At 52.4% G+C, this 112,436-nt stretch carries 114 protein-coding genes and 3 tRNA genes (2 of these 117 cut by a window edge); 58 read left to right on the top strand and 59 right to left on the bottom strand.

Annotated features, from left to right (window positions below; genetic code table 11):
* On the top strand, window positions 1–2,444 hold the 3' portion of the coding sequence (locus J4E70_RS05010) for a penicillin acylase family protein (RefSeq protein WP_213887990.1). 19 nt of this gene lie to the left of the window's left edge; only the last 2,444 of its 2,463 coding nucleotides appear in the window; its start codon lies off the left edge, out of view; the stop codon is at window positions 2,442–2,444.
* Between the two features lie 6 nt (window positions 2,445–2,450).
* Here J4E70_RS05010 and hflX read toward each other — a convergent pair whose 3' ends face one another.
* The 9 genes from hflX to dusB form a co-directional block, all read right to left on the bottom strand.
* Entirely contained in the window at window positions 2,451–3,725 is a 1,275-nt protein-coding gene (gene hflX, locus J4E70_RS05005; protein ID WP_213887989.1) for a GTPase HflX, read from the bottom strand.
* A gap of 3 nt (window positions 3,726–3,728) precedes the next feature.
* Window positions 3,729–3,962, bottom strand: a complete 234-nt coding sequence (hfq, locus tag J4E70_RS05000) for an RNA chaperone Hfq (RefSeq protein ID WP_213887988.1) — start codon at window positions 3,960–3,962, stop codon at window positions 3,729–3,731.
* 135 nt (window positions 3,963–4,097) lie between these two features.
* Window positions 4,098–5,618, bottom strand: a complete 1,521-nt coding sequence (locus J4E70_RS04995; RefSeq protein WP_213887987.1) for a TrkH family potassium uptake protein — start codon at window positions 5,616–5,618, stop codon at window positions 4,098–4,100.
* Window positions 5,619–5,621: 3 nt separating this feature from the next.
* Window positions 5,622–6,998, bottom strand: a complete 1,377-nt coding sequence (trkA, locus tag J4E70_RS04990; protein WP_213887986.1) for a Trk system potassium transporter TrkA — start codon at window positions 6,996–6,998, stop codon at window positions 5,622–5,624.
* Window positions 6,999–7,058: 60 nt separating this feature from the next.
* Window positions 7,059–8,471, bottom strand: coding sequence for a nitrogen assimilation response regulator NtrX (gene ntrX, locus J4E70_RS04985; protein ID WP_213887985.1), 1,413 nt, complete (start codon window positions 8,469–8,471; stop codon window positions 7,059–7,061).
* Between the two features lie 10 nt (window positions 8,472–8,481).
* Window positions 8,482–10,668 carry a sensor histidine kinase NtrY-like gene (locus J4E70_RS04980; RefSeq protein ID WP_213887984.1) on the bottom strand — a complete coding sequence of 729 codons (2,187 nt, stop codon included), beginning with the start codon at window positions 10,666–10,668 and terminating at the stop codon, window positions 8,482–8,484.
* Window positions 10,669–10,840: 172 nt separating this feature from the next.
* On the bottom strand, window positions 10,841–12,208 hold the full coding sequence (locus J4E70_RS04975) for a response regulator (protein WP_213887983.1): 1,368 nt from the start codon (window positions 12,206–12,208) through the stop codon (window positions 10,841–10,843).
* Window positions 12,208–13,284: a two-component system sensor histidine kinase NtrB gene (locus J4E70_RS04970; protein WP_213887982.1), complete on the bottom strand. Its 1,077-nt coding sequence runs from the start codon at window positions 13,282–13,284 to the stop codon at window positions 12,208–12,210. Before J4E70_RS04970 ends, J4E70_RS04975 begins: the two co-directional genes overlap by 1 nt.
* Window positions 13,281–14,255, bottom strand: coding sequence for a tRNA dihydrouridine synthase DusB (gene dusB / locus J4E70_RS04965; RefSeq protein WP_213888152.1), 975 nt, complete (start codon window positions 14,253–14,255; stop codon window positions 13,281–13,283). Before dusB ends, J4E70_RS04970 begins: the two co-directional genes overlap by 4 nt.
* A 193-nt stretch (window positions 14,256–14,448) precedes the next feature.
* Here dusB and J4E70_RS04960 point away from each other — a divergent pair, with 193 nt between their 5' ends.
* From J4E70_RS04960 to J4E70_RS04940, 5 genes are all read left to right on the top strand, one after another.
* On the top strand, window positions 14,449–15,594 hold the full coding sequence (locus J4E70_RS04960) for a bifunctional 2-C-methyl-D-erythritol 4-phosphate cytidylyltransferase/2-C-methyl-D-erythritol 2,4-cyclodiphosphate synthase (protein WP_213887981.1): 1,146 nt from the start codon (window positions 14,449–14,451) through the stop codon (window positions 15,592–15,594).
* On the top strand, window positions 15,591–16,082 hold the full coding sequence (locus J4E70_RS04955; protein WP_213887980.1) for a phosphatidylglycerophosphatase A family protein: 492 nt from the start codon (window positions 15,591–15,593) through the stop codon (window positions 16,080–16,082). The genes J4E70_RS04960 and J4E70_RS04955 overlap by 4 nt, the downstream gene beginning before the upstream one ends.
* Entirely contained in the window at window positions 16,079–16,549 is a 471-nt protein-coding gene (locus J4E70_RS04950; RefSeq protein ID WP_213887979.1) for a CinA family protein, read from the top strand. Before J4E70_RS04955 ends, J4E70_RS04950 begins: the two co-directional genes overlap by 4 nt.
* Before the next feature lie 161 nt (window positions 16,550–16,710).
* Entirely contained in the window at window positions 16,711–17,892 is a 1,182-nt protein-coding gene (locus J4E70_RS04945) for an ammonium transporter (protein WP_213887978.1), read from the top strand.
* 190 nt (window positions 17,893–18,082) lie between these two features.
* Window positions 18,083–18,499 (top strand): hypothetical protein, encoded by a 417-nt coding sequence (locus tag J4E70_RS04940; RefSeq protein WP_213887977.1) that lies wholly within the window; start codon window positions 18,083–18,085, stop codon window positions 18,497–18,499.
* 208 nt (window positions 18,500–18,707) lie between these two features.
* On the opposite strand, the gene J4E70_RS04935 is transcribed toward J4E70_RS04940, so the two are convergent.
* Complete coding sequence (locus J4E70_RS04935) at window positions 18,708–19,154, bottom strand: type II toxin-antitoxin system RatA family toxin (protein ID WP_213887976.1); 447 nt, start codon at window positions 19,152–19,154, stop codon at window positions 18,708–18,710.
* A 71-nt stretch (window positions 19,155–19,225) separates the two neighbouring features.
* Here J4E70_RS04935 and hpt point away from each other — a divergent pair, with 71 nt between their 5' ends.
* Complete coding sequence (gene hpt, locus J4E70_RS04930) at window positions 19,226–19,777, top strand: hypoxanthine phosphoribosyltransferase (protein ID WP_213887975.1); 552 nt, start codon at window positions 19,226–19,228, stop codon at window positions 19,775–19,777.
* A 288-nt stretch (window positions 19,778–20,065) separates the two neighbouring features.
* On the opposite strand, the gene lipA is transcribed toward hpt, so the two are convergent.
* Window positions 20,066–21,016 (bottom strand): lipoyl synthase, encoded by a 951-nt coding sequence (gene lipA, locus J4E70_RS04925; RefSeq protein WP_213887974.1) that lies wholly within the window; start codon window positions 21,014–21,016, stop codon window positions 20,066–20,068.
* 181 nt (window positions 21,017–21,197) lie between these two features.
* A complete protein-coding gene (locus J4E70_RS04920) occupies window positions 21,198–22,334 on the bottom strand; it encodes a DUF6456 domain-containing protein (protein WP_213888151.1) in 1,137 nt (378 codons plus the stop codon).
* Window positions 22,335–22,541: 207 nt separating this feature from the next.
* Here J4E70_RS04920 and J4E70_RS04915 point away from each other — a divergent pair, with 207 nt between their 5' ends.
* Window positions 22,542–22,835, top strand: a complete 294-nt coding sequence (locus tag J4E70_RS04915; RefSeq protein WP_213887973.1) for a DUF6477 family protein — start codon at window positions 22,542–22,544, stop codon at window positions 22,833–22,835.
* Here J4E70_RS04915 and J4E70_RS04910 read toward each other — a convergent pair.
* On the bottom strand, window positions 22,832–24,373 hold the full coding sequence (locus J4E70_RS04910) for a trimethylamine methyltransferase family protein (RefSeq protein ID WP_213887972.1): 1,542 nt from the start codon (window positions 24,371–24,373) through the stop codon (window positions 22,832–22,834). The two genes, J4E70_RS04915 and J4E70_RS04910, sit on opposite strands and share 4 nt — an antisense overlap.
* A gap of 215 nt (window positions 24,374–24,588) precedes the next feature.
* Between J4E70_RS04910 and guaA the strand changes: the two genes are divergently transcribed.
* The 8 genes from guaA to J4E70_RS04870 all read left to right on the top strand — a co-directional run bounded on the left by guaA (window position 24,589) and on the right by J4E70_RS04870 (window position 31,886).
* Window positions 24,589–26,151, top strand: coding sequence for a glutamine-hydrolyzing GMP synthase (gene guaA, locus J4E70_RS04905; RefSeq protein ID WP_213887971.1), 1,563 nt, complete (start codon window positions 24,589–24,591; stop codon window positions 26,149–26,151).
* Window positions 26,142–26,294 (top strand): hypothetical protein, encoded by a 153-nt coding sequence (locus J4E70_RS04900; protein ID WP_213887970.1) that lies wholly within the window; start codon window positions 26,142–26,144, stop codon window positions 26,292–26,294. Before guaA ends, J4E70_RS04900 begins: the two co-directional genes overlap by 10 nt.
* A 2-nt stretch (window positions 26,295–26,296) precedes the next feature.
* Window positions 26,297–27,154, top strand: a complete 858-nt coding sequence (locus J4E70_RS04895; protein ID WP_213888150.1) for a DMT family transporter — start codon at window positions 26,297–26,299, stop codon at window positions 27,152–27,154.
* Between the two features lie 157 nt (window positions 27,155–27,311).
* Window positions 27,312–28,394, top strand: a complete 1,083-nt coding sequence (locus J4E70_RS04890; RefSeq protein ID WP_213887969.1) for a hypothetical protein — start codon at window positions 27,312–27,314, stop codon at window positions 28,392–28,394.
* A gap of 123 nt (window positions 28,395–28,517) precedes the next feature.
* Entirely contained in the window at window positions 28,518–29,378 is an 861-nt protein-coding gene (locus J4E70_RS04885) for an ATPase (protein WP_213887968.1), read from the top strand.
* Between the two features lie 38 nt (window positions 29,379–29,416).
* On the top strand, window positions 29,417–30,337 hold the full coding sequence (gene metA / locus J4E70_RS04880) for a homoserine O-acetyltransferase MetA (RefSeq protein ID WP_213887967.1): 921 nt from the start codon (window positions 29,417–29,419) through the stop codon (window positions 30,335–30,337).
* 69 nt (window positions 30,338–30,406) lie between these two features.
* Window positions 30,407–31,276 carry a polyphosphate kinase 2 gene (ppk2, locus tag J4E70_RS04875; RefSeq protein WP_213887966.1) on the top strand — a complete coding sequence of 290 codons (870 nt, stop codon included), beginning with the start codon at window positions 30,407–30,409 and terminating at the stop codon, window positions 31,274–31,276.
* Complete coding sequence (locus J4E70_RS04870; protein ID WP_213887965.1) at window positions 31,269–31,886, top strand: TetR/AcrR family transcriptional regulator; 618 nt, start codon at window positions 31,269–31,271, stop codon at window positions 31,884–31,886. Before ppk2 ends, J4E70_RS04870 begins: the two co-directional genes overlap by 8 nt.
* 53 nt (window positions 31,887–31,939) lie before the next feature.
* Here J4E70_RS04870 and rpsI read toward each other — a convergent pair whose 3' ends face one another.
* The 3 genes from rpsI to J4E70_RS04855 form a co-directional block, all read right to left on the bottom strand.
* A complete protein-coding gene (gene rpsI, locus J4E70_RS04865; RefSeq protein WP_213887964.1) occupies window positions 31,940–32,428 on the bottom strand; it encodes a 30S ribosomal protein S9 in 489 nt (162 codons plus the stop codon).
* A 2-nt stretch (window positions 32,429–32,430) separates the two neighbouring features.
* Window positions 32,431–32,892 (bottom strand): 50S ribosomal protein L13, encoded by a 462-nt coding sequence (gene rplM / locus J4E70_RS04860; protein ID WP_213887963.1) that lies wholly within the window; start codon window positions 32,890–32,892, stop codon window positions 32,431–32,433.
* A 158-nt stretch (window positions 32,893–33,050) separates the two neighbouring features.
* Window positions 33,051–34,445, bottom strand: coding sequence for an aminotransferase-like domain-containing protein (locus tag J4E70_RS04855; RefSeq protein ID WP_213887962.1), 1,395 nt, complete (start codon window positions 34,443–34,445; stop codon window positions 33,051–33,053).
* A gap of 94 nt (window positions 34,446–34,539) precedes the next feature.
* Here J4E70_RS04855 and J4E70_RS04850 point away from each other — a divergent pair, with 94 nt between their 5' ends.
* A complete protein-coding gene (locus J4E70_RS04850) occupies window positions 34,540–34,773 on the top strand; it encodes a DUF1127 domain-containing protein (RefSeq protein WP_213887961.1) in 234 nt (77 codons plus the stop codon).
* 87 nt (window positions 34,774–34,860) lie between these two features.
* On the opposite strand, the gene J4E70_RS04845 is transcribed toward J4E70_RS04850, so the two are convergent.
* Window positions 34,861–35,283 carry a PaaI family thioesterase gene (locus J4E70_RS04845; RefSeq protein WP_213887960.1) on the bottom strand — a complete coding sequence of 141 codons (423 nt, stop codon included), beginning with the start codon at window positions 35,281–35,283 and terminating at the stop codon, window positions 34,861–34,863.
* A 57-nt stretch (window positions 35,284–35,340) separates the two neighbouring features.
* Between J4E70_RS04845 and J4E70_RS04840 the strand changes: the two genes are divergently transcribed.
* Entirely contained in the window at window positions 35,341–36,129 is a 789-nt protein-coding gene (locus tag J4E70_RS04840) for an enoyl-CoA hydratase (RefSeq protein ID WP_213887959.1), read from the top strand.
* A gap of 19 nt (window positions 36,130–36,148) precedes the next feature.
* On the opposite strand, the gene J4E70_RS04835 is transcribed toward J4E70_RS04840, so the two are convergent.
* From J4E70_RS04835 to J4E70_RS04825, 3 genes are all read right to left on the bottom strand, one after another.
* On the bottom strand, window positions 36,149–37,627 hold the full coding sequence (locus J4E70_RS04835) for a carboxypeptidase M32 (RefSeq protein WP_213887958.1): 1,479 nt from the start codon (window positions 37,625–37,627) through the stop codon (window positions 36,149–36,151).
* 1 nt (window position 37,628) lies between these two features.
* A complete protein-coding gene (ctaA, locus tag J4E70_RS04830) occupies window positions 37,629–38,777 on the bottom strand; it encodes a heme A synthase (RefSeq protein WP_213887957.1) in 1,149 nt (382 codons plus the stop codon).
* 92 nt (window positions 38,778–38,869) lie between these two features.
* Window positions 38,870–39,628: an RNA methyltransferase gene (locus J4E70_RS04825; RefSeq protein ID WP_213887956.1), complete on the bottom strand. Its 759-nt coding sequence runs from the start codon at window positions 39,626–39,628 to the stop codon at window positions 38,870–38,872.
* Between the two features lie 218 nt (window positions 39,629–39,846).
* On the opposite strand from J4E70_RS04825, the gene J4E70_RS04820 reads away from it, so the two are divergent.
* The 3 genes from J4E70_RS04820 (at window position 39,847) to J4E70_RS04810 (ending at window position 41,642) form a co-directional block, all read left to right on the top strand.
* Window positions 39,847–40,467, top strand: coding sequence for a thiamine phosphate synthase (locus J4E70_RS04820; protein ID WP_213887955.1), 621 nt, complete (start codon window positions 39,847–39,849; stop codon window positions 40,465–40,467).
* Window positions 40,468–40,636: 169 nt separating this feature from the next.
* Window positions 40,637–41,236, top strand: coding sequence for an imm11 family protein (locus tag J4E70_RS04815; protein ID WP_343229442.1), 600 nt, complete (start codon window positions 40,637–40,639; stop codon window positions 41,234–41,236).
* Window positions 41,237–41,252: 16 nt separating this feature from the next.
* Complete coding sequence (locus J4E70_RS04810) at window positions 41,253–41,642, top strand: hypothetical protein (RefSeq protein WP_213887953.1); 390 nt, start codon at window positions 41,253–41,255, stop codon at window positions 41,640–41,642.
* A 297-nt stretch (window positions 41,643–41,939) separates the two neighbouring features.
* On the opposite strand, the gene olsA is transcribed toward J4E70_RS04810, so the two are convergent.
* From olsA to J4E70_RS04795, 3 genes are all read right to left on the bottom strand, one after another.
* The gene (olsA, locus tag J4E70_RS04805) at window positions 41,940–42,752 is read right to left on the bottom strand and encodes a lyso-ornithine lipid O-acyltransferase (RefSeq protein ID WP_213887952.1); all 813 of its coding nucleotides are present in this window, start codon (window positions 42,750–42,752) and stop codon (window positions 41,940–41,942) included.
* Window positions 42,749–43,528 carry an L-ornithine N(alpha)-acyltransferase gene (gene olsB / locus J4E70_RS04800; protein ID WP_213887951.1) on the bottom strand — a complete coding sequence of 260 codons (780 nt, stop codon included), beginning with the start codon at window positions 43,526–43,528 and terminating at the stop codon, window positions 42,749–42,751. Before olsB ends, olsA begins: the two co-directional genes overlap by 4 nt.
* An 87-nt stretch (window positions 43,529–43,615) precedes the next feature.
* Window positions 43,616–43,789 carry a DUF3553 domain-containing protein gene (locus J4E70_RS04795; RefSeq protein WP_213887950.1) on the bottom strand — a complete coding sequence of 58 codons (174 nt, stop codon included), beginning with the start codon at window positions 43,787–43,789 and terminating at the stop codon, window positions 43,616–43,618.
* Between the two features lie 31 nt (window positions 43,790–43,820).
* Here J4E70_RS04795 and J4E70_RS04790 point away from each other — a divergent pair, with 31 nt between their 5' ends.
* Window positions 43,821–44,417, top strand: coding sequence for a histidine phosphotransferase family protein (locus tag J4E70_RS04790; RefSeq protein WP_213887949.1), 597 nt, complete (start codon window positions 43,821–43,823; stop codon window positions 44,415–44,417).
* On the opposite strand, the gene J4E70_RS04785 is transcribed toward J4E70_RS04790, so the two are convergent.
* The 9 genes from J4E70_RS04785 to J4E70_RS04745 form a co-directional block, all read right to left on the bottom strand.
* Complete coding sequence (locus J4E70_RS04785; RefSeq protein ID WP_213887948.1) at window positions 44,414–45,679, bottom strand: glutamate-5-semialdehyde dehydrogenase; 1,266 nt, start codon at window positions 45,677–45,679, stop codon at window positions 44,414–44,416. The two genes, J4E70_RS04790 and J4E70_RS04785, sit on opposite strands and share 4 nt — an antisense overlap.
* Window positions 45,676–46,782 carry a glutamate 5-kinase gene (gene proB / locus J4E70_RS04780; RefSeq protein WP_213887947.1) on the bottom strand — a complete coding sequence of 369 codons (1,107 nt, stop codon included), beginning with the start codon at window positions 46,780–46,782 and terminating at the stop codon, window positions 45,676–45,678. Before proB ends, J4E70_RS04785 begins: the two co-directional genes overlap by 4 nt.
* Window positions 46,770–47,807, bottom strand: a complete 1,038-nt coding sequence (gene obgE, locus J4E70_RS04775; RefSeq protein WP_213887946.1) for a GTPase ObgE — start codon at window positions 47,805–47,807, stop codon at window positions 46,770–46,772. The genes proB and obgE overlap by 13 nt, the downstream gene beginning before the upstream one ends.
* Before the next feature lies 1 nt (window position 47,808).
* Window positions 47,809–48,342: a GNAT family N-acetyltransferase gene (locus J4E70_RS04770; protein ID WP_213887945.1), complete on the bottom strand. Its 534-nt coding sequence runs from the start codon at window positions 48,340–48,342 to the stop codon at window positions 47,809–47,811.
* A 3-nt stretch (window positions 48,343–48,345) separates the two neighbouring features.
* Window positions 48,346–48,885, bottom strand: coding sequence for a GNAT family N-acetyltransferase (locus J4E70_RS04765; RefSeq protein ID WP_213887944.1), 540 nt, complete (start codon window positions 48,883–48,885; stop codon window positions 48,346–48,348).
* The gene (locus tag J4E70_RS04760) at window positions 48,882–49,487 is read right to left on the bottom strand and encodes a LysE family translocator (RefSeq protein ID WP_213887943.1); all 606 of its coding nucleotides are present in this window, start codon (window positions 49,485–49,487) and stop codon (window positions 48,882–48,884) included. Before J4E70_RS04760 ends, J4E70_RS04765 begins: the two co-directional genes overlap by 4 nt.
* Before the next feature lie 76 nt (window positions 49,488–49,563).
* Window positions 49,564–49,833, bottom strand: coding sequence for a 50S ribosomal protein L27 (gene rpmA, locus J4E70_RS04755; protein ID WP_213887942.1), 270 nt, complete (start codon window positions 49,831–49,833; stop codon window positions 49,564–49,566).
* Window positions 49,834–49,844: 11 nt separating this feature from the next.
* Entirely contained in the window at window positions 49,845–50,513 is a 669-nt protein-coding gene (locus J4E70_RS04750; protein WP_213887941.1) for a 50S ribosomal protein L21, read from the bottom strand.
* A gap of 182 nt (window positions 50,514–50,695) precedes the next feature.
* Window positions 50,696–51,568, bottom strand: a complete 873-nt coding sequence (locus J4E70_RS04745; protein ID WP_213887940.1) for a DUF2059 domain-containing protein — start codon at window positions 51,566–51,568, stop codon at window positions 50,696–50,698.
* A 140-nt stretch (window positions 51,569–51,708) separates the two neighbouring features.
* Here J4E70_RS04745 and J4E70_RS04740 point away from each other — a divergent pair.
* From J4E70_RS04740 to J4E70_RS04730, 3 genes are all read left to right on the top strand, one after another.
* Window positions 51,709–51,798 (top strand) — tRNA-Ser (locus J4E70_RS04740).
* A 379-nt stretch (window positions 51,799–52,177) separates the two neighbouring features.
* On the top strand, window positions 52,178–52,684 hold the full coding sequence (locus J4E70_RS04735; protein ID WP_213887939.1) for an outer membrane protein: 507 nt from the start codon (window positions 52,178–52,180) through the stop codon (window positions 52,682–52,684).
* Window positions 52,685–52,943: 259 nt separating this feature from the next.
* The gene (locus J4E70_RS04730) at window positions 52,944–53,360 is read left to right on the top strand and encodes an Arc family DNA-binding protein (RefSeq protein WP_213887938.1); all 417 of its coding nucleotides are present in this window, start codon (window positions 52,944–52,946) and stop codon (window positions 53,358–53,360) included.
* 10 nt (window positions 53,361–53,370) lie between these two features.
* On the opposite strand, the gene J4E70_RS04725 is transcribed toward J4E70_RS04730, so the two are convergent.
* Window positions 53,371–54,072: an RlmE family RNA methyltransferase gene (locus J4E70_RS04725; protein ID WP_213887937.1), complete on the bottom strand. Its 702-nt coding sequence runs from the start codon at window positions 54,070–54,072 to the stop codon at window positions 53,371–53,373.
* A 2-nt stretch (window positions 54,073–54,074) separates the two neighbouring features.
* Window positions 54,075–55,187 carry a Ppx/GppA phosphatase family protein gene (locus J4E70_RS04720; RefSeq protein WP_213887936.1) on the bottom strand — a complete coding sequence of 371 codons (1,113 nt, stop codon included), beginning with the start codon at window positions 55,185–55,187 and terminating at the stop codon, window positions 54,075–54,077.
* Window positions 55,188–55,440: 253 nt separating this feature from the next.
* Between J4E70_RS04720 and J4E70_RS04715 the strand changes: the two genes are divergently transcribed.
* The 3 genes from J4E70_RS04715 to J4E70_RS04705 are packed head-to-tail and all read left to right on the top strand — an operon-like array spanning window position 55,441 to window position 57,798.
* Window positions 55,441–55,737 carry a virulence factor gene (locus J4E70_RS04715; RefSeq protein ID WP_213887935.1) on the top strand — a complete coding sequence of 99 codons (297 nt, stop codon included), beginning with the start codon at window positions 55,441–55,443 and terminating at the stop codon, window positions 55,735–55,737.
* 26 nt (window positions 55,738–55,763) lie between these two features.
* The gene (locus J4E70_RS04710) at window positions 55,764–56,696 is read left to right on the top strand and encodes a methylenetetrahydrofolate reductase (protein WP_213887934.1); all 933 of its coding nucleotides are present in this window, start codon (window positions 55,764–55,766) and stop codon (window positions 56,694–56,696) included.
* A 37-nt stretch (window positions 56,697–56,733) separates the two neighbouring features.
* The gene (locus J4E70_RS04705) at window positions 56,734–57,798 is read left to right on the top strand and encodes a methyltetrahydrofolate cobalamin methyltransferase (RefSeq protein WP_213887933.1); all 1,065 of its coding nucleotides are present in this window, start codon (window positions 56,734–56,736) and stop codon (window positions 57,796–57,798) included.
* 107 nt (window positions 57,799–57,905) lie between these two features.
* Here the strand turns inward: J4E70_RS04705 and J4E70_RS04700 are convergent, their stop codons facing one another.
* Window positions 57,906–58,463: a cytochrome P460 family protein gene (locus tag J4E70_RS04700; protein ID WP_213887932.1), complete on the bottom strand. Its 558-nt coding sequence runs from the start codon at window positions 58,461–58,463 to the stop codon at window positions 57,906–57,908.
* Window positions 58,464–58,641: 178 nt separating this feature from the next.
* Between J4E70_RS04700 and J4E70_RS04695 the strand changes: the two genes are divergently transcribed.
* The 6 genes from J4E70_RS04695 to J4E70_RS04670 all read left to right on the top strand — a co-directional run bounded on the left by J4E70_RS04695 (window position 58,642) and on the right by J4E70_RS04670 (window position 63,159).
* Window positions 58,642–59,331: a c-type cytochrome gene (locus J4E70_RS04695; RefSeq protein ID WP_213887931.1), complete on the top strand. Its 690-nt coding sequence runs from the start codon at window positions 58,642–58,644 to the stop codon at window positions 59,329–59,331.
* Between the two features lie 149 nt (window positions 59,332–59,480).
* Window positions 59,481–61,532, top strand: coding sequence for an ASKHA domain-containing protein (locus J4E70_RS04690; RefSeq protein ID WP_213887930.1), 2,052 nt, complete (start codon window positions 59,481–59,483; stop codon window positions 61,530–61,532).
* A gap of 58 nt (window positions 61,533–61,590) precedes the next feature.
* Window positions 61,591–61,664, top strand: a tRNA-Gly gene (locus tag J4E70_RS04685).
* Window positions 61,665–61,835: 171 nt separating this feature from the next.
* Entirely contained in the window at window positions 61,836–62,144 is a 309-nt protein-coding gene (locus J4E70_RS04680; protein WP_213887929.1) for a DUF4389 domain-containing protein, read from the top strand.
* A gap of 10 nt (window positions 62,145–62,154) precedes the next feature.
* Complete coding sequence (locus J4E70_RS04675) at window positions 62,155–62,556, top strand: ACT domain-containing protein (protein WP_213887928.1); 402 nt, start codon at window positions 62,155–62,157, stop codon at window positions 62,554–62,556.
* 126 nt (window positions 62,557–62,682) lie between these two features.
* Window positions 62,683–63,159, top strand: coding sequence for an acyl-CoA thioesterase (locus J4E70_RS04670; RefSeq protein WP_213887927.1), 477 nt, complete (start codon window positions 62,683–62,685; stop codon window positions 63,157–63,159).
* Here J4E70_RS04670 and pgi read toward each other — a convergent pair.
* The 3 genes from pgi to zwf are packed head-to-tail and all read right to left on the bottom strand — an operon-like array spanning window position 63,156 to window position 66,891.
* Entirely contained in the window at window positions 63,156–64,769 is a 1,614-nt protein-coding gene (pgi, locus tag J4E70_RS04665; RefSeq protein WP_213887926.1) for a glucose-6-phosphate isomerase, read from the bottom strand. The two genes, J4E70_RS04670 and pgi, sit on opposite strands and share 4 nt — an antisense overlap.
* Window positions 64,766–65,440 (bottom strand): 6-phosphogluconolactonase, encoded by a 675-nt coding sequence (pgl, locus tag J4E70_RS04660; RefSeq protein WP_213887925.1) that lies wholly within the window; start codon window positions 65,438–65,440, stop codon window positions 64,766–64,768. The genes pgi and pgl overlap by 4 nt, the downstream gene beginning before the upstream one ends.
* Window positions 65,440–66,891, bottom strand: coding sequence for a glucose-6-phosphate dehydrogenase (zwf, locus tag J4E70_RS04655; protein ID WP_213887924.1), 1,452 nt, complete (start codon window positions 66,889–66,891; stop codon window positions 65,440–65,442). The genes pgl and zwf overlap by 1 nt, the downstream gene beginning before the upstream one ends.
* 172 nt (window positions 66,892–67,063) lie before the next feature.
* Here zwf and J4E70_RS04650 point away from each other — a divergent pair, with 172 nt between their 5' ends.
* Window positions 67,064–68,017 carry a radical SAM protein gene (locus J4E70_RS04650; RefSeq protein WP_213887923.1) on the top strand — a complete coding sequence of 318 codons (954 nt, stop codon included), beginning with the start codon at window positions 67,064–67,066 and terminating at the stop codon, window positions 68,015–68,017.
* Window positions 68,018–68,020: 3 nt separating this feature from the next.
* Here the strand turns inward: J4E70_RS04650 and J4E70_RS04645 are convergent, their stop codons facing one another.
* The 5 genes from J4E70_RS04645 to J4E70_RS04625 all read right to left on the bottom strand — a co-directional run bounded on the left by J4E70_RS04645 (window position 68,021) and on the right by J4E70_RS04625 (window position 71,890).
* Window positions 68,021–68,605: an HNH endonuclease gene (locus J4E70_RS04645; protein WP_213887922.1), complete on the bottom strand. Its 585-nt coding sequence runs from the start codon at window positions 68,603–68,605 to the stop codon at window positions 68,021–68,023.
* 192 nt (window positions 68,606–68,797) lie between these two features.
* A complete protein-coding gene (locus J4E70_RS04640) occupies window positions 68,798–69,460 on the bottom strand; it encodes an alpha/beta hydrolase (RefSeq protein ID WP_213887921.1) in 663 nt (220 codons plus the stop codon).
* A complete protein-coding gene (locus J4E70_RS04635) occupies window positions 69,457–70,086 on the bottom strand; it encodes a DNA-3-methyladenine glycosylase family protein (protein ID WP_213887920.1) in 630 nt (209 codons plus the stop codon). The genes J4E70_RS04640 and J4E70_RS04635 overlap by 4 nt, the downstream gene beginning before the upstream one ends.
* Window positions 70,083–70,817, bottom strand: coding sequence for a cobalt-precorrin-6A reductase (locus J4E70_RS04630; protein WP_213887919.1), 735 nt, complete (start codon window positions 70,815–70,817; stop codon window positions 70,083–70,085). The genes J4E70_RS04635 and J4E70_RS04630 overlap by 4 nt, the downstream gene beginning before the upstream one ends.
* Entirely contained in the window at window positions 70,814–71,890 is a 1,077-nt protein-coding gene (locus J4E70_RS04625) for a cobalt-precorrin-5B (C(1))-methyltransferase (RefSeq protein WP_213887918.1), read from the bottom strand. Before J4E70_RS04625 ends, J4E70_RS04630 begins: the two co-directional genes overlap by 4 nt.
* Before the next feature lie 97 nt (window positions 71,891–71,987).
* On the opposite strand from J4E70_RS04625, the gene cobA reads away from it, so the two are divergent.
* From cobA to J4E70_RS04610, 3 genes are all read left to right on the top strand, one after another.
* On the top strand, window positions 71,988–72,854 hold the full coding sequence (cobA, locus tag J4E70_RS04620) for a uroporphyrinogen-III C-methyltransferase (RefSeq protein WP_213887917.1): 867 nt from the start codon (window positions 71,988–71,990) through the stop codon (window positions 72,852–72,854).
* Window positions 72,851–74,128, top strand: coding sequence for a cobyrinic acid a,c-diamide synthase CobB (locus J4E70_RS04615; protein WP_213887916.1), 1,278 nt, complete (start codon window positions 72,851–72,853; stop codon window positions 74,126–74,128). Before cobA ends, J4E70_RS04615 begins: the two co-directional genes overlap by 4 nt.
* A gap of 71 nt (window positions 74,129–74,199) precedes the next feature.
* A complete protein-coding gene (locus J4E70_RS04610) occupies window positions 74,200–75,432 on the top strand; it encodes an MFS transporter (protein WP_213887915.1) in 1,233 nt (410 codons plus the stop codon).
* 2 nt (window positions 75,433–75,434) lie between these two features.
* On the opposite strand, the gene J4E70_RS04605 is transcribed toward J4E70_RS04610, so the two are convergent.
* Genes J4E70_RS04605 through cysS form a run of 4 tightly spaced genes read right to left on the bottom strand, consistent with a single transcriptional unit; the run spans window position 75,435 to window position 79,481 of the window.
* Window positions 75,435–76,202, bottom strand: coding sequence for a phytoene/squalene synthase family protein (locus tag J4E70_RS04605; protein ID WP_213887914.1), 768 nt, complete (start codon window positions 76,200–76,202; stop codon window positions 75,435–75,437).
* Window positions 76,199–77,818: a citramalate synthase gene (cimA, locus tag J4E70_RS04600; protein WP_213887913.1), complete on the bottom strand. Its 1,620-nt coding sequence runs from the start codon at window positions 77,816–77,818 to the stop codon at window positions 76,199–76,201. The genes J4E70_RS04605 and cimA overlap by 4 nt, the downstream gene beginning before the upstream one ends.
* Entirely contained in the window at window positions 77,815–77,958 is a 144-nt protein-coding gene (locus J4E70_RS04595; protein ID WP_213887912.1) for a hypothetical protein, read from the bottom strand. Before J4E70_RS04595 ends, cimA begins: the two co-directional genes overlap by 4 nt.
* Window positions 77,955–79,481 carry a cysteine--tRNA ligase gene (gene cysS / locus J4E70_RS04590; RefSeq protein ID WP_213887911.1) on the bottom strand — a complete coding sequence of 509 codons (1,527 nt, stop codon included), beginning with the start codon at window positions 79,479–79,481 and terminating at the stop codon, window positions 77,955–77,957. Before cysS ends, J4E70_RS04595 begins: the two co-directional genes overlap by 4 nt.
* A gap of 306 nt (window positions 79,482–79,787) precedes the next feature.
* Here cysS and J4E70_RS04585 point away from each other — a divergent pair, with 306 nt between their 5' ends.
* From J4E70_RS04585 to J4E70_RS04555, 7 genes are all read left to right on the top strand, one after another.
* Window positions 79,788–80,960: a pyridoxal phosphate-dependent aminotransferase gene (locus J4E70_RS04585; protein WP_213887910.1), complete on the top strand. Its 1,173-nt coding sequence runs from the start codon at window positions 79,788–79,790 to the stop codon at window positions 80,958–80,960.
* A complete protein-coding gene (locus tag J4E70_RS04580; protein ID WP_213887909.1) occupies window positions 80,957–81,769 on the top strand; it encodes an isocitrate lyase/PEP mutase family protein in 813 nt (270 codons plus the stop codon). The genes J4E70_RS04585 and J4E70_RS04580 overlap by 4 nt, the downstream gene beginning before the upstream one ends.
* Window positions 81,770–81,811: 42 nt before the next feature.
* On the top strand, window positions 81,812–83,215 hold the full coding sequence (locus tag J4E70_RS04575) for a pyridoxal phosphate-dependent decarboxylase family protein (protein ID WP_213887908.1): 1,404 nt from the start codon (window positions 81,812–81,814) through the stop codon (window positions 83,213–83,215).
* Window positions 83,212–84,060 (top strand): TPM domain-containing protein, encoded by an 849-nt coding sequence (locus tag J4E70_RS04570; protein WP_213887907.1) that lies wholly within the window; start codon window positions 83,212–83,214, stop codon window positions 84,058–84,060. The genes J4E70_RS04575 and J4E70_RS04570 overlap by 4 nt, the downstream gene beginning before the upstream one ends.
* Before the next feature lie 212 nt (window positions 84,061–84,272).
* Entirely contained in the window at window positions 84,273–85,811 is a 1,539-nt protein-coding gene (locus J4E70_RS04565) for a trimethylamine methyltransferase family protein (protein WP_213887906.1), read from the top strand.
* A 222-nt stretch (window positions 85,812–86,033) separates the two neighbouring features.
* Window positions 86,034–88,448 carry a GcvT family protein gene (locus tag J4E70_RS04560; RefSeq protein WP_213887905.1) on the top strand — a complete coding sequence of 805 codons (2,415 nt, stop codon included), beginning with the start codon at window positions 86,034–86,036 and terminating at the stop codon, window positions 88,446–88,448.
* A 56-nt stretch (window positions 88,449–88,504) separates the two neighbouring features.
* Window positions 88,505–89,113 (top strand): nucleotidyltransferase family protein, encoded by a 609-nt coding sequence (locus tag J4E70_RS04555; protein WP_213887904.1) that lies wholly within the window; start codon window positions 88,505–88,507, stop codon window positions 89,111–89,113.
* A 77-nt stretch (window positions 89,114–89,190) separates the two neighbouring features.
* On the opposite strand, the gene J4E70_RS04550 is transcribed toward J4E70_RS04555, so the two are convergent.
* From J4E70_RS04550 to modA, 4 genes are all read right to left on the bottom strand, one after another.
* Window positions 89,191–91,041 carry a Hint domain-containing protein gene (locus tag J4E70_RS04550; RefSeq protein WP_246531612.1) on the bottom strand — a complete coding sequence of 617 codons (1,851 nt, stop codon included), beginning with the start codon at window positions 91,039–91,041 and terminating at the stop codon, window positions 89,191–89,193.
* A 710-nt stretch (window positions 91,042–91,751) separates the two neighbouring features.
* Window positions 91,752–92,771 (bottom strand): ATP-binding cassette domain-containing protein, encoded by a 1,020-nt coding sequence (locus tag J4E70_RS04545; protein WP_213887903.1) that lies wholly within the window; start codon window positions 92,769–92,771, stop codon window positions 91,752–91,754.
* Window positions 92,768–93,430, bottom strand: coding sequence for a molybdate ABC transporter permease subunit (gene modB, locus J4E70_RS04540; protein ID WP_213887902.1), 663 nt, complete (start codon window positions 93,428–93,430; stop codon window positions 92,768–92,770). Before modB ends, J4E70_RS04545 begins: the two co-directional genes overlap by 4 nt.
* Window positions 93,427–94,170, bottom strand: coding sequence for a molybdate ABC transporter substrate-binding protein (gene modA / locus J4E70_RS04535; protein WP_213887901.1), 744 nt, complete (start codon window positions 94,168–94,170; stop codon window positions 93,427–93,429). Before modA ends, modB begins: the two co-directional genes overlap by 4 nt.
* A 283-nt stretch (window positions 94,171–94,453) precedes the next feature.
* On the opposite strand from modA, the gene J4E70_RS04530 reads away from it, so the two are divergent.
* Complete coding sequence (locus J4E70_RS04530) at window positions 94,454–94,867, top strand: hypothetical protein (RefSeq protein ID WP_213887900.1); 414 nt, start codon at window positions 94,454–94,456, stop codon at window positions 94,865–94,867.
* A gap of 117 nt (window positions 94,868–94,984) precedes the next feature.
* On the opposite strand, the gene J4E70_RS04525 is transcribed toward J4E70_RS04530, so the two are convergent.
* From J4E70_RS04525 to ypfJ, 5 genes are all read right to left on the bottom strand, one after another.
* Window positions 94,985–95,070, bottom strand: a tRNA-Leu gene (locus J4E70_RS04525).
* Between the two features lie 60 nt (window positions 95,071–95,130).
* Window positions 95,131–96,483 carry a TRAP transporter large permease gene (locus J4E70_RS04520; protein WP_213887899.1) on the bottom strand — a complete coding sequence of 451 codons (1,353 nt, stop codon included), beginning with the start codon at window positions 96,481–96,483 and terminating at the stop codon, window positions 95,131–95,133.
* A complete protein-coding gene (locus tag J4E70_RS04515; RefSeq protein ID WP_213887898.1) occupies window positions 96,480–97,064 on the bottom strand; it encodes a TRAP transporter small permease in 585 nt (194 codons plus the stop codon). Before J4E70_RS04515 ends, J4E70_RS04520 begins: the two co-directional genes overlap by 4 nt.
* Window positions 97,065–97,262: 198 nt before the next feature.
* Window positions 97,263–98,294, bottom strand: a complete 1,032-nt coding sequence (locus J4E70_RS04510) for a TRAP transporter substrate-binding protein (RefSeq protein WP_213887897.1) — start codon at window positions 98,292–98,294, stop codon at window positions 97,263–97,265.
* Window positions 98,295–98,436: 142 nt separating this feature from the next.
* Complete coding sequence (ypfJ, locus tag J4E70_RS04505; protein WP_213887896.1) at window positions 98,437–99,291, bottom strand: KPN_02809 family neutral zinc metallopeptidase; 855 nt, start codon at window positions 99,289–99,291, stop codon at window positions 98,437–98,439.
* A 128-nt stretch (window positions 99,292–99,419) separates the two neighbouring features.
* Here ypfJ and J4E70_RS04500 point away from each other — a divergent pair, with 128 nt between their 5' ends.
* Complete coding sequence (locus J4E70_RS04500; RefSeq protein WP_213888148.1) at window positions 99,420–99,998, top strand: YqaA family protein; 579 nt, start codon at window positions 99,420–99,422, stop codon at window positions 99,996–99,998.
* Window positions 99,995–100,453 (top strand): disulfide bond formation protein B, encoded by a 459-nt coding sequence (locus tag J4E70_RS04495; RefSeq protein WP_213887895.1) that lies wholly within the window; start codon window positions 99,995–99,997, stop codon window positions 100,451–100,453. Before J4E70_RS04500 ends, J4E70_RS04495 begins: the two co-directional genes overlap by 4 nt.
* Here J4E70_RS04495 and J4E70_RS04490 read toward each other — a convergent pair.
* On the bottom strand, window positions 100,450–100,884 hold the full coding sequence (locus J4E70_RS04490) for an Lrp/AsnC family transcriptional regulator (protein WP_213887894.1): 435 nt from the start codon (window positions 100,882–100,884) through the stop codon (window positions 100,450–100,452). The genes J4E70_RS04495 and J4E70_RS04490 overlap by 4 nt on opposite strands.
* Before the next feature lie 125 nt (window positions 100,885–101,009).
* On the opposite strand from J4E70_RS04490, the gene rocF reads away from it, so the two are divergent.
* From rocF to J4E70_RS04470, 4 genes are all read left to right on the top strand, one after another.
* Window positions 101,010–101,936, top strand: a complete 927-nt coding sequence (gene rocF / locus J4E70_RS04485; RefSeq protein WP_213887893.1) for an arginase — start codon at window positions 101,010–101,012, stop codon at window positions 101,934–101,936.
* Window positions 101,933–102,874 (top strand): citrulline utilization hydrolase CtlX, encoded by a 942-nt coding sequence (ctlX, locus tag J4E70_RS04480; RefSeq protein ID WP_213887892.1) that lies wholly within the window; start codon window positions 101,933–101,935, stop codon window positions 102,872–102,874. Before rocF ends, ctlX begins: the two co-directional genes overlap by 4 nt.
* A gap of 15 nt (window positions 102,875–102,889) precedes the next feature.
* Window positions 102,890–103,942, top strand: coding sequence for an ornithine cyclodeaminase (locus J4E70_RS04475; protein WP_213887891.1), 1,053 nt, complete (start codon window positions 102,890–102,892; stop codon window positions 103,940–103,942).
* A 93-nt stretch (window positions 103,943–104,035) separates the two neighbouring features.
* Entirely contained in the window at window positions 104,036–104,893 is an 858-nt protein-coding gene (locus J4E70_RS04470; protein ID WP_213887890.1) for a DMT family transporter, read from the top strand.
* 26 nt (window positions 104,894–104,919) lie between these two features.
* Here the strand turns inward: J4E70_RS04470 and J4E70_RS04465 are convergent, their stop codons facing one another.
* Window positions 104,920–105,189: an usg protein gene (locus J4E70_RS04465; protein WP_213887889.1), complete on the bottom strand. Its 270-nt coding sequence runs from the start codon at window positions 105,187–105,189 to the stop codon at window positions 104,920–104,922.
* Window positions 105,190–105,380: 191 nt separating this feature from the next.
* Between J4E70_RS04465 and gyrA the strand changes: the two genes are divergently transcribed.
* The 4 genes from gyrA (at window position 105,381) to gluQRS (ending at window position 111,125) form a co-directional block, all read left to right on the top strand.
* A complete protein-coding gene (gyrA, locus tag J4E70_RS04460; RefSeq protein ID WP_213887888.1) occupies window positions 105,381–108,149 on the top strand; it encodes a DNA gyrase subunit A in 2,769 nt (922 codons plus the stop codon).
* 120 nt (window positions 108,150–108,269) lie between these two features.
* Window positions 108,270–109,607, top strand: a complete 1,338-nt coding sequence (trmFO, locus tag J4E70_RS04455) for a methylenetetrahydrofolate--tRNA-(uracil(54)-C(5))-methyltransferase (FADH(2)-oxidizing) TrmFO (protein ID WP_213887887.1) — start codon at window positions 108,270–108,272, stop codon at window positions 109,605–109,607.
* Between the two features lie 22 nt (window positions 109,608–109,629).
* Window positions 109,630–110,241, top strand: coding sequence for a class I SAM-dependent DNA methyltransferase (locus J4E70_RS04450; RefSeq protein WP_213887886.1), 612 nt, complete (start codon window positions 109,630–109,632; stop codon window positions 110,239–110,241).
* A complete protein-coding gene (gene gluQRS, locus J4E70_RS04445) occupies window positions 110,238–111,125 on the top strand; it encodes a tRNA glutamyl-Q(34) synthetase GluQRS (RefSeq protein WP_213887885.1) in 888 nt (295 codons plus the stop codon). The genes J4E70_RS04450 and gluQRS overlap by 4 nt, the downstream gene beginning before the upstream one ends.
* A 46-nt stretch (window positions 111,126–111,171) precedes the next feature.
* Here gluQRS and hisI read toward each other — a convergent pair whose 3' ends face one another.
* Entirely contained in the window at window positions 111,172–111,558 is a 387-nt protein-coding gene (gene hisI, locus J4E70_RS04440; protein ID WP_213887884.1) for a phosphoribosyl-AMP cyclohydrolase, read from the bottom strand.
* Between the two features lie 48 nt (window positions 111,559–111,606).
* Here hisI and J4E70_RS04435 point away from each other — a divergent pair, with 48 nt between their 5' ends.
* Both J4E70_RS04435 and J4E70_RS04430 read left to right on the top strand, forming a co-directional pair.
* Complete coding sequence (locus J4E70_RS04435) at window positions 111,607–112,059, top strand: iron-sulfur cluster assembly scaffold protein (RefSeq protein WP_213887883.1); 453 nt, start codon at window positions 111,607–111,609, stop codon at window positions 112,057–112,059.
* 52 nt (window positions 112,060–112,111) lie between these two features.
* Window positions 112,112–112,436, top strand: partial view of a methyl-accepting chemotaxis protein gene (locus tag J4E70_RS04430; protein ID WP_213887882.1) — the 5' portion only. 1,082 nt of this gene lie beyond the right edge of the window; 325 of the gene's 1,407 nt are visible here — the first part of the coding sequence; the start codon lies at window positions 112,112–112,114; its stop codon lies off the right edge, out of view.

Genomic DNA, 112,436 nt, shown 5'->3' with positions numbered 1-112,436 from the left:
GGTTGATGAGGCTGCTGGGTACGGTTTTGCTGTTCGCTGGTCTTAGTGTTGCAGTCATTTACTATCTGGCGAGCCGATCACTGCCAGACTACAACATGAACTATACAACTCGCGACGTTTCGGCACCGGTCGAGATCGTGCGAAACAACGCATCGGTACCGCATATCTTTGCTGAAAATGATGCGGATGCCTTTTTCGGACTTGGCTTTGTTCACGCACAAGACCGGCTTTGGCAGATGATTTTAATGCGCCGTACCGCACAGGGGCGCCTGTCGGAACTATTTGGCGAACGCACTGTTCCGGTGGATGAACTGCTTAGACGACTGGATCTTTACAATCTCGCGCAGCAGTCTGTTCTGGTTCAGGATGCGCCTACACGCAAAGCACTCGAGGCTTACTCTGCCGGTGTGAATGCATGGCTCGCGCGGATAAACAACGATGCACTTGGTCGTGGTGCGCCGGAATTCTTTTTGTTCTCCAAGGAAATCGCACCGTGGCAACCAGCGGATTCTCTGGCGCTTGTAAAACTAATGGCGCTGCAACTGTCGCCACATCTGGAAGAAGAAGTTCTGAGGGCCCGTCTGTCGCTGGTCCTGTCAGAAGATAGACTTCGCGATATCCTGCCGGATGCGCCCGGAACCGGGGTTGCCGCTTTGCCGGACTATGCAGCGCTATTCCCGACAGCGGTCCCATCGAACGAATCTTTACGCATTGCTGAAAACTGGCTTTCGCCGTTCAAACGCCGCGCGTTCGCCGGAGCCTCCAATGCCTGGGCTGCAGCACCTGAACGTTCAGCGGCCGGTTCTACCCTTTTGGCAAATGATCCGCATCTTGGCTTTACCGCGCCAGCCATCTGGTACCTCGCACGTCTGGAACTTTCTGACGGTGGTGTGATTGGCGGAACTATACCGGGCATACCGTCTGTCCTTACGGGGCGCAGCGACTATCTTGGATGGGGTGTGACCGCGTCCTATCTGGATGATCTGGATGTCTTTGTTGAAAAGCTTAACCCAAAAAATCCGGAAGAATACGAGACACCACATGGGTTCAAGGTGTTTCAAACCAGTCAATCGGTCATCCGGGTCAAAGATGGGCCGGACATTCCTTTGACATTGCGCTGGACAGAAAATGGCCCGGTCCTACCTCCAAGTCATTATGATCTGGGATCGATTACACCACCGGGGCATGTTGCTTCCATCTCCTGGACGGTCTTGTCGCCCAATGACACCACGATGAGCTCTGCAATCTCCCTGATGCGGGCTAAGACAGTTTCCGACGGGATAGCAGCAGGCGAAAGGTTCATAGCCCCTTCGCTCAACCTGACGCTTGTCGATGGTGATACGATCGCTCTGAAAACGATTGGCGCAGTTCCGTCTCGCGCAGCACGGCATCAAAGCAAGGGTCGTTTGCCAAGCCCGGGTTGGCGGGCGGTAAATCGCTGGCAGGGCCGAGCGGGCTATCGGGTAAACCCGGAATTCGTAGCACCCGAAGGCGGGTTGCTTGGAAACACGAATAATAAACTGATCGATCGCCCCTTCCCTTTCCACATCAGTTACGTCTGGGGAGATACACAGCGCGTGCAACGTTGGCAGCATCTGATGCAAAACCGTGAGGTGCACACCCGGGACAGTTTCATCGAAGCACAGCTTGATACCGTAAGCTTCTCTGCCCGGGCATTGTTGCCACTTGTTGCAGCTGACCTATGGTTTACTGGTGAAGCTGCCGCAGATGGTACAACCGAACGCGTGCGCCAGCGTGCGCTTACTCTACTTGCCGAGTGGAACGGAGAAATGAATGAACATCTTCCCGAACCACTGATCTACGCCGCATGGATGCGTGCGTTGCAAGACAGGTTGATCCGGGATGAACTTGGACCTTTGGCTCAGGAATATAACCACGTGGAACCGCTCTTTATTGAGCGGGTCTATCGTGATGTGGACGGTGCATCAAAGTGGTGCGATGTCATCCAGTCGGCCCCGATCGAAACCTGCGCAGACGCAGCAAGGCAATCGCTTGATGATGCGCTTCTCTGGATTGAAGAAAATCACGGCGGCACGCTGGAATACCTGCGTTGGGGGGATCTGCACCAAGCCACGCAAGATCACGAGGTTCTTGGTCAGGTGCCGCTCTTGTCCTGGTTCGTCAACATCCGACAGTCTACAAGTGGCGGCGACAACACCTTGATGCGTGGCCGCACCTCAGGTTCGGGGCGCAACCCGTTTCTGAATGTACACGGTGCGGGTTTTCGGGGGGTCTATGATTTTGCCGATCCGGACAGTTCTGTCTTTGTGATCTCAACCGGACAGTCGGGGCATCCGCTTTCCCGCCATTATGATGACCTCGGTGAACTGTGGCGCCGCGGGGAATATATTCCGATGTCGCTTGATCCTGATCTCGCCCGCGCCGCAGCTGCGGGTATCACTTGGTTACGTCCGGAAAGGTAACGAGTATTACAAAGCGTTAAACTTCTGCTCCTGCCGTTCTGTCCAGAGAACACGCAAAAGAAAACCGTCTTCGGTTTGATCTTCGCGTTGAATAAGTCCTTCCTGGAAAAGCCAGGCTCTTTTCCGGCCCTCGGAATATGGCAACAAAAATTCAGTCTCTGTTTTCGGGTCAGTCAGTTCTTCAGAGACCGCATCAAGAAGGTCATCCAATCCTTCACCACCAATTGCGGAGACAGCAAAGCAATTTTCTTGTCGATCCGCTTGTGTCTCAACGGCGGTGCGTGCATCGCCCTCTAAAAGGTCGATCTTGTTCCAGACCTCGATTTCGGGGATGCCTTCGACACCAAGCTCTGTCAGAATACCGTTCACATCCTGCGCCTGTTCCTCTGTCTCTGAATGCGAAATGTCACGTACATGCAAGATCAGGTCTGCATCCAGAACTTCTTCAAGCGTGGCGCGAAAGGCCGCGACCAGTTGGGTCGGTAAGTCGGAAATGAAACCAACCGTGTCGGACAAGATGATATCGCGACCAGACGGCAGTGTGACTGCCCGCATTGTCGGGTCAAGCGTCGCAAAGAGCATATCTTTTACAAAAACCTCTGCCCCCGTCAGCCGGTTGAACAGCGTAGATTTCCCTGCGTTTGTATAGCCAACCAAAGCAACAACCGGGTATGGCACCTTTGCGCGGGACGCGCGGTGCAGTTCACGGGTTTTAACAACCTTAGCAAGCTGCTTTTTGATCCGCCCGATTTGTTCGTCAATCGCGCGTCTGTCCGCCTCGATCTGGGTTTCTCCAGGCCCGCCGACAAAGCCAAGCCCGCCACGCTGACGCTCAAGGTGGGTCCAGGCCCGCACAAGACGCGTCCGCTGATATGATAAGGCTGCCATATCAACCTGGAGCACACCTTCACGGGTGCGCGCGCGATCAGAGAAAATTTCCAGAATTAACCCGGTGCGATCCAGAATTTTTACTTTCCAGTCGCGCTCAAGATTCCGTTGCTGAACAGGGGTTACTGGCCCGTTGATCAAAACGAGTTCAACCTCGGCCTCTTCAAAAATTAATCCGAGTTCTTTAATTTTGCCTGATCCAAACAGGAACCCCGCCCGTTTCTTTGGAAGTGGGACTTTGGTTGCTCCGGCAATCTCAAGCCCCGGCAGCGCCCTCGCCAAAGACACCGCTTCCTCCAGCGCATAGGACGCATCCCTGCGATTACGGTCTGATTGGATATCGGGGTGCAGAACCCAGGCGCGAGTGGCCTTTTCGTCTGTCGGCTCGCTCAACGCTTATTCTTCGCCATCATAAAGGCTAATCGGCGTCGATGGCATGATCGTTGAAATGGCGTGTTTGTAAACGAGTTGAGACTGACCATCGCGGCGCAGCAGGACGCAAAAATTGTCAAACCAAGTGATAACACCTTGCAGCTTGACGCCGTTAATCAGGAAAATTGTAACTGGAACTTTTGTCTTACGAACGTGGTTTAAAAACGCATCTTGTAAATTTTGTTTATCGGCAGCCATTGGTCTTCTCGCCCTTTTTCTGTCGTTCTGCCCCTCGGCGGCAGGCCATATTAGTTAATAATTGAGTATGGAACGCCTCAGCCAGAGATTCCAGCCCAAAAAACAATCTGTTACATAGCTTTCAGAAATTGGGAGTCAAGTCCGCCAAAAATCGGGGTTTAAAAGCGCTATAAAAGCCAGTGTTTCAAGGCGCCCCAGAACCATTGCCGAACCCGTGATCAATTTGCCGATATCGTTCAGTTCCGCAAAGGTTAACGGTGTTTCCGCTGCGATTCCGGCCAATGGGCCTGTGGTCGAAAGAGAGGCAACAGTCAGAACGATTGAACTCTCAAACGACAATCCATTCAGCGCCAGCGCTGCTGTAATAACAGCTATCGACAGGGCGAAAAGCATGAAAAATATCCATGCCATATAAGCGCCTTGTCGCCTGATGTGGCGCGCCGAATGACCGGATCCGCCAACAGAGGATGGATGAACCAGCCTTTCCAGTTCGCGTGCTCCATGCATGTAAAGCGCATATACGCGCAATAGCTTTACACCGCCCGCTGTTGTTGCCACCCCGCCGCCAATGATCGACAACCCGACGAAAATCAGGCCAGGCGTATTTAGCCCGGACCACCCGCGTGCTGCATCCCAATCGCTGGATTCAAAGCCTGTGGTCGTTAGAAATGATAACACCGTGAAAATGCCGCCCCAAAGCGCGCTGACGGCACCGAGAATGTTTTCTTCCTCATCAATTTCATAGGCCCCGACCCAGTGGCGTAAAAACAAAAAAGCGGGGATCACCAAAACACAAAAAAGACCCATCCTGAATTCAGGATCAGAGACAAGTAGTTTGAGCGAGTTTGACTGCGTTTCCGGCGCATAGGTCAAACGCGAAATCGCAAAGAAAAGAAAGATGAAAACCAGAAATTCGCCAGACAAACCTGCGTTACCGCCCGCTAAACCGCCAACCGGTGAGATCCCGCTTGTCGAAAGGGTCGACATAGAATGGCATAAAGCAATAAAAGCGCTGTCGCCTGCAACGATCAGGAAAATCCAAAGTGCAAGTGTCAGCCCCAGATAGATTGGCAACAATTGTGCGGCAGAGCGGCTTAGCCTGCGCGAGGCGTCGGTCCGGTCAGATATTTGTACGAAATCCGTGGCTGAATGGCCGACGCGACCCGTGGCCGTGACTTCAAAACCGCCCAAATTCATCGGTGCCAGAATGGCGATCGCCGTTACCCAAATAAAAAAGCCACCCATCCAACCAACAATAGCGCGCCACAAATGTTCGGTCTGCGAAAGCCTGTTTGGGTCATCAAACAATGTCGCACCAGTTGTTGTCAGGCTTGAAACCATTTCAAAGTAAGCATTTGTAAAACTTGTGTTTTCAACTGCTTCATAGAATGGAACAGCCAGAACAACAGGAAGTAGCACGTATGCGCCCAGCATCGCTAACAGATGGCTACGCGCCGCAGAGTGTTTTCGGCTGTCCATTGAGGCAACGCCGATCAATGTGGTCAGCGTAAAAAACAGGATGCTTCCATAAAGAAATACGCGAGCATCGTGTAGATCACGCGAGAAATAACCAAAAACAGCAGGCCCAAGCATAGCGAGCGCCCCTATTCCCATGAGGATCACAATAAATGGCAGGGACAGGATGCGCTGAATCATGGTTCAGAAGAAATCGATTGATACCTGCAACAGGCGCTCTACCTCTGGAACATCGGCAGCCATTGCAAATATCGCGATAACATCACCCTCTTCAATGCGGGTGCCACCAACAGGTCTGATAACCTCTCCGTTTTTAATCACGGCCCCAACAAGGACACCTTCGGGAAAGTCGATATCCCTGATTGTCTGGCCCGAAATTGGCGATGTCGATAGAACCTGTGCTTCTATCACCTCTGCTTCCGCATCTCCGATCGAGTAAATTTCTCGGACGCGGCCATGGCGAATGTGCCGCAAGATAGAGCTTACTGTTGTAGAACGCGGGTTGATGTAGGCATCAATCTTTAGCGGCGTCATTAACGGAACGAGTGTCGGATCGTTGATCAGGCAGATCGACATCGGGCAGCCCGCCGCTTTTGCACGCACAGCTGCAAGCATATTGGTCTTATCGTCATCGGTCACGGCAAGCACAGCATCTGCACGATCGATATTTGCTTCAGCAAGCAAGACGGTGCTCATACCATCCCCATTTAACACAATCGTGCGTTCCAGTTGGTCTGCTGCGCGCTCTGCGCATGCACGGCTTTTTTCAATTACCTTGGCCCGAACGCGCGAGGTGTTTTTTTCGAGCGCCTGCGCAACTGCCAGCCCGACATTCCCACCGCCGATGATCACGACACGTTCTTGTTTTTTTGTTTTTTTACCAAAGACTTCAAGAGTTCTATTCATGTCTTTCGTATGGGTGAAAACGTATATTTCATCACCAGCAAACAGCTGATCACCCGGTTCGGGTGCAAAAAGGGACCCCTTTCTTCGTACACCCACGACAATGGCGCTCAGCGTCGAGAAAAGATCCGTTAACTGGCGTAGGGGTGTTGTCAGTACCGGGCAATCTTCTTCCAGCAAGATGCCAAGGAGTTGTGATTTTCCTTCAAGGAAGCTCTGTGTGTCAAACGCAGTCGGTGCTGCCAGCCGTTGAAGCGCGGCTGCTGCAACCTCGCGCTCCGGGCTGATCACCACATCGATCGGCATGTGGTCGCGCCGATAGAGGTCAGAGTAGATCGCATCAAGGTAAGACTGGCTGCGAAGGCGTGCGATTTTTCGTGGAATAGCAAAGACCGAGTGTGCGACCTGACAGGTGACCATATTCACCTCATCAGAATAGGTCGCCGCAATTATCATATCCGCATCAGCAGCCCCTGCGCGAGCAAGAATATCAGGATACGAGGCAAAGCCAGCGATGCCCTGTACATCTAGTGTATCGGTTGCACGGCGGACAAGTTCGGGGTTGTTGTCAACGACTGTGACGTCGTTCTTTTCCCCTGACAGGTGTCGGGCAATTTGCCAGCCGACCTGTCCCGCCCCACAGATAATGACTTTCATCGCTCACGACCTCTTCGGGAGATTGAGCCCATGCATGGCAGTTTCATCTGCTATGGTCAATCAGAGCGTTTCTTCAACATCGTCCTCAACATGTGCAACCCTGGCTCCGGCTTTGTTTGATGTCACCACGTTCAGTGATTTTAGCTTCCGGTGCAGTGCAGAACGTTCCATTCCCACGAAACTCGCTGTGCGGCTAATATTTCCACCGAAGCGATTTATCTGGGTCATCAGATATTCGCGCTCAAAAAGCTCTCGCGCCTCGCGAAGAGGTAGGGTCGCGAGCGAGCCAGAAAGCACGACGCGTCCCTCTTCACCGCTTTCGTCATCTTGTTGTGGGAGTTCACGTGCTTCAATCGGGCCGCTGTCAGAGCCTAAAATAAGGACTCTTTCCACAACGTTTTTTAATTGCCGTACATTTCCGGGCCAAAGCATGGTTTGGAGAAGCGCCTGCGCTTCATCAGACAGTTCCCTAAGCGGCAAACCCTGCGATTTATTGAAGGATTCAACAAAATACTGGGCGAGTTCCGGAATATCTTCTCTTCGTTCCTCAAGCGAAGGAACAGAGATCGGAACAACGTTCAATCTGTGAAACAGCTCCTGTCTGAAATTCCCGATTTCGATTTCGCGCTCCAAGTCTTTGTTAGTGCTGGAAATAACGCGAATATCAACATGAACTTTTGACGCGCCACCAACCCTCTGGAACTGCTGGTCTACCAATACGCGCAGAATTTTTGATTGTGTTCCCGACGGCATATCCGCCACCTCGTCAAAGAACAAAATTCCGCCATTCGCCTGTTCCAAAAGACCGGGTTCAATGCCCTGCTCGGTATTCTCCCGACCAAACAGGACCTCTTCCATCCGTTCCGGCGCGATTGAGGCGGAACTGACGGTAATAAATGGGTTCGACACCCTGTTGGAGTTTTGGTGAATATATCTAGCTGCAACTTCCTTTCCCGCCCCGGCAGGACCGGTTAGCATGACGCGACCATTTGATTTTGTGACTTTATCCAGTTGTGATTTTAGCGTCTTGAACGCTGAACTGGAGCCTATCATCTCAGCGACCTGATCATCCTTTCGGCGAAGCTCTGTATTTTCACGCCGTAGACGTGATGCCTCCATCGCGCGCACGATCACGACCATCAGCTGATCAATGTTGAAAGGTTTTTCAATGAAGTCATAGGCGCCTTGTTTTATCGCAGCGACCGCAATTTCAATATTACCGTGTCCAGAAATGATAACCACCGGGACTTCTGGATTGTCGCGCTTTACTTTCTTGAGAATATCTATCCCATCCATCTGACTGTCTTTAAGCCAAATATCCAGGATCATAAGCGCAGGAGGTTCGGCATTGATTTGCGCCATGCATTCGTCCGAATTTGCTGCAAGCCGCGTGGTATAGCCTTCGTCCTTTAAAATATCCGACACCAATTCTCGGATGTCGCGTTCATCGTCGATGATTAGTATGTCGCTCATTTTTGGTACCTCACACAGTCTTTTCAAACAGGTCACCCGAGGTGTCCTGACGTACAATATTTGGCAGGTGAACAATTGCGCACGCACCTTTGTGCGCATTGCCTTCAAACACATCTGCATCTTCCAGGGCGAGCGAGCCGCCATGTTCCTCAATTATCTTGCGCACAATCGGCAGGCCAAGGCCGGTTCCTTTTTCGCGCGTTGTTACATAGGGTTCGAACAACTTAGCCCGATCTTCGGGCAAGCCAATTCCGTTATCTGATACCTTGATTTCGACGTTTTGGTCCGTAACAGACATCACAACCCTGATTTCAGGTTGGTAGTCATCTGGTGCGCCTTTTTCCCGCAGTGTTTCTGTCGCTTCACCTGCGTTCTTTATCAGGTTTGTAAGCGCCTGAGATATCATCGTCGCATCTATTTCCGTGCGTAATTTTCCCTTTGGAATCTCTGAAAGAATCTTTACATCGGGCATCGCGTTTTCCTGCAACAAAACGGCACCTTGCAGCAGTTTGTTCAAATCATGAATCCCCCGGTCCGGTTCTGGCATACGGGCGAATTTAGAGAATTCATCCACAATACGCCGAAGGTCATTTGTCTGACGAACTATGACGTCTGTGTATTGTTCCAGATTTGCGGCTTCGTCGCCGACCAATGGGCTGAATTTACGCTTCAACCTTTCAGCGGAGAGCTGGATCGGGGTAAGCGGGTTCTTGATTTCATGTGCAATTCTTCGTGCAACGTCGCCCCAGGCGGCCATTCGCTGCGCAGATACAAGGTTCGTAACGTCGTCAAAGGCAACAACAAAGCCTTCAAGTTCACCTTTAGCATTGCGCCGCGTAGACATTCGCACCAGCAAATCTTCAAGTTTACCTTTCCGCGTAAGCTTGATCTCTTCTTGCGCACTTTCAAGTTTACCGTTTGCAAGTCGATCAAAAAGCGGTCCGAATTCCGGAGCGGACAGTGAAATGTTCTGGTGCAAGGGGTGTTCCGGCAGATCAAGCAACCGGCCTGCGGACCGGTTCACAAAATCGACCTGCCCGTTTGCGTCAAGCCCGATCACACCAGCGGTTACGGATGAAAGAACGGAATCAAACAGACGCCGCCGCCGCTCAATCTGGCGGTTGTTTTCCAGCAAAGTGTCACGTTGCCCCTTCAACTGTTGCGTCATCTGGTTGAAAAGACGGCCCAACATGGCAATTTCATCATCGCCATCTTCTTCAATTACGCGGACATTCAGGTCACCGGAACCGACCTGCTGCGCGGCAGCAGCAAGCCTGCCGACGGGTCGCGACAGCCTTTCAGCAAACCACATGCCAAGCCAGATGGCGGCAAGAATAAGGATGACTGCAAATCCCAGATAAAGCAGGCCAAATTCAAACAACAATCGGCCTCGTTCCCGTTCCAGCTGATGATACAGCAACACAGTTTCCTGCGTGTCGTCCAGCAGGTTAAGAATGTTACCGTCCACAGTACGGGACACGTAGAGAATACGGTTGCTAAAACCTGTTAGTGTTACAAGAGCACGAAACTCATTGTTGTCCCAGTCTTCAATAATGACGACTTCGCCACTATTCGCCCGCTCTATCTCTTCATCAGTTGGGCGCTCGAAATCAAAAAGATACGAACGTTCCCCTCTTGCCCGTATTTCCGCTGTACCGTCTATGACATAGGCCTCACGCAATCCACGTTGCACCAACGCCTGTCCCTGCGTGAGGATCTTGCGAAGCTCCCCGTCGGGCAATGAAAACGACGCTTGGCGTGCGAGGTTCAGGTATGACGCTAAACCTTCGGCGTCACGCATCAGGTCGCGTCGATGTTCGTTTTCATAAGCTTCTGCTGCAGAAAGAGAGTTGCTGACAACCTGCCTGACGCGATCTGAAAACCAGCCTTCAAGCCCGACATTCAGCGTTAGTCCGGCAAAGATTGCGACAAGGACGGTTGGGACAAGCGCAATAAGTGCAAAAACACCCGTTAGTCGAAGGTGCAACCTTGACCCGGCAGAGCGCGCCCTGCGTGCCGCGACCATACGTGCCACTTTTTGCAAAACCAGTGCCGCGACCACAAGCACATAGACCAAATCTGCGAGAAGTATCAGTCTGAGGCTTATGGCAGACGCGCTGCTGTCAAACGGACCCAAGACAAGGAATGTTGTTAGCGCCAGTGTAGGGCCGAGAAGGACCAAACCAATGGTCGCCATATTCTGAACGCGCTTTTGGCGCCGCAGGCGGCTGATCCGATCGAATGCTGTTCGTTTCGCCGGGTTCGGCACGTGCCGACCTCATCTTATTGTGTCGCAAAAGCGACGGACCGCCAGATATGGTAACCTTGAATTTGGACTGACGCCCTTTGGTCACTCTATTGTTGCTGTTTTACATCAACTTTCTGCGGCGTGTCACGCGAATATCCAGCTCTGTGATCTTCTTTCGCAAAGTATTTCGGTTAATTCCCAAAAGATCGGCACATCTTGCCTGATTTCCGGCCGTTGCGTCGAGTGCGATCTCGATTAGAGGCTGTTCGATTTCTTTTAGGATTCGCTGGTAAAGGCCTGCCGGAGGCAGTGCTCCTCCGTGAAGATCGAAGTAACGCCTGAGGTGGCGATGCACGGATGCGGACAAAAGGTCTTTCTCGTTTGATCCGATAACGGGCTCTGAAATGGGTTGGGTATCAAGGACGGCCTCGACTTCGTCGAGGGATATCTCTTCCACGCCCCCGGTGAGCGCAAGCCGGCGGACCGTATTTTCCAATTGGCGCACGTTGCCCGGCCAGTTGTAGCGCCGCACCAGTGTCATGGCGGAATCGGACATGGAACGCAACGTGGCCCCGTCCCGTTCTGCACGTGTTAAAAAATGCTCTGTCAGAAGCGGAATATCTTCGACACGCTTGCGCAACGGCGGGACAGAAATAGTCACCCCGCCAAGCCTGTAGAAAAGATCCTGTCGAAATTCTCCGTCTTTGAGTTTTTGCTCGAGGTTTGTCTGGCTTGTCGCCATGACACGCGGCGCATTGTTCGGAAGGCTGTCCAACATTCTGACAACGCGGGCCTGTGCACTCGTGCTTAGATCGCCAACCTCTTCGAACAACAGTGAACCACCGCGCACCCCAGCCAGAATTTCTGATGGCCCGTCACTGCTGTCCAGCTCCTGTAAATCCGCAACGACAAATGGCAAAGCACGCCGATCGCCGAAATCGTGGATCGCGCGCGCGATGAGTGATTTCCCACTTCCACTCTCTCCGGAAATTAACACGGGAATGTCGGTGTTCATGACGCGCGCAACAAGCCTGTACAGCTCTTGCATTTGCGGGCTTCTTCCAACGAGAGGCAAGTCATCTTCGGGCGTGACCTCTTCATCCACGCGGGTCGAGGGCGCAAAACGTTTCTGGTCAAGTGCCCGTGCTGCGCGCTTCATCAAATCTGGCAGATCAAAGGGTTTCGGAAGATAATCATACGCCTCTGCCTCGGCGGCCTGAATTGCCGTCATGATCGTGTTCTGCGCGGATATGACGATAACAGGCAAGCCCGGGCGCAATTCTGATATTCGGGGCAACATTTCTAGCCCGTTCCCATCTGGCATAACGACATCTGAGATTACCAGATCGCCTATCCCTTCTGTCACCCAACGCATCAATGTCGTTAGGGCAGAGGTTGCATGCACCCTGCATCCGGCGCGGGTTAAGGCCTGCGTCAGAACCGTGCGAATTGTACGGTCGTCATCGGCGATCAGAACTGTTCCGTCCATTAGCTTTCCTCGGTTTTAGGGGGTGCGATGGGGAGTGAGACACGAAAAGAGGTGCGCCCTGGTGCGCTTTCGACTGCTATCCAGCCATCATGATCAGCAATTATTTTGCTGACCAGAGCAAGGCCCAGCCCCGTGCCGTTTTCACGCCCTGACACGAAGGGTTCAAAAATTTCAGCGGCAATTTCGGGCGGTAGTCCGGGTCCATCATCAATTATTTCCACCTGAAGTGGCAATTGCATACTGTTCCCGTCTTTGCGCCGAAGCCGAAGCGCCTGGTCATAATACGTCCGGATGCGTATCGTACCGCCCGCACTTCCTGCGGCCTGCGTTGCATTTTTCAGAAGATTCAAGAAAACCTGCAACAGCTGATCCGAGTCGCACAATGTTTGTGGCAGGGACGGATCGTAGTCTTCAATTATGGTCATGCAAGGCGCAAACCCGACCAAAGCTGAGCGGCGCGCCCTGTCGAGCACATCGTGTATATTTACAGGTTTCCGGTCCGGTGGCAGCAGATTGCCAAACTGTTCAACCTGTTCAAGCAGCTTCACAATACGTCGGCTTTCTCCGACGATCAGATCTGTGAGTTCCTGATCTTCGTTCGACAGGTTCATCGATAAAAGCTGAGCGGCGCCTGTGATACCAGCAAGCGGATTTTTAATTTCATGTGCCAGCATTTCGGCCATGCCAATTGCGGATTTGGCAGCCGTCGTTACCGAATGTTTACGCCCCAGACGGCCAGCGATTTCGTGAGGTGAGATCAGCACTAATATCTGTGTCGGACGATCAATGAGGGGTGCAATCTGAATCTGGCACTGCACCGGTATCCGTGCTCCGCTTCCGACATCCACGTCATTGATAAAGAGGGGGGATTGATCACGCCGCACGCGCGCTAGCGCTTCTTCCAGCGGGGCATCGACCCTTAGCTTGTCCCAGACGGGCCCTCCTAGAAGAGCACGCTGAGACAAGTTCAGAAAGTTTTCTGCCGCGGTGTTGCTTTCCGATATTGTGTTGTTTTCGTCCAGCAACAAAGCAGGCACAGGTAAAGACGACCATAAAGCGCCACCAATACCGCTCATGCAACCATTTCCCGTTGTGTGGCTAAAAGCGCATCCGGAAGCAACCGGAGCACTTTTGCGGGGTCTTTCTCGGTTAAAACAGCTTTTCGGATGCCTGATTCCACATTCACCCCATCCATGTACCAACCCAAATGCTTGCGCGCGACGCGGTTTCCGAGCTTTTCACCATAGAAACTGATCATTGCGTCATAGTGGTTGCATACCATCTCGGCGAAATCTGAACCGGTTGGAACCTTTGGTGCCGGTGCTCCAAACAACGCCGCTGCGACTTCTGCCAGCCGCCATGGCGCGCCCTGAGCACCACGCCCGATCATGACACCGTCAGCACCTGACAACCGAAGGGCTTCAGCGGCTGTTTCAGGTGAATCGATATCGCCGTTTGCGACCACAGGAATCTTCACTGAGTCTTTCACAGTACGAATTGCTGCCCAATCGGCGCGCCCTTTGAAGAACTGGCAGCGGGTACGGCCATGTATTGTTATCATCTGAATGCCTGCCGCTTCTGCCCGTCGGGCCAGTTCGGGTGCATTGATAAGCGTCTCATCCCAGCCAAGACGGGTTTTAAGTGTCACCGGGATGTTCACGGCTGCAACGACAGCGTCGATCAAATGCAGGGCGTGGTCGAGGTCGCGCATTAAGGCAGAGCCAGAGTAGCCGTTAACGACTTTCTTTGCCGGGCATCCCATGTTTATGTCTATTAGCCGCGCACCGTTTCCTTCTATTAGCTTTGCAGCTTCGGTCATCCAGCGCGCTTCACGCCCTGCAATTTGCACAGCGGTGTTTTCGACACCAAAACCGAGTTCGGCTTTCTCGCGGGCGCCGGGTTTTGCCTGCATGATTTCATGGCTCGCAACCATTTCACTCACCACCAATCCCGCGCCGAAACCTGAAACAAGATTGCGGAACGGAAGATCAGTAATTCCAGCCAGAGGCGCGAGGAATACAGGGGGGGCAAAATCGAGTTTGGCCATTTGAAGTGGCAATTGCTTAATCCTTGTGCACAGCGGGGTTTTATCCAGTTACCGATAAGTGGGCAATAAATCTGCTGATTTTTAGAGCGCTCATTTCATATATGCCTAAAAATTGAGCATATATGCAGTGAAATGCCGCCATTGTCACCTCTTTCCGAAAACCTTAGACAAGAAGCAGAAAAGCGGAGAGTACATGTCGACAGCGGCCATCATTGTAGCAGCAGGGCGCGGATCACGTGCAGGCGGGGATATTCCAAAGCAATATCAGCTTCTTGCAGGGCAAACCGTGCTGAGCCGCACGATCAATGCCTTTGTCGCATCACCTGCTATCAGTGAAATTATTCTGGTGATCAATCCAGAGGATATGACGCATCTGGATGCAACTGTTACGCTGCCTTCGCGCCCTCTGGTAAGGTTGGTAAACGGCGGGGAAACACGTGATGCCTCGGTTCAGGCGGGTTTGGAAGCCGTCTCGGCCACCTGCGATAAGGTGCTTATTCACGATGGTGCCCGTCCCTTGGTTTCCGAAGGTATTATTAACAGAGTATTGGATGCGCTCGAAACATCAGACGGGGCTGCACCTGCACTGGCCGTGACCGATGCTTTATGGCGGGCAGACGCTGAACGTATTACAAAGACGGAACCACGCGATGGGTTGTATCGCGCGCAGACGCCACAGGGTTTTCAGCTCTCTGCAATTCGTGCGGCCCATTCTGAACATAAAGGCGGCGCTGCAGATGACGTTGAGGTTGCCCTTGCCTATGGGCTTGATGTTGCGCTTGTTGAAGGTGACGAGGAAAACCTGAAACTCACCCATTCTGATGATTTTAAGCGGGCGGAAAAAATACTGGGAACGAAGATGGATATACGGGTTGGTAACGGGTTTGACGTGCATCGCTTTGGCCCCGGTGACCATGTTGTGCTTTGCGGAGTTTCAGTTCCGCACGAACGAGGTCTGCAAGGCCACTCAGACGCTGATGTTGGAATGCACGCAGTGACAGACGCAATTTACGGTGCTTTGGCTGAAGGCGATATTGGCCAGCACTTCCCGCCTTCTGATCCGCAATGGAAAGGGGCTGCCAGTGATATCTTTTTACGCCATGCTGTTGATCGGGCGAAAGAACACGGTTTCGAAATATCGAATACGGACTGCACAATGATTTGTGAGTATCCAAAAATTGGACCGCATACCGTTGCGATGCGCGAAACCATGGCGCGTATCATGGGGCTCGAAGTCGGCCGGATAAGCGTGAAAGCGACCACCTCGGAACGCCTTGGGTTTACCGGGCGAAAAGAGGGTATCGCATCCATGGCGAGCGTGACGTTGGTGCGCAGATGAGCCGGGTTATTGCAACTTTCTTTGGCGTAGGTTTGTTACGCCCTGCCCCGGGAACCTGGGGATCTGCTGCTGCCCTTCCTGTCGCATATCTCATTCATCTGCTGGGCGGCTTTCCGGCCCTGGTGATCGCGACACTGCTGGTTTTTTTCATTGGCTGGTGGGCAACTGCAAATGCGACACGCGGTAAAGAAGACCATGATCCATCGGAAATCGTGATTGATGAAGTAGCGGGCCAATGGATTGCACTATTGCCCGTTTCGTTCGGTGCGGTTCACGCGGGTGGCGACATGCTGGCGCTTTACCCCGGTATCATAACGGCATTCTTGGCCTTCCGACTGTTTGACATCTGGAAGCCCGGCCCGGTGGGCTGGGCTGATCGGAAAAGCACGGCTTTGGGTGTGATGCTGGATGATATAATCGCCGGTGTATTGGCGGCACTGGTGGTTACGCTGGCTGCAGGCTTAACACATGGGGTGCTGGGATTATGAACGACGCTGAAACACTCTTGGCTAAATGCCGTGCGGCTAATCTGAAGGTTTCGACAGCGGAAAGCTGCACGGGCGGTTTGCTTTCCGGCGCGATCACTGAAGTTGCCGGGTCCTCCGATATTTTTGACCGCGGGTTTGTGACGTATACGAATGAAGCGAAAGTTGAAATGCTTGGTGTCCGGACGGAAACCCTTGAAGCCTTTGGTGCCGTTTCCGAACAGGTTGCGTTTGAAATGGCAGAAGGTGCGCTACAAAATTCCGCCGCCGATATTGCCGTGTCGGTGACCGGGATTGCGGGCCCCGGCGGAAGCGATTTCAAACCAGAAGGGCGAGTTTGCTTCGGTTTGGCAAAATCCAGTGCTGAAACCTTTGCTGAAACTGTGGAATTCGGTGCCTTGGGGCGCAAAAATGTACGCTTAGCCGCCGTCGCACATGCACTTAATATTTTCCTCAAAGCAGCATCCTGACATTGCTCATTCTATATGCATTGTCCTTTCAGGCCGCCTAAAATTTGATCACTTTCAAAACTGCCTTCATTTTATGCGCGTTTCAGAGCAGTGATGCTTTTCTTTGCACCGTGAACCCTGTCTGACCGCTACTCAAAACCAAATTGGGAACGGAGACTAAAATGAACGGAGCGGACACCGCCTGGATTATCGTGGCCACAGCACTGGTTCTTTTTATGACTTTGCCGGGGCTTGCGCTGTTTTATGGCGGTTTGGTTCGCGCGCGAAATGTGCTGAGCGTTTTCATGCAATGTTATGCCATCGCCTGTTTGATGAGCATTCTCTGGCTGGTTGCAGGCTACTCCATCGCCTTTGGAGACTCCGGTTCACCCTATTGGGGCGGTCTTGGAAAGATGTTTCTGGCGGGTGTCACTGCAGACAGCCTGACGGGCACCCTGCCCGAGGTCCTGTTCTTTGTCTTTCAGATGACCTTTGCCATCATCACTCCAGCGCTCATCGTTGGAGCCTATGTTGAACGCATCGGGTTTGGATTTGTTCTGCTGTTTTCAGGTCTCTGGATGCTTCTGTGCTATGCGCCGGTTGTGCATTGGATCTGGGGTGGTGGCATGCTGTCAGACGGTGGCATCTTTGGCGAAGTCGGAGTGAAGGATTTTGCTGGCGGTATTGTCGTCCATGAAACAGCAGGCATTGCCGCACTCCTTGTTGCGGTGTTCCTGGGGCCGCGCCGTCACCGGACAACCCCGCCACACAACCCGGGCTTTGTGATGATCGGGGCCGCGATGCTTTGGGTTGGCTGGTTCGGCTTTAACGGTGGCTCACAACTTGCCGCCGATGGTGGCGCTGCAATGGCGCTGACCGTGACGCATATTTCGGCTGCAACAGCCTCGTTAACCTGGGCGCTGTGGGAAAAGATCAAATACGGCAAAGCCTCACTGGTTGGCATTGTGACGGGAACGATAGCCGGGCTAGCCTCGATCACCCCTGCATCCGGATTTATAGGCCCGGTTGAAGCTCTGGTGATCGGCGGCATTGCGGGCATTCTGTGTCAGGAAGCGGTTACAGTGATCCGCAACAAACTGATGATCGACGATACACTAGATGTTTTCGCAGTCCACGGTATCGGGGGAATATTCGGGACGATCATGATTGCGGTGTTTGGCGCAGGCAGCTGGGCGGCGCAACTGGGTGGTTTGGCAGTTGTCGGTGCGTTCACAGTGGTTGTTACGGTGGTTCTGATCAAACTGGTCGGTCTGATTACACCTATTCGGGTGGATCATGAGACAGAGGTGAATGGGCTCGACCTCGAGGTGCACGGCGAACGGGCTTACGATATTATGTCGTAGGGTTGAGACACGATAAACCAAAATAGATCGATGGTCCGGTGTGCGGGACGAAGCTGACTCTGGCTTAGTATTGGACTACACTCCAACATCATACGTTCAGCGACAGTCTTGAGATTGTGTGATTTGCCGCCACTAACACTCTGGGAAACAGGCGGCGAGAAACAATAGGCTAAAGGAAGGAAACAAGAGAATGGCGTTCTTTGCGGTTGGAAAGATTTGTTGGTCCGTAGTTTTGGTGCTGTTCGTAACGGTCGTATCTGGTGTCATGCACCCCGCACTGGCGCAGGAACTTGATGGTGAAGCGCTAAAAAAACTGGCGCTTGGAGGCATATGGCAGGCTGAACATGCGGAATATGGACTCTGGAATTGGAATGATAGCGGATCAGTTTGTTTGAGAGTCGGCAGCACAGATGGCGATTGCTTTGATACAGGGACCTGGGAAATCACCGACAACGTACTTTGCTATGAATTGACCAAGTGGGGTGAATCGACCGGAGAACGCGTGAATTGCTTCACAGTGGCTGCACTGGACGACAATCGCTACGAAACGCTTTTTCATGGCGGCGCGATGATCTCACGGATGTTTGCCTTCAAGGTGTTGGAGTAACTGGCCGCTACATACCATCCGGTTCGTCCCAGCTACTAGACCTGCATCCGCCACCAAGAAATGCCCCGAGGCAGAGCCAAAACCTCGAATTGCTAGAGTATCTGGATGACTGCCTTGGGTTCAAACCGGACACGGCCAAGATTCCGGATTAATGAGTTCCGACCTTAAGCTCCCCTAAATCGAGTTTTTGCCAATGCAAGGATCTACTTCATTTATAAAGTTGCTCTGCGCGCTGCTCAAAAGCGCAAACAATCCGGTTCATCGCTTCATTGAAAACGACACCGATCAGCTTTTGCAAAATCAGGTTTTTGAATTCAAAATCGACAAAGAATTCAACTTCGCATCCGCCCTTGGGCAAATCGCAAAATTTCCAATAGGATCTGAGGTATTTGAACGGCCCATCCAGATACTCGGTATCAATGCGCATATCCGGCTGGTTCAAAGTGACCCTGCTGCCAAATCGTTCCCGAAACACCTTAAAGGAAATGACCAGATCGGCGGTCAGTATTTCTGTCACGTCCTCTTCCTTGCGCGACCGAATGCGCGACGCAGCGCACCAGGGTAAAAACTTTGGGTAGCTTGAAACATCTGCAACCAGATCAAACATCTGTTGTGCCTGATACGGCAGAACCCTTTTTTCACCATGTGTCGGCATTTTGAACCAATTCTCTTGTGACTTAGCGCCGTCATTTCGTAGACTGAGGCGGGAAAATCAAGGGGAACACCATGCCAACGCGGCCATATGTCATCGATACAATGATCTCAGCCAAGTCGATCGCGGCCCGAATAGAAGAGCTGGCCCGCGAAATCAAAGAAGAATTTCAGGGTACCGATAAGCTGGTGGTGGTTGGACTGCTGCGTGGGTCTTTCGTTTTCATTGCTGACCTCGTTCGGGAACTGGACCTGCCTGTCGAAGTCGATTTTCTTGAGGCTTCGTCTTATGGGGACGGAACAGAAAGTTCCCGTGAAGTCCGCATTCTCAAGGACTTGCGCGGCGAAATTGGTGGGCGAGATGTTCTTTTGGTCGAAGATATCGTTGATACCGGCTTCACCCTGAAGCACGTTATTGGCCTTTTGCAATCAAGAGAACCTCATCGCCTGAAAACCATTGCGCTGCTTGATAAACCGTCGCGTCGCGAGGTGGATGTAAAAGCAGACTGGACCGGGTTTGAAATTCCGGATGAATTTGTTGTTGGCTATGGAATTGATTTTGCGCAACGTAACAGAAATTTACCTCATATCGGCAAAGTTCGCTTCACGGAAGCAGAGCAGGCCTGACCTGATTCAGGTGTTAACTCCTGAAAACAGGGAATCGTGTTAAGAATCGCTCTGACAGTAATGGGCTGCAGACCGCCGCGCCTATGCTTTGTGACCAATAAACAGGAAAACTTTCGTGAACCCACGACATCTTCTTAGAATGGCAAAATGGGCGCGCAAACCGCCAAGTGAAAAGCGCGTCATTCTGGTTCTGTCGATAATCGTAATATGCTTGCTGATTTGGGGGTCAGAACTGCTGTTCGGTTGGTCCGATGGGTTGCTTCCGCAGTACCCTTCGAAATATCGCCCTTAACCGTTCAGTTTCTTGTGCCGGGCTTCGCGCAGCCGGGCAAAATCATCACCTGCATGATAACTTGACCGTGTCAGCGGAGTCGCAGAAACCATTAAAAAACCCTTGCCATAAGCCGCTTTTTCATAGGATTTGAACTCATCCGGTGTGACGAAGCGATCTACACGGTGGTGTTTCACAGTAGGTTGCAGGTACTGGCCGATCGTCAGAAAATCAATGTCAGCGGCGCGCATGTCTTCCATCACCTGAATCACTGCTTGCCGGTCTTCGCCAAGGCCAACCATGATGCCGGATTTGGTGAACATTGATGGATCAAGCTCTTTCACACGCTGAAGGAGCCGCAAACTATGGAAATACCGGGCGCCGGGGCGAACCTCGGGGTAAAGCCCCGGAACAGTTTCAAGATTGTGGTTGAAAACATCGGGCTTCGCCGCAACGACGAGTTCTAGTACGCTCGGGTCGCACCGAATGAAATCGGGAGTCAGAATCTCGATCGTCGTGTTCGGGGACTGACGACGCACCGCGCGGATTGTCCGTGCGAAATGCTCGGCACCGCCATCTTCAACATCATCGCGGTCGACCGAGGTGATCACAACATGGTTCAGTCCCAGTTTCTTGACAGCATCAGCAACGCGGCCCGGCTCAAAAACATCCAGAGCTTCGGGTGGTTTGCCTGTTGCAATGTTGCAGAAGGTACAGGCCCGTGTACAAACCTCGCCCATGATCATCATGGTGGCGTGGCCCTGGCTCCAGCATTCACCAACGTTGGGGCAGCCGGCCTCTTCGCAAACTGTCACCAGCTTATTATCACGCATGATCTTATGGGTTTCCGCATACCCCGCCCCACCGGGTGCCCTGACGCGAATCCAGCTTGGTTTCTTAAGCGGAGCGTTGTCAGCCTTATGGGCCTTTTCCGGGTGTCGTTCGGATGGGATTTTAAGGTTGCGCATGAAATAGTCCCCTTATTCGTCGCCAATATAAGGAATTCTTCGGGGAGCGCCAGAGAAGGTCGCCAAGAGACTGGTTTTTCCCGCAACATCGCCTTCACTTAGTACTCACTTGGACTAAAAACGATCCACGCGGAATGAAAAGCGCCGTAAGAACCCTGCGTCGCTTTTCAATGTACTGGCTTCAACCAATCAACGGGCCGTATTTCCCATGCGTTTCATCATAGTGTCGTTTCAGACGTTGCAGCGCGATACGAAGGACGATTTTCCCCGATCTGGCCGACCACCCCAAGCGTTTTTCCGCGACTTCCATTCCTTCAAGATAACAACAGCATCGCAGGACAACATCGCCAAGACCCGGCCCAAGGTCTTTTAGTGCCAAGGATACCCGTTCTCGTGCGGCCGAGGGTCCTTCGGCGATATTGTTGTCATTTCTGAAACCACCCCGAACTCCAGCGGTCAGGAACTTTTCCCAGTTCTGTGCAACGCGAGGCCCCATATGAGCGAGTTCAAAGTCCTCTCGCAGTCGTTCGCCTGCGGCAACAAGGTCATCTGATAAAAAGGGCTCTCCGTTTTTGTTCTTTCGTCGTGCAAGTCCGGCCAATGGTGATTCCGCAGCGTTATAGCGATATCGACGACTGGTCCCGTCCTCGCGCTCTGCAACCTGCTTTTTATCCCAGATCCGGTGCTGATCTGCGAAGACAGCCTGTGCATCGTTGAAACCAGGTTGCGTTGCATCGCTGGCGCTCAGCAACCGTTTTAACGCTGCTCGCCCGGATGAGGTTATTTCATATTGTGCGATTTTTCCGGATTTCGTGCACTTGATCCAATCTTTCAGGGCCATCGCTTCTGCGATTTCGCGCTGTACGACAGCCGTTCTTGTATTTTTCCCGTTCGGCAAATTCCTGACCACGACGGCCATATCAAGTTCGTGTGCTACCGCGAGAACTGCACCAGTTTCCCCAAGCCTGCGTAAGATACGGCGCGCTTCGCGATCAATATTTGGTTCTGCGGACGAGCCTTTGGTATGTCTGACAGCGGCATTCATTTTGGACGTTTCCTTTTTCTGCGTCTCTGGTGCGATCTGGAAATGTTCCCGGCTAAGGCGGCGCAAGGCATCATCAATCAGCGGATCATCCCGCCGGTTTTCAAGCTGCCTGACCTGGCGCATAACAGTTGATGCATGGCATCCCGCTGTTCGCGCAACGGCGCGCATGGAAAGCCCCTTTTCGGTGTGCATAAGATAACGTTGCGCCGATTGTGGTACCCAATTTGGCAATGGTGCCTTCGCGCCGGACCCTGAACCGTCTGCAAACATCATCGCCACTTCTGTCCCTTTCTTGGCTGCGGATTGAACACCAACAATCTAAATTTGAATTGTTTGCCTCAACGTTAAATTTTCCAGATTTCAGAAGCATTGTTTCTAAAAGCTAAACAATACTGAAACCATCGAACGGAGCATCCGCCAAAGGCGCAACACACCAGAAAACTGAGTCACCCTGTCGTCAGAACTTGATGGAGAAACCTGATGAGCGATCTGATGAAAATTTTAAAATCCCTCCGCCGCCCGGGGTTGCTGATGCGTGCAGCGCGACTGGGATCAGCCGACTACCGGCGCGAGCGTGACCTGCGGCGAGTCCTGAAAAGCCGTAACCTGCCAATGCCTGAAACGGCAATCAGCAATCTCCTTTCAGAAGAGGACATTCTGGAAGAAAAAAGAAAAACGGGCGATGCCGACTACAGCATCACCCGTCATGTCGATATTATGATTGCCCTGGTTTCCGAAGCAAGTTTGGTGCTCGGCAAACGGCAGGCAAATTAATAAAACGCGTCTGGCATAGATTCCTTTTTGGTCGCGACGTAGGCATCCAGTGCCTCAGAAATTGCAGGGTCCAGCACCGGTTGCTGATAGTCTGCCAGCAATCTGGCAACCCGTTCGGATGCAAGCGCCTGCGTATCCTTGGCGCCATCTTCGTCCCATGTTTCAAAGGGTCTGTAGTCCAGCAGGTTTGACCGCCAGAAGGCGTCTTTGAAGTTGGCTTGAGTGTGGGCACACCCAAGGTAGTGTCCGCCTGGGCCAACTTCGCGGATCGCATCCATTCCCTGTCCGTTTTCGGAAATATCCACGCCCTTTGCGATGTGATGAAGAACACCAAGCTGATCGGCATCCATAACAAATTTTTCGAACGAGGACACAAGACCGCCTTCAAGCCAGCCGCAGGCGTGTAGCATGAAGTTTACGCCACCAAGCAGGGCTGCATTATGTGTGTGGGCAGTTTCATAAGCGGCCTGAGCGTCCGGAAGCTTTGAGCCACACAAACCACCACCCGATCTGAAGGGAAGGTTAAGGCGGCGTGCCAACTGCCCTGCCCCATAAAGGATTTGTGAAGCTTCGGGTGTACCAAATGTTGGCGCACCAGAGTTCATGTCAATCGATGTTACGAAGCAGCCGAAAATTACCGGCGCACCTTTGCGCAGCAACTGGCTGTAGGCGATGCCTGCCAGAACTTCTGCCAGAACCTGCGTCAGAGTCCCCATCACCGAAACAGGCGCCATCGCACCACCAACGATAAAGGGCGAAATGATACAGCCCTGCCCGGCCCGCGCGTACACGTCCAGCGCACCGACCATGATCGGGTCAAAGGTCAGCGGTGAGTTGATGTTGATCAGTGAGGTCATGACCGCATTATCGGCAACAAATTCCTTGCCGAACAAAATTTCGCTCATCTCGATCGAGTCCTGAGCACGGGACGGCTCTGTAACAGATCCCATGTAAGGCTTGTCAGAAAGCGTCATATGGGCGTGCAACATATCAAGGTGGCGTTTGTTCACCGGCACGTCGGTCGGCTCGCAGACCGTACCGCCAGAGTGGTGCAGCCATTTTGACATATAGCCAAGTTTCACGAATTTCTTGAAATCATCAATCGTTGCGTATCGACGGCCGCCCTCGGCATCCCGAACAAATGGCGGGCCATAGACCGGTGCCAGGACCAGACTTTTACCACCAATAACGACATTGCGCGCTGGGTTGCGCGCGTGTTGTGTGTAGTGGGACGGTGCGGTTTTGATCAGCTCACGGCAGAGACCGCGCGGAATGCGTACGCGTTCGCCATCAATTTCGGCACCGGCTTCACGCCAGATTTCCAGCGCCTCGGGGCATTCAACAAAATTTACGCCAATTTCTTCCAGAACGGTTTCGGCATTTTCCTCGATAATCTGCAACGCTTCTTCGTTTAGAAATTCCAGATTGGGAATGTTGCGTTCGATATATTTCGCCGTTTCTACACTGACTGCACTGCGTTCTGCGCGCCGCGCGGCGCCGCCACCTCTTGCACGTCGCGTGGATTGTGCTTCTGTCATTTTGCTGATCTCCGAATTATTTGGTGTGTGGCACCAGTTTCTCTACCAAGATATCGAAAACGCATTGGCAACTTAGCGAAGAATCCGGCTATTGGCAGGCGAAAGCGACATTCCCGCGGTTCGTATACGTTTGAATCCTCCTAATTTAAAAATAAGCGGTGACCTAAAATCACAGCGCTCTTGCACATTTCTCCGATGATCAATATTCCCCGGACATGACCAATACATCACATGACCGACTTCTTATAATCGACTTTGGCAGCCAGGTTACGCAGTTGATTGCGCGTCGCCTGCGTGAACTCAATGTATATTGCGAAATTCACCCGTTCCAAAAAGTTACAGAAGAATTCTTGGCGGAATTTTCGCCCAAGGCAGTGATCTTTTCGGGAGGGCCCGCCAGCGTCATTGATGCAAGCTCTCCGCGTCCGCCGACATCGGTGTTTGATCTGGGCATTCCTATTCTTGGAATTTGCTATGGCCAACAAGTGATGATGCAAATGCTGGGCGGCAAGGTGGAACGCGGCCATGGCACTGCCGAATTTGGCCGCGCATTCGTCACGCCCGAGGAGTCAGATTTGCTATTGTTAAAGGGCTGGTTCGATAGCGGTCGCGAGCAGGTCTGGATGAGCCACGGCGACCACGTTTCTGAAATCGCACCGGGTTTTAAGGTGTTTGGAACATCGCCAAATGCACCTTACGCAATTACCGCAGACACAGCGCGTAATTTCTACGCGGTTCAGTTTCATCCGGAAGTGCACCACACGCCAAACGGCAGCAAGCTCTACGAAAATTTTGTTCGCATGGCTGGTTTCACCGGTGACTGGACAATGGGTGCCTATAAGGACGAGGCCATTCGAAAAATTCGCGAGCAGGTCGGCGATAAAAAGGTGATCTGTGGGTTGTCCGGAGGAGTTGACTCCTCTGTCGCGGCTGTTTTGATTCATGAAGCGATTGGTGATCAACTGACCTGTGTTTTTGTTGACCACGGATTGCTGCGTCAGGGCGAAGCCGAAGAAGTCGTGACCATGTTCCGTGACCATTACAATATGCCGCTCATCCACGCGGATGAGCAGGACTTGTTTCTAGGCGAGCTGGACGGTCAGTTTGATCCGGAAACCAAACGCAAAATCATCGGCAGGCTGTTCATCGATGTGTTCCAGAAACACGCCGCTGAAGTGGGCGGCGCAAAGTTTCTGGCCCAGGGAACGCTCTATCCGGATGTGATCGAGTCGGTCAGCTTCTCGGGAGGCCCGTCAGTTACCATTAAAAGCCACCACAATGTTGGCGGCTTGCCTGAAAAGATGGGTCTGAAACTGGTAGAACCGCTGCGTGAGTTGTTCAAAGACGAAGTTCGCGCATTGGGACTTGAACTTGGCTTGCCAGACAGCTTCATAGGTCGTCATCCTTTTCCCGGCCCAGGACTGGCTATCAGATGCCCGGGTGAAATTACCCGCGAGAAACTGGAAATTCTGCGTAAGGCTGACGCGGTCTTTATCGACCAGATCAGAAAGCACGGACTTTACGACGAGATTTGGCAAGCCTTTGTTGCGATCCTGCCGGTACGCACGGTCGGCGTCATGGGTGACGGCAGAACGTATGATTTTGCCTGCGCTTTGCGCGCTGTCACTTCTGTGGATGGCATGACAGCCGATTATTACCCCTTCAGCCATGAATTTCTTGGTGAAACCGCGACCCGCATTATCAATGAGGTGCAGGGTATTAACCGCGTGACCTATGACATTACCTCCAAGCCTCCGGGGACAATCGAATGGGAATGATTACGCGTCTTGCTGTTCTCTGTATCGCAGCAGCACCTGTCAGCGCTGGCGAACTCCCAGCGCTGAGCTGTATAGGCGATAACTGGTCTTTGTCGCTGAACTGGGAGACTGCAACATTCGAGCATGACAAGGTTCTTGAATGAAAATGCCTCCCATTTTGCTCGCAGCCTTTTATATGAGCGGGGCAATCGTTTCATTCACATCAATGGCAGTTGCCGGGCGCGCGGTACGGCAAGACTTCGACACTTTTGAGATCATGATGTACCGGTCAATTCTCGGTATCATTATAGTTGTTGCGGTCGCAGGATATGCGGGAACATTGAACCAGATAACCCGCAATCGTCTTTCCTTACAGTTTCTTAGAAACCTCTTCCATTTCACCGGGCAAAACCTGTGGTTCTACGCATTGCCGATTATTCCACTGGGGCAACTCTTTGCGCTTGAATTCACGTCACCTCTTTGGGTGATCCTGCTTGCCCCGTTTTTTTTGGGCGAGCGACTTACCCCGGTTCGTGCATTTGCGGCCGCTTTGGGTTTCATAGGCGTAATGCTCGTTGCCCGGCCTGACACCGGTGGATTGAGCATCGGCATCCTTGCAGCAGCACTTGCCGCTATCGCGTTTGCCGGAACGACAATCTGCACAAAGGTTTTAACAGGAACGGAAAGGATTACATCAATCCTGTTTTACCTGACCTTGATGCAGGCAATCTTTGGTATTGTTTGCGCAGGCTTTGATGGAGACATCAAGTTACCAACAGCAGATGCAACGCCATGGCTGTTCCTGATCGGATGTGCGGGACTTCTTGCGCATTTCTGTATGACAAAAGCACTTTCCGTCGCACCCGCTGTCGTGGTGATTCCATTTGATTTCGCGCGACTTCCCGTAATCGTGATCATCGGTGTGCTTTTTTACGATGAGCCGCTTGAATATATCGCACTTTTTGGTGCGCTCATCATTCTGACGGCTAACTACTTGAATATAAGGGCAGAAGGCCGTCCGTAATTTTTCGTAATCAAGCTAAACCATAAGTTGTATTGATAGCGTGCGTCCAAATAACAAATTTGTGACGCGGCGTAAGGATTTGACCTGTTGTTTTAATAGGGCATAACGTCAACGCCTAAGAAATAAGCAAAATGAAAACCAACAGGAACACCATACTATGAAACAAGTTTTGACTGCGGCGGCTGCCCTCGCCATATCTTCCAGCACAGCGCTGGCTGGGGGGATGGAACGATCGACACAATCGGTTGGTATTCTCTTTGAAGAGGGTACACGCGCTGAACTTAGTTTTTCGACAGTTAGCCCAAGCGTAAGTGGTACTTCCAATCCACCTTTTGCAGCGGCTTCCAGCGGCGATATGGCCCCGAACTACCAAAATTACTCTTTCGGCTACAAACAAGACATAGGCGAGAATCTGGATGTGGCAATTATTCTGGATCAGCCAGTGGGTGCTAACGTCGCTTATCCCGGAACAGGAGCCGACCCTTACCCTTTCTCAGGTTCGACTGCGGTTGTTGATTCAACAGCTGTGACAGGACTGGTTCGCTACAAGTTTCCGAGCAATTACAGTGTTTACGGTGGGGTGCGCGTCCAATCTCTGAGTGGTGATCTGAACCTTATTGGATCTGGACTCGTTGCAGCTTTGAACTATTCCTTGAGTGTAAGTTCGGATGTTCAATATGGCTATGTTGTTGGTGCTGCTTACGAACGGCCGGACATCGCGTTGCGTGTCGCACTAACCTACAATTCTGAAATAACGCACACGTTTTCTGATAACGGTGGAACACCATTCGACGTAACCATTCCACAGTCGGTAAACTTGGAATTCCAGTCTGGGGTTGCAAAAGACACGCTGGTTTTCGGGTCAGTTCGCTGGGTTGAATGGACTGCTTTCCAGATAAATCCGTTAGACTTTTTTGCGATTGCGGGTGGCCCGATAGCCGACGGCAAATCCAACACGACTTCTTATACTTTGGGTCTTGGTCGACGGTTTAGTGAACGTTGGTCGGGTGCTGTTGTTCTTGGATACGAAGCGAACAGCGGGTTGAGCCAAGGAAACCTGCAGCCAGTAGACGGTTACAAGAGCATTGGGCTTGCCGCGACTTACAAGGTCGATAATGTCGAGATTACAGGTGGTGTTCGCTACATTGATATCGGCGATACGACGACAACGACAATTGGTTCAAACTTCGCCGATAACGACGCGATTGGTGTTGGTGTAAAGGTTGGTGTGACCTTCTAAATCTGTCAAAATACAGTGATATCGAAACCCCGCCTAGACGGCGGGGTTTTTTGTGACGTGATAAGCAATTGACCCTTCGCGCACCTCTGGATACCACTTGCCTACGGCACAAGGAGGCAGCGTATGCTTTACGCATCGGCAAATGACTGGCAACAAGCAAGCAGAAAACGCGTTCTGCTTTTTGGAATGTCAGGCCTTGGCAAAACCCATGTTTCCAATATTTTGCGCGGTTCAGGTGACTGGTTTCACTACTCGATCGATTATCGCATCGGCACTCGCTATATGGGGGAACACATCGTCGATAATTATAAACGTGAGGCCATGAAGATGCCGTTTCTGGCAGATCTTTTGCGGTCCGATTCAATTTACATTGCCTCCAATATTACGTTCAATAATCTCGCCCCACTCTCGACGTATCTGGGCAAACCCGGTGACACGTCCAAGGGCGGCCTCGCTTTCAATGAATATTTACGCCGCCAAGAGCAGCATAAATCAGGCGAAATCAGTGCGTTGCTGGACACAGCTCATTTCATTGAGCGAGCCAAAGACCTTTACGGCTATCAGAATTTTGTCTGTGATAGTGGTGGCTCAATCTGCGAAGTTGTAAACCCGGAAGACCCAAACGATCCAGTACTTACAGAGTTGTCAGAGAACCTGCTTCTGGTCTGGATCAAAGGCTCAGACGCGCATACGGACCAGTTGATCCAAAGGTTCAACAAGGCACCAAAACCTATGTATTATCAGCCAGATACGCTGCGCGCTCTCTGGAAGGAATACCTGGGTGAAAACAAAATCCCCGAGTCCAAAGTCTATCCGGACTCATTCGTGCGTTGGGCCTACAAGCGGGCACTTGCAAATCGCCAACCCCGTTATCAAAGTTTGGCGGAAAACTGGGGTATCACCGTGACCGCAGAAGAGATTGCAGCAGTCACGACAGCCGAAGATTTCAATGCACTCATCACCCGCACCCTTGAGAGCCACTGATTTTCGCACTATCTGACGTCGACGCACAGGAGCCAAATATGCCAATAAAAATACCATCAGACTTGCCCGCTTTTGACGTTTTGTCGAATGAGGGCGTGATGGTCATGTCTGACCGGCAGGCAGCGCGTCAGGATATTCGCCCGCTTCAGATCGGGCTTCTCAATCTGATGCCCATGAAAATTCAGACAGAAACACAGTTTGCCCGGCTGATCGGTGCAACACCCCTTCAGATCGAACTTACTCTGATCAGGATGTCTGAACACCAGACCAAAAATACGGCCTCTGAGCATATGGAAGCCTTTTATCATTCCTTCCAGGAAATGAAGGAAAAGAAATTTGATGGCCTGGTTATTACCGGCGCACCGATAGAACATCTTCCGTTTGAGGACGTGACCTATTGGGATGAACTGGTCGAAGTCATGGATTGGACCCAAACGAACGTGCATTCCACATTCGGGGTTTGCTGGGGTGGAATGGCAATGATCAACCACTTCCACGGTGTGCAAAAGCATATGCTGCCACATAAGGCGTTTGGGTGTTTTCGGCACCAGAATCTTGCGCCCTCTTCACCATATCTACGCGGATTTTCGGACGACTGCGTCATTCCTGTCAGTCGTTGGACAGAGATGCGGCAATCTGAAATTGACGACGCTCACGGGCTAACAACGCTATTGGGGAGCGAAGAGTCTGGTCCCTGTCTGGTTGAAGACCCGGAGCACAGGGCAATCTACATCTTCAATCACTTTGAATATGACAGTGGGACGCTGAAACAGGAATATGATCGGGATATCGAGTCTGGGACTGAAATCAACGTTCCGATCAATTATTATCCAGATGACAACCCTGCCCTCACCCCGCAGAATAGATGGCGGAGCCACGCGCATTTGCTTTATGGCAACTGGATAAACGAAATTTATCAAACGACGCACTATGATATGGACCTGATCGGCACGTCCTGACACAGCCTTTCATTGCACTGATGGGCTCACACCGCCATATTCAGGATAAGAATGACGGAGAACAGGGCGATGCAGCTTCCTTTTGACGGGGCGATCAGTAGGTATTTTGAATCAGAAGCTCCGGAGCCTGTGCGCAGTGCCATCGAGGATGCTAGAAAGCGGGATATTCTGTCTGCTAGCTATCCCTACGAAAAAAGCATGCCGACATCAGAATACGAAGACACCATAGCAGCATTGCAGGTAGAACTGGTCAAACTGCAGTCATGGGTCAAGGAAAGCGGTGCCCGTGTTTCCGTTGTTTTCGAAGGGCGTGACGCAGCAGGTAAAGGCGGCACGATAAAACGGTTCCGTGAGAACCTGAACCCGCGCGTCGCCCGGGTAGTCGCGCTTTCCAAGCCGTCGGACCGGGAAGCCAGCCAGTGGTATTTCCAGCGCTACATTCAGCATTTACCTGCAGGCGGTGAAATCGCATTGTTTGACAGGTCCTGGTATAATCGCGGTGTTGTGGAACATGTTTTTGAGTTCTGTACAACCGAACAACGCAAACATTTCTTCACCCAGTTGCCAGAATTTGAAGACATGCTGGCAGACGAAGGGATTCACTTCATCAAACTCTGGCTTAATGTTGGCCGTGCTGAACAGCTTCGCCGGTTTCTGAAGCGCGAAAAAGACCCGCTGAAGCAATGGAAGCTAAGCTGGATTGATGTCGAAGGGCTTAAACGTTGGGACACCTATTCAGACGCCATTCGCGAAACGCTTGAACAAAGCCATACTGAGGCTGCGCCTTGGACTGTTGTGCGCTCTGACGATAAACGGCGTGCCCGGATTGCGGCAATTCGCGCGGTGCTGTGCCAGATCGAATACGCTGGCAAAGATGTATCCGTCGCCTGCAGGCCGGACAGCAATATTTGCGGTGGCCCCGAAATCTGGGATGTCTAAACGCGGCTATCATCACGGCAATCTGCGCGAAGCTTTGGTTGAAGCGGCGCTGAAATTGATTGAGACAAAAGGACCAACCGGTTTCACGCTGTCCGAAGCGGCGAAGCAAGCTGGCGTCACCCCGGCAGCTGTTTACCGACACTTTGATGGCCGTGAAGATCTTATCGCAGAAGCGTCACGCCAAGGGTATGAGATATTTGCGGAACTCATGGAATATGCCTACGAGAAAGGCCAACCATCGGCGTTAGCCTCGTTTGAATCAACCGGTCGCGCATATCTTGCCTTTGCGCGTCGGTATCCCGGGCATTATGTGGCGATGTTTGAGAGCGGCATCTCTATAAACCGTTCGCCAGAGCTCGCGTTTGTAGCGAAACGCGCAATGGGCGTGTTGGAGCGCGCCGCAGAAGAGCTTTCAAAACATATTCCGGCAGACAAACGACCACCCGCTTCTATGTTCAGCGCGCATATCTGGGCGATGAGCCATGGCGTGGTAGAGCTTTTTGCACGTGGTTCCCCCGGTACAATCTCGCCTTTCCCGCCAGAAGAACTGTTAGAGACTGGTATCGGTATTTACTTGCGTGGGCTGGGGTTGATCGCCCCGGATGAATAAAACAAAGCAAAAGGGCCGCCCAAATGGACGGCCCTTCTGTAATGTCGCAAAGTTTAGCGTTTGGAGAACTGGAAGCTCTTACGCGCTTTGGCTTTACCAAATTTCTTACGTTCCACAACGCGGCTGTCGCGTGTCAGGAAGCCAGCAGCTTTCAGAGCACCCCGCAACGATGGTTCATAAAGTTGCAGCGCTTTGGAAATACCGTGCTTAACCGCACCGGCCTGACCAGAGAGTCCCCCACCTTTAACAGTTGCCATCACGTCGAATTCGCCTTCAACACCAGCAACGGTGAAAGGCTGACGCAGGATCATCTGCAGCACCGGGCGTGCAAAATAAACAGCCATCTCTTTGCCGTTTACAGTGACCTTACCAGAACCTGGTTTGATCCAGACACGGGCAACCGCATCTTTACGTTTACCGGTTGCATAAGAGCGGCCAAGGTCGTCGCGGACCTGTTCGTGAACAGGCGCTGCTTCTACTTCGGCGACTGTGCCTTCAACAACGGTGTTCAGATCGTCGAGCGTTTTGATATCTTCTGACATGATCAGCTCCGTGTATTCTTGGAGTTCATGGATTTAACGTCCAACACTTCGGGTGACTGGGCTTCTTGCTTGTGCTCAGCACCTGCGTAAACACGCAGGTTGGTCATCAATTGGCGGCTCAGCTTGTTGCCGGGCAACATGCGCTGAACGGCTTTCTCTACAACGCGCTCGGGGAATTTGCCCTCAAGGATATCGCGTGCAGTATTCTGTTTAATGCCGCCGGGGTGGCCGGTGTGGCGATAGTAGATTTTGTCGTCACGTTTTTTGCCGGTCAGCTGAATCTTGTCAGCGTTGATGACGATGACGTTGTCGCCCATATCCATGTGAGGAGTAAACGACGGCTTGTGCTTGCCGCGCAGGCGCATGGCGATGATCGAAGCAAGACGGCCAAGAACAACGCCTTCAGCGTCGATCAGGATCCATTTCTTGTCGATATCCGCCGGGGTAGCGGTGAACGTTTTCATGTGTAAAACCCTAGGCTTTGGTGAAGGTGCAAGCAAACTGGCCTGACCATGAATTGATGGTCGGTTTCTATAGAGTTTGAGTGCACAGTCAAGCGACTTCATGCGGCATTTATTTATATAAAACAATTACTTAAAAATAAGGTATAATAATACCCCATTTATATTTCAATCTGATCAGGCGGATTCAGTAAAATACGTCTTAAACGCACCATCGCGTCATCGTAACACGCAAGCGATATATGTGCGTTTACCGATATCCGAATAGCATGCGGTGCCCGCCCATCAATAAGCGCGAAATCGTCGGCGGATCTGACCAAAAGCCCCTCTTTTTCGGCAGCGCGGCAAAAACTCGCCGCGCGCCAACCGCGTGGTAAGCTAAGCCAAAGGAAAGGTGCGTCTTCGTGCCATTTGAGGTCGAACCCACCTAGGATGTTTACAGCAACCTTGATGCGAGCACGTAAAACCCCGAGCATCTTGGTTTTAATCTCATCAACTTTACCAGAGTTAAGCAGTAGCGTTGCAAGATCAGCGACTGGTTTGGCTATGCCGAAATGGCTGTATTGCGTTGTGCGGCGCAGGTCTCCGGCCCGCCCGGTTGGCGCAACGACATATCCGATACGCAATGAGGGTGAGAAAACCTTTGACAGCGAAGATACATACCAGGTCAATTTTGGCAGCAAAGCCCGATAGCTTGGCAAGTCGGTATCGCTCATTGAATAGCAGTTATCTTCCATGATCTGCAGATCATAATTCCGGGCAATCTCGGCAATTTCTTTTCGCCTTGTCAGATTTGTTCGTTGCGCTGTCGGGTTATGCATTTCCGGCGAGGTACAGAGAATTTGGCCAGCGTGTTGCTGACACGCCTTCTCGAGCGCGTCAGGCAGCAGGCCTTCTGAATCGCAAGCTATGCTAACCACATCTGCGCGGACCAGCTGTGCCGCATGCCTGAAACCCGAATAGGTCAGATCTTCCGCAAAAACAATCGGTGTTGCCCCTTTCAATACGGTCTGGAAAATCGAAAGGATCGCACTTTGCCCACCGTACGTCAGGACAATGTCGTCAACATCAAACATCCCAAGCGGAAGTCGGGCGATCCAGTTCATGACCGCTTGTCTGGCAGGTCGCTCTCTTTGCGTGGACGGGTAGCGTATCATGGTTTCGTCGGGCAGCATCTCTGCCATCTTCAAATAGGCATCTCGAATCGCTTCGCTTTGCCCCACATCGGGCAGCAACGGGCTCAGCAGATTGATTTCATCTGGCCATTCTTCTGGGGTGAACGGTTGTATTGGTACAATTTTTTGTGAACCCAGAGCGGCAACAAATGTACCGCGTCCGACCTCCGCCTTCAGGAATCCATCAGTAGTTAGGCACGTATAAGCCCGGGCAACCGTGCCTGGTGTTACTTTAAGTTTCCATCCCAATTCTCTGACAGGAGGTAATTTATCACCTTCTTTAAGCTGGTCGTTCGCTATTGCGTCACGGATGGCGTCAACAAGAGCCTTATATTTTGACCCTTCACATTGTGACAAATCAGGAAACCATATTGTATCCATTACAATCTTTCATTGGACGCTTCTTGAATAGCTTTGTACCACTACATTACTGATTAATTCTGATTATTGTATCAATACAATAAAGGAGCACCCCATGGCAATGACAAATTTGCAAACCAATTCAGCGTTGAGCCGGCTTAACAGCCACCGCGAACTTCCACCGTTTAGCCAGGTGATTGTGGTGCTTGCTGCTAAGGTCGCCCAGTGGGAAGATCGCCGTCATACCCGAAAAACGTTGAAATCATTAACTGTTTCCCAGTTGGAAGACTGTGGACTGACACGCGAGACGGCCGATACGGAGGCTGCTCGTCCGTTCTGGAAGGGGTGATACATCCCCACCCTTACAGAACCTCTTCCTGGGCCGGGTTTTTCCCGGCCCTTTTTTGTGTTCTTCGCGCATTCTAAGGAAATTTCACTATTTTTCTGGCGGTATCGAATAAGTCAGTGTTGCGTGTGCAACCGGCTTCGGTTCCCCTTCAGAAAAGATCAACACGTCCCCAACCGCCAAAGCGCGTCCTAGTTTCAATATTTTTGCCTGCCCAATTAAATCAGTGTCTGCTGCTGGTTTGCGCATGAAATCGATCGAGCAGTTGGTTGTCACGGCAAGCGCCTTTGGCCCAATCATCGCGAGGATTGCGAGGTAAACGGAAACATCCGCAAGCGCGAACATAGACGGCCCCGATACCGTGCCGCCGGGGCGCAGATTGTGGTCTCCGACGAACATGCGCACCGAAATTTCTTCTGGTGCCACCTCTTCGATCTTAAAATCGTCGGAAACTTGCGGGAAAGCCTCTGTCAAAAATATTTGCAGCTCATCATGCGACATTTCTAAAGTCATGCTTTCCCCCAGCTTTGTGTCGCCTTACAGTTTGGCTGAAACCGGACGGAGGGCAAGATGGACAAGCTGGTGGTACGCAACGATATGGGCGCTGTTGCACGACTGACGCTAAATAACCCCTCAAACCTGAACGCACTGTCTGATGCAATGCTTGCCGCACTTCAGGCTGAGTTTGACCAACTGATGGACGACAGTTCAATCCGGGTGATCATCCTGTCGGGCGTTGGCAAGGCGTTTTGTGCGGGGCATGATTTGAAAGAAATGACCGCGGGGCGCAAAGCGGATGATGGTGGACGCGCCTATTTCAAAGACCTTTTCAACAGATGCGCGCACCTGATGATGACCCTGCCCCGTCTTCCACAGCCGGTCATTGCTGAAGTTCATGGCATTGCAACCGCAGCCGGGTGTCAGCTTGTTGCGTCATGCGATCTGGCTGTCGCCGCTGAAGGAACCAAATTTGGCGTGAACGGTGTGAACATCGGCTTGTTTTGTTCAACGCCCATGGTCGCGCTTAGCCGGAATATACCGCGCAAACAAGCGTTTGAAATGCTGACGACCGGGCAATTCATCGACGCGGCGCGCGCCGAAGAACTCGGCCTTATAAATCGTTCAGTAGCCCCCGGGGATTTACAGAAAGAGACAAAGTCGCTTGCAGCGCTTGTTGCCTCAAAGCTTGGGTCCGCCGTTAAAGTTGGCAAATCGGCTTTCTATGAACAGATTCAGATGCCGCTTGATCAGGCTTACGCTTACACAGGCAGCGTAATGGTTGAAAACATGCTTGTGCCTGATACCGCAGAAGGCATCAGTGCATTCTTGGAAAAACGGGAACCAGACTGGGATCAGTAAAACTGACAGAACATCAGGTCTACAGTCGGTAAATTTCCGAAAACTTGTTTTCCAGATAGTCGAGCAACGGGGCTTCGCTTGGGGCAAACCCGCAAGCCTGTTCGATCACGTCCTTCGGCTCGTAAAGCCCGCCGTGACGTTGCAGGTTTTCTTGCAGCCAACCGGTTGCGGCGGAGGTATCTCCTTGTGAAAGCGCAGTATCAACATTAGGCACCGCATCGCGCATCGCTTTGTTCAGACACCCTGCATATACATTCCCGAGGGTGTATGTCGGAAAGTATCCAAACAAACCAACAGACCAGTGTACATCCTGCAAACATCCGTTTGACGGCTTGTCGACAGCAAAGCCGAAATCAGCCTTAAAACGTTGGTTCCAGGCGTCGGGCAAATCAGCTACAGCAAGGTCGCCCGACACCAGCGATTGTTCCAGATCGAACCGCAACAAGACATGTAAGTTATATTGCAATTCGTCCGCTTCAGTACGGATACTTCCCTGTCCAACGCGGTTCACTGTGCTATAAAACGCGTCGGAATCCGGTATTCCGAAATCACCAAAGCTTTGGCGCATTTGCTCAAAAAGCCATCCGGTGAACGCTCGGCTGCGACCGATCTGGTTTTCATAGATGCGGCTTTGGCTCTCGTGCACACCCATCGATACGCCCTGCCCCAACGGCGTGAGCGCATAGGCGTCATCGATTCCAAGCTCATAGCAGGCGTGGCCGACTTCATGGATTGTGGAATAAAAACAGTTGAACGGGTCTGTCAGCGACGTGCGGGTTGTAATCCGGGCGTCAGAGCCCGAACCGGATGAGAACGGATGGACAGCCTTATCAAGCCGCCCCCGGCTGAAATCATACCCAAAGGCCCGGGCCAGAACGCGGGTAAGTTTCATTTGAAGCCGCTCTTCAAATTCACCGATGAGTGGTACCGGATGATGGCTTGCACCTATAACACATTCGCGTAGCGCGACCAGCCGCGGCCTAAGCGCGCTGAACATAGCAGCAAGTTCCGCCCCGGTTGCGCCCGGTTCATAATCTTGCAGCAATGCGTCATAACGCGACCCACCGTCTGAAATCGCATCTGCTTCTTCGCGTTTCAGGCCTAATACTTTTTCTAGTGTTCCTGCAAAGGCGTCGAAATCTTCGGCTTTGCGCGCTTCGGCCCAAACGCCTTGTGAAAGGCTGGTTACACGCGCGAGTTCCGCCGCTAATTTCGCAGGTACTTTAGAGGTACGGGTAAAGTCTCGGCGAATATGACGCAAATTCGCGGTTTCAACTTTACCAAGCTCTGCGCCCTCAAGCGCTGACAACCAGTCACCGATCCGCACATCTGTTCGGCGCGCGTGTAGCACACCCTCAAGTGCTGCCATTTCCTCGCTACGCTGCGAGGCAGCACCGCGTGGCATCATGGTTTCCTGATCCCATCCCAGACGGCCGGAAATCTGGGCGAGCGCCTCTGTCTCTCGCTGATGCGCCAACAACTCTTGATAGGCTGTCATACTAGTTTCCCCGAATGCTCTGGGTTTGTGGATACATGGTTTGAAAGCGAGATTTCAGAATGAATACCCAAAGAACAATAGCACCAACCTGATGGGTGATCGCAATGTGCCATTCTGCGGCTTGCATAACGGTCGCGACCCCTAAGATCGCCTGCAAACAAAGCATGGCGAGCACAAGGTTGAACGCACCATGGGTTGCGACATTGCCGCTTGAACGGCTTTTGCGCCAAACAACAAAGCCGAATATCAACAGCAGGTAACCTGCCAGCCTGTGAACAAATTGCACAAGTGCCGAGTTCTCAAAGAAATTGCTCCACCAGGGTGAAAGCGCAAACATTCCGTCAGGGATAACTTGGCCGGCCATCAGCGGCCAGTCGATGTACCCGCGCCCTGCGTCAATGCCCGCAACCAAAGCGCCAAGCAGGATTTGCAGGAACGCGAAATGCATCAGCCCTGTCGACATAGAGGCGAGTTTATCTTCGCGACTGCGGCGGGCTTGCATCAACTGCGCCTCGCTGCGTCCCAACGATAAGATGTACCAACTTGCCAGCCCCAAAATCACAAAGGCGAGCCCGAGATGCGTGGCAAGCCTGTAAGAGGCAACATCAACCATACGCCCGGTTAGCCCCGAGGATACCATCCACCAGCCGATAGCGCCCTGAATGCCACCAAGGACACCCAGTCCAAACAAACGGCCAGTCCAGCCGGTTGGAATACGCTTGGTTGCCCAGAAGAAAAGGAAACCTACGGCCCAAACCAGCCCGATCACGCGGCCAAGCTGCCGATGGCCCCATTCCCACCAGAATATCGTCTTGAACTCTGACAGGTTCATCGCACTGTTTTGTATCTGAAATTCCGGGCTGTCCTGATATTTTGCGAATTCTGCTGACCAATTATCTTCACTAAGCGGGGGGATAGCACCTGTAATCGGCTTCCACTCGGTGATTGAAAGGCCAGAGTCCGTCAGTCGCGTCAAACCGCCAACGGCGATCATCAAGGCGACCAGTACGAAGATCAGCATTAGCCAGCCCCGGATCGCACCTCGCGCACCCTTATGCGCCCGGTCAATAAGCCCGGGTTGTGGTGCGGCGGATTTCGCGGCTGTTGCGTCCTCGGATACTTCTTCAAAGATACTGCGTTTCTGGCTCATCGCTGCCCCCGTCTGACGTGCGCCAAACCTAGGGTTCACACGAGCCGGGGGCAAGGGTTGGAATGCCCAATTCGCCAGCAATTCGGCGAAACCTAGCCCTTATCTTTCCACCGTATGATTTGACGCAACATTCCGTGAAAGGTTTGCACATCAGCGCGGGTCATTGGCATTCGTGACCAGAGGTTGCGCAGGTTGAGCTTCATGTTCTCTGCTTTATCGTCCGGATAGAAAAACCCGGCTTCGTCCAGTCGTTGCTCAAAGTGATCGCCCAGCTTTTCAACCTCGATCGCCTCTGCAAATTCGGTTTTCGCCATTTCCATGACCTCAGGCACAGCCTCTGTCGTCTGGCGCCGCCATTCGTAGGCTGTCAGCAGAACAGATTGTGCAAGGTTTAACGACGCAAACTTCGGGTTAACCGGCACGGTAATAATGACATTCGCACGCGCGACATCTTCGTTTTCCAGACCCGCACGTTCGGGACCAAACATGATGCCAACCTTTTGCCCCGCCTCGATCAAACCACGTGCATGTTCCATGGCGCGCTCCGGTGTCATGATGGGTTTTGTCAGGCCGCGGTGGCGCGCTGTCGTGGCAAAGACGAAGTTACAATCGGCAAGGGCAGCTTCGGTTGTGTCAAAAAGCCCGGCCTCGTCAAGCAAACGGCCTGCCCCGCTGGCCATTGCGTCTGCTTTGGGGTTCGGCCAGCCATCGCGCGGGGCCACAATGCGCATACGTTCAAGCCCGAAATTCCACATTGCACGCGCCGCGCCGCCGATGTTTTCACCCATCTGTGGGCGGATCAGGATCATGGCGGGCTGTGGGCCTTGCCAGTCTTGGTTGGTGTCTTGCATCGTAAAATCTTTTGCCAGTTGATCGCGGCGTGATACGCGCCACACGCCTGCATTACAAGGTCGGAGCAGTGTCCTATAACCTAACAGTTATGCGAACCGATGCAGCCGCGCTTAACGGATGCGTCTATTGCCCGATTTCGCCAGCAGACCACCTAGGACGTAGCCAAGCGGTATTTTCCGCGCTATAGGGGCGGCAATACCATCCAAGGAGCCCGAAAATGGCCGAGACTGAGCATCCGCAACTTTACCTGATCACCCCACCTGAGTTTGAGCTTCTGAGTTTTCCGGAAACGCTTTCCCGGGTGATGGATGCCCATGACATTTCCTGCCTGCGCCTGTCGATGGCAACTAAGGACGAAGACCGGATTGCAAAAGCAGCCGATCTGCTGCGCGAGCTTTGCCATGCGCGCGACATTGCGCTGGTGATCGAGAGCCACGTGTTGCTGGTTGAGCGACTTGGCCTTGACGGTGTGCATCTGACAGACGGTGCGCGCTCAGTCCGCAAGGTACGCAAAGACCTTGGGGCTGATGCAATTGTCGGAGCTTTTTGTGGTGCACAGCGTCACGATGGTATGAATGCTGGCGAGGCTGGTGCAGATTACGTCAGCTTTGGCCCTGTGGGGGTGACACCGCTGGGCGACGGCACAGTTGCAGATACCGAATTGTTTGAATGGTGGTCCGAGATTGTCGAAGTTCCCGTTGTAGCCGAAGGCGCGCTCGACGTGGAAAATGTGGCCCGGCTGGCGCCCTACACCGACTTTTTCGCAATTGGTGAAGAGATCTGGAGAACGGATGATCCGGTTCAGGCATTGGGCGAACTTGCTGCTGCGATGGGGTGATCAGGAAAGCGGTCTGTGCGTTTGGCAAAAAAACTGATTGTTAGGACCGCAAAAATGTCATGCTAAAATGAAAATCTCGTTTTCGAGTTTCATTTAGCACTGAATTAATCTTAGGGTTGTATTTCTTTACAGGTTTCATCAATTGTACGGAAACCGGGAGATTACCCTTATGACCTATGTTCTTCATATACCCTCGGAGGCCCCGTTCGTTCAGGGGGGGGATTTCCCTGAATTTTTTAAACTCGTCCCGGATCTGCATACACGCTCGGTTTTATCTGGTGTTTACCGCTACGGAAAACGAACCTTAACTTCTGATGAAGTTCCTCGTGAAGTTGTGCTTCACAAAAAAAGAAAATCAATGCCCGATTGTTTTTTAACAACAGGTTCTCTTGCGCTTGTTACCTCCAAAGTTCGTGAAATTCTCGAGCAGTTCGACCCCGGCCTCCACCAATTTTTTCCAATCGACGTCCGGTTTAAAAGCAGCACCCAACCAGAGGGTGAATATTTCGCGATGAACGTCACGCGTATGCAGGACAGCATTGTAGATGATGTGTCGAGTGTCGCGCCGTTTCACGGGCATGTGTCTGAGAAGATGCACATTCACCATTTTCGTAAAAATGCGACCGTCAGAAAGTTTGCGCTTTCTGGTGCCAATTTGTGGCGCGAAAAGCGGTACCCGGCAAGCTTCATGATGTCAGACGCATTTTTCGAAGCGCTTAAAGCGCAGAAAATCAAGAGGTTCCGGCCCTATAAAGCAAAAGAAATCTGAGTGGAGGACGCGTTCAATGACAAAAAGTAAAGATATTGTCTGGGTCAGCCACGCAATGATGGCCGCTGGTATGACAAAGTCGTTTATACATGATGTTTATCTGGAAAATGCAGAGAGAACTGTCGATACATTGCGCCAGAACAAAAAAGGCGTGCCGCTTTCCGCTGATCGTTTTCCACAGGAAATATATGGCAAATACCCCGATCAAATGCACAAGAAACAGCCAGATATTTTTAGCGCAGGTGGGTTCTGGACGGTTTCTCCGGCGTTTGCGGATGTGCTTCGCCAGTTCAACCTGGGACAGACGTCGTTGTACCCGACAAAGCTGTTTCAGTTTGACCGGGTTACGCCGGTCGAGGGTGAATATTTTTTGTCTGAATTTCGGGGAAACAAAAGACACCTTTGAGCCAGAGCACTCTCCAAATGCAAGAAAACCATATCCAACTGAGGATATCTGGCGTCTTCCGCTAGATGTCAAACACGACGATATATCCGTGAATGAGGCAGCGCTGGAAGGTGTGGATCTTTGGGTTGAATCAAAGATTTCAGAGGCGTTTTTTCTCAGCGATAGCCTTGTCGCAGCGCTTCGCGCAACCAAGGTAACGCGCCGACTCGGGTTGTCCCGATGTCGCGTGGTGGGTGTCGGTTGATTTTTAAAAGTGACTGGAAAGAAGTTCGCAAACCTCGAATGTTCGCATACCGGCTATAACCCCGACCGAACCGCCAATTCGCAATGCTTCGCTAACGCCTTCCGGTCCGCGAAATCAGCGACACTCACCGGGTCATGATAGATGACTTCGACCTGCCCCTGTACCGGTGAGGCCAGTGTTTGAGCAAGGTGCGAGGCAAATTCCATCTTTCCCCACCAGCCATAAAACCACGACTCGACCCCCTCTGGAGCGGTATAGCGCAGGGTTACGGGCTGCACCTGTAGGGTTTCCCGCAGCCCGTCTGCAAAAAACGCGGCAAAAAGCGTGGATTTGAACGCCAGCACAAGGCTTCCGTCTGTTGAGGTTCCTTCTGGAAAAAACAAAAGTTTGTGGCCAACCTGAAGACGCGCCTCAAACAGTTCTTTTTGGCTTGCCGCCTCGCGCGCATCGCGCTTGATGAAAAGCGTGCCCGTTGCACGCGCCAGCCAGCCTATGCCGGGCCAGCTCGCCACCTCGGACTTTGAAACGAAATAAATCCGTTTGCGTGCGTTCAGCGCAAAGATATCGAGCCAGGATACATGGTTTGAGACAACGGCCCCCTGCCCCTCCATCAGCTTGCCGTGGACCGTATGACGTATACCCATGATGATGAACGCGGACCGGCAGACGAATTGCGTGATATGGGGTGTGATCGGGCGGCGGTCCCCGTAAAGAGGGCGCTCTATCAACCGCAAAAGCAGCAAGATTATCAGGGAGCCGAAGGTTACTGTGAACAACAGAACACCACGCAGAAAAACCCTGATCCACCCTGTGAAAGGAATGGGTTTCGGGTCCGGGATAATGTCAGGATCCCAACCAAGGGTCATGCTTTGCGACCTTCCACAATGCGACGCCTTTGGTTTTCGTTCATACGGTTTGTGTCCATCAGCATAAATACGTCTGTGGTGTTGAATTTGATGTCGACAAAGGCGCCGTCACCCACAAGACCGCCAAGTCGAAGGTAGGCTTTTATCAATGCTGGCGTGGCGACCATGGCCTCGCGGCGATCAATCTGATCCAGCGGTAGCAGGTTCATGTTTTGATAGTGTTTTTTCAGTACACGCACGCGCAGGTCTGGTGGGGCCAGATGCGTATGGTACAGAAAAGACAGCGGTTCTTTGATAGCGTCAACATTTATTCCATGAAAACTCGCAACGCCAAACAATATCTCGACATCATGTTCGAGAACATAAGTCGCAAGAGCGTTCCACAGATGAAACATCGCCATTCCGCCCCGATAGTCAGCGTGAAGACACGACCGGCCAAGTTCCAGTAACTTGCGCCCCTTTGCCTTTAGCGGCGACAGGTCATATTCACTTTCGCAGTAGAAATTGCCAATCTTATCTGCCTGATCTGATCTCATCAGACGATAGACCCCTACCACATGGTCCAGGTCGTCAGCGTTGCGCGAATGATCAATCAAAACCAGATGATCATAGTAGGGGTCAAAAATATCGCGTTCCAACCGGGCCTCGTGATCGACCAGATCACCATCACCACCCAGTTCTGTTACAAACACGTTATATCGCAAACGTTGTGCTGCCAGAAAATCAGATTCGTGGTGCGCCAGACGAATTTCAAATTTGGGATCAGCGGCGGTCATCGAAGGGTATTGGTCCTGTCGCCCGGGGTTTGACAGGTTCTAGGCTGCAAGGGCTATATTTGCAACAGCCAAGCCGAAGACCTTTTTCTAAGGGTCGTATACCACGACAAGATCAATCCTTGCGCTTGCGATGACAACTTTTCCGGTTTCTTCAAAGTTAACGGTAATTTTACCATCAATGTTGGATTGTACCTGTCCAATACCCCATTCCGGATGGTTCGGATGCTGCACAAACATTCCTGGCTCTAGAATTGCATTCATACTTACCGCACTTCCTTGACTGGACCTTATAATGACTGACACCACACATGATCTGGCCGCGCTCATAGGCTCTCGCATCTGTCATGATCTTATCAGCCCTTTGGGCGCAATCGGCAATGGGGTGGAACTGCTGTCATTGGCGGGCAAACCTTCGGAAGAAGTCGCGCTCATCTCGGAAAGCGTTGCAAGCGCGTCGGCGCGCATAAGGTTTTTCCGTGTTGCTTACGGGGCCAGCGTGCAAGACCAGCACATCGCGCGAAATGAATTCCTGTCAATCCTTCAGGATTATCAAAAAACCAGCCGCGTTCGGATATACTGCTCTGCAAGTGAAACCCTGCCGCGAACTATTGCCAAACTCATCCTGTTGCTTGTCCAGTGCTTTGAGACGGCTATGCCCTTTAGGGGAACGATTACCATTTCGCAAGACGATAAACGCTGGAAAGTCAGCGGATGCGCCGAAAAGCTCAGGGTAAACCCCGATTTATGGGAAATCCTGTCTGCCACGCCGGGAAATGGCGATATACGACCGGCAGATGTGCAGTTCGCGATCGTGCCACGGGTGGTTTTGGAACTCGGACGCACGCTGACTTTAAAAATCTGTGATCAGTGTATTGACGTAATAGTTTAGGGACGTGCGATCCCATCACCTGAAACAAGGTACTTAAAGCTGGTCAACTGCGCTGCCCCAACCGGCCCACGTGCATGCATCTTGCCTGTGGCAATGCCGATTTCCGCGCCCATACCAAACTCTCCGCCATCAGCGAACTGGGTCGAGACGTTTCGCATCAGAATGGCACTGTCGAGGCGCTCAAAGAAGCGCGCAGCAACATCGTCATCGTCGGTCATGATGCAATCCGTGTGAGAAGAGCTGTAGCGCCGGATGTGTGCGATTGCGCCGTCTACATCGTCAACAACTTTTGCAGCTATGATCATATCCAGAAATTCATGACCCCAGTCGCTTTCAACCGCGGGAATGGCTCCTTCAATTTTCTGCAAGGCCTCGTCCGCGTGCACCTCAACGCCTTCTGCGATCAGGCTGCGAATGACATCGGCACCGATTGAATTTGCAACGTCGCGATGTATCAAAAGGCATTCTGCCGCGCCGCAAATGCCCGTTCGTCGTGTTTTGGCATTCAGAACAACGCGTTTGGTTTTTTCTGGATCTGCTTTCGCATCGATGTAGATGTGAACGATACCCTCCAGATGTGCGAACACCGGAACACGCGCTTCACGCTGCACCAGCCCGACAAGACCCTTGCCGCCCCTTGGGACAATGACATCAATGTAATCCGTCATGCGTAGCATTTCGCTAACGGCCGCTCTGTCGCGTGTTGGAACACGCTGAATGGCGTCTTTTGTTAAACCTGCCGCCTGTAAACCGTCCTGCAAGCAGGAATGGATAATACCCGAAGAATGGAAACTTTCAGATCCGCCGCGCAAAATCACGGCGTTGCCTGCCTTCAGGCATAACGCGCCAGCATCAGCGGTTACATTGGGTCGGCTTTCATAGATCACGCCGATAACACCCAAAGGCGTCCTGATTCGCTTGATGTGCAATCCGCTGGGTTGGTCCCACTCGGCAATTACTTCTCCCAACGGGTCAGCCTGCGCTGCAACCGCGCGAAGCCCTTCGACCATTCCCTTGATGCGACTTTCATCCAGCATCAACCGATCAAGCATTGCTGCGGACAAACCCTTTTCGCGGCCATAGGCCATATCTTCGTGGTTGGCTTCAATAATCTCGGCGCGCCGGTCCCAAACAGCGTCAGCTGCTTTTTCCAGCGCCAACTGGCGTTGGTTGGCTGGGCAAAAACCAAGCTCAGTTGCAGCAGCTTTGGCACGCGCGCCGATCTCGGTCATCATCTCGGGTATGTTTTCAAGATCTTTCATAACACCATATCGTCCCTATGGATCAGCGCCGCCCGTCCTGAATAGCCCAAAATCGCTTCAATGTCAGCAGATTGCCTGCCGCTGATCGCCTGCGCCTCGGCACCAGTGTAACGGCTTAATCCTTTGCCAAGTGTCTCGCCGCCCTGACCAAGAATAGCAACCGGATCGCCCCGGCCGAAATCGCCTCGAACACCGGTCACACCGGCTGGCAGAAGGGATTTGCCGCGTGACAACGCCGAAGCGGCACCTGCATCAACCGTCACTTCCCCTTTTGGCTTCATCGCCGCGATCCAGCGTTTGCGCGCCGCTTGTGGGTCCGTTTCCGCAAGGAACCACGTGCAGGGTGCACCATCAATCAATGCTTGAATGGGGCGCAACCCAAACCCTTCGGCAATCACCAAAGCGCAGCCTGCACCAACGGCTGTCTTGGCCGCCAAAAGTTTTGTCTTCATGCCGCCTTTGGAGGTTTCAGACACCGCATCACCCGCCATTACCTCAATCTCGGGTGTAATGTGTTCAACAACGTCAAACCGTGTTGCATCAGGGTCCGTCGCTGGATTGGCGGTGTAAAGCCCATCAACATCTGACAAAAGCACCAGCTGATCCGCACCCACCGTTACGGCAACCTGCGCGGCGAGCCGGTCATTGTCGCCATAGCGGATTTCATCGGTTGCAACAGTGTCGTTTTCATTCACGATTGGGACGACACCCAGCGACAAAAGCTGCTCAAACGTCGCGCGTGAATTCAGATACCGACGCCGATTTGTGCTGTCTTCAAGCGTAACCAAAACCTGTGCCGTTGTTATCCCATGTGGTTGAAGCGCCTCTTCATAGGCCCGTGCCAGACGAATTTGCCCAACGGCGGCCGCAGCTTGCGATTGCTCTAACGCTAGCGCACCTTTTTTGAGCTTCAGAACCCCGCGCCCAAGTGCGATTGAACCCGAGGATACCAGAATGACATCGGTGCCACGCGCTTTTGCAGCGGCAACATCCTTGGCTAGGGCAACAAGCCAGTCCGTCTTCAGCATGCCCGTTTCGCGATCCACAAGCAGTGCTGAGCCGATCTTGATAACCAGCCTCTTTGCGGTGCTTACGGTTGCCACGTTTCGGGCTCCTCCGTAGCTTGTTTTTCGGCAACTTTGTCCTGGACAATCTCTGCGCGAACTGCGCGCAACACTTCTTTCAAACCTTCCTGGCTGACGCCTGACATCAGCATGACGGAACCACCACTTGCAGCTTCAAGTGCCGCTTTCTTTTTAGCCCGTTCTTCATCGTCCAAGGTATCAATCTTGTTCAAGGCAGTCACGCGAGGTTTGTCAGCCAGATGGCCACCATAAGCTTCAAGTTCGTTGATGATCGTTTGGTAGTCCTCAACAACATTTTCGGAGGTGCCGTCGATCAGGTGCAACAGAACCGAGCATCGCTCGACGTGGCCAAGAAAGCGGTCCCCAATCCCCTTGCCTTCATGGGCCCCCGCGATCAGACCGGGAATATCGGCAATCACGATTTCCGCATTGTCGATTCCGACTACACCCAAATTCGGGTGCAATGTGGTGAACGGGTAATCAGCAATTTTCGGACGCGCGTTGGAACAAGCCGCAAGAAAGGTGGATTTTCCGGCGTTCGGAAGACCAAGCAATCCGGCATCAGCAATAAGTTTCAGGCGCAGCCACAGCGTGCGATCCACACACTCCTGCCCGGGGTTTGCGCGGCGCGGTGCCTGATTTGTCGCGCTTTTGAAATGCAGGTTCCCGAATCCACCGTTGCCACCTTTGGCCAGCAAGACCCGCTGGCCGTACTCGGTCAGATCAGCGATGACTGTTTCCTGATCTTCATCTAGGATTTCAGTGCCAATCGGTACACGCAGGATGATGTCATCACCGTCGGCGCCCGTACGTTGGCTTCCCATTCCGGCCTGCCCGTTTTTCGCGAAGAAATGCTGCTGATAGCGAAAATCGATCAAGGTGTTCAACCCTTCGACAACTTCGGCAATCACATCACCACCGCGTCCGCCATCGCCACCGTTCGGGCCGCCGTATTCGATATATTTTTCACGTCGAAAGCTGACACAGCCGCCGCCGCCGCTGCCAGAGCGGATATAGACCTTAGCGAGATCAAGAAATTTCATGTTATGCGGCCTTAATTTGCTGTTGGGTCAGGCGATAGAGCACATTTGGTGCGGGCTCAAGTCTTGCGGTGGACTTCGCGGCTCCCTCACCAATCTTTTCAAAGCCCTGCTTGTGCAAAACCCTACCCGATACGAGATTGTCCGCAAAATGATCTGCTTCGATAACTTTGGCTTCAAGCGTGTCAAAGGCGTGCGCAAGCAGTCCATGTACGGCCTCGGTTGCGTAGCCAAGACCCTGATAATCCGGGTCAACGGCAAAACCACATGTTATCGGGGTACCTCCTATTCGAACAAAGCCAATCAGGGTTTCGTCCGGCAGATAAATACCAGCAAGATATCCAAGCGTGCCTTGGTAAGTGTTCTGTGCCATCCAGATTTTAACATCTGCTTCAGGCCATGGTGCGTTGAGCGATAACATCATCCGTGCGACTTCGGGATTACCACCGATTTCAGAAAGCCGAGTCCAATCTTCCGGCGCAAAGGCACGCACCTCAAGACGAGGTGTTCCAAATATCAATGTACGCTTGTTTTCCATCGGTTATGCAAGTTTTTTAAGATACGTCCAGGTTGCAATATTTGCGTCGCGCGCGACAGAATGCGCCTCGGCGTCACCAAGGTATTCAAAGCCAGCGTTCGTTAGAACCCGTGCGGAAGCAGGGTTATCCTGAAAAACCTGCGCAAAAATCCCGTTGCAATCTTGCGGGTTCGCCTCAAGCAGTGCACGCACGGCTTCCGACGCGAGCCCCGTATTCCAGAAAGCAGGCACCACCCAATACCCGATTGCTGATTGGCCGCGATCCATTCGGTCGAGCGAAATGACGCCAAGGACTTCAGCATGGTTGGCTCTAGAACCATCCATGATCCAGACATCTTCGGTCCGGTCTGCTGACATAGAGCGTGTAATAAAGGCCTCTGTCGCACCGGGCGGTAACGGATGCGGAATAGAGGTCGTCGCCTCTGCCACACGTTTGTCAGCCGCATGCAAACTCAGCAATCCAAGGTCCGAGCGCCGGACAGGGCGCAACGTAAACCGCTCTGTCACGATAACCGGTTGGTTCAAAATTGTTTCTAGTCTCACGCCGTCCCTCCTCCGAAAAGCACAAAAAGGACACTTGCGACCGTTAATGCCGCTAAAGTCCTTAATAAGTATCTTTCTGCTGCGTGGCCCTTAACCGCGCTGGCGATCTTTTCCCCTCCATACGTCCAGATCGGGTGCAAAATGACCTGACATACAAACAAACAGATGGCGATCGTTGCCGTCGCCTGCAAGGTCGAAGTCCCCGGGCTCACAAAACTTGTGAAGCCACCGGTGATCATGGCCCAGGCTTTTGGGTTAAGTGGATGAACCGCCAGACCAGCAAAGAAACCCGGAGCGGCACCGATATTGTGATCTGCATGCAGGCTCATATTCGCCACACGCCAGGCGAGCCAGAAAATATAGGCCGCTGATATCCACTTAAGCGCTTCAAAAATCCACGGCGCGCTTTCAGCGAGTTGCATTAACCCAAAACCGATCGGCCAGATGATAAGCTGTTTGCCAAGCGCAACCCCGGCCACAAACGGAAGGGCCTGACGCAAACCATAGCGCGCACCTGTTGCCAGCAGGGCCATATTGGCTGGCCCCGGTGTTCCCACCTGACTTGCGGCGAACAGTAAAAAACTGCCTGTTGCGACGGCCATAAAAAGGCCTTTCCAAATCAAAAAGGGGACCGGCGGTATGCCGATCCCCATAAAATTTACCTTAGAGAGGTTCGACTTACTCTGCAGCCTCCGCCATCGGAAGAACAGAAATAAAGGTGCGGCCTTTCAGGCCTTTGTGGAAAGTCACGTTACCTTCTGCAGTTGCAAAAAGCGTGTGGTCCTTGCCCTGGCCTACGTTTTCACCAGGCCACCATTTGTTGCCGCGCTGACGCACGATGATGTTTCCGGAAATAACGAACTCACCGCCGAATTTTTTGACGCCAAGGCGGCGACCAGCAGAGTCGCGACCGTTTCTGGATGAACCGCCTGCTTTTTTATGTGCCATCTTGTCTCTCCTTAGCCTTTAGTCAGTTCTTTGGCCTGTTCGATCCAGCCCTCACGCTCGATACGGCCTTTGAATGACAATTTTTCGTCCATTTCTGCGACATCTGCATCTGACCAGGAAGCGATCTGTGCGAATGTTGTAACACCAGCTTCAAGAAGTTTCTTCTCAAGTGCCGGGCCAACGCCAGAAAGTTTTTTCAGATCATCAGCTGTTGCTGGTGCTTCTGCTTTCGCGGCTTTTTTAGGCGCTTCAGCCTTTGCAGCAGCTTTCTTTGGGGCTGCTTTCTTGGCAGCAGCTTTAGGAGCAGCGGCTGCTACAGCAACGGAAGAAACAGAACCTGCTCCAATCGCGGCTCTTACACCGGACTTGTCGCCACCTTTTTCAAGAATGTCTGTGATCCGCAGCAATGAAAGTTGCTGACGGTGACCCTTGGTGCGCTTGGAACCATGCTTCCGGCGACGTTTTACAAAGTGAATAACTTTTTCGCCTTTGATCTGATCGATCACATCGGCCTGCACAGCAGCACCTTCTACGAATGGCGCGCCAACTGTGGCACCAACCATAAGAATCTCGTTAAACTGGATTTTCTCTCCAGCGTCAGCAGCAAGTTTCTCAACACGAAGCACGTCGCCTGATTGAACTTTATACTGCTTGCCGCCGGTCTTTAGGACCGCAAACATTTGCTTTTCCTTCGTTTTACCGCGTTCTGTGGCCCCCGTATCGGGTGTTTGTGCCGTTGCCGGCGCCTCGAACAGCGCGCCCCTTCGGGCGTGATTTCCTGATCTGGCAAGCGTCCTGCTTGTCCAGATGCGGGCTTATCTGTGGATATGCACTTGAAGTCAAGAGCGAAGTCCCATTGGTTTTAGATGTCTTCTCCCGACAAATAGCGTGCTGACGCGAGCCCAAGAGCGTGCGAGATTTCAGCGTACATGGTATCAAAAGCCGCAAACAATGCGTTGTTAAGGATTCGTCCTTCCGATGTTTCGGATAATTCGATGTATGCTTCAATATCTTCGTCACTGAGCGGTTGGTAGGCGAGCAGCAAAAAGGAATAGACCCATTGTTCTGTCTCAGACCGGATTTGGGGTTCCTGTCCCCAAACGTCGGCAAGCATTTGTTGTTCGCTCATTCTGCGCTCAAAGGCTCCGCCATCCTGTAAGCCCTGGTAAAACGAATAATTTGAATTCAGAGAACCTTCCACATTCGTATCAACAAGGGCGTTGATCTGGGAAAATCGTTTGATCTGGGCCAAACGTGGGTCGTTTTCTTCTTCAGCCGTGCGTAAATAGTCATGGCTTGCCTCTTCAACAGCATCGTCCAACAACGCGCGCCGCCCGGAAATTTCCAGTGCGATAATGCGCTTTCCGCGCTCTGACGTGAAAAATTCGATCAGTGGCGAAAGGTTTGTCTCGGACATTTCAACTGCAAATCGTGCATCAAACGAATCTGACATCTGAACGACATCAAAAATGTCGCTCAGGGTCGCATTCCATTCCTGTCCGCCCTTCCCCGGAAACATGTCATCGCGCAGGCTTTGCCCGTTCTCAAGGCCCTCCTCGCGCATCACCTCGAGGATTTCTGAGATCCCGAGCGCGTCGCGTAGCGCTCTCAGCTCATTCGCGCTCTGGGCGGTTAAAGCCGCGGGCAGAAAAATCAGAAAAAGCGTCGTGGCCAGTGATTTCAACATAAAAACCTCGGAGACATAAGGAATTGGCAGAACCAGTGGTAGGGGCATCCTGCTCCGATGCCAAGTGGTTTGCCGTAACTTGCCAGATTTCCGCCGATCACAATTGCTTTGAATGTCCCCACAACCAAAAACCTGAAAAAAGGTTGCACCCGCCTGCCCATCTGATTAAACCGCCGCAAGACCCCCGCGGAGAGGTGCCAGAGTGGTCGAATGGGGCGGTCTCGAAAACCGTTGTTCCTTAACGGGAACCCAGGGTTCGAATCCCTGTCTCTCCGCCATTATCATGACCTCCAATTTCAGCATTTCAGGTGTTTCACATTTAGGTTGCTTTTGCCCGGTGAAACCCGACGACTGAATGCGCAGCTCTGCCAGCCAATGTTGTTAGATGCCATAAACGTTAGATTATTTAACTTGAGGTTCCCATCTCAACTTTTTACTTATCTATGCAAAACTAAACTTCTGCAACTGATCATATCCATAAGATCGGCCTAAGGTTGTTTTAAAAATAAAAAGTAATTCACTAAAAATTTATAACACGTTTATTTGATTAACTTAAAGTTTAAAAATTTCCCTTTTAGATTGTGGTTCTAGAAAAAGTTTTATTTCGAACTGGCACGGCAAAAAAACCTACTAATGCCAAAATCACGGGAAATCAGTATGACTAATTTATCTAAGGCGGCAATTATTGCCGCAGTAATTTCGGCCCCTACTCTTGCGCAAGCAGAAGACTGGACGGGCTTTTACATTGGTGCGCAAGTTGGGTGGTCTGACTTGTCCGTACTCAGCGCAAGTGACGATGACGTCTCTTACGGTATTCACGCAGGATACAATCATGACCTGGGTAACTTTGTTCTTGGTGGGGAAATAGACTATAGCACGTCTGAATATTCATTCGGTGGCGGTACTCTTGACGTTGATACATTGCGCGTAAAGGCAAGGGCTGGGTATGACATAGGTCCGGCGCTATTTTATGGTGTGTTGGGTTACGTTGACCTAGACACTGACTTAGTCAGTGAAGACGGGTATTCATACGGAATTGGTGCAAGTTATAAAGTGACTGACAATGTCGTTGTTGGCGCCGAATACCTGCGTGATGAAGTTGATATTCTGGGTGTCGATTTCGAGGTTGATTCATTCAACATTAGAGCGTCCTATCAGTTTTAAGAACGATCTGTTCTGCAAAAATTTCGAGCGCTCCTTTTACGAGGTGCGCTCATCTACTTCGCTTAAACAAAAAATGATCCTCCCGAAAATTTAGATTTGCTGTTCTTAGTCCCCATTGAGTGTACTTTGGAAACAGTCGTCGCGGATCGTCTTTTTTGTGCACGCAAGATGTGCACATTGTGTTACAAGTACCTGCAATATATCGTATTTTTGTGGTCTAGGCTTGCGAGATTCTTAAAAATGGCTTCCAATGGTTGTCATGAAAAACGATTCCAATGTTCCACCACGTACACCGCCTTACGGCCTGCGTATTCCGCCGGACCTCAAGGCTCGCATTAAATCTGCAGCCCAGGATAGTGGCCGTTCAATGAATGCTGAAATCGTTCACACACTTGAAACAGCGTACCCCGCACCCGTCAATTTTGAATTGCAGGAGCGTTTTTTTCAGCAGGTTCTGGATAATGCACGCGCGTTGTACAAAGAATCCAATATCGCAGGTCTTGATGCATTCAAGCACAGGCTTGTTCAGATAATTTCCGAAGTTTCCGAGGCTGAAGAAGACATGGGCGTTCCCCTGGAAACAGAGAGCCCCCCGGTTCGCGAACGCGCTGGCGGGCTTGCCAGAGCGATGCTGCAGAGAGAAACCGTAAGCCGCGAATTGAAAAACGGCAGGTAACTCTGGCGGATTACCCGCGAAATCCGGTTGCGACGACAAATTTTTCCGAACTGTCCGATCTGCTTGCAGGCGGCTTTACGTTCACCACTTTGGTGAACTTTTCCTTCAAAAGCTTTTGCAGACTCCCTTCGGCCCCGCCAGCCAATACTTTAGCGACAAAAGTGCCACCTTCGTTCAGCACGTCAAAGGCAAAATAGGCGGCAGCCTCGCAAAGCGCCATGATACGCATGTGGTCTGTTTGCTTATGCCCGGAAGACGCAGCAGCCATATCCGACATAACGACATCTGCTGGTCCGCCAAGCCAGTCTTTCACTTTTTGGTCAGCATCGTCTTCCAGAAAATCCAAAACATGTAATTCAGCCCCTGCAATTGGCTCAACTTCCTGCAGATCAACACCCAAAACATTACCAACCGCTTTGTCTTTTCGCTCGCCTAGCGCATTCACGCGTTTCACTGCTATCTGGCACCACCCTCCGGGCGCGCATCCCAGGTCCACAACACGTGCACCTGGCACAAGAAATCTGAATTTATCGTCCAGTTCCATAATCTTATAGGCGGCCCGACCACGGTAGCCATCGGTCTGCGCTCGCTTGATGTACGGATCGTTAAGCTGCCGCTCCAACCACCGCGTAGATGATAGCTTTCGGCCCCGGGCGGTTTTCACTTTCACGCGCAGCTCTCGTTGCCCGCGCCCACTGATGTTCTTAGCCATCTTCAGTATAATCCATCTTCTAGCACGCCATCGGCGCTCATCTGAGCATAAAGTAGCCCTTCTCTGAGACCGCGGTCAGCAACGGACAACCTGTCGGTTGGCCATAACCTCATCAGAGCCTGCAAAATAGCCGCACCCGACATGATAAGTGTTGCGCGGTCTTTGCCGATACGGGGGTCGCTGATGCGGCCATCTGGCCCAAGGTTCAGATATCCGCGGATCACCTTATCTATTTGATCCGACGTCATACGCAACCCGTCAACTTTGTTTCTGTCATATCTGCGAAGGCCCAAATGCGATGCAGCGACAGTTGTAACGGTGCCGCTTGTACCGATAATCTGGAAACCTTCGCGCACATGGCTTGCGTCGTATGGCGAAAACTTCTGAAGGTTTTCCTCAAAAAACCAACTCATAAGTGCAAAACGTGCAGCGTCGTCCTGTACATCGTCAAATTGCTCGCGCAACGTAGCTACGCCCAAAGGGACAGATATCCAGTCAATCACATTTGCCTTTGGAAAGGGCGAACTGTCAGATTGGAACCCTGTATGCAGCCGCATGATCGCACGGGGGCGTTCGATTTTCGGAACTTTTGATATATCGATCCAGACCAGTTCGGTTGAGCCGCCGCCGATATCAACCACCAAAAGCTGATCTGTCTTAGTACTGACAAGTGGTGCGCAACTGATGACCGCCAGACGTGCCTCTTCCTCAGGTTCGATGACTTCGATCTGCAGGCCGGTTTCGCGCTTCACAAGGCGGATAAATTCATCTGAGTTTTCCGCCCGTCGGCAGGCCTCCGTTGTGACCAGCCGCATCCGCCGAACGTTGTGTTGCGTGAGTTTGCGTTTACATATCCGAAGTGCCTGAACTGTCCGATTGATTGACGAGCGGGACAATCGACCTGTCGCCTCGAGCCCTGCTCCAAGTTGCACAGATTTTGAAAAGCTGTCCACAACATGAAACTGGTTTCCCTTTGGTTGGGCAACCAGCATTCTGCAACTATTCGTTCCCAAATCCAGCGCGGCATAAAGCTCTGCCGGATCAGGTCGTTTCGGCGCGGGACTATCGACCGCTAACGGGAATGCGCCCGCACCATCGGGACGCTTGGGCGGCATATCGCCCTCCATTTCGAGTTAACCCAAGCCTAGACCCGCGGCATCGTCCGCGCAAGCAGCACAAAGGCCTGATTGCGAATTTCATGAAAATAATGAGAATTTTTCCAGTTTCACATACTGGTCAGCCGTTGGTCGCTGGCCTATGTCTTTTGTAAGACCTCAGCGTCGCTCTATCGTCGTGGTATGTCGAAAATCGACACGGAAACCTGCAGTGATCCGCGTAAAAGCGAAACGTGATAACAAGGAATCAGAAATGCCTGACGTAACCATTGTATATTGGCGTGACATCCCTGCGCAGGTCATCGTTGGCAAAGGCCGGCGTGGTGCAAAGGCTCAACTCCCTGAGCGCTTTGAGCAGGCGATTGACCGGGCAGCGATGAAAGTGAACGCCAAGGACGCGGACGCATATCTTGCTGAATGGCGCAAAGCTGATCCTTATAGTGTGGAAGGCGAGCAAGAAGCAGTCGCCGCCGCCGAAGCCGCCCGGCTCGACAACGAATACGACCAGGACCGTATCAAGCAACTGATTGCTAACGACGGATGGGCCTGACCCCGAAACCCTTGATGGAGGCTGTTATGGCTCTCTTGCAGTTTAGAAAAAAAGTGGATGATAGCGCGCCTAAGCAGGTTACGCCTGAGGTTGAGGCCTTCCTTGAAGGGTATTCAATCGAAGTGATGCCGCGTACGGCCGAGAAGGTAGAGGATTTTCGCGATCTGCTGCCTAAAGGAACCCGTGTATATATCGCCCATATTGAAGGCACACCGGTCGACGAAATGGTCGCGACGGCAAAACGCCTGAACAACGAGGGATACCCGGTGATGCCGCATTTCCCTGCGCGCATTATCAAGGACAAGGCAACACTGGCAGACTGGATTGCCCGGTATCAGGGCGAAGCTGGCATTGATCAGGCCCTTCTGTTGGCCGGTGGCGTTGAAAAACCGCATGGTGATTTCCACAGTTCCATGCAGCTTTTGGAAACAGGCCTCTTTGACAAGGCTGGTTTCAAGCGCCTGCATGTTGCAGGCCATCCTGAAGGCAATAAAGACATTGACCCGGATGGGTCGGACAAGAATGTAATGGATGCGCTGCGCTGGAAGCAGACATTCAACAATACAACTGACGCTGAAATGGCGCTTGCAACGCAGTTCTGCTTTGAGGCGGCACCTGTCATTAAATGGGCTGACGCGCTCAAGGCTGAAGGAATTGATATTCCGATTCACATCGGTGTTGCCGGCCCTGCAAAGCTTCAGACCCTGATTAAATTCTCGATTGCCTGCGGCGTTGGCGCTTCGCTTAAAGTTCTGCAAAGGCGCGCGAAAGATGTCACAAAGCTTCTGCTGCCGTTCACGCCTGACCAGTTCATTTCCGATCTGGCCACTCACAAAGCGGCAAACCCGGATTTTAACATCACGAAAGTTCATTTTTTCCCATTAGGCGGGATCAAGACCAACGCAACCTGGGCAATTGAGAACGGCGGTTCATCCGCAGTTCCGGCAAGCCAATCTTAAGCGGTTTAAAACCGAACAAATCCTAAGGGGAGATACGATGACCCGTACTGTCGTCGAGAGCAAAACAAAAACCGCCATCATTGGCTTTGATCAACCGTTCTGCGTGATCGGAGAGCGGATCAACCCGACAGGGCGTAAAAAACTGGCTGCTGAGTTGGAAGCGGGTGATTTTTCAACCGTCGAGAAAGACGCGTTGGCACAGGTGGCGGCAGGCGCCACGATGCTCGATATCAATGCAGGTGTGGTCTACAACTCAAACCCTAATCCGAACGAGACAGAACCACCTCTGATGACAAAGATTGTCGAGCTTGTTCAAGGTCTTGTCGACGTACCTTTATGTATTGACAGCTCGGTGCCAGGTGCACTTGAAGCAGGTCTTGCCATTGCCGAGGGGCGCCCGTTGCTAAACTCGGTCACCGGCGAAGAAGACCGGCTTGAAGCGATCCTGCCGCTGGTGAAGAAATACAACGTTCCTGTTGTTGCAATCTCTAACGACGATACAGGTATTTCCGAAGATCCCGACGTTCGATTTGCTGTTGCAAAGCGGATCGTTGAACGCGCTGCTGATCACGGGATTCCGGCACATGACATTGTTGTTGATCCGTTGGTAATGCCGATTGGTGCGATGGGAACTGCGGGTCTTCAGGTTTTCGCGCTAGTACGGCGCCTGCGTGAGGAACTGGGTGTGAACACCACTTGCGGCGCATCAAATATCTCTTTTGGTTTGCCCAACCGTCACGGTATCAACAATGCATTTCTGCCAATGGCAATCACAGCAGGCATGACATCAGCAATCATGAACCCGGTCGCCTTGCCGATCGGCCCGATAAAACTCGCAGAAAAGCGTGCGGAACTCGAAGCTGCAGGTTTCATTCTTCCAGAAGATCTCGATCCCGAGGTTCTTGCGCAACTGACTGGGCTTGGATCAACACTGCCGCGCGCAAGCAAGGAAATGGAAGCCATTCGTGCCGCGAACTTCCTGACAAACAATGACCCGCACGGTGCTGAGTGGATCAGATTCAACAAACCTGTTCTTGCAGCTGGTGAAGTTGAAGCAGGCGCACGCGGTCGTCGCACAGGTGGCCGCCGCCGCAAAGGCTGATTTTTGCGCTTAATCAAACAGCTAAAACGCCCGGCAATCATACCGGGCGTTTTGTTTTTGAGACTCTTAACAGGTTGCCTGTCGAGCACACCTTCGAGGGGATTGTTCTAGTTCATGCCCATGCTGGCATTTGTGGTAAAGATGTAGTCATCTCCGTCTGCACCAGAGTGACACGCGATACAGCCTTTGTCGGCTCCTTTTGCAACGCGACCCGCCAGTTGCATTCCGGCAGGGTTTTTATCAAGCGATCCATCAGGCAGATATTTCACCCAGAACCAATCCTGATTGTCAGCATCATATCCTTCTTCGCGACGGAACATGACCGTAACGGCGCCAAGGTGTTTTTCAGGCTCTGCAAGAACCTGGTCAGCTTCAACCCCTTCAGGGCCAAAATTGCGTTTTACAATCAATGTCCCTGTGTGACCGTCAACTGTCGTTTCGGTATAGAAGGTTTCCAGCATCATTCCGTGCGGCGCGATGCCGTCATAGGGAAATGATCTGATCATTCCTTCGCCAGCTAGGTTTTGTGCAACCATCGCGTCCCAGAGTTGGGCGGCGTAGTTTATGTCTGCGTCTGTGCCAAACGGCGCATCCTGCGCGATTGCAGCGGTACCACCGAAGGCAAGTGTGAGTGACGTTGCCCCGATTGCTAAGAATTTTTTCATGTTCGTCCCTTTCAGTGTTCAGCCGAGCAAAGTTGGCTTACACAAAAGAGACTAGGCGAGATGATCTACACATGAACTCAACTTTTGATCACCATCTGGTGAACACTTGGGACTGAAGATGATTGGACAAGCCTCTTATTCCCATCAAGACTGTCCGAAATAATCACAGGAGAATTCAATGCGTGTCCTCGTAACCTGCATCGCACTCAGCGCCACACTCTTTACCACCCCTACCCTTGCTCAGGATGCCGAGGCAGGTGAAGACCTATTTCGCAGATGTGCGTCATGTCACAAAATTGGTGAAGATGCTCAGAATGCCGTTGGTCCTGTTCTAACGGGCGTTATAGGGCGTGCTGCCGGTTCTTACGAAGGTTACGGGTACTCGCGCAGCATGACTGCTGCGAACGAAGCTGGGCTTGTCTGGAGCGAAGAGACTGTTTTTGACTATCTCGAAAACCCCACCAAATATCTGCGCGCTGTTCTGGATGACCCACGCGCGCGCGCTAAAATGTCCTTCAAATTGCGGGACGAGGAAGACCGGAGAAACGTGGTTGCTTATCTTGCGACGTTTTCAACCCCGATGGACGAAGCAAGCGCTGCGGAAGGCGAAACCAGCGTTTGTGTCGTCAACGGTTCTGATGAAACCCGTCTTTTTGCGGCCGAGTCAAACGGGGAGAACCGCGTAACTGGAACATTGGCACCTGGAGAAACGTTGTGTTCTGAAGGCGCTGGTGACGGGATGGTGACCGTGTTTGAAGCGCCGGACCATCTCGAGGGGTGCACACGTCTTGTTTCTGCGGGCGGTCAGGATGCGCTTCTCAAGTATGCTGATTTTGATCGGTGTGCATGGACGTCAAACACCAACTAACAAACCCAATAACCGGAATGACACAGGAAAGTGGTTTAAACTGCCGCTTATTGCCGTTGATTTACCAGAAACTGCCGCGCGTGGCCTTTCGCTTTTGCGTCAACAGTTTATCGTCAGGTCAATCGAAACGCGCGTAAAAGTATAAATTGATGACAACTGACCCCCTTGTGATCTTTACCCCCTCTGGACAGCGGGGAAATTTTCCTGTTGGAACACCTATTCTGACAGCTGCCCGCCAGCTTGGCGTTGATCTTGACAGCGTCTGTGGCGGACGTGGCATTTGCAGCAAATGCCAGATTACCCCGTCTTATGGCGAGTTTTCGAAACACGGGGTCACGGTTGCCAACAATGCATTATCCGAATGGAACTCTGTTGAGCAACGCTACAAAGACAAGCGTGGTTTGATCGAAGGCCGCCGACTTGGCTGTCAGGCGACAGTTCAGGGTGATGTCGTCATCGACGTGCCGCCCGAAAGTCAGGTTCACAAGCAAGTCGTGCGCAAACGGGTTGAAGCACGTGATATTACGATGAACCCGTCCACCAAACTGTTTTATGTCGAGGTGCAGGAACCCGACATGCACGAACCCTCGGGTGATCTGGAACGGTTGATCACAGCACTTGCTGAACAATGGGACCTGCACGGCGTTCGTGTTGATCTTCACATTTTGCAGACGATGCAACCGATCCTGCGCAAGGGCGAATGGAAAGTCACGGTCGCCGTTCATCTTGGCGATGCGGAAAATCCGCCACGCATAATGCATATCTGGCCGGGCTACTACGATGGCACGGTTTACGGGTTGGCCGTAGACCTTGGGTCCACCACCATCGCCGCGCATCTTTGCGATCTGCAAAGTGGTGAGGTCGTGGCCTCATCCGGTATTATGAACCCGCAAATCCGGTTCGGTGAAGATTTGATGAGCCGCGTCAGCTATTCGATGATGAACGAAGGTGGCGACAAGGAAATGACCCGCGCAGTGCGCGAAGGCATGAACGCCCTGTTTGTGCAAATCGCGTCTGAGGCCGAAATTGATAAAGACCTGATTGTTGATGCGGTGTTTGTCTGCAATCCGGTCATGCATCACCTGTTCCTGGGCATTAACCCCTTTGAGCTTGGACAGGCGCCATTCGCGCTTGCCACTTCAAATGCAATGCGCTTGCGTGCAGATGATCTGGGCCTGAACATCCATCCTGCGGCACGGGTTTATCTGCTGCCTTGTATCGCGGGACATGTCGGCGCGGATGCGGCGGCGGTTGCGCTATCGGAATCCCCGAATACATCCGAAGACCTTGTTTTGGTTGTTGATGTCGGTACCAATGCCGAAATCCTGCTCGGCAACAAAGAAAAAGTGTTGGCCTGTTCCTCACCAACCGGCCCTGCCTTTGAAGGCGCACAGATTTCGAGCGGCCAGCGCGCAGCACCCGGCGCGATAGAACGTGTCGAGATTGACCCAATCACGAAAGAGCCGCGTTTTCGCGTCATTGGCTCTGACATCTGGTCGAACGAAGACGGGTTCCCTGATGCAATTGCAACAACCGGTATCACCGGCATTTGCGGCTCTGGTATCATCGAAATGGTCGCTGAAATGCGCCTTGCCGGAATTGTTGACGGACCAGGGCTTATCGGCTCTCCGGCACAGACAGGTACGGACCGCTGTTTTCTGGACGGTCGGACTTATTCTTATCTCGTCTGGGACGGGTCCGCCGATGGTGGTCCGAAAATCACCGTCACAAACCGTGATATCCGTGAAATCCAGATGGCCAAAGCAGCGCTTTACTCTGGTGCCCGTCTGTTGATGGACAAATTTGGCGTCGACAAGGTTGACCGTGTTGTTTTGGCAGGGGCATTTGGTGCCCACATCAGCCCAAAGCACGCGATGGTGCTGGGTATGATCCCGGATTGTCCGCTTGATAAAGTCACCTCTGCCGGAAATGCCGCCGGAACGGGCGCGCGTATTGCGCTGCTCAACACCGATGCAAGAAACGAGATTGAGTCAATCGTCAAGGAAATCCACAAGATCGAAACGGCGATTGAGCCGCGTTTTCAGGAACATTTTGTCAACGCTTCAAACATCCCGAATTCGGTTGAACCTTTCCCTATCCTGAACAGCATCGTTTCGCTGCCTGATCTTAATTTCAATCAGGGAAGTGGTGGTGATGATGCCGAAGATGGCAGTCGCCGAAGACGCAGACGCCGCGGCTGAACGCCATACTATATCCGCTTGACGATTGGCAGACGGGATATTACCCCTCTGCCCGACTGCGGGTGTAGCTCAATGGTAGAGCAGCAGCTTCCCAAGCTGACGACGAGGGTTCGATTCCCTTCACCCGCTCCAGCGCTCTCTTTGGTAAAGTGTGAAACACCAGTTTTTGCATAAAGCTCTTCCGGTTTGAATTCGAACTAAGCTGTTTCCTAGATGCGAAAGTGACGGTCAAACCAAGTCCTTCCGTGCGATCCCGCAGCGGTATATGCTAAGCTAAACGTGACCACAGAAACGGGGACCAAGATGTCAGAGCCAGACGATTCAAAACTAATGGGCCGCCTGCATGGCGAGCAGTTCGAACCCAAGCATGAGGACAATATGCTTCAACGCCTGATCTACATGTTGCTGATCGCAATCATGATTTCCCTTGCCCAGACAGTTCTGGGTGCGGCGACATTGGTGCAGTTTGTGATTATGTTGGCCAACAAGAAACAGCCAAATGAACGGCTGGCCGATTTCGGCACCGATCTGGGTATATGGATCGCCAAAGCGGCGCGTTTCCAGACTGCGGCAAGCAACGTCAAGCCCTGGCCCTGGACCGAACTGGACTAGGATCAATCAGGTGAGCGGTGAACAGAACTTTGATGCGCTGCTAAGGACCCTTTCGGCAAAGCTGGAGGATGGGCTATTTGTTTTCGTGACCGTTTCTGATGACGCGGTGCCTGGAGACATCTCCCCTCGCATGATCTTTCGGGAGGATGAGGGAACAACCCTTATCATTCTTAAGAGTGAGGCTGAAGCCTGTGGTCTAGCTTACGAGTTTCCCTGTCGAATGATTACGCTTAATGTCCATTCCTCGCTGGAAGCGGTTGGTTTTATAGCGCGAATTGCCACCGAGCTTGCAAAACACGATATGGGCGTGAACCCGGTATCAGGTTTTTTCCACGACCATCTGTTTGTGCCTGACGGGCGGGAGCAGGACGCGTTACAGGTTCTCAAACTGATGGGCGGGCGTGGCGTTTAAACCCTACATCCGCCGTGTTCTTTTCTCTGACGGCATTGGCCAGCGATTCCGCGAAGTTTTCAAAATACACACACTTAGGCATTCTGCTGCTTGAACCCTGGTAGCATTTTCAGATAACCGCATCTTATGACTTTACCCTACCACACCCCGCTGTCACCAGAAACGCTCGCTGCGCATGGGATTCCGCCAGAATGGCGCTATGCGCTGGCAAACAAAGTTCAGTTTTTCGAGCTTGATGCGCTTAACCACGTTAACAACACCGTCTATCTGCGTTGGTTCGAAAGTTTTCGCCTGAGTTACGTGATGGATTATGGCATTTCAGACTTCGGGCCAATGTCCCCTCGTCTGGTCGTACACTCCCTCTCCGCCCGGTTTCACAAAGAGATGCACTTGGGCGATGACTATATCGTTGCCGGGAGGACAACCAGCTTTCGCAATACGAGTTTCATCATGGAATACGCGTTGTTTTCAAACGGGCTCGCGGCAACGGGCGATGCAGTGATGGTTCTGCTGAACCGCGAGGGCGACGGACGTCACCCGTTAACGGAGGCGCAAAAGAAGGCCCTTATCGAGCGGGATGGTGCTAAAGCAGACGCAGGCTAACCATTCGCCCGAATGTATGAGACAAGCATCTGTGTTGACCCGTCTTTCTTGTCAGCGGATTCTGCTCCGCTCACGATCGGTTCAAGCGCGACTGCAAGCTCTTTGCCAAGTTCAACGCCCCATTGGTCGTAAGAGTTGATGCCTAAAATCGCGCCTTCAACAAAAACGCGGTGTTCATAAAGCGCAATGATCTGCCCCAGAACAAAAGGCGTCAGGCTTGGGTAGATCAATGTTGTCGACGGGCGATTGCCGGGAAAAACCCTGTGGCGGGCCTGCCGCTCTAGCTCTGCTCCGCTCAGGCCTTTTTCAGCCATCAGGACACGCGCTTCTTCAATGCTGCGGCCACGCATCAACGCCTCTGATTGCGCGAGGCAATTTGACAGTAACAACCTGTGCTGGTGTTCTAAATGTTCCTCATGCCCCTTAGCCGCAACCAGAAATTCACAAGGTACAACACGAGTGCCCTGATGTATCAGCTGATAAAAAGCATGTTGTCCGTTCGTACCCGGCTCTCCCCAGACAATTGGACCCGAATGGCACTCAAGCGCACTGCCATCCATCGCGACGCGCTTTCCGTTGCTTTCCATTTCCAATTGTTGAAGATACGCGGGCAAGCGCGACAATCTTTGATCATAGGGCAGCACGGCACGGGTCGCATAGCCACAGACCTGATTGTGCCAAAGCCCGACCAGCGCGAGCATAACAGGCATGTTCTCAGACAATGGAGCGGTTTGGAAATGTTGGTCCATCGCCTGCCCGCCCCTCAGGAAATCAACAAAATCCTCTGGTCCGATTGCAATCATAAGGGACAGTCCGATTGGCCCCCATAGTGAGTATCGTCCGCCAACCCAATCTTCAAAGCCAAAGACATTTTCAGGCGATATTCCGTAAGCCGTTGTTCTTTCTTCCGAAGATGACAGCGCTGCGAACTGGTCGGCGGGGTTCGCAACCTTGTTAGCCATCCAGTCACGCGCTGTATTCGCATTTGTCATTGTTTCTATGGTCGTAAAAGTTTTCGACGCGACAATGACAAGCGTCGTTGTCGGATCAATGCCCTTGAGCGTATCTGCGATATGTGCGCCGTCAACGTTTGATACGAAATGTACCTTTGGCCCGTCGTGAAACGGTGCAAGGGCGAGCGTGGCCATCGCGGGGCCAAGGTCTGAACCGCCGATCCCGATATTCACCACGTCGGTGATCCTGCCGCCCTGCCCTTTGAACTTTCCGCTCCGAATGGCATTTGCAAAATCTGACATGCGTTCAAGCGTGCCGCGCACTTCCGGCATTACATCCTGCCCATCAACCAATACGGGGGCGCCTTCTAGGTTGCGTAATGCCGTATGCAGAACAGCGCGACCTTCGGTTTCATTGATCTTGGCACCTGAAAACATCGCGCTACGCTTCGTCTCGACCCCGGAAGAAGACGCAAGTTCAATCAGTAACGTCCGGGCGTCAGCGTCGATATTGGTTTTCGAATAATCAAAAAGCATCTCATCGCAGGACACAGAAAAATCCTGTGCCCGCCTAGGATTGTCGTCATGCAGAGACAAAATGCTGCGGGCTTTAATGGCTGAGTGTTTTTCGACTAAATCTTCAAAACTCATAATCATTCTGCCCAGTGAACAGTTGAGCCGGGTAAAACCGCAGAGATAGGAGATTCAAGCGGGTCGTCCAGCTTAGATGCCTTTTCGATTGCTTTTCGCTTTTCCACGCCAAGTATAATGATGTGTTTTGCCATCGCGCCGGCCAGTACCGGCGCCGTCAAAGTGACGCGCGCTTCGGTCGCTCCTTTCGGACGCATCGTCATTAACAATGGCGCATGAGTCTCAAATGCTTTCTCAAGCCCTTCAGCTCCAGGAAAAAGAGACGCAGTATGCATATCGGCCCCCATACCCAGCAACAGCACGTTGATTGGCAGCAATGGACCAACCGCAATCGAAAGGTCTGGGAGCTTTTCCTCAGGTGTGGGCGCTTCTGCATAAAGTGGGATAAGTCGCGCTTTTGCAGCACGATCAACCAATAGCCGTTCGCGCAAGAGACGTGTATTTGAACGTTCAGACGTTTCGGGAACCCAACGTTCATCGGTCAGGATTACGTCAATACGTGACCAGTCGAAATCAGCAGCACACAGACTATCAAACAGCGGTCCAGGCGTTGTGCCTCCAGGCACCGCAAAACTAACACGGTCCTCGTGCTTTAGCGCTGCTGTTAACTCTGTGACCAAAATATTTGCCAGATCAATCATCATCATGTCGCGATCTGGATACTCTACAAATTCCATTATCTAATCTCCCGCCAGCGGCGTCCGTCTCTGTGCAATAACATTAGCGAGTCTTCCGGTCCCGAACTACCGGGATCGTAAGGTTTCGGTTTGTCATGCCGGTCTTCCCAAGCCGCAATTATCGGGTCGGTCCAGGCCCAGGCTGCTTCTACTTCGTCACCCCGCATGAAAAGTGTCTGATTGCCCCGGATAACATCCATGATCAGGCGTTCATAGGCATCAGGAATATCGTCGCCATCATTGCCAAGAGCTTCTGCAAAGCTCATGTCCAGAGGGACTTCGATGAGGCGCATCCCGCCCGGGCCAGGTTCCTTGATTGTGACGCGTAGGTTCATGCCCTCGTCGGGTTGCAAGCGAATGACAAGAACGTTTCCGCGCCGCCCCTCCTGCGGGCCAAAAATGGAATGCGGCGGATCCTTGAAAACAACAGCAATTTCACTGACCCGTGCTCGCAACCTTTTGCCGGTGCGCAGATAAATAGGTGTACCGTTCCACCGCCAGTTTGAAATATGGGTCCTGAGCGCGATAAAGCTTTCTGCATGACTGTCGGGATTTTCAGCTTCGATTTGATAAGAAGCGCCGTTTTCCCCTTCCAGATATTGACCTCGGACGATTTCATGCGACTCTACCGGGTCAAGCGCACGAATGACCTTCAGCTTTTCATCCCGTACGGCGTCTGGTTCAAAGGTGCTTGGGGGTTCCATCGCGATCAGGCACAAAAGCTGCATCATATGGTTTTGAACCATATCCCGCATTGCACCCGATTTGTCGTAGTAGCCTCCACGTCCACCAACGCCCACTGTTTCAGCCACAGTGATCTGGATATGATCTACGTATTGCGAGTTCCACAATGGCTCGAAAAGTATGTTTCCGAACCGTACAGCCATAAGGTTTTGTACGGTTTCCTTGCCCAGATAATGGTCGATCCGGTATATCTGATGTTCCTCAAAAGATTCTGCTAAAACAGCATTCAGTGCACAAGCGCTTTTAAGATCGCGGCCAAAAGGCTTTTCCACAACGATCCGGCTCTTATCATTTGCAATACCATGGGCATGAAGCCGCTCTGCAAGGGGGCCGAACAACCTTGGACCCACAGATAAATAAAACGCGCGTATGGTGTCCAGGCGCATTAGTTTCGCCAGATCTGGCCACCCGCCTTTGCCCAATGCGTCAATTGGCACATAGTGAATACACTTAAGAAATTCGGAAATTGCGGTTTTATCCTGCTTGCTCTTGGCTACAAACTCCGCAATCGATTCTGACACGAATGACCTGTAGCCATCATCATCAAACTCGCTGCGTGCTGCGCCAACAATACGCGCGCCCTCTGGGATTTGACCCGCAAGAAAGCGAACATAGAGCCCCGGCAGGATCTTGCGACGTGCAAGATCACCCGTACCGCCGAATATAACAAGGTCGAATGTATCAACCGGGATGACGCGTGAGACCATGATGTCTCCTATCTCTCAAATTAGCGCTAAGTTGTCGCTTGTTAGATGTACATTAACAACAATTCTAGCATGGGGTGTAGTCATCACAACTACGTCAGCTGCCATTCCGTGACTTTTCAGGACACCTATCTATCGTTAGCACGAAGAAGACGAACAAAGATTTGGCAGGCTTATGAAAGATAACGTGGAATTTGAGGCGAATTTTGGCAAGTTTGCCGATAAAAAAACCACCGCAAAAGGTGAAAACCGTGCGTCTGTCGCACTCAATAATCCCGAAACGCTTTGGTTTAACACGGGAACGCTTTGTAATATTGAATGCGTGAACTGCTATATTGCCTCTTCGCCAACCAATGACGCGCTTGTTTATATAACGACCGATGAAGTTTCAGACTATCTCGGGCAGATCAGAACCAGAAATTGGCCCATTCGCGAAATCGGGTTCACGGGTGGCGAACCTTACATGAACCCGGAAATGAACACGATGACGCGAGCCGCACTGGAAGCGGGGTATGAGGTTCTGGTCCTCACAAATGCGATGCGCCCGATGATGCGAAAAACTGTCCGCTCTGGTATCGAAAAACTGGTTTCTGAATTTGGCGACAAGATCACATTCCGTGTTTCACTTGATCACTGGTCTAAAAAAAACCACGATCAAATGCGCGGTCCAGGCAGCTACGCAAAAACAATTGAAGGTATGAGCTGGCTTAAAAGCATCGGTGCACGGATGGCCGTGGCAGGCCGGATGCTTTGGAACGAAACGGACAGCGAAGCACGCGCAGGATATCAGGCTTTCTATTCAGAGCATGGGTTTGAGATAGATTCTCAAAACCCTGGGATGACTGTTTTATTTCCAGAAATGGATGAAGCCGTCGAAGTTCCTGAAATCACCAGTGCCTGCTGGACAATTCTGGACAAATCACCCGCTCAGGTGATGTGTTCATCTTCGCGTATGGTTGTGAAACGCAAAGGCGCGCAGCGGCCTGCTGTTCTGGCCTGCACATTGCTTCCCTACTCTCGCGAATTCGAACTCGGTTCGACTTTGAAAGAGGCTGAATCTGACGTGTATCTCAACCATCCGCATTGCGCTAAATTTTGCGTCTTGGGTGGCGCAAGTTGTTCAGCTTAATCTTTAAGCGTCAAGTTCTGCATCCCAGTAAAGAAAATCGACCCAGCTTTCATGCAGAAAGTTTGGTGGGAATTTACGGCCTCTGTTGCGCAACTCTTCCGCACCGGGTGGGCGTGGCGCGCTTCGCAAATGCATGCGCGCTTGCGTCAGCGATTTAGATCCTTTGCGCAAATTACAGGGTGAACAGGCAGCAACAACGTTTTGCCAGCTTGTGACACCCCCTGCAGATCTTGGAACGACATGGTCAAAGGTCAATTCACCGCGTGCGCCACAATACTGACAGCTAAACCCATCGCGCAGAAAAAGATTGAACCGGGTGAAAGCCACACGTTTTTGCGGTTTCACATATTCCTTAAGAACAACCACTGATGGAATTCGAATTTCGATACTGGGGCTGTGAACCTTCTTTTCATACTCCGCAACAATATCAACCCGATCAAGAAATGCGGCTTTCACTGCTTCTTGCCAGGGCCAGAGTGACAATGGATAGTAAGATAGAGGGCGGTAATCAGCGTTCAAAACCAAGGCCGGATATTTCCGTAGCTTTTGCGGTTCTCTGGTAAATTCCGTTCTAAAGTCGCCGTCCATTACATGTTCCATTCGCTCTCGACCCGATCACCTGATCTGGCCGTTTGGAGCAGAACATGCTGCCCCGATTTGGAAACGACTATATATAGCCTTTCCCGCCTGACAACCCCCACAATATGCGATGCTTGTTCAAAGACGTACTAAAAAAGTTTAACGACAATATGACGGATCAAAGCAACCTGAACGACAGGGTTAGCTACCCAGCCTTTGCTTCATGAAAGTAAGCGCAACTCCCAGTCCGTCCGGGGCAATACCGTGACCCGTACCTTTCATAATATGCGCGTATACATCAAACCCTGCTTCGCCCAGTGCTTCCCCGGCTTCGTTCATGGACTGGGGTGGCACCACGTCATCCTGATCTCCATGTATTAACAAGACCGGCGGGCGCGTAACCACCTCTGCGGCCAACCTTTCTGGGGCCATCAATCTGCCAGAAAAACCAATAATCCCAGAAACTTCCTCCGCTCTGCGAGGAAGCACATGTAGCGCCATCATCGTTCCCTGTGAAAATCCTATAATCATTAAATTAGAGGGTGTTACACTCTCTTTTTCAAGGACTGTATCCAAATAGACGTTGAGATCATCCGCGGCGCGCTCAAGCCCCTCAAGAGCAGCTTCCTGTGACGATCCGTCAATCCAGGGGATAGGGAACCATTGAAATCCCATAGGGTTACCGATGCAATTTTCCGGAGCGTTTGGGGCAAGGAAAACCGTATCCGGCATATGCTGTGCAAGCGGATCAGCAAGCCCAAGCAAATCAGCGCCGTCCGCGCCATACCCATGTAAAAAGACAACGACATTCTTCGTCGTCCCCGAGGCGGATGCCCGCCGCCCACTTTGCAGTTCTCGTGTCATCGAATTCCTTCCCGCGCTTTTGCGATACGGTAATAGGACCAGAGCAGCCGGGCTGCAACGCTCCTCCATGGCGCCCAGGCCTCTGCCATTTGGCGAAATTGTTTCTCAGTCGGACGTGATTCCAATTCAAAAATCAGGCGCGCTGATTCCTGCAATGCCAGATCACCGGGTGCGAAAACGTCTGCGCGCCCAAGTGAAAACATTGCATATATTTCTGCGGTCCAGGGCCCGATGCCGGGAACGGCGAGCAAGGTTTTTATCACCCCGTCTGTTGGTGTCTCTCGCAGTGCAACGTAGTTGATACCAGCCTCGCTCAAGGCTTTGGCATATCTGATTTTTTGCGAAGACAGGCCACAGGCGCGCAGTTCGTCTTCACTGGCCACCCGAATCTTGCGCGGACCGGTCAGTTTCGCGTCTTTCATACGCTGCCAGATTGCATTCGCAGCCGCGACAGAGATTTGTTGACTGACAATCGCGTCTAACAGTGCCGCGAAACCATCTTTGCGCAAGCGCAGGGGCAACGGCCCGGTTTCTGACAGTGCAGCAGCAAAGCGCGGCTCGTTTCCGGCAAGATACGCAGCCCCTTCGGCAACACAGGTATCGCCCTTGATAATCCGGCCTATCATGACAGCGCCCGCAACCAGCTTAGCGCCTCTTCAGGGGTGCGCACGGTTGTGCCATCGGGTTGCGGCGGGCGGTTGATCATCAAAACAGGAATACCAAGTTCGCGCGCTGCATCCAGTTTTGTGCGGCTCCGGTCGCCGCCAGCATTTTTCACGATAAGCCAGTCTACTTTCAATTCGCGAAACAGGTTTAATTCATCGGAAACTGAGAACGGGGGCCGTCCAACCAAAAAATCGCCACCCTCAAATGGAAACGGTCGGTCCGGAGGGTCAATCTGGCGACAAATTAACCTACGCCCAACGAGCCCTGAAAATCTGTCAAGCGTTTGACGTCCGGTCGCAAGGAACACTGTCTTGGCATCTGGGATATACGCACTGGCGTCTTCTTCATGATCGATGAATATCCAGTTATCTCCGGCGCCGGGTCGCCATTCTGGGCGGAGAACCTGTAAATATGGAATGTTAAGTGACGCACAAATTTCAGCTGTTCGCTTGCTGATACGGTGCGCAAACGGGTGTGTTGCATCAATTACAGCGGTGATCCCATGTTCAACCACCCATTTTCTGAAACCTTCCGCGCCTGCAAACCCGCCGACCCGTGTTTGCAGCGGCAGTTTTCCTGGCTCGCGCGTTGCACCGGAAAGCGAGGCGATCGCCTCAGTACTCGGCTCGTTCGCTAAAAGCTCGGCCAGTTTCCTTGCCTCACCGCTCCCCGCCAGCAACAGAACTTTCATCCACTTTCCTTTTGATCTTTACCAGCCCGGGCAAGGATTTTTCCCGCACGATCAATCAAAACAATATCTGCCGTTATCGGCGCGTCTACGAGCATTTCTTCCACTCTCACGAGGGCGTGGCCTGCAACGAGTTTGGCCAGAGGTTCCCCTGCAATTTCATACGCTTCCAAAACAGAATTAACACGACTTATGTCGGGTAACCCGATATTCGACGCCATTTCATTCAACGCATTGAAATCAACTTGCGACCTTCCGGAATGCAGGTCAACCGCACCTTGCGCGAGTTTGGTCAATTTCCCGATGCCACCACCAATTGTAATATGGGACACCGGGTGTTTGCGAAGGTATTTAAGCAAACCACCTGCAAAGTCCCCCATATCCAGCATGGCATGGTCACTGAGGCCGTAGAGATCCTGAACGACGCGTTCACTGGTCGCGCCCGTACAGCCAGCCACATGGGTCAGCCCCGTCGCACAGGCAACATCAATACCGCGATGAATTGAGGCGATCCATGCAGAACAACTGAAGGGCCGCACGACACCCGTGGTACCTAAAATGGAAAGGCCACCCGCAATTCCAAGGCGCGGGTTCCAGGTTTTTTGGGCGATTTCTGCGCCGCCGGGGATAGAGACAGTAATCTCGATACCCCCGCCCGCCTCATATTGAGCGGCGACTTCCATGACGATACCTTTCATCATCTGGCGTGGCACCGGGTTGATTGCTGGTTCTCCAACCCCTATTGGCAAACCCGGCTTGGTGACAGTTCCTACCCCTTCTCCGGCCACGAATTTCACACCAGATTCGATTTTCCTGACGCGCGCTCGTACGTGGCAGCCGTGTGTCACATCCGGATCATCACCCGCATCTTTGATGATACCCGCTTCCGCCCAACCGTTTCCTTCTGCAGTATAGGTAACCTTAAACTCCGGCGTTTCGCCTCTTGGTAGTGTTAAACCGACTGTTTCTGGAAACTCACCCCCCCAAAGCCGTATCAATGCCGCTTTGGTCGCGGCGGTTGCGCAGGCTCCGGTTGTCCAGCCCCGGCGCAGCTCTGATGTGGGTTTACGGCTCATTCGCCGGACTATAGGGCGGCTTTTTGATGCCGCCAATCCATCAATCTGTGTCGCTGATGACTTTGCGCCCACTGCAAGTCTGCTGCATAAGGGGCGCATGAGTGATTCATCTGCACAGAATGCCCTGCTTCCACCGGGCAATTGGCCAGAGTTAGAGCCCGGTTGGGTGTGGCTTTGTGGTGCTGGCCCCGGTGACCCGGGGTTGCTTACGCTGCATGCACTGAACGCACTGAAGCAGGCAGATGTGATTGTCTATGACGCCCTTGTGCAAGAGGCGATCCTTGATTGGGCACATCCTCAAGCTGAGAAAATTTACGCAGGCAAACGCGGTGGAAAACCTTCGGCCAAGCAACGTGATATCTCGCTTCGGCTGGTTGACATGGCAAAAGCGGGGAAAAAAGTCTTGCGCCTCAAGGGCGGTGATCCGTTTGTTTTCGGACGTGGCGGTGAAGAGGCACAAACACTTGTGCAGCACGGTGTGCCGTTTCGCATTATTCCTGGTATTTCTGCGGGTATTGGTGGTCTGGCTTACGCCGGTGTGCCTGTGACCCATCGCGATGTGAACCAGTCAGTCACGTTTGTGACCGGCCATGATCAGTCAGGTGAAACGCCATCGTCGCTTGATTGGGGATCAATCGCACGCGGCTCACAAGTCATTGTGATCTACATGGGTATGAAACATATCGAGCGGATTGCCGGCGAACTACGGGCCGCGGGACGGCCTGCCTCGGAACCCGTGGCTGTTGTGACGGATGCAACAACAGAAACACAACAAGTCCTTGAAACAACCCTTGGAACGATTGTTGTCGATATAGATAACGCGGGCCTGACCCCGCCGGCTATCATCTGCGTTGGCCGCTCGGTTCTGATGCGACAGGCGCTTGACTGGCAATCGCAGCTTGCAGGGAACGCGCCCCGCAATACAGACCCATTAGGGCGTGGTCGCCCGGCAGAAGCATCATGAGCAATAGCACTGGGGTGATCTTATCTGCCCCGTCGTCGGGTGCTGGAAAAACAACCGTAACGCTTGGCCTGCTTCACGCGCTGTCGCGCAATGGAATCCTGGTTCGCGGTGCTAAGTCCGGCCCGGATTACATCGACCCCCGATTCCACGAGGCAGCCTGTGGTGCGCCCTGCCTAAACCTCGATGCTTGGGCCATGTCCCCAGAACGGGTGAAAGCATTGGCAGCCGGTGACGGGCTGCTACTGATCGAAGGCGCGATGGGGTTGTTTGATGGCGCCCCACCAGATGGAAAAGGTGCAACAGCCGATCTTGCCCGCCAACTGAACTTGCCTGTTGTGCTGATAGTGGATGCCGCCAAGACTGCGCAATCCATAGCGCCGCTCGTTAGTGGGTTTGTGTCACATGACCCGGATGTGAAAGTTGCCGCTGTTATACTGAACAATGTCGGCAGTGCGCGGCACGAGACAATGTTACGCAACGCCCTTGTCCCGCTTGGTCTGCCGGTCTTGGGGGCGATTCATCGACAAAACGGTCTTTCCCATCCGTCACGCCATCTGGGGTTGGTGCAGGCGCAAGAACGGGAAGACCTGTCCGAATATTTAAGCCGTGCAGCAGATACAGTCGCCACAACCGTGGATATGGAAGCGTTGATTGCGCTTGCTGCACCCGTCGCGAACGCCGTTACTAAAAACCGGTTCCCTCCACCAGCACAACGTATTGCCATTGCGCGTGATGCAGCTTTTGCATTTGCGTATCCTCATTTGCTGGATGACTGGAAGGTGGCAGGCGCCGAGATAAGTTTCTTCTCGCCGCTTGCCGATGAAGCGCCTTCAAGAACGGATATTATCTTTCTGCCAGGGGGGTATCCGGAGCTTTATGCGGGTCAGCTTGCTTCAGCGTCAACGTTTAAGTCTGGAGTGCAGAATTCCGCCCATTCCGGTACCCATGTCTATGGCGAATGCGGAGGTTACATGACGCTTGGAGATAGCTTAATCGACGCGGCCGGACATCGCCATGAAATGCTTGGGTTGTTGCGCCTTGAAACCAGTTTTGAGAAGCGAAAACTCCATCTTGGTTACCGTACACTTACAGCCAAGACTGGTCCGTTTGTGGGCCGGTTCACAGCGCATGAGTTTCACTACGCCACAACGCTAAAGGCTGAAGGAACACCCCTTTTTCACGCCAGAGATGCCGAAGGTAATGACCTTGAAAAAATTGGCCTGATGGCACCAAACGTGTCCGGTTCTTTCGCACATATGATCGATCGTCGCTAGCATTTACTGGATCGTCCCTGAGTTGTATCTTAGGGCTTTTCCTTTAGGTAAAATCGGTATACCGGTTGCGAATGACTATATATGCCGACTCTCCTGATACCAATCAGTACAACCCCTTCAGAGCCAAACGAAACGTGGTTGTTCTGGTGCTTGCCCAGGCGATTCTTGGCGCGCAAATGCCGATGCTTTTCATCATTGGTGGTCTTGCAGGGCAATCGCTTGCATCAAATATCTGTTTCGCAACGTTACCAATTTCCCTGATCGTGATTGGCTCGATGCTTAACGCACAGCCGCTTTCAGCGATAATGCAAAGATTTGGGCGGCGTGTCGGTTTTTTCATCGGAAGTATGGGGGGCGCGATTGGGGCCTCGATCAGCGCATTCGCTTTATATCATCAATCTTTCGGGCTGTTTCTTGTTGGGTCATTGTTTACGGGCACATACATGTCTGCGCAGGGTTTCTACCGCTTCGCTGCGGCCGATACAGCCTCCGATGAGTTCAGACCGAAAGCGATTTCATATGTTATGGCGGGTGGGCTGGCGTCCGCAGTGATCGGACCGCAACTGGTCAAGGTTACAAGCGAAGCACTACCAGTTGTTTTCATCGGTACTTATTTTGCAGTTATTGCGCTGAATGTTGTTGGTTCATTCCTGTTCCTTTTTCTCGATATACCGACACCAGAAAAACCTGCAATCGATGCCCCCAAGGGCCGCAGCCGGTTTGAGCTTTTGAAAACGCCGCGCGTCGCGGTTTCAATCATCTGTGCCATGGTTACCTATGCACTTATGAACCTTGTCATGACATCAACACCGCTCGCGGTGGTTGGCTGTGGCTACGAGAAAGGCGTCGCCGCTGACGTCGTTTCCGGGCATGTTCTTGCAATGTTTGCACCGTCGTTTTTTACGGGTCATCTGATTGCGCGATTCGGCGTGGAAAAGATTGTTGGAATCGGTCTCGCGATTCTTGGTGCTGCTGGCATTGTTGCATTAAGCGGCGTTGAGCTTTCCAACTTTTTCATTGCGCTTATCCTGCTTGGGATTGGCTGGAACTTCGGGTTCATCGGAGCAACGGCCATGCTCGCCTCCGCACATGAACCAGAGGAACGCGGTCGGGTGCAAGGCATGAACGACATGATCGTCTTTGGTTGTGTGACCCTAGCCTCTCTCGCCTCCGGTGGCTTGATGAATTGTTCGGGTGGCGATGTTCAGCAAGGCTGGGCTTCGGTCAATCTGGCAATGGCACCACTTCTGATGCTGGCGGGTGGGTCACTGATCTGGCTGGTGATGCGCCACGAAGACGTGTGAAGTCACCAACTGTTAATCGCGGATTTCCAAAGCAAACTACCTTTGCGTCGAAACTCTGACGTTCCGAGCGTGCCTTCGCCAACCCGTTCAGGTTCTGACATTGCCTGCATCAAAATTGACCGCGCCTGCCACCCGGCGCGCAACGCTGCGCTACAGTTTTTGCCAACATCGGGGCGCGCATATTTCAGGCGTTTCAGCGCCGTCTTTGCAAGCTCGGCGACGCCCGAGGCTCGGCCGTCCAGCAGCGGAATACGCCCGCGCGCGTCAAGCTCTGGCACAGCCCTCAACCAATTCGCAACACCCGCCGCATAGGCGTAGTCCCTGATCGCTCTTTCCTGACTTGGCTCCGCGCCAAGAGACAAAGCCGACAACCACATCAGCCCGCCTGCCGTTTTATCAATGTAGCTGTCAAAATCCGCCTGATCTTTGAACGGGTCGCGGTAGATGTCCCAGCGGCGTGCCGTAATCAGCGCGTCAAAAACCTCAACTGGCAAACCAGCTTCGCGCACCACGGCTGCAAGTGGCGCGACAACTTCATGTGCGCGCGGCGGTTTGCTATCGCCAATTTCCTCAACAGCGTCTCGCCAGAACTGAAGACGCATTTCAGCAATCATCGGCTCCTCCGTAACCCACGGTGCGCGTGCCACTTCGAGGTTGAAAGCATAGAGCGGAAACAGTTTCGCCCGCGCGTCCGGCGGTGCAGTCATCGCAGAAAGAAACCTGTCGGGGTCGCCACGTCTAACCTGTTCCGCACAAGCCTGAAGGCTCATCCCTTTGCCCCGTCGCGGATCAGTTTCCAGTTTATTGCATCCAGCAAAGCCTCGAATGATGCATCGACGATGTTGGGTGACACGCCAACGGTAGACCAGCGCTGGCCTTTGCTGTCTTCGCTGTCGATAATCACGCGGGTCACAGCCTCTGTGCCGCCATCGGTTATGCGCACCTTGAAATCAACCAGACGCATATCTTCGATATAGTTTTGGTATGGTCCAAGGTCTTTCGCGAGTGCAGTTGACAGCGCATTGACCGGGCCACGGTCATTGCCGCTTTCATCAAGGCTCTCGGAAACCGACAGCATTTTCGAGCCGCCAATTTTCACGACAACAACAGCTTCGGACAAGGAAACCATCTTGTTGTATTTGTTTTTGCGACGTTCAACCGTGACCTTGTAGCGTTTCACTTCAAAGAATTGCGGAAGCATCCCTAGCGCATCCCGCGCGACAAGCTCAAAGCTCGCCTGAGCAGTGTCATAACTATACCCCTGCCCCTCGCGTTCCTTGATCTGCTCAAGAATGCGCGGCAAGGCCGGGTTGTCCGCGGCAACCTCTAGCCCGGCATCGGTAAGGCGTTTGCGCAGGTTCGAAAGCCCGGCCTGGTTTGACATCGGGATGATACGCCGGTTTCCCACACTTGCGGGATCAATATGTTCATATGTCGTCGGGTCTTTCAGAATGGCGCTGGCGTGCAGCCCCGCCTTATGGGCAAAGGCGCTTGCCCCAACATAGGCTGCCTGTTTCAGCGGTACTCGATTGAGGATTTCGTCGAGCATACGGCTGGTGCGGGTCAGTTCGACCAGTGCCTCAGGGCTTACGCCTGTTTCAAACCTGTCCGCATAGCTTGGTTTTAGCAGCAAGGTTGGGATCAGCGCGGTGAGGTTTGCATTGCCACAACGTTCCCCAAGGCCGTTCAGCGTGCCCTGCACCTGGCGCGCGCCTGCATCAATCGCGGCAAGCGAATTCGCGACTGCGTTTTCAGTGTCGTTATGCGTGTGAATGCCAAGACGATCACCGGGAATGCCCGCGTCGATCACTGCCCTGGTGATCTCATAAATCTCTGACGGCAACGCGCCACCATTGGTGTCACACAGAACAACCCAACGTGCGCCTGCGTCATAGGCGGCTTTCACCGTTTCGAGTGCGTAGTCCGGGTTCGCCTTGTAGCCGTCAAAGAAATGTTCGGCATCAAACAACGCCTCGCGGCCTTGCGCCACGATATGCGCGATGGACTGCGCGATATTTGCGGTATTTTCGGCAAGATCTATCCCAAGGGCCGCCGTGACATGAAAGTCGTGGGTTTTACCAACAAGGCAGACGGCAGATGTTCCCGCATTCATCACCGCCGCCAGAACATCGTCGTTTTCGGCCGAACGCCCGCTGCGTTTCGTCATGCCGAAGGCTGTCAAAATCGCCTTTGTTTTGGGGGCTGCGCTGAAGAACTCGCTGTCCGTCGGGTTCGCACCGGGCCAGCCGCCTTCGATATAATCAACACCAAGCGCATCAAGCATTTCGGCGATCTGTTGCTTTTCAGCGGTCGAGAACTGCACGCCTTGCGTCTGCTGCCCGTCGCGAAGGGTGGTATCGTAGAGTGAGAGGCGTTCGCGGCTCATAGCAGAACCTCGCCATAGAGTACGTCCGGGGTGAAAGCCCGGGCAGCGCCCGACCCGCCCCCACGGGCGGGCGCTCCACGCCCCCCCTCGTGCCGGGCGCCGCCCTGCGTTTCGAGGTGCTCAAACATTGCTGAACTCATTTGAGGGCCTCCAATTTTGAAGGGTCGAAGTCCGGACCCGGCACAAGCTCCACGTCATCCTTGGTCATACGAACTTCAACACCTGCGTTAAGGAGAGCCGCCTTAAGCCGATCCACCTCAGTGAAATCTTTCGTCTCCATTGCTTGAGAACGTTCATAGACCATACTCAACGTGTAATATTCCAGATCTTTAGCAGCTGGACGGTTCCGCATCTGTTTTGCCAATTCTACAAGGTCGAACCCGAGGAGGAATGCGCTCGCAACGAAAATCCGCCTTACCTCTAACTGGCGCGGCTCAGAGAGGTGCAGGAATTCTCTGCTGTTGTCGATAAATTTTGCAGTAGCTTTGAGCTTCGTTAGTGCAAAAGACGTATTCAAATCATCTGCAAGTGCGGCAACAATTTGCTGGTCGCATTGGCCTAAATCAATCGGGTTATCTAAAAGTTCATGATCCACCGAAAGAGAGGTCACCCAACTGTCCAGCTCACGAGACGCTTCTCGCCTTTTCTGCTCTGTCCAATCCATCGGCTTCCGGTAATGTGTACTCAAAAACACAAACCGGATCACTTCGCCCGGAACGCCCTGATCAAGCAGGTCGCGCACGGTGAAAAAGTTGCCGAGGGATTTCGACATCTTCTTGCCCTCGACCTGCAGCATCTCGTTATGCATCCAGACCTGCGCCATTTCGTCAGTTCCATTTGCGCAGCAGCTTTGAGCGATCTCGTTTTCGTGGTGAGGAAACATCAAATCGCGACCACCACCATGAATATCGAACCGATCACCCAATAACGCTTTTGACATCGCCGAACACTCGATATGCCAGCCGGGTCGACCGCGTCCCCAAGGGCTATCCCAGCCGGGCAAATCTGGAGTGGAAGGTTTCCACAGAACGAAATCCATCGGGCTCCGCTTTCCTGGTGCTTTTTCGCCTCGGGCGCCAGCGATCATATCTTCTGTGGACTGCCCTGATAGCTGACCGTATCGTTCATATTTCTCTACTTCGAAAAGCGCGTGCTCACCGAGCAACGCTTCCCGGTCTGCCAACACATATTCTTCTGGCGGATTATTGCTCTCACTTCTTACGACATAGGCAAAACGTTTCTCGATCAACGTCTGGATCATCGCAACCATTTGCGGGATGTACTGCGTGGCGCGTGGCATGGCGTTGGGTTTTAACGCGCCAAGTGCGCCCATATCATCAAGGAACCATTGGGTAGTCATGTCTGTGATCCGGGCAATTTCAGCGTTCACATCCCCATCCTTGCCGACATTCTCAATCGCGCGGGCATTAATTTTGTCATCCACATCGGTGAAATTACGCACATAGGTCACATGATCTTCGCCATAAACATGGCGCAGTAAACGGTAGAGCACGTCAAACACCACCACCGGGCGCGCATTGCCGATATGGGCGCGGTCATAGACGGTCGGCCCACAGACATACATCCGCACGTTTTCTTCGTCGATTGGGGTAAAGACCTCTTTCTTGCGGGTCTTTGTGTTGTGAAGCGTGATCTTAGTCATTCATATGTCCTTACGCGCGGTCCCGCCGCGGGCTTATCAACTTCAGCTTTATAAGGAAACAAAGAAGACCGGCCCGCCTGACGATGTCAGCCGGTAATGCAGATAATAATGCAAAGTGCCGTGTTCATGCGCCCCTCATAACAACCCCCGTTCGCTCTGCCAAGCCCGTTGGTTGATCTGTGCATCGAAAAATCGGGGGAGTCACAGCATGGCTTAACCAAAATGCCTGATATGTCTTGATACAATTGTGCATTTGACAATCCGATCCCGGCGTGGTCGCGTGCCGCAAACAGACAAGGTACGGACATGAAATTATCTGATTGGATTACTGGGTTGAACGCTGGCGGCTCTGACGGCTGGGGCGTGTTTTACAAGGCGCGTGAAATGAAGGCCGCGGGGGAGGCCGTTCTGGAACTGACGATTGGTGAACATGACATTCGCACGTCTGATGCGATTCTGGAGGCAATGTATAGATCCGCTTTAGGTGGCCATACCGGCTATGCGATGGTTCCGGGTGTGAACAGCCTGCGCGATGTGGTTGCCGAACGGATTGCCGAACGCACAGGTGTGCCGACCACCCGCAACAATATCATGATAACACCTGGTGGCCAGTCGGCGTTGTTTTCAACGCATTGTGCGGTATGTGACACCGGTGATACTGCGCTTTTCATTGCGCCTTATTATGCAACCTACCCCGGCACACTGCGCGCAGCGGGGGCTGTACCTGTCTGCGTTGATGCCCGGGCTGAAGATGCCTTTCAACCGCGTGCAGGCGAAATTGCTGCCGTCGCACCGGGTGCAAAATCGCTGCTGATTAATTCGCCAAACAACCCCACAGGGGTGGTCTATTCGCGCGCCACGCTTGAAGGTATCGCCAGCGTCTGCATGGACAATGACCTTTGGCTGATCTCGGACGAGGTTTACGACACACAGGTCTGGAAGGGCGAACACATCAGCCCACGAGCGCTACCCGGTATGGCAGAGCGCACGCTTGTTGTTGGGTCCATGTCCAAAAGCCATGCGATGACAGGCAGCCGTGTTGGCTGGATCGCCGGGCCGGAAGAGGTTATCGCCCGTCTGATCGATCTTGCGACCACGACGACCTACGGCGTTCCCGGGTTCATTCAAGACGCTGCCGAGTTCGCTTTGTTGCAGGGCCCGGATTTGGAAGAAGAGGTCGCCGCCCCCTTCCGCCGTCGTCGTGACATTGCCCGTGCCATTCTCGCAAAACAAAACACTGTCGGGCTTATTCCAGCCGATGGCGCGATGTACCTGATGCTTGATATTCGCGCGACCGGAAAGAGTGGCGAGGAATTCGCCGAAGGGTTGCTTGCCGAAGAACGGATCGCAACAATGCCGGGTGAAAGCTTTGGCACCGCCGCAGCCGGGCATCTGCGCGTTGCAATGACGATAGATGATGACGCCTTTGCCGATGCGCTGACTCGGCTCGTTTCTTATGCAGAAAGGATCACCCCATGAGCAAGGATATAGGTGCTACTTTTCGTGACCTGCATCGCCCTGGTGATCCGTTCATTCTGGCGAACGCCTGGGACATTGGCAGCGCAAAGATGCTTGTGGCACTTGGCGCTGAGGCAATAGCCACGTCGTCCGCTGCGCATGCCTTCACGCTTGGCAGACCCGATATGGGGAATGTGACGCGGGACGAAGCCCTGAGCCACGCAGCTGATCTGGTGGCAGCGGTGAACGTACCTGTCTCTGGCGATTTCGAAAATGGTTTTGGCGAGGCCCCAGATACAGTTGCAGAAACGGTGCGCCTTGCCGCCGAGGTTGGGCTTGCCGGGATTTCCGTTGAAGATTCCCACCTTCCTTCTGTTACCCCCTACAATTTCGATCTCGCTGTTGAGCGTATTCGCGCGGCGGCTGCTGCGGCCCGCGCCCTGCCAAAAGACTTTGTTCTGGTTGCCCGTGCAGATGGAATAATGAATGGTCAGTACGATATCGAAGAAGCGTTGCGGCGCCTGAAAGCGTTTGAAGGCGCAGGGGCTGACTGCCTATATGCACCTCTTCCGGCCACAATGGACGATATGAAACGCATCTGCGCGTCTACCTCATTGCCAATCAACGCACTTGCTGCAGGGCCTTACACGAAAGTATCGAAAGCAGAATTTGCTGCGGCTGGCGTTGCCCGTATCTCGCTTGGGTCCGCGCTTGCTCGCGTAACACACCGGGCAATCAAGGACGCAGCCGACGCCATGTTCGGGGATGGTGACTTTTCTTTGTTGTCTAACGGCATATCGGGTGGTGTCATCGATAAACTGCTGCGGTAGCATCTGGACGCAACTCAAACCTCGTTCTACGGAGGAATGCGGATGGACCACAAGGATCTGCGCAAATGGAGCGGTGAGGCCGCGAAATGGGCGGAAGATTATCACGCCTCATTGCGTGAGCGTCCCGTACGTGCACAGACGACCCCCGGTGTTACAGCAGCCAAGCTGCCCGAAATCGCACCGGAAGCCGCCGAAGATATGGCTGCCATCTTTGAAGACTTTAAAGCCATCGTACCGGACGCCATGACCCATTGGCAGCACCCTCGGTTTTTTGCATATTTTCCGGGGAATGCATCACCCGCCTCGATGCTTGCAGAACAGTTGGCCAATGCGATTTCAGCGCAGGCGATGCTCTGGCAAACAGCCCCCGCTGCAAACGAAATCGAAGAGGTGATGATCCGCTGGCTACGCGATGCGCTTGGCCTGAGCAATCATTTCACAGGTACGATTCATGACTCGGCGACAACGGCGACACTGTCGGCAATTCTGACGATGCGCGAGCGTGCGCTTGACTGGAAAGGCATTGCAGAAGGGTTATCCGGACAACCACTCTTGCGGCTTTACGCCTCTGCTGAAACACATTCTTCGGTTGATAAAGCTGCGCGTCTGGCGGGTATCGGGCAGAACAACCTGGTGAAAATCGATACCGACTTTGAGAACGGCATGGACCCCGCAGCACTTGATTCAGCGATTACAGCTGATTCAGCCGCCGGATATCTGCCAGCAGGTGTTATTCTTTGTGTTGGCGGCACCTCCATCGGGGCAACCGACCCAATCAACGCCTGTCTGGATGTTGCGAAGGCTCGTAACCTCTATACCCATATCGATGCAGCCTGGGCAGGCTCTGCCATGATTTGCCCGGAATTTCGGGCATTGTGGACGGGTGTCGACAAGGCAGACAGTATTGTCTTCAATCCGCACAAATGGCTTGGTGTTCAGTTTGACTGTGCGGTGCAGTTTCTTGCGGACCCGACACCGCAAATAAACACGATGGGATTGCGACCGGAGTACCTGAAAACACAGGGTGCCGAGGACATCGTGAACTATAACGAATGGACCGTGCCACTTGGCCGGCGTTTCCGCGCACTTAAAATCTGGTTCACGTTGCGTGCCTATGGGCTGACGGGATTGCGCGAAAGGATACGCAACCATGTGTCTTGGGCAAATAAGGTTGCAGAGGTGATTTCCACCCTGCCCGATTTTACGATTGCCACAGCCCCAGCCTTGTCCTTGTTTACCTTTCAGTATGTTCCGGAAGGACAAAACCCGAACGAAGCAACTGCGAAACTTCTGGAAAGAATAAACAATGACGGGAGAATCTACCTGACACAAACCTTGCACGAAGGTAAATTTGTTATTCGGGTTCAGGTTGGCCAGTTCGACTGTACGCGGGATGATGTTATGATGATCCCCAAAGTTTTATCTGATCTTACCAGAGGTTCATGATGTTGCGTGTTCTTGTCTTTATTTTTTGCGTTTTTCCGACCCTGTTGTTCGCCCAAAATTACCCGGCGTACACGTCTGTTTATATCAACGATTACGCGAACATTATCGACGAAGATGCTGAAGCACGGCTGCTTGCCGAACTTGAAAACCTAAAAAAAGAGACAGGGGTGGGGGCAACTGTTCTGACCCTTGGAAGCTGGAAAACATTTGGCGGGCACGACACGATCGAAAGTTTTGCAACCGGGTTGTTCAATGAATGGGGCATCGGCAGCGCGGAACGCAATGACGGAATACTAATACTCGTTGCCCAGACAGACCGGGAAATGCGCGTCGAACTTGGTACCGGATATCTACGTGGCTACGATATTATTGCCGGTGATATCATTGATCAAAGGTTCCTGCCTGAATTTCGGTCGGACAATTACAGTCAAGGCATCGAAAACGGCACCTACGAGGTGATTGATCAGGTCGCGCGGCCCCACACTGCGGGACAAGAGCCGCCTGAACAGGCCGTTCGTTCTGATCGATGGCGTTTTCTAATTCCTTTTGTTGTTGTGGCTGGCATGTTGTTTCTGGCGTTCCGGCGCAAGCTTGGCGATTTCAGGATGCGCTTTAGACACTGCCCCAACTGTGGTCGCAGAGGCCTTTCCCGCGATCACGAGGTCATCTTGGCTGCATCAAGAACGGTCGGCGGACGAAGACGACAGACAACTTACTGTCGTTACTGCGACTACTCTGACAGCAAGGAATTTGCGACATCGCGCACCTCTAGAAGCGGCCGTAGCGGCGGTGGCTCTTTCGGTGGCGGCAGTTCGTCGGGTGGCGGCGCATCTGGCAGATGGTAAGCCAAAAGCGACATGTTGACGTAAACAGGCAAGATTGTAACACTTCAACTTAATACCTTCCCCGGAAAAAGGGAGAGATCATGGGGCGGTTTGACTGGCTCATATCATTGATCGTAAGAACGATCGGGGCAGAACGGGGTCGCGCGGCACGCGGGCGCCCGGTGGCGATGTAACGTCACCTTTCCCCCTTTCCCCGATCAAAAGAGACAATCATGACTACAACTTCCCCTCGCCGTTCCGGCGGACGTGCCGCCCGCACCGCATTGCGTTCGGCTCCACTTGCAGAAAACCTTCGTCCTGTCCGCGCCGGTATGGAAGGCGGCAACTATGGCCCGCTTACACAGGCAGGCATAGAGCGCATTCACCAAGCGGCACTTGATGCGCTGGAAACCATAGGTCTAGCCGATGCACCCGAAAGCGGTATCGCAGTTATGACAGCAGCGGGTGCGATACTGGGCGATGATGGCCGACTGCGGTTCCCGCGCGCGTTGGTAGAGGACATGCTCGCCAAAACAAGTAAAGAAGTTGTTTTTCACGCGCGTGACCCAAAACACGACCTTCATCTTTCAGGCAATCGTGTCCACTTTGGCACCGCCGGTGCCGCAGTTCACATGGTTGACGTCGAAGGGCGCAATTACCGTGAATGCACGGTGCAGGACTTGCATGATGCCGCCCGCATCTGCGACCGGTTGGACAACATACATTTTGTGCAGCGCCCAATGGTGTGCCGGGATATTCCCGACAACTACGAGATGGACCTGAACACAATTTACGCCGTGACCTCCGGCACCACAAAACATGTTGGCACGAGTTTCACCGAACCTGACTTTGTCGACGGTGGCCTAGAGATGCTGCACATGATCGCGGGCGGAGAAGACAAATGGCGTGCGCGTCCGTTTGTATCGAACTCGAACTGTTTTGTTGTGCCCCCAATGAAATTTGCCACCGAATCCTGCCAGGTCATGGAAAAACTGATCCGAGGTGGCATGCCCATCTTGCTGTTGTCCGCAGGTCAGGCCGGGGCCACGGCCCCTGCCCCGATTGCCGGTGCAATCACGCAGGCTGTTGCGGAATGCCTGGCGGGAATTATTTACGTCAACGCCATTTCACCCGGCCATCCCTGCGTCTTTGGCACATGGCCGTTTGTTTCGGACCTACGAACAGGTGCAATGTCGGGTGGTTCTGGCGAGCAGGCCTTGCTGACCGCTGGCTGTGCCCAGATGCACAAGTTTTATGGCCTACCCGGTGGTGCGGCGGCCGGAATCGCCGATGCCAAACTACCGGATATGCAGGCCGGTTGGGAACAGGCGATGTCTAACGTCATGGCGGGTCTTTCCGGGCTCAACATGGTTTACGAGGCCGCAGGAATGCATGCCTCGCTGCTGGGTTTCTGCCTTGAAAGCCTGATCCTCGGGGATGATCTGCTTGGGCAGGCCATGCGCTGCGTGCGCGGTATTGAAGTGACTGAAGACAGCGTCAGCCTTGAGGTTATGCGGTCTGTCTGCCTTGAAGGTCCCGGCCACTACCTTGGCCACAACCAGACACTTAGCCTGATGCAGACAGAATACATTTACCCTGAGCTTGCAGACCGCAGTTCGCCCAAGGAATGGGTGGAATTGGGCAAACCAGACTTGCTAAAGAAAGCGACGGCCCGAAAAGAAGAAATCCTGGCGGATCGGTCTGCGGCTCGTTTTGACCCTGAACTGGACGCGCAGATTCGGGCGAAGTTCAAGATTCATTTACCGTCGTAGAAATCAAATATCTCGGTTCCGAGGGTTACGAGGTCGTCTGTGTTACAGGCGGCCTCTTTCGTTTCAGCTATGTGCTGGTTGTGTTCACAAAATTCAGATCGACAGCGGTCTCAGGAATTTTCCGCAATCAATTTGCGACCTTTTTTGACGCAAATTTACATGCGCTTTTTATCTCGCAGGAACACTCTTCCTCAAAACTGGAATAAATACGAAAGTGTCCCTATGAAATCTCATACCAAAGTTTGCGTAATAGGCGGTGGTGTTGTCGGATGTTCGGTGCTCTATCACCTGACCAAGCTTGGCTGGTCCGATGTTATGTTGAATGAACGGTCCGAGCTTACCTCTGGTTCAACATGGCACGCAGCAGGTGGGTTTCATACGCTGAACGGCGACACAAATATGGCCGCGTTGCAAGGGTATACGATACGCCTTTACAAAGAACTTGAAGAACTGACTGGCATGTCTTGCGGATTGCACCATGTTGGCGGCGTTACGCTTGCCGATACGCAAGAACGCTTTGACATGTTGAAGGCAGAGCGGGCAAAGCATCGCTATATGGGTTTGCACACCGAAATTCTGGGACCGGAAGAAATTAAGAAAGTTGCGCCCATTACGAATATAGATGGCATCATCGGTGGCCTATATGACCCCCTTGATGGTCACCTTGACCCATCGGGTACGACCCATGCCTATGCCAAAGCCGCAAGAATGGCCGGGGCTGAAATTGTCCTGCACAACAAAGTTGAGGAAACGAACCAGCGACCAGACGGATCATGGGAAATCGTGACAGAAAAAGGCATGGTCATCGCTGAACATCTGGTCAATGCTGGCGGTCTTTGGGCCCGTGAAGTTGGTGCCATGGCAGGCGTCTATTTGCCACTGCACCCGATGGAACACCAGTATATCGTAACAGACGATATTCCCGAGATATATGAGCGGGGAAATGAACACCCGCATGTCATGGATCCGGGCGGTGAAAGCTACCTTCGTCAGGAAGGGCGTGGGCTGTGCATCGGCTTTTACGAAAAGTCCTGCGAACCCTGGGCGGTTGACGGAACACCTTGGGGGTTTGGGCACGAACTACTGCCAGACAACCTCGACAAGATCACTGAATCTGTTGAATTTGCGTATCAGCGTTTTCCTGTACTTGCCACGGCAGGCGTCAAATCCGTGATCCACGGACCATTTACTTTCGCACCAGACGGAAACCCGCTGGTCGGCCCTGTTCCGGGGCTGCGCAATTACTGGTCAGCCTGCGGTGTTATGGCCGGTTTCAGCCAAGGCGGCGGCGTCGGCCTGACGCTTGCGCAATGGATGATCGAAGGCGAACCCGAACGAGACGTTTTCGCAATGGACGTATCGCGCTTTGGAAAGTGGATCACCCCGGGCTATACGCTTCCGAAAGTGGTGGAAAATTATCAAAACCGTTTTTCCGTCAGCTATCCGAATGAGGAACTTCCCGCCGCGCGCCCCTGCCAGACCACACCCATGTATGATATCTGGGACAGTATGGGGGCAGTTTTTGGCCAGCAGTTTGGCCTCGAAGTGCCGAACTACTTTGCCGATGACGGTGAGGAAAGATACGAAACTCCAAGTTTTCGACGCTCAAACGCCTTTGACGCAACCGCGCGCGAGGTCAAAGCGGTGCGCGAAGCCGTTGGAATCAACGAAGTGCAGAACTTCGGAAAATTCATGGTCACCGGCGCAGACGCACGTGATTGGCTTGATCGTATCATGGCGGGCCGCATTCCAAAGCCAGGTCGCCTTAGCCTAACCCCGATGCTGTCGCCCAAAGGGCGCTTGATTGGTGATTTTACCATCTCGTGCCTGTCGGACACAGAATTCCAGCTTACCGCCTCTTACGGCTCACAAGCTTATCACGAACGCTGGTTCCGTAAGCACCTTGATGGCGAGGTATCACTGGCAAACATCTCAGACAGGCGTACAGGGTTTCAGATTGCCGGTCCAAATGCCCAAGCGGTGCTTGCTTCCGTTACAAGAAGCGATGTTTCAGCCGATACTTTTAAATTTCTCGATGTAAAGCGCATGGTTGTGGGTATGGCAGACTGCATCGTGCAGCGTGTCAGCTACACCGGTGATCTGGGGTATGAAATATACACAGACGCGATGAGCCAGCGGCATCTCTGGCATGTGCTTTGGGACGCCGGGCAGAAACACGGAATGCGCCCCTTTGGGATGCGGGCAATGATGTCTCTGAGGCTCGACAAGTTTTTTGGCTCGTGGCTGAGCGAGTTCTCACCTGACTACACAGCGGCGGAAACCGGTATGGAGCGTTTCATATCGTTCAAAAAGAACACAGATTTTATCGGACGGGCCGCAGCAGAAGCGGAAAAAGCGCAGGGTGCTGCGCGGACATTGGTTGCGTTTGAAGTTGATGCGCTTGACGCAGATGTCGTGGCTTATGAACCAATCTGGATCAATGGCTCTGTGGAAGGGTTCTGTACATCTGGTGGCTACTCACACTTCGCCCACAAATCCATTGCATTAGGCCTGATACCGACCGAAATGGCCAAAGAAGGTTTGGAGGTGGAAATCGAAATTCTGGGTGAAATGCGCCCTGCCCGGTTGATCACCACAGCTTTGTTTGACGCAGACGGTGCACGGATGCGCGGTTAGACCAAAACACCATCAGGGATATTGCCCTTAGGCGTCTCTGGTGGTTAGGTCGCACTATGACAAAAGTTGCCATTGTTATGCTGGCTGCGGGTGCGTCAAACCGGATGCGCGGGCGGGATAAACTATTAGAAAACATTCAAGGCACTCCGTTGCTTCGGCAGTCTGTCAAACGCGCTGCGGCAACAGGCTCTGAGGTTTATGTGACCCTGCCCTGTGATGCGCCAGAACGTTTGGCTGCTGTCGCGCGGCTGCCCGTGACTTTGGTTTTTGTCAAAGACGCCTCTGATGGCATGGCGCATTCTTTGAGTGCGGCAATCAAAGCTGTTCCTAAAGATTCAGATGGCGTGCTGATTTCGCTCGCCGATATGCCAGAACTTACCGAAAGCGATTTCACGCGTATTATCAAAGCGTTTTCAGAGGATTCAGATCAACGCATCCATCGTGCCTACACTGAAGGCGGAAAACCCGGACACCCGGTTCTTTTCCCACGCCGTCTATTCCCTGCCCTGTCTAACCTGACCGGCGACATCGGCGCACGCCAGATTTTGAATGATCCGTCTGAAGACATTGTTCACGTCACGTTAAGCGAAAATCATGCCATCACTGATCTTGATACTCCGGAAGATTGGGACAATTGGCGCACAGGCAAAAAAACTGGTCGCTAAATACAAAACGGAGAACGGCCACGCCGCTCCCCGTTCCTGTTAGAACAAAGGGCAATCCCTTTGCTAACGGCTGCATATTAGTATCTGAGGAGCTGTGCCTCGTGTTTTTTCAATACGCGACGCGCAGTATGGTAGTTTTTAATACCTTCGGACTCTTTCAAGTCAGGAAAGAGATCAAAAATTTCCTGCCGCTGCGCATTTCCAATCCCCTTGAGCGCGTAATCACCGGGCTGAAAGCTTTCCGTCCATGACCCGTTGGCAAGAACAACTTCATGCTGATCGAACATGAAATGGATATAGGTGGTCCCAAGGGTTTCCACCCTGTGGACGCGGCGGTTGTTGATAAGGTGCTTGGCTGAAGCGAGAACTTCGCGTTCATCAAAGTAAAGCGATGTTTTATCATTTGCTACAAGCATCCGGTGATTTGGACTGACGAGCATATCACGCTCTGGCAATCCGTGCCCAAGCGCACCTGCTTTGATCAGGATTGGCTTAAGATGTTCGTTGTTGCGAAGCGTTTTCCAATCCAGCGACTTCACGCCATACCAGCGAATTTCCTGAATGCCGTTGTCGCGGGTGATAATTCTGTCGCCAACTTTCAGCTCCTCAACCAGACATTCGCCTTTCGGCGTCGCGATCAAAGTACCAGGCGTGAAACAGGGGACGATATTTTCAATATTCCGGAACCTTAATGTTCCAGTCACATCACCGTCTTCATCCAGATAATCGACAAACCCATCTTCGAAATCTTGCGAGGTGTAGCGAATATTAAAAGGCCCGCCCCCGCGAAGATCTAGTGTATCAAAATCATCGCCGCCTTCGTTTCCGTCGATAACATCTCCGGGTCCTACTTTGGTAAAGGTGTCGCGACCATCGCCACCAAACAGGACATCGCGACCGCTTCCACCTTCGAAGGTATCATTACCTTCTCCACCAAACCCGACATTATTCCCTGAACCGGTCGAAATGAAATCATCGCCGTGGTCACCACGTAGTTCATCATTGCCGTCACCGCCGAACAACCGATCTTTTCCATCACCACCATTGAGATTATCGTTGCCGGCTTCCCCAAAGATTTCGTCGTCGCCTTCGCCACCATGAAGGTTATCATTACCGTTGCCGCCGTGGATTTCGTCGTTTCCCTCGGCAGCATAAACGGTGTCATTCCCATCGCCAGCTAAAACGATATCATCGTTTGGACCCTCGCCCGGCAGGATTGCGTCTCCGTGATCTATACGGTCACCGTCTGGATCGCCCAGATAATCAAAATCGATATGATCATTTCCATTTGTGCCTTCAACAATCCCGTCCGGCGCAACTGCAGGCACTGTTCCAAAATGAACGTCTGTCAACCAGATCGCCTGATCCGTTGTAGAACCATTGTCATAATCGATTTCGATCCGTGAAACAGGGCCGGCGATATCTATCAGGACAGATCCGTCTTCTTGGTTAGGATACTCGTGATCACCGTTCCCAGTGACGGTATTGCAATCTACGATTTGCGTGCCAGCAGCTGTGATAAGTACCGGAACCTCATTACCAGCGGTGTCATACGCACGAATCGTTACAATATCGATATGCGGGTCGCAGGCAGTGCCGACATCCAGATCATTGATCCGAAACGTGACGTCCTTCACATCGTCCGAAAAGCCGCTTCCGTCGGCGGCAGAAAAATCAATTACCGTTGTGGATGTGTCGTCCTTACCGCCATCCCCTCCCGTGCCATAAAGCTTCAGGCCTGAGTTGGCGTCAAACGGCTCTCCGGCTTCAGTGTATTGGCTTGTTGAGGCGGTACGGATCTGGCTGCCACCGTTCTGATCATTGAACGCAACAGAAACGCTCATTCCACCAGTATCGACAGATGCGCCACCTGCAAGATCAGTCCAGTACGACCCGAACAAGCTCCAGTCCAACACCTGATTTACCATTTCAACTCTCCCAAACACCAAACTCACACACCCGGCCGAGTTGCTACAAAGTGGCGGCTTTTCCCTCTCGGCCACCTGCCCTTATCAACGACTGTTTCGTGTAGGTCTGTGCATCTGCCGGGTGTGACGATGCATGTTGCACCGAAGTTAACCCCTTATTTGCCCAAGCAGCCGTAACGCTGGCAAATTAACCAGCCGTCTCTCCGGCATTTACATCAGTTTCTCAATCGCAGCTCAGCGGCTGCCCCCGCAGCCTTCTTTTTTGCCCCCAGCCGGGCAGGTTCAAATTAGACCTATGACGGGGTCGGACATAGCAATATTGTCTAATTCATGGCAAATTGTGCCATATTTCAGCCATATTTTTTCGTTTGTTAGCGAAACAATTTGATAGTCCAAACTGCGAACAAAGCAGTATTGTTTCCTGTTTTAGAACAATAATTTGCTGAACCTTTTTCGTGTTAATTCGGGCAAACTCCATAAAATTAACAGAGTATTAACGAAAACACATGTGAAGCTGACTGTTTAAGAGGCGGTCAACAAGACTGTTGTCGTTTCCAAAATAGAAAAAGGGAAATTCCTATATTCGAACAACTTTGGCAAAATGATGTCAAAGACCAGGGGTTTCATTATTGTCTACGATATTGGTTAAATCCCCAGAATCTCTGGTGATATTGCAGTCAGAAGAAATTATTGATGCGGGCTGGCTCGAATCACGTTCCAGATGAATGTGGGATCAAATCAATGTCGCCGACAGACAACCATAAGGTCTGTCCCACAGACAATTTGAAATCAGACCTCTGGGGCGCATGCACCTGAATTTCAACGTCCGGAGCTTCGTCGCACATATGAAAAACAAGGTGTACGTCACCGTATCTGAGGATTTTTATTTTGGCCCGAAAAAGAGCTGTTCCCTGGCCCGGGTCATTCTTTGAAATCAGCAAGGACTGTGGGGCCAGCCTGAACTTTTGTGTTTCACCAATAACAGCCCCCCCACGACACGCAAATTGTTGGCCGGCAAACCGCAAAACTGGCTCTCCGGTTTTGGTGTCACCGCAAACTTTGGCATCAAACACCGGGCCGGCCTTTACATGTTCAAGAACCTTGCCGCCTGCCATCACGATTTCGCGGTCCGCTAGCGTATTTGTTTCATGTCGGTCGTGACTGACGTAGATCGCCGGGCAACCAGAGGCGCGCAGCGCACGTGCAATAAAGGGCAAAACACGGGCTTTCCGGGTCGCGTCAAGCCCTGACATGGGTTCATCCAGCAACATCAGATCGGGACGTGTCGCAAGCGCACGCGCCAGTGCGACGCGGCGCAGCTCGCCACCGGACAGAGCCGACACATTTCGTTTCATCAATGGGCCAAGCTCCAATGCCTCGATCAGGTCATCCGCAAGGCCTTTTGGTCGGTTTTGCCAGCGCAAACCATAGTTTACATTTTCAGCGACGTTCAGATGTGCGAAAAGCCGAGCGTCCTGAAAAACGAAGCCAATGTTCCGCTTATGTGTTGGAAGAATTCTACGGCCAGTTTGCCAGACGGTATCACCAATTTGGACACGTCCTTTTGCTTCGCGTTCCAACCCGGCCAAGGCGCGCAGAAGCGTTGTTTTTCCGCTGCCACTTGCTCCGCTCAGGGCCGTGATCCCCGCAAGTGGAACTTTCTCCGCAACCGAAAGTGAGAACGCAGGAAAATCTAGCGAAAGATCGATATCGAGCACGGGTGCGTTCATTTGCGTTCATCCTTGTTCAGAAAGAACACCAATACGAGCACCAGAAAGGAAACACCCAAAAGACCCGCCGACAAAACATGTGCGGCACCATAGTCCAATGTTTCAACCCTGTTGTATATCTCGATTGAAATTACCCGTGTCTTGCCCGGTATGTTTCCGCCAACCATCAGAACCACCCCAAATTCCCCAAGCGTATGGGCAAAACTGAGAACGGCAGCCGCCAGAAAACCGCGTCGCGAAAGCGGAACAACGACGCTATGAAAACTTTGCCATTGGCTGGCACCAAGGGTTGCGGCGGCTTCGATTGGCCCATGCCCGACACTGTGAAACGCAGTTCGGAGCGGTTGAACCGCGAAGGGCAAGGAGTAAAGCACAGAGGCAAGTAACAAACCGGTAAACGAAAATGCCAGTGTCTCACCCGTCACTTTTATCCAGAGCGCGCCAAGCGCTGTGTTGGGACTGAACAGAATTAAAAGATAAAAGCCAAGTACCGTGGGTGGCAGAACAAGAGGTAGCGCTGTGAGCGCCTCTACGAATGGCCGCGCCCTGCTTCTTGTTGTCACCAGCCACCATGCGATCGGAGTCGCAATCACAATCAGCAATACAGAAGTTAAACCTGCAAGTTGCAGTGTTAACCATATGGCAGGCCAGAGGCTCAATTCTTTACCTCATATCCCGCGTCATAAAGAATACCTTGTGACGCCCTACTATTCAGAAAATCAAAAAATACATTCGCTGCTGAACTGCTGGTCAAAAGAGCGGCATCTTGAGAGATCGGGGCGTGCAATCCATCAAGCAGTATCGTGTCAAAGTCTGGCGTTCCGAAGCCATAATGAAGCTGTGAGCGCGCAATCATTGCATATCTGACATTTCCGGTCGCGAAGAAACCTGCGGTCTGCGCAATGTTTTCCCCAAAAACCAAGTCCATTTCATCCTTTTCAAGCCCGAGGTTTTCGAGAACTTCAATAGCGGCTTTTCCATAAGGGGCCAAATCGGGATCGGCAATTGCAATTCTCTGATTGCGAATTTGGCTCGCTGTTTCCGCAGTTTCATGCACACTCAGTGTCCCTTCCGGCCCCACAAGGACCAGACGGCCAACTGCATAAGTTTGCACTTTTACTGCGCGTTGCGCATTCAACAATAAGGCAGGCCTTTCCTGATCCGCAGCCAGAAAAATATCGAAAGGCGCCCCATTCAGGATTTGTGCATAAAGTTTTCCGGTTGAGCCGTTAGACAACAAAACGTGATGTCCACTCGCCATTTCGAATTCTTTTGCGATTAATTCAGCGGTACTTTGAAAGTTCGAGGCAACAGCCACTCTCACAGTATCAGCGTTTCCAGATGCGCTCTGGCCCAGAAAAACAGCCATGGCCACAATGAACCTAAAAAAGTGCCGCATGTTATCCCCTTTTGAACCCGTACAGGTAAAACCTGCCCGAGGGGATATCGCAAGTGCAAGTTGCGTGGAGTCGTGATATGATATAACTTCGTGGTCTCAATCTAGTCCGAGCTATCGATCTGGAACCACAACAGAGACCACTGTCGAACATGACCAAAATAGCGGAAAGCAAACTTAACTTTAGGTAAGCAATTCTAAGAATCTTAACGTTTCATTAATCTTCTTAAACATAAGCCTGTTTGATTTACCGACTAAACATAAAACGACTTCGAATGAGGATGTAATGAAAACAACAACGATTGCTTTTTTGGTCGCAGCAACTGCCCTCGCCGGGTGCGCAAAAAAAAGCTCGGACATTAAGGCCGCTTATATTTCACCGTTACAATATCAAAACCATTCGTGCGGTCAGATTTTCACAGAAGCGCAACACGTATCCTTTCGCCTCGCGCAAGCAGCGGGAATACAAAATCAGACAGCAAATGACGACACCGGGAATATGGTCGGTGGAATTCTCTTTTGGCTGCCCTCGTTTCTTTTCATAAAGGGCAATTCCGAAGCAGCCGCCGAAGTCGCACGCTTGAAAGGCCACATGGAAGCGTTAGAGCAAGCAAACCACCAGAAACACTGCAACATTCCCTTTAGAAAAGTTAGGGTGAGCGGAGATCCGCACGTGCCGGATACTTCGGAAGAATTTTAGAGCTACCTATAAAGACGTACAGCAATAAGAACGCCATACGGACTGGAAACAAAGGATGGGTCCACGCTCGTCCTTTTTCCAAATAGGCGTAGTGACGACTCTTTCGTTCAATTGATGTGGTGCCCGAGGCGAGACTCGAACTCGCACAATGTTACCATCGGGGGATTTTGAATCCCCTGCGTCTACCATTCCGCCACTCGGGCCACGGCGTGGGTTTACCGTCCTTGCCGATGTTCGTCTACAGGAAAATGCATGAAATTTACTTAGAACATCACTCCGACAAGCCAAAGCGAAATCCCCGGGAAAGAGACAAGAATAACCACCCGAACGAGATCGGATAATACAAAGGGCGCGACCCCCTGAAAGGTTTTGGACATTGGAACATCACGGGCCACCTGATTAATGATAAACAGGTTCATCCCTACTGGTGGTGTAATCAATCCGACTTCGACGACAATGAGCGCAAGAATACCAAACCAGATGGCAGCCTCTTCGCTTGTAAGGCCAAAATCAAGCGCTTCGATAATCGGAAAAAAGATTGGGATCGTAAGCAGGATCATCGACAAGGAATCCATCACGCATCCGAAGATTAGATACGCAAGAAGCATGACGCAGAGAACCGTTACCGGGGCGAACCCCTGCTCTGATACCCAAAGGGCAAGGTCCTGAGGTGCCTGGGTGAACGCCAGGAAAGAATTGAACAGCTGCGCTCCAAAGACGATGAAAAATATCATCGCAGAAGCGGAGGCTGTGTTTAGAACTGAATCCAGGAATCCCCGCCATGTGAGCCCGCCTGTCGCCATGCCGTAGATGCCCGTTGCGACTGCCCCGACTGCGGCACCCTCCGTCGGGGTGAACAGGGCCTGCACGCCGTCTTGTGCCCAGTTCCAATCGGCTGCAATGCCCCCCATGACAAGGCCAAAAATTAAAACAACCGGCCAGATCTTGAAGAGCGTTTTAAAGCGATGCCCGTAGGGGACGCGATCAGCCTGCGTGGCGGAGTCTGGCCTTACGCGCACATAGATCGCGACTGTCAGGATGTATCCAAGGGCTGCCAAAACCCCCGGAATCAAAGCCGCAATGAACATCTTGACGATGTTTTGCTCTGTTAAAATGGCATAGATCACAAGGATCACCGAAGGGGGGATTAAAATACCAAGAGTGCCGCCCGCAGCTAACACACCTGTCGACAGCGCGTCTGAATACCCACGCTTACGCATTTCCGGCAAAGCGACCTGCCCCATGGTCGATGCTGTTGCAAGTGAGGAACCACAGACCGCGCCGAAACCAGCACATGCCCCCACCGCGGCCATTGCGACCCCGCCTTTTCTGTGACCAAGCCAGTCAGAGGCAGCATGAAACAACGCAGCAGACATTCCGGATTTTGTCGCAAACTGCCCCATCAACAAGAACAAGGGGACGATGGACAAGGAGTAACTTGAAAACGTATCATAGGTCAGTGTTTTCATCTGACTAAGCGTGGCACTCGGCCGACCAAGAACTATCCAGGTTCCGACAAAACCCGTTATGCCCATCGCAACACCAATTGGCACCCTCAGGAAAATCGCAAACAGCATCAGCGCAAAAGCGATCAGCGCGAGTTCAAGGCCCGTCATACCGACCCCTCTTGACCGTTCAGCGTCCAGTTCAGGCTACGCCACATCGTGTAAACGCATACGATCAGAAAGAAAATCGCACCAATCAGCGAGAGCCCATAAGGAATCCAGACTGGCAGTTCGAGTTCATAAGTTGTTTCAGGAAAAAACGGTTTGCTCCCCATTCCAAGAACTGTCCGGAACGTATCTGTTCCGTAAGGAAACTTTTCGCCAAACCCCAACCAAAAACGCCATAGGATAATTGCACTTACGAGCGTTAAAAGTGTATCACCCAGAAATCCGAGTGCGGCCTGAATACGTAATGGCAATCTGGCTATGAATATATCAACCGTCACGTGTCCGCGCTTGATCTGGCACCAAGGCAGGAATGAAAAAACGGCAATCGCGCAACCTGCTTCGACCAGTTCGAAATCACCCTTGATTGGCCCAAAACCAAATCCAGACAACTTGCGCCCGGTTATTGAGACAACGGTCAAAACGGCAATCGAGACAAGCGTGAGCCCGCCAAAATAGGCCAGCCACCGCGCGATCGCCTCTAGTTTTCGACCCGCTTTGTGCTGCATTTCCGGTGCGATTGCCATAGACCCCTCCCTCGCGGTCTGCCCATCGCCGCGGGAAATTTTTTTGAACTGAAACTTAGGCTATCGCCCTATCCCAAGTGCTTTCTCTTTACGCTTCAAGCCGTCGAGGAACCTTGATGAATGCGCAAAACCCAATCAATTCCAAAACGAAAACACCGCGTGCCCCTGCTACGAAACGTGTGCAGGGGCGACAAGACGTCAGTCGTAAGACGCAACAAACGCACGCGCGTTATCAACCATAGCAGTTCCGTCAAGACCAAGCGCGTTCATTTCGTCGATCCACTGTTGTGTGACCGTGTCACCGGTTGAACGCAGTTGGGCAACCGTGGCTTCATCCAAGGTATGAATGACATTGTCGGTTCCTTCGACAACGGCACGGCCCAGACCGTCACCCTTGTCCATGGCGGCTCCGGCCCATGCAGATGCGTCAATGCCAGAGTTGGTATCAATGATGGCCTTTAGGTCATCAGGCAAGTTGTTGTAGCTGTCGTTGTTCATCGCCCAAATGAAGTACGTGTTATAGAGCGACCGGTCACCGCCAACTTCGGTGTGGCTGTCTGCAAGCTCATGAACCTTCAGGGGTGGCACGATCTCCCACGGGATAACCCCGCCATCCACAATCCCCTTTGACAAAGCTTCGGGGAAAGCAGGCACAGGCATACCAACGGGTGTCGCCCCAAGAGATTCGAGCAGTTTATTTGCCTGCCGCGAAGGGCCGCGCAATTTCAGGCCGTCAAAATCTGCCACGGACATTACCGGATCACCCTGTTTATGGATCACTCCAGCGCCGTGCACGTGAACAGCAACAAGGTGTACGTCTGAAAAACGTTCATCCATGTACTGTTCAGTAAATTGCCATGCGGCGCGCGAAGAGTTTTCAGCCGACATAGATGTCATAAATGGCAATTCCATTGTCTCAGCTTCTGGAAAACGACCTGGTGTATAGGAAGGAATAGCCCAGCCACCATCAATGACACCATCACGGATCTGATCGTAAAGAGCAGGAGGTTTCCCCCCAAGCTGCATAGACGGATAAATTTCAATTTTGATGCGTCCGCCAGATTCTTCCATAACTTTTTCTGCCCAGGGAACCATGAAGTACGCAGGTACGGACGCGCGGTTTGGCAGAAAGTGTTGAAATCGAAGTGTCACTTCCTGTGCCAGGGCTGCACTGGCTGAAAGGCCCAATACCACCGCCCCCGCAAGAATTGATTTAAGCGTAACTTTCATTAAATTTTCCTCCCATTTTTTGCGGCTTTTGCCGGTCAATTCATGCAGAGATATCAAACCACTTCAAGTGCAATGATTTCCCTCTGTGCACGTTGCAACTATCAATCCAAACCTCTCATAGAAAAGCAACTCTTTACGCTGGCTAAAGACTGCTTGCTCCAAAGGTATCACAAGCGGCCATCCTGCCGCTTTCATACCCCGTGATAAACCAGCGCTGTCTTTGCTCGGATGTGCCGTGAGTAAAGGTGTGTGGATTCGGTCGGCGCCCGGCGTTTCTTTGCAATGTGTCATCACCAATCTGCTTGGCCGCATTCATTGCTTCCTCGATGTCGCCGCGTTCGACACTGCCAAACTGCGCTTGTGCGTGACGCGCCCAAATACCTGAAAAGCAATCCGCCTGTAGTTCGATCCTGACGGAAATGGCGTTGCTTTGAGCTTCGGAAGACTGCTGCCGAGCCTGATTTGCTTGCCCAAGAATCCCAAGTTCGTTTTGAACATGGTGCGATATTTCATGAGCGACGACATAGGCCGCCGCAAAATCACCTGACGCGCCAAGCCTGCGCGACAGTGTCGTAAAAAACTCTGTATCCAGATAGGCCTTTTTATCTGCTGGGCAGTAGAACGGTCCGGACGCGCCACTTGCACCGCCACATGGGGACTGGGTTGCGCTTTTGAACAACACCAAAGTTGCTGGCGTGTAGGCCTGCCCCACCTGTTCCTGAAAAAGCTCTGCCCAAACCTCTTCGGTATCGGCCAAGGTCACGGAGACAAATTCACCAGCCTGCCTGTCGGCGGCTGTCAGTTCAACCGTAGAACTTTGGCTACCACCGCCACCTAGACTAGGGTCGTTTAAAAGCGGGGTAACATCGACCCCCAGAAAGTACCCAATTACCAAAATCGCAACTAAACCGACACCGCCAATACCGCCAACGGCGCCCGGGCCCCTTCTGCGCCTGTCCTCGATGTTCTGACTGCGACGACGACCTTGCCATTTCATTGCACACGCTCCCTAACACTACCCATATCACCTGACATAGTATTACGCCCGGCGACGTAACCGACAACAGCTAAACGCTTGACGACAAGCTTTGGTCGTGCTCGATGGGTAAAAACAAGGCAGAGCAGATGATAAGGCGACTTTACAACTGGACAATCAGCCTCGCGCAGACGCCCTATGCGCTTTGGGCGCTTGCTGTTGTGTCCTTTGTTGAAAGCTCTGTTTTTCCAATACCGCCAGACGTTTTGATGATTCCGATGATAATCGCGCGCCCGTCGCGCGCCTGGGTTATCGCGGGTGTCGCGCTCGTGGCGTCGGTTCTGGGTGGCCTGTTTGGTTACTTTATCGGCGCCATTCTTTATGATGCCGTGGGTCTGCCAATTTTGGAATTCTACGGCAAGACCGAAGCTGCCGAAGCTTTCAAAGGCCGCTTCAACGAATGGGGTGCCTGGGCCGTGTTAATCGCCGGGATGACACCGTTTCCCTATAAGGTGATTACAATTTTGTCAGGCACGACAGGGCTTTCATTGCCGGTCTTCATTCTTTCGTCGATCATTGCACGCGGATTGCGATTCTTCATTGTAGCAGCCTTGCTATGGAAATTCGGCGCGCCAATTCGTACCTTTATCGAGAAACGGCTGGGCCTTCTCTTTGCGGTCTTTTTAGTCCTTCTTATTTGTGGCTTCTATCTGGTGAAATACTTATGACCCGAAACTTTCTAATTCTTCTTGCGGCAGGCGGATCGCTCGCGCTTTTGCTTGGCGCCTTTGGGTTTCAATACATCGGCGATATGGCGCCCTGCAAACTTTGCCTCTGGCAGCGTTACCCGCATGGGGCGGCAATTTTCCTTGGTATTCTGGCACTTGCGTTGGGCCAGCGGCTTTGGATTGCGCTTGGCGCAGTTGCCGCCGCGGCCACCGGCGCAATCGGTATCTACCATACAGGTGTTGAGCGTAAATGGTGGGAAGGCCCGGATTCTTGCACATCTTCCGGTGTCGATGGTGTATCTGCCGAAGATTTGATGCAACAAATCCTGAATGCACCATTTGTTCGCTGTGACGAGGTACCCTGGGAAATGTTTACACTGTCCATGGCCACCTGGAACGCGATTATCGCCTTTGGTTTAATGGCACTCTGGCTGCTTGCACTTCGTAAACCCTAGCGCACACCAGACGCACGTCGGGTTGCAAGCAACAAGTTTGTTTCACTGGTCGCTATTCCGTCTATGCGGCGGATTTCAGCAAGCACTTTGTCAAGTTGTTCAAGCGTTTCTGTGCCAAGCTCGGCGATCAAGTCCCATTTTCCGTTGGTGGAATGAACAGCCTCTACTGCGGGAATGCCGTTTAGCCGATGCACGATCCGGTCAGTGCCGCGCCCCTCGATCCCAAGCAGCATCAAACCGCGCACGGGGTACTGCTGCGTGTCTTCTTTCAGAACAATTGTGAAACCAAGGATAACACCCTGAGTTTGCAGCCGTTCCATCCTTGTTCGAACCGTCGTGCGCGATAGCCCAAGTTCGGCGGATAATTCAGAAAGTGATTTTCTGGAATCACGACGCAATTCAGCAATGAGTTTCTTGTCAGAATCGTCCATTTTGGCAGCTAAAGCCTTCGCTTTGTCTAATCGATAGACAGAATATTCAATTATCAGGGTTAAATCCACCACAAAATGGAGAATATATGATCTGAGCTTTCAGTACTTTGGCAGGATTCCTTCAAATGACACCAAGAAATTGCATTTTGATCGGCGCACCGGTTGATAGCGGAAAACGCCGTCGCGGTTGTCAGATGGGGCCAGATGCGTACCGCACTGCGGGGCTTTCGGAAACGTTGAAAGAGCTTGGGCATAACATTCGTGAACTGGGAAATATCCAGCACGCACCACTTCGCGAAGCAAGTTGTGAGAACGAAATGGTTTACGCCTTAAGTGAAACTATTGGATGGACAGAAAGCCTTGCTGAAAGTGCCGCCAAGGCTTGTGGCGAAGGGTTTCCGATCTTTTTGGGCGGGGATCATTCCCTGTCGCTGGGTTCCGTTGCAGGTGCTGCGGCATATGCTGCAAGCGTTGATCGCCCGCTGTTTGTCTTATGGCTCGATGCGCACACTGATTATCATACCCCGCTAACCACGGGTTCCGGTCATTTGCATGGAACCCCGCTGGGATATGTGACCGGGCGCGAAGGCTTTGAAGCATTCCCGCCCCTGCCCGCTGTGGTTCCAACAGAAAATGTTTGCCTTCTGGGTCTGCGCTCTGTGGATGCCGCTGAATCTGCTGCCCTTCAGACCAGTGAAATGCAGGCCCATGACATGCGCGACATTGACGAAAACGGCATTGCGCGCCCGCTGAAAGCATTTCTTGATCGCGTTGAAAATGCGAACGGATTGCTTCATGTCTCGCTTGACGTTGATTTTCTTGATCCGTCCATTGCCCCTGCGGTTGGAACAACCGTACCCGGTGGCGCCACTTATCGCGAAGCTCATCTTGTGATGGAACTGCTTCATGACAGTGAACGCGTAACCTCGCTTGATCTGGTAGAGTTGAACCCGTTTCTTGATGAACGCGGCCGTACAGCGAACCTTATGGTCGAGCTTACAGCCTCACTTTTGGGTCGTCGCGTCTTTGACAGACCTACACGGAGCTATTGATGTCACTGCAGGCCCCTTCTTCTGTTGTGATGATCCGGCCCCATGCGTTTCAGTCAAACCCGGAAACCCGCAGCGATAACGCGTTTCAAACCGCAACAAATCACTCTGCTGAAAAAGTTTCCGAGATGGCGCGTGCAGAGTTTGACGAAGCAGTTTCAAGGCTACTGGAATGCGGTGTATGCGTGCATGACTTTGATGATCACGGCGACGCGAACACGCCCGATTCCGTGTTCCCAAACAACTGGTTCTCAACCCATACGGGGGGCCACATCGCTGTTTACCCGATGTTTGCAGAGAACCGTCGCAGGGAAAGACGCTGGGATGTCATCGACCTTCTAAAGCGCGACTATCGTGTACAGGACGTGATAGATTATTCCGGACTTGAACAAGATGGGCTGGCCCTTGAAGGAACGGGTGCCATGGTGCTTGATCACATTGGTCGTGTCGCCTATGTCGCAAAATCGAACCGCGCAGATCCTGTTTTGCTTGAACGGTTTTGTACCCATTTTAACTTTGAACCAATCGCATTTGATGCGACTGACGCGTCTGGGTGTGCGGTGTACCACACCAACGTCTTGATGGGGATCGCAACCGATTTTGCGATGGTTGGGCTTGAAATGATCACATCTGAAGAGCGTCGGCACACTGTCGAGAGCCGCCTGCGCGAAACTGACCGCGAAGTGATTGCGCTAAGCACAAGGCAAATATCTGAGTTTGCAGGCAACGCTATAGAACTGACAGGAAATGCAGGTCGCGTTCTTGCTTTGTCAGAACGCGCACTCAAGGCACTGCATGAAGATCAGCTTGCCGTGATTGAACGCTCTGCCAGTCTTCTTCCGCTTTGCATTCCAACCATTGAAACCGCCGGGGGATCTGTACGCTGCATGATCGCTGGCGTTCACCTTGCACGCCGCACCTTTGAAGCCAAAGCTGCCTAAAATACGGATAAACCAATGACCGCTCCAAAACCCTCCAGTCTTGCCTTTGTTCCTTTCGTCAGCGTTGCGAATATGATGGAAATCGTGCATCGAATAGGCCTCGAAAATATGCTTCGTGATCTGGCAGAATACATAGAAGATGATTTTCGCCGGTGGGAACTTTTTGACAAAACCCCTCGCGTCGCCTCGCATTCCGCTGAAGGCGTAATTGAGCTGATGCCAACGTCTGACGGCGAAGTTTATGGGTTCAAGTACGTAAACGGTCACCCGAAAAATATGAAAGAGGGCCTGCAAACGGTGACTGCATTTGGATTGCTGGCAGACGTCGGAACGGGCTATCCGGTGCTGCTTTCTGAAATGACTGTCTTGACGGCCCTTCGCACCGCCGCAACATCCGCAATGGTCGCTAAGCATCTGGCACCAAAGGGATCAAAGACAATGGCGATGATCGGAAATGGCGCGCAGTCAGAATTTCAGGCGCTGGCGTTCAAGGCGATTTGCGGCATCTCGTCTGTTCGCCTGTATGACATTGACCCCGCAGCGACAAAAAAAGCGATGCAAAACCTGGAAGGCTGGGGTTTGTCGGTTACGGCCTGCCGCACGCCAGAAGACGCGATCGAAGGTGCCGCAATCATCACGACCTGCACTGCAGACAAACAATATGCTACAATTCTGACTGACAACATGGTTGGTGCGGGTGTCCATATCAACGCAATCGGTGGGGATTGCCCCGGCAAGACAGAACTGCATAAAGATATCCTGTTACGCTCTGATATCTTTGTGGAATTTCCACCACAAACTCGCATCGAAGGTGAAATCCAGCAATTGGATGAGGATTATCCGGTCACGGAAATGTGGCAGGTCATCAATGGTGAAGTTCAGGGGCGTCGCGACAACAGGCAAATTACCCTGTTTGACGGTGTTGGTTTTGCGATCGAAGATTTTTCTGCGCTTCGCTACATTCGGTCCAAACTGGAAGAAACCGGTCTTTATCAAAAACTGGATATGGTCGCTGATCCGGATGATCCGCGTGATCTGTTTGGCATGGTGCAGCGCGCAAAGTCGTAGAAGCGGCTTGATACCGGTCATCTGACACCCTACGAGCGATATGTATTGCCGCTGTAAACAAAGGCAGTCGTTGCCTCTAAGGTGCAGAACTAAATGACCGACCAGACCAAAGGGCTGCTGATTACATGCTTGGGCGTGCTGTTTGTGGTGCCTGACGCACTATTTGTACGGCTGATCGATGCAGAACCCTTGGTCATTGCCTTCTGGCGTGGAATGATTTCCGGGTGCGTAATTCTGCTTGGTGTTCTGTTCTTTCAAGGAATACAGCCAATCAAGGCATTGCTTGGCACTGGCCGCTACGGTCTGATCTATATCCTGGCGCTAGGTTGTAGCGGGACGATGTTCGTGCTTGCTATCAGTATGACGAGCATTGCAAACGTTGTGTTCATCATCGCGTCCTTGCCTGTATTTGCAGCGATTTATAGCCGCGTCTTCCTTGGAGAGCCAATCAGGCAGCGCATGATTGTGACCATGGCAGCCGTCGCGGTTGGACTTGCAATCATCGGCTATGGCTCGGGCGAAACCGAAGGGGCCCACTGGAGCGGTGACTTAATGGCTCTTGGGGTATCTGCAGTGTTCGCAGCGGGTCTGACTGCCGCGAGGCGTGTGAAACAGGTATCAATGGTTCCAGCCGTGCCTCTGGCCTATATCGGGGCTTCGTTAATCTTGTTGCTGATTGTTAACCCGTTGTCCGTACCTGATGCGCAATGGGGGCTGGTCGCGTTTCATGGCTGTTTTATTGTCGTCAGCGCCAGCCTTCTCGCGCTTGGCCCGCGTTACATCACCTCGGCAGAGGTTGGGTTACTGATCCTGCTGGAATCCGTTCTGGCACCCCTGCTGGCCTGGGCCATACTGGGTGAAAATCCGGGAATCTGGGCGCTTTCAGGCGGTGCGGTTGTTATCGCGGCGCTTGCAATTTCGAACACAGTCGTTCTGCTGCGTCAGCGGTAAGAAGACGTGGATCATACTCTGACCACCTAGTGTAGTTTGAACTCTCCCACGACATTTTGCCATTCGCCTGATGCAATCAATTTACGATGGGTAAACCTGACGGAGTGAAGTGGCCCTTCTATCTCATCCTGCCAGAATTCGATAAACTCAAACAGCTTTGGATGGTCTGGCGCAAGGTCATATTCCTGCCAGATATAGCTGTTCAAAACGTTCTGAAAGTCGGGCATTCGGTAGAATAATTCTGCCGTGGTCAACCCATAGCCCTTCAGCATTAATTCAGCTTCTGAATGTTCCATATTCTGCCTCTTACGTTTTTATTATTTTTATATTGGCACAGTTGAATTACTTTTCAATAAAAACAAGCTGTTAGCAGTCTTCCGCTAGTGCTGACAAATGCAACACGTATGGACCATTGCACACCATATCGACCCTCCTGTATAGTCGCTGCAACAAAATACAGAACACCCAGAAAAGAGCGGTTATCCACGTGAACGATACTCCGGAAACTCCTGAAAACAAAGAAGAAACTCCGACACCACGCGCTGTACATGACGGCCCTGTGATTTCGATCTCTGACGAGATGCGGAAATCATACCTCGACTATGCGATGAGTGTGATCGTTTCCCGCGCTATTCCTGACTTACGGGACGGTCTGAAACCGGTTCACCGGCGCATTCTTTATGCGATGTATGAAACGGGCAACACTCACGACAAGTCCTATCGCAAATCAGCCCGCCCCGTGGGTGATGTCATGGGTAAATACCACCCACATGGTGACTCTGCGATTTATGACGCGTTGGTCCGGATGGCGCAGGATTTTTCGATGTCGCTGCCGTTGCTTGACGGGCAAGGAAACTTTGGATCGATGGACGGCGATAACGCCGCCGCGATGCGGTACACCGAAGTTCGAATGGATAAACCCGCTGCCTTTGTTCTGGCGGATATCGATAAAGACACCGTCGATTTTCAGGACAACTACGATGGCAAAGACCGCGAACCTACAGTTCTGCCATCCCGCTTCCCGAACATGCTCGTCAACGGGGCTGGCGGGATTGCGGTTGGTATGGCCACCAACATCCCTCCGCATAATTTAGGCGAAGTCATTGATGCAACCCTGGCGTTGATCGAAGACCCCGATCTGACATCTGAGCAACTGATCAACTATGTTCCGGGGCCGGATTTTCCGACCGGCGGTATCATGCTCGGGCGGGCTGGCGCGCGCAAAGCCTATCTTGAAGGCCGCGGATCAGTGATTATCCGGGCGAAAACACGCTTCGAAGAGATCAGAAAAGATCGATACGCCATAATTCTGGACGAGATCCCCTATCAGGTAAACAAAGCTTCGATGATCGAAAAGATCGCCGAAATGGTGCGCGACAAAAAGATCGAAGGTGTCAGCCACGTTCAGGATGAATCGGACCGGAATGGTGTCAGGGTTGTTGTCGAACTAAAGCGTGATGCGACGGCTGAGGTTGTCTTGAATCAACTGTTCCGTTTTACGCCGATGCAAACCTATTTCGGCTGCAATATGCTTGCCCTTAACGGTGGTCGGCCCGAACAACTGACCCTACGGAAATTTCTTACATCTTTCATAGATTTCCGGGAAGAAGTTGTCGCACGCCGCACCGCATTTGAGCTGCGCAAAGCACGCGAACGCAGCCATGTTCTTTGTGGCCTTGCAGTTGCCGTTACCAATGTTGATGAGATTGTCGCGGCCATCAGGACATCTGCTGATCCGGCGGAGGCGCGGCTAAAGTTGATGACACGTCGCTGGCCTGCGAAAGACATTCTGGAATACATCGCCCTCATTGATGACCCGACCCATACTGCGAATGATGACGGCACTTACAACCTGAGCGAAATTCAGGCACGCGCCATTCTTGAACTACGTCTGCAAAGGCTGACCGCTCTGGGTGTCAAGGAAGTAACCGGCGAACTTCAGACACTTGCAGCTAACATCAGGGAATATCTTGATATTCTGCGGTCTCGCGAACGCATCATGGCAATCATCAGTGATGAATTGCAAGAAGTGCGCGATCAATTTGCCGTGCCCCGCAGGACACAAATTGTCGACTGGTCCGGCGATATGGAAGACGAAGACCTGATCGAAAAGGAAGACATGGTCGTCACCATTACTTCGGGCGGATATATCAAGCGTACACCTTTGGTCGATTTCCGCGCGCAGCGTCGTGGTGGCAAGGGGCTTGCCGGGATGGCCACCAAGCAGGACGACGTTGTTACAAACCTCTTTGTCGCCAATACCCATACGCAACTGCTGTTCTTCACCACAGACGGTATGGTCTACAAGCTCAAGACCTGGCGCCTGCCCCAAGGTGGGCGGAACACCAAAGGCAAGGCGATTGTGAACATCCTGCCAATTCCTCCTAAGGTATCGATCGCAGCAATCATGCCCGTCGACGTGCCAGAGGACGATTGGGAAAACCTGCAGGTTGTATTCGCGACCACTGCAGGAAACGTTCGTCGCAACGCACTCAGCGATTTCACCAATGTTCGCTCGAACGGCAAAATCGCGATGGATTTACCTGAAGGCGTTGAAATGGTAAATGCCCGGATCTGTAGCGAAGATGACGATGTTATGCTGATGACAAGTTCTGGCAGGGCGATCCGGTTCAGCACAACGGCGGTACGTGTGTTCAAAGGCCGTAAATCGACAGGGGTTCGTGGTGTTAGGCTGACGGGCACGGACAAGGTCGTGTCTATGTCTGTCGTTCGTCATTTCGAAGCAACTTCTGAAGAACGTGTTGCTTACCTTAAAAAGCGCCGTGCTGCGGCAGGTGTAACCGAGGAAATGGAAGCTGACGACGAAGAAACCGTTGAAAATGCTGCAATTACCCAGGAACGCTATGAGGAAATGGCAGCCGCTGAAGACCTGATTTTGACGATAACCGCAAAAGGCGCTGGCAAGATTTCGTCGTCCCATGATTACCCCGTGCGTGGCCGTGGCGGCATGGGTGTAGCGGCGATGGACAAAGCAATGCGCGGCGGCGCACTGGTTGCTTCCTTCCCTGTTGATATGGAAGACCAGATCATGCTCGCCACCTCCACCGGCCAGTCAATTCGCTGCCCGGTTGATGGAATTTCTTTCCGTTCACGCAGTGCTGGTGGCGTCAAGGTGTTTGATACGGCAAAGGGCGAACACGTGGTGTCGGTCGCTTGGATTGCCGAGCAGAACGCAGATGAATCTGATGACGATGACGCAGAAATTGAAGACGCAGAAATCGTCGAAGAAAGCTAAAGGAAAAGGGGAGTTCTGCTCCCCTTGCCGCCTCAACTTACTTCAGGTTTTTGATATCAGCTTTATCTTGCAGGCCTTCAGGGCTTTTCCTTTTACTCAATCGTGGCTACATCCCATTTCATGACAGAGACACTCCATATTGTTGGCGGCGGCATGGCCGGTTCCGAAGCTGCCTGGCAGGCCGCAAACGCGGGCATTCAGGTTGTGATTCACGAGATGAGGCCAAAGGTGAAAACCTTTGCGCATCAGACCGGTAATCTCGCGGAGATGGTGTGTAGCAATTCCTTCCGTTCTGATGATGACGAAGCAAATGCTGTTGGGCTTTTGCATTGGGAAATGCGCGCAGCCAACGGATTGATCATCAACACTGCCGACAAACACGCCCTGCCAGCTGGCAGCGCGCTTGCCGTGGACCGCGACCCGTTCGCTGAAACGGTAACCGCGACGCTGCTCGCTCATCCAAACATCAGTGTTGACTATGAAGAGATAACCGAATTGCCGGACGACGGGCACTGGATCATCGCGACAGGCCCGCTTACCTCTTCGGCCCTCGGAGAAGCGATAGCAATGGAAACAGGCGCGGATGCGCTCGCGTTTTTTGATGCAATTGCACCAATCGTTTATGCCGACTCGATTAACACAGACATCACGTGGCTCCAGTCCCGTTATGACAAGGGTGACACAGAGGAAAATCGCAAAGCCTACCTCAACTGTCCTATGACTAAAGACCAGTACGAGGCATTCATAGACGCGCTGCTTGACGCAGAGAAAACAGAATTCCACGAGGGTGAAACCGCAGGCTATTTCGATGGTTGCCTACCGATAGAGGTTATGGCTGAACGTGGCCGTGAAACACTTCGGTTTGGCCCGATGAAACCCGTCGGTCTGACCAATGCACATAAACCGGATGATAAACCCTATGCGGTTGTCCAGCTCCGCCGCGATAATGCGCTTGGAACATTGCTGAACATCGTGGGGTTTCAGACAAAAATGAAATATGGCGCACAGACAAAGGTGTTCAAAATGATCCCCGGTCTGGAAGACGCCAATTTTGCGCGTCTTGGTGGTATCCATCGCAACACATTCTTGAACTCACCAACGTTGCTTGACGGTCAGATGCGTTTGAAATCACGTCCAAACATCAGGTTTTCTGGCCAGATCACTGGCGTCGAGGGGTATGTCGAAAGTGCCGCGATGGGCCTTTTGGCTGGTCGCTATGCTGCAGCCGAAATCTCTGGAACAGCTTTGAACGTTCCACCACCGGAAACTGCTGTAGGGTCTCTGGTCCATCACATAACCGGCGGGGCCGAAGCAAAGACGTTTCAACCGATGAACGTAAATTTTGGACTTTTTCCACCTGCTGACGCCAAGGCAGGACGGAAAAACCGGAAAACACGCTACAAGGCCTACACCGACCGCGCAAAGGTTGCATGGCAGGCCTGGCTGGACGGAGAGTGATTTTTCGGCTTATGCTTAGGCTATGGGTGAAAAATTCTTAAACAAAGCTTATGAGCTTCAGTCCGTCGAAGAGACACGCGCGCTCTATGACAATTGGTCTGACAGTTATGATTCCGAACTTCTGGAAAACGGATACGCAACACCCAGGCGTGTTGCTGAAGCGCTTGCAAAATACGCTGACAAAAACAAACCTGTACTGGATTACGGCTGTGGTACGGGTCTCTGTGGCTTGACTTTAAAGGAAGCAGGTTTCGAGACCTTGGACGGGGCGGACCTGTCACAAGAGATGCTCGAAATTGCGGAAAAAAAGAATGTCTACCGGAAGCTGACGCATATCGATCCTAACATTCCCCTTGCGATCTCTCCGGGTGATTACAGTGCCATCACTGCCTGTGGCGTGATCGGCATTGGTGGGGCCCCGCTCAGCGTGTTCGATACAATTGTCAGTTTTCTGGATAAAAAGGGCCTGTTCGCATTTTCTTTCAACGACACGTCGCTTTCTGATCCGTGTTATGAGGCAAAAGTGATGGAGTACACCGACTGTGGGTTCGCAAGGCTTCTGTTTCGGGAACATGGTGAACACCTTCCAGGTATTAACTTGAAATCCATGGTTTATGTGATTCAGAAAAATTGACTTTCAGAACGCGCTTCGCGCCGTCACCAACAGGCCCACTTCACCTTGGACACGCCTATTCCGCGATGCTTGCCTATGACATTGCAATGGCCGCCGGTGGAGAGTTCCTGCTGCGCATCGAAGATATTGATCAGACTCGCGCTCGCGCACATTGGTGCGAACGGATTTTTGATGACCTTCGCTGGCTTGGGCTTAAGTGGCCAGAACCTGTCATGCTTCAGTCTGAACGCATCGGTCACTATCAAAGGGCCCTGCAAAACCTCTGGAACAAGGGGCTGCTCTATGTTTGCACCTGCGATCGCCGGGACATCGAAACCGCACTATCGGCTCCGCAAGAGGGTGTGCGAACCTATGGGCCCGACGGTTTGATCTATCCCGGGACCTGCTCCGGGAACACCGGTGATCCTATCGGCTGCGCGATGCCAGAAGAGTCCGTGTTGCGCTTATCTATGGAAAAGGCCTTCGTTGCGGTTTCTGAAAGTTCGGAACCATGCAACAATTTTACATTTGTCGAAATCGGTTCTGGCCCAATTGGCGAAACTGGTGAAATCAGCTTTAGCCGACAAGACGTTCTTCAAAACATAGGCGATATTGTTCTGTCTCGTAAAAATATGGGGACATCTTACCACCTGTCCGTTGTCCTCGATGATGCAGCGCAAGGTATTACCCATGTGGTGCGCGGGCAGGATCTTTTCGCGGCAACAAAAATTCATGTCGTCCTGCAAAAACTAATGGGTCTGCCGACACCCCACTATCATCACCATCGCCTGATCCGTGATGAAAAGCATAAACGACTCGCCAAGCGTGATGACGCACGTGCGATCTCTAAATACAGACAAGACGGTGCAACCCCGCAAGATATTCGTGAAATGGTTGGGCTTTAACCTTTCCCACCTTTTTCCGAAAATATCCCCGCCGGAGGCAAAAAAGTTAATTCTTCGTCACCAATGGCGACAGAATCTCGACTTCTTCACCCCGTTTCAACGCAGTGTAGAAACAGCTCTTCCGGTTCGTGTGACACGCTGGCCCCGCCTGTTGAACAACAACCAGCAGACAATCCCGGTCACAATCTATGCGAAGCTCGACCAGATTTTGTACATGTCCGGACGTTTCGCCTTTCACCCAAAATTGCTTCCGTGAACGCGACCAATAGGTAACGCGCCCGGTCTCGATCGTGCGTTGAACTGCCTCGGCATTCATCCAGGCCATCATAAGCACGTCACCCGTGCTTTCTTCCTGTGCAATTGCAGGGATCAACCCTTTTTCATTGTATTTCAGTGTCAAAGGATCGAAAGACATGCCAAAAACCTTTTGCATCGACGCGTTGCAATACTATTTATGTGAGAGCAGACAAAAGGGAAAGCCATGACGGCCGACAATGACCTGATCAACCTCTATTCGACACGCATTCTAGCGCTGGCGTCGGATATCCCGCATACAGAACGGCTCGCTACGCCTGACGCAACAGTGAAACGCCGCGCTCCACTTTGCGGATCGACCGTAACGGTCGACTTATGCGTAAACGACGGCGAAATTACCGATTACGGGCAAGACGTCAAAGCCTGCGCGCTTGGACAAGCAGCCGCATCTGTTGTTGGTGCAAACATCATTGGCCGCAACCGGCAGGAAATTGAACGCGCACGTGATCAGTTGCGAGATATGCTTAAAAATGATGGCCCGACTCCATCTGCGCCCTTTGAAGGGTTGGAAGTATTGCGCCCCGCTCAGAGTTTCAGAAACAGGCACGCCTCTATCCTCTTGGCAATAGAAGCATCACTCGAAGCTATGACACAGGCTGAAAACGCCAGTTGCGCTTAAGTATTCCATAAGACATCGACGCTACTCCTGATTAATAGGGACAGGAGCGCGCATGAATCCAATCATTGATCTTAGCAAAACCAAGCCGGAAAATGTCCGATTGAAGTCGCTTGCAAAAGTCGCGTCCGGACTTGGCTTCGAACTCGTAGATCTTGCTGCTGTGCTCGATAAAATCGATGATCAGGCAAAGACCCAGTTACGTTCCTTTGCCGGGTTGCACGAACAAGTCGAGCATATGGCAAATTCCAATGCGGACGTTCGACAAGCCGTCAGCACGGTTGCGCAAACCACCCAGAAAACATTTGACGTTATCGACACATCGGTAAATGACCTGCGGCGTGCGAGTGATCGGGCAAAACAGGTGGCAAAATGGGTCC

This window comes from Pseudohalocynthiibacter aestuariivivens (genome assembly GCF_018457175.1).
Lineage (GTDB): Bacteria > Pseudomonadota > Alphaproteobacteria > Rhodobacterales > Rhodobacteraceae > Pseudohalocynthiibacter > Pseudohalocynthiibacter aestuariivivens.
The sequence above is the reverse complement of the archived record's forward strand: the minus strand, read 5'-3'. Positions and strand labels throughout refer to the sequence as shown.

Excerpts from the sequence above, each read along its gene's own strand:
- hfq (WP_213887988.1), bottom strand. The coding sequence starts at position 3,962 with ATGGCTGCCGATAAACAAAATTTACAAGATGCGTTTTTAAACCACGTT.
- J4E70_RS04995 (WP_213887987.1), bottom strand. The coding sequence starts at position 5,618 with ATGATTCAGCGCATCCTGTCCCTGCCATTTATTGTGATCCTCATGGGA.
- trkA (WP_213887986.1), bottom strand. The coding sequence starts at position 6,998 with ATGAAAGTCATTATCTGTGGGGCGGGACAGGTCGGCTGGCAAATTGCC.
- ntrX (WP_213887985.1), bottom strand. The coding sequence starts at position 8,471 with ATGAGCGACATACTAATCATCGACGATGAACGCGACATCCGAGAATTG.
- J4E70_RS04980 (WP_213887984.1), bottom strand. The coding sequence starts at position 10,668 with ATGGCGACCATTGGTTTGGTCCTTCTCGGCCCTACACTGGCGCTAACA.
- J4E70_RS04975 (WP_213887983.1), bottom strand. The coding sequence starts at position 12,208 with ATGGACGGAACAGTTCTGATCGCCGATGACGACCGTACAATTCGCACG.
- J4E70_RS04970 (WP_213887982.1), bottom strand. The coding sequence starts at position 13,284 with ATGAGCGGTATTGGTGGCGCTTTATGGTCGTCTTTACCTGTGCCTGCT.
- dusB (WP_213888152.1), bottom strand. The coding sequence starts at position 14,255 with ATGGCCAAACTCGATTTTGCCCCCCCTGTATTCCTCGCGCCTCTGGCT.
- J4E70_RS04960 (WP_213887981.1), top strand. The coding sequence starts at position 14,449 with ATGTCGACAGCGGCCATCATTGTAGCAGCAGGGCGCGGATCACGTGCA.
- J4E70_RS04955 (WP_213887980.1), top strand. The coding sequence starts at position 15,591 with ATGAGCCGGGTTATTGCAACTTTCTTTGGCGTAGGTTTGTTACGCCCT.
- J4E70_RS04950 (WP_213887979.1), top strand. The coding sequence starts at position 16,079 with ATGAACGACGCTGAAACACTCTTGGCTAAATGCCGTGCGGCTAATCTG.
- J4E70_RS04945 (WP_213887978.1), top strand. The coding sequence starts at position 16,711 with ATGAACGGAGCGGACACCGCCTGGATTATCGTGGCCACAGCACTGGTT.
- J4E70_RS04940 (WP_213887977.1), top strand. The coding sequence starts at position 18,083 with ATGGCGTTCTTTGCGGTTGGAAAGATTTGTTGGTCCGTAGTTTTGGTG.
- J4E70_RS04935 (WP_213887976.1), bottom strand. The coding sequence starts at position 19,154 with ATGCCGACACATGGTGAAAAAAGGGTTCTGCCGTATCAGGCACAACAG.
- hpt (WP_213887975.1), top strand. The coding sequence starts at position 19,226 with ATGCCAACGCGGCCATATGTCATCGATACAATGATCTCAGCCAAGTCG.
- lipA (WP_213887974.1), bottom strand. The coding sequence starts at position 21,016 with ATGCGCAACCTTAAAATCCCATCCGAACGACACCCGGAAAAGGCCCAT.
- J4E70_RS04920 (WP_213888151.1), bottom strand. The coding sequence starts at position 22,334 with ATGATGTTTGCAGACGGTTCAGGGTCCGGCGCGAAGGCACCATTGCCA.
- J4E70_RS04915 (WP_213887973.1), top strand. The coding sequence starts at position 22,542 with ATGAGCGATCTGATGAAAATTTTAAAATCCCTCCGCCGCCCGGGGTTG.
- J4E70_RS04910 (WP_213887972.1), bottom strand. The coding sequence starts at position 24,373 with ATGACAGAAGCACAATCCACGCGACGTGCAAGAGGTGGCGGCGCCGCG.
- guaA (WP_213887971.1), top strand. The coding sequence starts at position 24,589 with ATGACCAATACATCACATGACCGACTTCTTATAATCGACTTTGGCAGC.
- J4E70_RS04900 (WP_213887970.1), top strand. The coding sequence starts at position 26,142 with ATGGGAATGATTACGCGTCTTGCTGTTCTCTGTATCGCAGCAGCACCT.
- J4E70_RS04895 (WP_213888150.1), top strand. The coding sequence starts at position 26,297 with ATGCCTCCCATTTTGCTCGCAGCCTTTTATATGAGCGGGGCAATCGTT.
- J4E70_RS04890 (WP_213887969.1), top strand. The coding sequence starts at position 27,312 with ATGAAACAAGTTTTGACTGCGGCGGCTGCCCTCGCCATATCTTCCAGC.
- J4E70_RS04885 (WP_213887968.1), top strand. The coding sequence starts at position 28,518 with ATGCTTTACGCATCGGCAAATGACTGGCAACAAGCAAGCAGAAAACGC.
- metA (WP_213887967.1), top strand. The coding sequence starts at position 29,417 with ATGCCAATAAAAATACCATCAGACTTGCCCGCTTTTGACGTTTTGTCG.
- ppk2 (WP_213887966.1), top strand. The coding sequence starts at position 30,407 with ATGCAGCTTCCTTTTGACGGGGCGATCAGTAGGTATTTTGAATCAGAA.
- J4E70_RS04870 (WP_213887965.1), top strand. The coding sequence starts at position 31,269 with ATGTCTAAACGCGGCTATCATCACGGCAATCTGCGCGAAGCTTTGGTT.
- rpsI (WP_213887964.1), bottom strand. The coding sequence starts at position 32,428 with ATGTCAGAAGATATCAAAACGCTCGACGATCTGAACACCGTTGTTGAA.
- rplM (WP_213887963.1), bottom strand. The coding sequence starts at position 32,892 with ATGAAAACGTTCACCGCTACCCCGGCGGATATCGACAAGAAATGGATC.
- J4E70_RS04855 (WP_213887962.1), bottom strand. The coding sequence starts at position 34,445 with ATGGATACAATATGGTTTCCTGATTTGTCACAATGTGAAGGGTCAAAA.
- J4E70_RS04850 (WP_213887961.1), top strand. The coding sequence starts at position 34,540 with ATGGCAATGACAAATTTGCAAACCAATTCAGCGTTGAGCCGGCTTAAC.
- J4E70_RS04845 (WP_213887960.1), bottom strand. The coding sequence starts at position 35,283 with ATGACTTTAGAAATGTCGCATGATGAGCTGCAAATATTTTTGACAGAG.
- J4E70_RS04840 (WP_213887959.1), top strand. The coding sequence starts at position 35,341 with ATGGACAAGCTGGTGGTACGCAACGATATGGGCGCTGTTGCACGACTG.
- J4E70_RS04835 (WP_213887958.1), bottom strand. The coding sequence starts at position 37,627 with ATGACAGCCTATCAAGAGTTGTTGGCGCATCAGCGAGAGACAGAGGCG.
- ctaA (WP_213887957.1), bottom strand. The coding sequence starts at position 38,777 with ATGAGCCAGAAACGCAGTATCTTTGAAGAAGTATCCGAGGACGCAACA.
- J4E70_RS04825 (WP_213887956.1), bottom strand. The coding sequence starts at position 39,628 with ATGCAAGACACCAACCAAGACTGGCAAGGCCCACAGCCCGCCATGATC.
- J4E70_RS04820 (WP_213887955.1), top strand. The coding sequence starts at position 39,847 with ATGGCCGAGACTGAGCATCCGCAACTTTACCTGATCACCCCACCTGAG.
- J4E70_RS04815 (WP_343229442.1), top strand. The coding sequence starts at position 40,637 with ATGACCTATGTTCTTCATATACCCTCGGAGGCCCCGTTCGTTCAGGGG.
- J4E70_RS04810 (WP_213887953.1), top strand. The coding sequence starts at position 41,253 with ATGACAAAAAGTAAAGATATTGTCTGGGTCAGCCACGCAATGATGGCC.
- olsA (WP_213887952.1), bottom strand. The coding sequence starts at position 42,752 with ATGACCCTTGGTTGGGATCCTGACATTATCCCGGACCCGAAACCCATT.
- olsB (WP_213887951.1), bottom strand. The coding sequence starts at position 43,528 with ATGACCGCCGCTGATCCCAAATTTGAAATTCGTCTGGCGCACCACGAA.
- J4E70_RS04795 (WP_213887950.1), bottom strand. The coding sequence starts at position 43,789 with ATGAATGCAATTCTAGAGCCAGGAATGTTTGTGCAGCATCCGAACCAT.
- J4E70_RS04790 (WP_213887949.1), top strand. The coding sequence starts at position 43,821 with ATGACTGACACCACACATGATCTGGCCGCGCTCATAGGCTCTCGCATC.
- J4E70_RS04785 (WP_213887948.1), bottom strand. The coding sequence starts at position 45,679 with ATGAAAGATCTTGAAAACATACCCGAGATGATGACCGAGATCGGCGCG.
- obgE (WP_213887946.1), bottom strand. The coding sequence starts at position 47,807 with ATGAAATTTCTTGATCTCGCTAAGGTCTATATCCGCTCTGGCAGCGGC.
- J4E70_RS04770 (WP_213887945.1), bottom strand. The coding sequence starts at position 48,342 with ATGGAAAACAAGCGTACATTGATATTTGGAACACCTCGTCTTGAGGTG.
- J4E70_RS04760 (WP_213887943.1), bottom strand. The coding sequence starts at position 49,487 with ATGGCCGTCGCAACAGGCAGTTTTTTACTGTTCGCCGCAAGTCAGGTG.
- rpmA (WP_213887942.1), bottom strand. The coding sequence starts at position 49,833 with ATGGCACATAAAAAAGCAGGCGGTTCATCCAGAAACGGTCGCGACTCT.
- J4E70_RS04750 (WP_213887941.1), bottom strand. The coding sequence starts at position 50,513 with ATGTTTGCGGTCCTAAAGACCGGCGGCAAGCAGTATAAAGTTCAATCA.
- J4E70_RS04745 (WP_213887940.1), bottom strand. The coding sequence starts at position 51,568 with ATGCCCCTACCACTGGTTCTGCCAATTCCTTATGTCTCCGAGGTTTTT.
- J4E70_RS04735 (WP_213887939.1), top strand. The coding sequence starts at position 52,178 with ATGACTAATTTATCTAAGGCGGCAATTATTGCCGCAGTAATTTCGGCC.
- J4E70_RS04730 (WP_213887938.1), top strand. The coding sequence starts at position 52,944 with ATGAAAAACGATTCCAATGTTCCACCACGTACACCGCCTTACGGCCTG.
- J4E70_RS04725 (WP_213887937.1), bottom strand. The coding sequence starts at position 54,072 with ATGGCTAAGAACATCAGTGGGCGCGGGCAACGAGAGCTGCGCGTGAAA.
- J4E70_RS04720 (WP_213887936.1), bottom strand. The coding sequence starts at position 55,187 with ATGCCGCCCAAGCGTCCCGATGGTGCGGGCGCATTCCCGTTAGCGGTC.
- J4E70_RS04715 (WP_213887935.1), top strand. The coding sequence starts at position 55,441 with ATGCCTGACGTAACCATTGTATATTGGCGTGACATCCCTGCGCAGGTC.
- J4E70_RS04710 (WP_213887934.1), top strand. The coding sequence starts at position 55,764 with ATGGCTCTCTTGCAGTTTAGAAAAAAAGTGGATGATAGCGCGCCTAAG.
- J4E70_RS04705 (WP_213887933.1), top strand. The coding sequence starts at position 56,734 with ATGACCCGTACTGTCGTCGAGAGCAAAACAAAAACCGCCATCATTGGC.
- J4E70_RS04700 (WP_213887932.1), bottom strand. The coding sequence starts at position 58,463 with ATGAAAAAATTCTTAGCAATCGGGGCAACGTCACTCACACTTGCCTTC.
- J4E70_RS04695 (WP_213887931.1), top strand. The coding sequence starts at position 58,642 with ATGCGTGTCCTCGTAACCTGCATCGCACTCAGCGCCACACTCTTTACC.
- J4E70_RS04690 (WP_213887930.1), top strand. The coding sequence starts at position 59,481 with ATGACAACTGACCCCCTTGTGATCTTTACCCCCTCTGGACAGCGGGGA.
- J4E70_RS04680 (WP_213887929.1), top strand. The coding sequence starts at position 61,836 with ATGTCAGAGCCAGACGATTCAAAACTAATGGGCCGCCTGCATGGCGAG.
- J4E70_RS04670 (WP_213887927.1), top strand. The coding sequence starts at position 62,683 with ATGACTTTACCCTACCACACCCCGCTGTCACCAGAAACGCTCGCTGCG.
- pgi (WP_213887926.1), bottom strand. The coding sequence starts at position 64,769 with ATGATTATGAGTTTTGAAGATTTAGTCGAAAAACACTCAGCCATTAAA.
- pgl (WP_213887925.1), bottom strand. The coding sequence starts at position 65,440 with ATGGAATTTGTAGAGTATCCAGATCGCGACATGATGATGATTGATCTG.
- zwf (WP_213887924.1), bottom strand. The coding sequence starts at position 66,891 with ATGGTCTCACGCGTCATCCCGGTTGATACATTCGACCTTGTTATATTC.
- J4E70_RS04650 (WP_213887923.1), top strand. The coding sequence starts at position 67,064 with ATGAAAGATAACGTGGAATTTGAGGCGAATTTTGGCAAGTTTGCCGAT.
- J4E70_RS04645 (WP_213887922.1), bottom strand. The coding sequence starts at position 68,605 with ATGGACGGCGACTTTAGAACGGAATTTACCAGAGAACCGCAAAAGCTA.
- J4E70_RS04640 (WP_213887921.1), bottom strand. The coding sequence starts at position 69,460 with ATGACACGAGAACTGCAAAGTGGGCGGCGGGCATCCGCCTCGGGGACG.
- J4E70_RS04635 (WP_213887920.1), bottom strand. The coding sequence starts at position 70,086 with ATGATAGGCCGGATTATCAAGGGCGATACCTGTGTTGCCGAAGGGGCT.
- J4E70_RS04630 (WP_213887919.1), bottom strand. The coding sequence starts at position 70,817 with ATGAAAGTTCTGTTGCTGGCGGGGAGCGGTGAGGCAAGGAAACTGGCC.
- J4E70_RS04625 (WP_213887918.1), bottom strand. The coding sequence starts at position 71,890 with ATGAGCCGTAAACCCACATCAGAGCTGCGCCGGGGCTGGACAACCGGA.
- cobA (WP_213887917.1), top strand. The coding sequence starts at position 71,988 with ATGAGTGATTCATCTGCACAGAATGCCCTGCTTCCACCGGGCAATTGG.
- J4E70_RS04615 (WP_213887916.1), top strand. The coding sequence starts at position 72,851 with ATGAGCAATAGCACTGGGGTGATCTTATCTGCCCCGTCGTCGGGTGCT.
- J4E70_RS04610 (WP_213887915.1), top strand. The coding sequence starts at position 74,200 with ATGACTATATATGCCGACTCTCCTGATACCAATCAGTACAACCCCTTC.
- J4E70_RS04605 (WP_213887914.1), bottom strand. The coding sequence starts at position 76,202 with ATGAGCCTTCAGGCTTGTGCGGAACAGGTTAGACGTGGCGACCCCGAC.
- cimA (WP_213887913.1), bottom strand. The coding sequence starts at position 77,818 with ATGAGCCGCGAACGCCTCTCACTCTACGATACCACCCTTCGCGACGGG.
- J4E70_RS04595 (WP_213887912.1), bottom strand. The coding sequence starts at position 77,958 with ATGAGTTCAGCAATGTTTGAGCACCTCGAAACGCAGGGCGGCGCCCGG.
- cysS (WP_213887911.1), bottom strand. The coding sequence starts at position 79,481 with ATGACTAAGATCACGCTTCACAACACAAAGACCCGCAAGAAAGAGGTC.
- J4E70_RS04585 (WP_213887910.1), top strand. The coding sequence starts at position 79,788 with ATGAAATTATCTGATTGGATTACTGGGTTGAACGCTGGCGGCTCTGAC.
- J4E70_RS04580 (WP_213887909.1), top strand. The coding sequence starts at position 80,957 with ATGAGCAAGGATATAGGTGCTACTTTTCGTGACCTGCATCGCCCTGGT.
- J4E70_RS04575 (WP_213887908.1), top strand. The coding sequence starts at position 81,812 with ATGGACCACAAGGATCTGCGCAAATGGAGCGGTGAGGCCGCGAAATGG.
- J4E70_RS04570 (WP_213887907.1), top strand. The coding sequence starts at position 83,212 with ATGATGTTGCGTGTTCTTGTCTTTATTTTTTGCGTTTTTCCGACCCTG.
- J4E70_RS04565 (WP_213887906.1), top strand. The coding sequence starts at position 84,273 with ATGACTACAACTTCCCCTCGCCGTTCCGGCGGACGTGCCGCCCGCACC.
- J4E70_RS04560 (WP_213887905.1), top strand. The coding sequence starts at position 86,034 with ATGAAATCTCATACCAAAGTTTGCGTAATAGGCGGTGGTGTTGTCGGA.
- J4E70_RS04555 (WP_213887904.1), top strand. The coding sequence starts at position 88,505 with ATGACAAAAGTTGCCATTGTTATGCTGGCTGCGGGTGCGTCAAACCGG.
- J4E70_RS04550 (WP_246531612.1), bottom strand. The coding sequence starts at position 91,041 with ATGGTAAATCAGGTGTTGGACTGGAGCTTGTTCGGGTCGTACTGGACT.
- J4E70_RS04545 (WP_213887903.1), bottom strand. The coding sequence starts at position 92,771 with ATGAACGCACCCGTGCTCGATATCGATCTTTCGCTAGATTTTCCTGCG.
- modA (WP_213887901.1), bottom strand. The coding sequence starts at position 94,170 with ATGCGGCACTTTTTTAGGTTCATTGTGGCCATGGCTGTTTTTCTGGGC.
- J4E70_RS04530 (WP_213887900.1), top strand. The coding sequence starts at position 94,454 with ATGAAAACAACAACGATTGCTTTTTTGGTCGCAGCAACTGCCCTCGCC.
- J4E70_RS04520 (WP_213887899.1), bottom strand. The coding sequence starts at position 96,483 with ATGACGGGCCTTGAACTCGCGCTGATCGCTTTTGCGCTGATGCTGTTT.
- J4E70_RS04515 (WP_213887898.1), bottom strand. The coding sequence starts at position 97,064 with ATGGCAATCGCACCGGAAATGCAGCACAAAGCGGGTCGAAAACTAGAG.
- J4E70_RS04510 (WP_213887897.1), bottom strand. The coding sequence starts at position 98,294 with ATGAAAGTTACGCTTAAATCAATTCTTGCGGGGGCGGTGGTATTGGGC.
- ypfJ (WP_213887896.1), bottom strand. The coding sequence starts at position 99,291 with ATGAAATGGCAAGGTCGTCGTCGCAGTCAGAACATCGAGGACAGGCGC.
- J4E70_RS04500 (WP_213888148.1), top strand. The coding sequence starts at position 99,420 with ATGATAAGGCGACTTTACAACTGGACAATCAGCCTCGCGCAGACGCCC.
- J4E70_RS04495 (WP_213887895.1), top strand. The coding sequence starts at position 99,995 with ATGACCCGAAACTTTCTAATTCTTCTTGCGGCAGGCGGATCGCTCGCG.
- J4E70_RS04490 (WP_213887894.1), bottom strand. The coding sequence starts at position 100,884 with ATGGACGATTCTGACAAGAAACTCATTGCTGAATTGCGTCGTGATTCC.
- rocF (WP_213887893.1), top strand. The coding sequence starts at position 101,010 with ATGACACCAAGAAATTGCATTTTGATCGGCGCACCGGTTGATAGCGGA.
- J4E70_RS04475 (WP_213887891.1), top strand. The coding sequence starts at position 102,890 with ATGACCGCTCCAAAACCCTCCAGTCTTGCCTTTGTTCCTTTCGTCAGC.
- J4E70_RS04470 (WP_213887890.1), top strand. The coding sequence starts at position 104,036 with ATGACCGACCAGACCAAAGGGCTGCTGATTACATGCTTGGGCGTGCTG.
- J4E70_RS04465 (WP_213887889.1), bottom strand. The coding sequence starts at position 105,189 with ATGGAACATTCAGAAGCTGAATTAATGCTGAAGGGCTATGGGTTGACC.
- trmFO (WP_213887887.1), top strand. The coding sequence starts at position 108,270 with ATGACAGAGACACTCCATATTGTTGGCGGCGGCATGGCCGGTTCCGAA.
- J4E70_RS04450 (WP_213887886.1), top strand. The coding sequence starts at position 109,630 with ATGGGTGAAAAATTCTTAAACAAAGCTTATGAGCTTCAGTCCGTCGAA.
- hisI (WP_213887884.1), bottom strand. The coding sequence starts at position 111,558 with ATGCAAAAGGTTTTTGGCATGTCTTTCGATCCTTTGACACTGAAATAC.
- J4E70_RS04435 (WP_213887883.1), top strand. The coding sequence starts at position 111,607 with ATGACGGCCGACAATGACCTGATCAACCTCTATTCGACACGCATTCTA.